Annotated in this window: 91 protein-coding genes, 9 tRNA genes, 7 rRNA genes, 1 pseudogene and 1 other annotated feature (2 of these 109 cut by a window edge); of the genes and pseudogenes, 100 read left to right on the top strand and 8 right to left on the bottom strand. The window is 36.4% G+C overall.

Annotated features, from left to right (window positions below; translation table 11 throughout):
* From MT340_RS11715 to MT340_RS11440, 56 genes are all read left to right on the top strand, one after another.
* Window positions 1–5,989, top strand: partial view of a G5 domain-containing protein gene (locus MT340_RS11715; protein WP_243603884.1) — the 3' portion only. 2,528 nt of this gene lie to the left of the window's left edge; the window shows 5,989 of its 8,517 coding nt (coding positions 2,529–8,517); its start codon lies beyond the left edge, outside the window; the stop codon is at window positions 5,987–5,989.
* Between the two features lie 141 nt (window positions 5,990–6,130).
* Entirely contained in the window at window positions 6,131–7,474 is a 1,344-nt protein-coding gene (locus tag MT340_RS11710; protein WP_243590097.1) for an aminotransferase class V-fold PLP-dependent enzyme, read from the top strand.
* Between the two features lies 1 nt (window position 7,475).
* Entirely contained in the window at window positions 7,476–8,093 is a 618-nt protein-coding gene (tmk, locus tag MT340_RS11705; protein WP_243603883.1) for a dTMP kinase, read from the top strand.
* 28 nt (window positions 8,094–8,121) lie between these two features.
* On the top strand, window positions 8,122–8,451 hold the full coding sequence (locus MT340_RS11700; protein WP_243590096.1) for a cyclic-di-AMP receptor: 330 nt from the start codon (window positions 8,122–8,124) through the stop codon (window positions 8,449–8,451).
* A 122-nt stretch (window positions 8,452–8,573) separates the two neighbouring features.
* Window positions 8,574–9,500 (top strand): DNA polymerase III subunit delta' C-terminal domain-containing protein, encoded by a 927-nt coding sequence (locus MT340_RS11695; RefSeq protein WP_243603882.1) that lies wholly within the window; start codon window positions 8,574–8,576, stop codon window positions 9,498–9,500.
* Window position 9,501: 1 nt separating this feature from the next.
* Complete coding sequence (locus MT340_RS11690; protein ID WP_243590094.1) at window positions 9,502–10,305, top strand: PSP1 domain-containing protein; 804 nt, start codon at window positions 9,502–9,504, stop codon at window positions 10,303–10,305.
* A gap of 16 nt (window positions 10,306–10,321) precedes the next feature.
* Window positions 10,322–10,720: a DNA replication initiation control protein YabA gene (yabA, locus tag MT340_RS11685; RefSeq protein WP_243590093.1), complete on the top strand. Its 399-nt coding sequence runs from the start codon at window positions 10,322–10,324 to the stop codon at window positions 10,718–10,720.
* Between the two features lie 126 nt (window positions 10,721–10,846).
* Window positions 10,847–11,572, top strand: coding sequence for a tRNA1(Val) (adenine(37)-N6)-methyltransferase (locus MT340_RS11680; RefSeq protein ID WP_243590092.1), 726 nt, complete (start codon window positions 10,847–10,849; stop codon window positions 11,570–11,572).
* Window positions 11,565–11,852: a GIY-YIG nuclease family protein gene (locus MT340_RS11675; protein WP_243590091.1), complete on the top strand. Its 288-nt coding sequence runs from the start codon at window positions 11,565–11,567 to the stop codon at window positions 11,850–11,852. The genes MT340_RS11680 and MT340_RS11675 overlap by 8 nt, the downstream gene beginning before the upstream one ends.
* The gene (gene rsmI / locus MT340_RS11670) at window positions 11,815–12,654 is read left to right on the top strand and encodes a 16S rRNA (cytidine(1402)-2'-O)-methyltransferase (RefSeq protein WP_243590090.1); all 840 of its coding nucleotides are present in this window, start codon (window positions 11,815–11,817) and stop codon (window positions 12,652–12,654) included. Before MT340_RS11675 ends, rsmI begins: the two co-directional genes overlap by 38 nt.
* Window positions 12,655–12,889: 235 nt before the next feature.
* A complete protein-coding gene (gene metG / locus MT340_RS11665; protein ID WP_243590089.1) occupies window positions 12,890–14,863 on the top strand; it encodes a methionine--tRNA ligase in 1,974 nt (657 codons plus the stop codon).
* Window positions 14,864–14,947: 84 nt separating this feature from the next.
* Complete coding sequence (locus MT340_RS11660; RefSeq protein WP_243590088.1) at window positions 14,948–15,721, top strand: TatD family hydrolase; 774 nt, start codon at window positions 14,948–14,950, stop codon at window positions 15,719–15,721.
* 146 nt (window positions 15,722–15,867) lie between these two features.
* The gene (gene rnmV / locus MT340_RS11655; RefSeq protein ID WP_243590087.1) at window positions 15,868–16,416 is read left to right on the top strand and encodes a ribonuclease M5; all 549 of its coding nucleotides are present in this window, start codon (window positions 15,868–15,870) and stop codon (window positions 16,414–16,416) included.
* Window positions 16,417–16,419: 3 nt separating this feature from the next.
* Window positions 16,420–17,310: a 16S rRNA (adenine(1518)-N(6)/adenine(1519)-N(6))-dimethyltransferase RsmA gene (rsmA, locus tag MT340_RS11650; protein ID WP_243590086.1), complete on the top strand. Its 891-nt coding sequence runs from the start codon at window positions 16,420–16,422 to the stop codon at window positions 17,308–17,310.
* Between the two features lie 99 nt (window positions 17,311–17,409).
* Window positions 17,410–17,673: a biofilm formation stimulator Veg gene (gene veg / locus MT340_RS11645; RefSeq protein WP_002449940.1), complete on the top strand. Its 264-nt coding sequence runs from the start codon at window positions 17,410–17,412 to the stop codon at window positions 17,671–17,673.
* 329 nt (window positions 17,674–18,002) lie between these two features.
* Window positions 18,003–18,851 (top strand): 4-(cytidine 5'-diphospho)-2-C-methyl-D-erythritol kinase, encoded by an 849-nt coding sequence (gene ispE, locus MT340_RS11640; protein WP_243590085.1) that lies wholly within the window; start codon window positions 18,003–18,005, stop codon window positions 18,849–18,851.
* Window positions 18,852–18,864: 13 nt separating this feature from the next.
* On the top strand, window positions 18,865–19,689 hold the full coding sequence (gene purR, locus MT340_RS11635; RefSeq protein WP_243590084.1) for a pur operon repressor: 825 nt from the start codon (window positions 18,865–18,867) through the stop codon (window positions 19,687–19,689).
* 16 nt (window positions 19,690–19,705) lie between these two features.
* Window positions 19,706–20,086 (top strand): RidA family protein, encoded by a 381-nt coding sequence (locus MT340_RS11630; protein ID WP_243590083.1) that lies wholly within the window; start codon window positions 19,706–19,708, stop codon window positions 20,084–20,086.
* A gap of 66 nt (window positions 20,087–20,152) precedes the next feature.
* Entirely contained in the window at window positions 20,153–20,455 is a 303-nt protein-coding gene (gene spoVG, locus MT340_RS11625; protein WP_243590082.1) for a septation regulator SpoVG, read from the top strand.
* A 179-nt stretch (window positions 20,456–20,634) separates the two neighbouring features.
* Window positions 20,635–21,990 (top strand): bifunctional UDP-N-acetylglucosamine diphosphorylase/glucosamine-1-phosphate N-acetyltransferase GlmU, encoded by a 1,356-nt coding sequence (gene glmU, locus MT340_RS11620; RefSeq protein ID WP_243603881.1) that lies wholly within the window; start codon window positions 20,635–20,637, stop codon window positions 21,988–21,990.
* 111 nt (window positions 21,991–22,101) lie between these two features.
* Entirely contained in the window at window positions 22,102–23,067 is a 966-nt protein-coding gene (locus MT340_RS11615; RefSeq protein WP_103298615.1) for a ribose-phosphate diphosphokinase, read from the top strand.
* Between the two features lie 216 nt (window positions 23,068–23,283).
* Window positions 23,284–23,946 carry a 50S ribosomal protein L25/general stress protein Ctc gene (locus tag MT340_RS11610; protein WP_243590080.1) on the top strand — a complete coding sequence of 221 codons (663 nt, stop codon included), beginning with the start codon at window positions 23,284–23,286 and terminating at the stop codon, window positions 23,944–23,946.
* Between the two features lie 772 nt (window positions 23,947–24,718).
* Window positions 24,719–25,291, top strand: coding sequence for an aminoacyl-tRNA hydrolase (pth, locus tag MT340_RS11605; protein WP_243590079.1), 573 nt, complete (start codon window positions 24,719–24,721; stop codon window positions 25,289–25,291).
* Window positions 25,288–28,797 (top strand): transcription-repair coupling factor, encoded by a 3,510-nt coding sequence (gene mfd, locus MT340_RS11600; protein WP_243590078.1) that lies wholly within the window; start codon window positions 25,288–25,290, stop codon window positions 28,795–28,797. The genes pth and mfd overlap by 4 nt, the downstream gene beginning before the upstream one ends.
* Complete coding sequence (locus MT340_RS11595) at window positions 28,787–30,424, top strand: polysaccharide biosynthesis protein (RefSeq protein ID WP_243590077.1); 1,638 nt, start codon at window positions 28,787–28,789, stop codon at window positions 30,422–30,424. The genes mfd and MT340_RS11595 overlap by 11 nt, the downstream gene beginning before the upstream one ends.
* Complete coding sequence (locus tag MT340_RS11590; RefSeq protein ID WP_243590076.1) at window positions 30,421–31,611, top strand: MazG nucleotide pyrophosphohydrolase domain-containing protein; 1,191 nt, start codon at window positions 30,421–30,423, stop codon at window positions 31,609–31,611. The genes MT340_RS11595 and MT340_RS11590 overlap by 4 nt, the downstream gene beginning before the upstream one ends.
* On the top strand, window positions 31,608–31,883 hold the full coding sequence (locus MT340_RS11585) for an RNA-binding S4 domain-containing protein (protein ID WP_243603880.1): 276 nt from the start codon (window positions 31,608–31,610) through the stop codon (window positions 31,881–31,883). Before MT340_RS11590 ends, MT340_RS11585 begins: the two co-directional genes overlap by 4 nt.
* A 20-nt stretch (window positions 31,884–31,903) precedes the next feature.
* Window positions 31,904–32,299, top strand: a complete 396-nt coding sequence (divIC, locus tag MT340_RS11580; RefSeq protein ID WP_243590074.1) for a cell division protein DivIC — start codon at window positions 31,904–31,906, stop codon at window positions 32,297–32,299.
* A gap of 134 nt (window positions 32,300–32,433) precedes the next feature.
* Window positions 32,434–32,835, top strand: coding sequence for a S1 domain-containing RNA-binding protein (locus tag MT340_RS11575; protein WP_103298340.1), 402 nt, complete (start codon window positions 32,434–32,436; stop codon window positions 32,833–32,835).
* 222 nt (window positions 32,836–33,057) lie between these two features.
* Entirely contained in the window at window positions 33,058–34,356 is a 1,299-nt protein-coding gene (tilS, locus tag MT340_RS11570) for a tRNA lysidine(34) synthetase TilS (protein ID WP_243603879.1), read from the top strand.
* A complete protein-coding gene (gene hpt, locus MT340_RS11565; RefSeq protein ID WP_103365378.1) occupies window positions 34,353–34,892 on the top strand; it encodes a hypoxanthine phosphoribosyltransferase in 540 nt (179 codons plus the stop codon). The genes tilS and hpt overlap by 4 nt, the downstream gene beginning before the upstream one ends.
* Window positions 34,893–35,323: 431 nt before the next feature.
* Complete coding sequence (ftsH, locus tag MT340_RS11560; RefSeq protein ID WP_243603878.1) at window positions 35,324–37,498, top strand: ATP-dependent zinc metalloprotease FtsH; 2,175 nt, start codon at window positions 35,324–35,326, stop codon at window positions 37,496–37,498.
* Between the two features lie 233 nt (window positions 37,499–37,731).
* Window positions 37,732–38,613 carry an Hsp33 family molecular chaperone HslO gene (gene hslO, locus MT340_RS11555; protein ID WP_243590072.1) on the top strand — a complete coding sequence of 294 codons (882 nt, stop codon included), beginning with the start codon at window positions 37,732–37,734 and terminating at the stop codon, window positions 38,611–38,613.
* Window positions 38,614–38,864: 251 nt separating this feature from the next.
* Window positions 38,865–39,797 carry a cysteine synthase A gene (gene cysK, locus MT340_RS11550; protein ID WP_243590071.1) on the top strand — a complete coding sequence of 311 codons (933 nt, stop codon included), beginning with the start codon at window positions 38,865–38,867 and terminating at the stop codon, window positions 39,795–39,797.
* A 418-nt stretch (window positions 39,798–40,215) separates the two neighbouring features.
* Window positions 40,216–41,019 carry a dihydropteroate synthase gene (folP, locus tag MT340_RS11545; RefSeq protein WP_243590070.1) on the top strand — a complete coding sequence of 268 codons (804 nt, stop codon included), beginning with the start codon at window positions 40,216–40,218 and terminating at the stop codon, window positions 41,017–41,019.
* A complete protein-coding gene (gene folB / locus MT340_RS11540; protein WP_243590069.1) occupies window positions 40,997–41,362 on the top strand; it encodes a dihydroneopterin aldolase in 366 nt (121 codons plus the stop codon). Before folP ends, folB begins: the two co-directional genes overlap by 23 nt.
* Window positions 41,363–41,842, top strand: coding sequence for a 2-amino-4-hydroxy-6-hydroxymethyldihydropteridine diphosphokinase (folK, locus tag MT340_RS11535; protein ID WP_243590068.1), 480 nt, complete (start codon window positions 41,363–41,365; stop codon window positions 41,840–41,842).
* 274 nt (window positions 41,843–42,116) lie between these two features.
* A complete protein-coding gene (lysS, locus tag MT340_RS11530; protein ID WP_243590067.1) occupies window positions 42,117–43,607 on the top strand; it encodes a lysine--tRNA ligase in 1,491 nt (496 codons plus the stop codon).
* Between the two features lie 469 nt (window positions 43,608–44,076).
* Window positions 44,077–44,191: ribosomal RNA gene (gene rrf, locus MT340_RS11525) — 5S ribosomal RNA — on the top strand.
* Window positions 44,192–44,200: 9 nt separating this feature from the next.
* A tRNA-Val gene (locus tag MT340_RS11520) sits at window positions 44,201–44,276 on the top strand.
* A gap of 13 nt (window positions 44,277–44,289) precedes the next feature.
* Window positions 44,290–44,365 (top strand) — tRNA-Thr (locus tag MT340_RS11515).
* 5 nt (window positions 44,366–44,370) lie between these two features.
* A tRNA-Lys gene (locus MT340_RS11510) sits at window positions 44,371–44,443 on the top strand.
* Window positions 44,444–44,466: 23 nt separating this feature from the next.
* Window positions 44,467–44,541: transfer RNA gene (locus MT340_RS11505), tRNA-Gly, on the top strand.
* A gap of 7 nt (window positions 44,542–44,548) precedes the next feature.
* Window positions 44,549–44,637: transfer RNA gene (locus MT340_RS11500), tRNA-Leu, on the top strand.
* A gap of 13 nt (window positions 44,638–44,650) precedes the next feature.
* Window positions 44,651–44,727, top strand: a tRNA-Arg gene (locus MT340_RS11495).
* 31 nt (window positions 44,728–44,758) lie between these two features.
* Window positions 44,759–44,832 (top strand) — tRNA-Pro (locus tag MT340_RS11490).
* A 15-nt stretch (window positions 44,833–44,847) separates the two neighbouring features.
* Window positions 44,848–44,923: transfer RNA gene (locus tag MT340_RS11485), tRNA-Ala, on the top strand.
* Between the two features lie 124 nt (window positions 44,924–45,047).
* Window positions 45,048–46,598: ribosomal RNA gene (locus MT340_RS11480) — 16S ribosomal RNA — on the top strand.
* Window positions 46,599–47,025: 427 nt separating this feature from the next.
* Window positions 47,026–49,947 (top strand): 23S ribosomal RNA (locus MT340_RS11475).
* A 68-nt stretch (window positions 49,948–50,015) separates the two neighbouring features.
* Window positions 50,016–50,130, top strand: a 5S ribosomal RNA gene (rrf, locus tag MT340_RS11470).
* A 217-nt stretch (window positions 50,131–50,347) separates the two neighbouring features.
* Window positions 50,348–51,898, top strand: a 16S ribosomal RNA gene (locus MT340_RS11465).
* A 95-nt stretch (window positions 51,899–51,993) separates the two neighbouring features.
* Window positions 51,994–52,070: transfer RNA gene (locus tag MT340_RS11460), tRNA-Ile, on the top strand.
* A 154-nt stretch (window positions 52,071–52,224) separates the two neighbouring features.
* Window positions 52,225–55,146: ribosomal RNA gene (locus MT340_RS11455) — 23S ribosomal RNA — on the top strand.
* Window positions 55,147–55,214: 68 nt separating this feature from the next.
* Window positions 55,215–55,329, top strand: a 5S ribosomal RNA gene (gene rrf / locus MT340_RS11450).
* The 16S, 23S and 5S rRNA genes sit together here with 9 tRNA genes alongside, the layout of an rRNA operon.
* A 968-nt stretch (window positions 55,330–56,297) precedes the next feature.
* Window positions 56,298–57,998, top strand: a complete 1,701-nt coding sequence (locus tag MT340_RS11445; RefSeq protein WP_243590066.1) for an MFS transporter — start codon at window positions 56,298–56,300, stop codon at window positions 57,996–57,998.
* Window positions 57,988–58,500 (top strand): PadR family transcriptional regulator, encoded by a 513-nt coding sequence (locus MT340_RS11440; RefSeq protein ID WP_243590065.1) that lies wholly within the window; start codon window positions 57,988–57,990, stop codon window positions 58,498–58,500. The genes MT340_RS11445 and MT340_RS11440 overlap by 11 nt, the downstream gene beginning before the upstream one ends.
* Before the next feature lie 175 nt (window positions 58,501–58,675).
* On the opposite strand, the gene pdxR is transcribed toward MT340_RS11440, so the two are convergent.
* Entirely contained in the window at window positions 58,676–60,040 is a 1,365-nt protein-coding gene (gene pdxR, locus MT340_RS11435; protein WP_243603877.1) for a MocR-like pyridoxine biosynthesis transcription factor PdxR, read from the bottom strand.
* 98 nt (window positions 60,041–60,138) lie between these two features.
* On the opposite strand from pdxR, the gene pdxS reads away from it, so the two are divergent.
* Together pdxS and pdxT are read left to right on the top strand one after the other, a co-directional pair.
* Complete coding sequence (gene pdxS / locus MT340_RS11430; protein ID WP_243590064.1) at window positions 60,139–61,026, top strand: pyridoxal 5'-phosphate synthase lyase subunit PdxS; 888 nt, start codon at window positions 60,139–60,141, stop codon at window positions 61,024–61,026.
* Between the two features lie 3 nt (window positions 61,027–61,029).
* Window positions 61,030–61,584: a pyridoxal 5'-phosphate synthase glutaminase subunit PdxT gene (pdxT, locus tag MT340_RS11425; protein ID WP_243590063.1), complete on the top strand. Its 555-nt coding sequence runs from the start codon at window positions 61,030–61,032 to the stop codon at window positions 61,582–61,584.
* Between the two features lie 100 nt (window positions 61,585–61,684).
* Here the strand turns inward: pdxT and MT340_RS11420 are convergent, their stop codons facing one another.
* Window positions 61,685–62,899, bottom strand: coding sequence for a NupC/NupG family nucleoside CNT transporter (locus MT340_RS11420; protein ID WP_243603876.1), 1,215 nt, complete (start codon window positions 62,897–62,899; stop codon window positions 61,685–61,687).
* 156 nt (window positions 62,900–63,055) lie between these two features.
* Between MT340_RS11420 and MT340_RS11415 the strand changes: the two genes are divergently transcribed.
* From MT340_RS11415 to tuf, 28 genes are all read left to right on the top strand, one after another.
* Window positions 63,056–63,517 (top strand): CtsR family transcriptional regulator, encoded by a 462-nt coding sequence (locus MT340_RS11415; RefSeq protein ID WP_103297547.1) that lies wholly within the window; start codon window positions 63,056–63,058, stop codon window positions 63,515–63,517.
* Window positions 63,518–63,540: 23 nt separating this feature from the next.
* A complete protein-coding gene (locus MT340_RS11410) occupies window positions 63,541–64,104 on the top strand; it encodes a UvrB/UvrC motif-containing protein (protein WP_243590062.1) in 564 nt (187 codons plus the stop codon).
* Window positions 64,097–65,104 carry a protein arginine kinase gene (locus MT340_RS11405; protein ID WP_243590061.1) on the top strand — a complete coding sequence of 336 codons (1,008 nt, stop codon included), beginning with the start codon at window positions 64,097–64,099 and terminating at the stop codon, window positions 65,102–65,104. The genes MT340_RS11410 and MT340_RS11405 overlap by 8 nt, the downstream gene beginning before the upstream one ends.
* A 15-nt stretch (window positions 65,105–65,119) precedes the next feature.
* Entirely contained in the window at window positions 65,120–67,594 is a 2,475-nt protein-coding gene (locus tag MT340_RS11400) for an ATP-dependent Clp protease ATP-binding subunit (protein WP_243590060.1), read from the top strand.
* 136 nt (window positions 67,595–67,730) lie between these two features.
* Window positions 67,731–69,095, top strand: coding sequence for a DNA repair protein RadA (gene radA / locus MT340_RS11395; RefSeq protein ID WP_243590059.1), 1,365 nt, complete (start codon window positions 67,731–67,733; stop codon window positions 69,093–69,095).
* Between the two features lie 26 nt (window positions 69,096–69,121).
* Window positions 69,122–70,189 carry a PIN/TRAM domain-containing protein gene (locus tag MT340_RS11390; RefSeq protein WP_243590058.1) on the top strand — a complete coding sequence of 356 codons (1,068 nt, stop codon included), beginning with the start codon at window positions 69,122–69,124 and terminating at the stop codon, window positions 70,187–70,189.
* Window positions 70,190–70,574: 385 nt separating this feature from the next.
* Complete coding sequence (gltX, locus tag MT340_RS11385) at window positions 70,575–72,029, top strand: glutamate--tRNA ligase (protein WP_243603875.1); 1,455 nt, start codon at window positions 70,575–70,577, stop codon at window positions 72,027–72,029.
* A 601-nt stretch (window positions 72,030–72,630) separates the two neighbouring features.
* Complete coding sequence (cysE, locus tag MT340_RS11380) at window positions 72,631–73,272, top strand: serine O-acetyltransferase (RefSeq protein ID WP_103297554.1); 642 nt, start codon at window positions 72,631–72,633, stop codon at window positions 73,270–73,272.
* Complete coding sequence (cysS, locus tag MT340_RS11375; RefSeq protein ID WP_243590056.1) at window positions 73,256–74,656, top strand: cysteine--tRNA ligase; 1,401 nt, start codon at window positions 73,256–73,258, stop codon at window positions 74,654–74,656. The genes cysE and cysS overlap by 17 nt, the downstream gene beginning before the upstream one ends.
* 1 nt (window position 74,657) lies before the next feature.
* Window positions 74,658–75,047, top strand: coding sequence for a Mini-ribonuclease 3 (locus MT340_RS11370; RefSeq protein ID WP_243590055.1), 390 nt, complete (start codon window positions 74,658–74,660; stop codon window positions 75,045–75,047).
* A gap of 5 nt (window positions 75,048–75,052) precedes the next feature.
* Complete coding sequence (gene rlmB, locus MT340_RS11365) at window positions 75,053–75,802, top strand: 23S rRNA (guanosine(2251)-2'-O)-methyltransferase RlmB (RefSeq protein WP_243590054.1); 750 nt, start codon at window positions 75,053–75,055, stop codon at window positions 75,800–75,802.
* Complete coding sequence (locus MT340_RS11360) at window positions 75,799–76,326, top strand: NYN domain-containing protein (RefSeq protein ID WP_243590053.1); 528 nt, start codon at window positions 75,799–75,801, stop codon at window positions 76,324–76,326. The genes rlmB and MT340_RS11360 overlap by 4 nt, the downstream gene beginning before the upstream one ends.
* A 70-nt stretch (window positions 76,327–76,396) precedes the next feature.
* Window positions 76,397–76,987 (top strand): sigma-70 family RNA polymerase sigma factor, encoded by a 591-nt coding sequence (locus MT340_RS11355; RefSeq protein WP_243590052.1) that lies wholly within the window; start codon window positions 76,397–76,399, stop codon window positions 76,985–76,987.
* Between the two features lie 95 nt (window positions 76,988–77,082).
* Window positions 77,083–77,226 carry a 50S ribosomal protein L33 gene (gene rpmG, locus MT340_RS11350; protein WP_126566037.1) on the top strand — a complete coding sequence of 48 codons (144 nt, stop codon included), beginning with the start codon at window positions 77,083–77,085 and terminating at the stop codon, window positions 77,224–77,226.
* Window positions 77,227–77,290: 64 nt separating this feature from the next.
* Window positions 77,291–77,491: a preprotein translocase subunit SecE gene (gene secE, locus MT340_RS11345; protein WP_243590051.1), complete on the top strand. Its 201-nt coding sequence runs from the start codon at window positions 77,291–77,293 to the stop codon at window positions 77,489–77,491.
* A gap of 30 nt (window positions 77,492–77,521) precedes the next feature.
* Window positions 77,522–78,070 carry a transcription termination/antitermination protein NusG gene (gene nusG / locus MT340_RS11340; protein ID WP_243590050.1) on the top strand — a complete coding sequence of 183 codons (549 nt, stop codon included), beginning with the start codon at window positions 77,522–77,524 and terminating at the stop codon, window positions 78,068–78,070.
* Window positions 78,071–78,271: 201 nt separating this feature from the next.
* Window positions 78,272–78,694, top strand: a complete 423-nt coding sequence (rplK, locus tag MT340_RS11335) for a 50S ribosomal protein L11 (protein ID WP_001832298.1) — start codon at window positions 78,272–78,274, stop codon at window positions 78,692–78,694.
* Window positions 78,695–78,994: 300 nt separating this feature from the next.
* Window positions 78,995–79,690 carry a 50S ribosomal protein L1 gene (rplA, locus tag MT340_RS11330; RefSeq protein ID WP_243590049.1) on the top strand — a complete coding sequence of 232 codons (696 nt, stop codon included), beginning with the start codon at window positions 78,995–78,997 and terminating at the stop codon, window positions 79,688–79,690.
* A gap of 161 nt (window positions 79,691–79,851) precedes the next feature.
* Window positions 79,852–80,002, top strand: a sequence feature (ribosomal protein L10 leader region).
* Window positions 80,003–80,034: 32 nt separating this feature from the next.
* Window positions 80,035–80,535, top strand: coding sequence for a 50S ribosomal protein L10 (gene rplJ, locus MT340_RS11325; protein ID WP_243603874.1), 501 nt, complete (start codon window positions 80,035–80,037; stop codon window positions 80,533–80,535).
* Window positions 80,536–80,574: 39 nt separating this feature from the next.
* Window positions 80,575–80,943: a 50S ribosomal protein L7/L12 gene (gene rplL / locus MT340_RS11320; protein WP_011276720.1), complete on the top strand. Its 369-nt coding sequence runs from the start codon at window positions 80,575–80,577 to the stop codon at window positions 80,941–80,943.
* 174 nt (window positions 80,944–81,117) lie between these two features.
* Window positions 81,118–81,726 (top strand): class I SAM-dependent methyltransferase, encoded by a 609-nt coding sequence (locus tag MT340_RS11315; protein ID WP_243590047.1) that lies wholly within the window; start codon window positions 81,118–81,120, stop codon window positions 81,724–81,726.
* 210 nt (window positions 81,727–81,936) lie between these two features.
* Window positions 81,937–85,488: a DNA-directed RNA polymerase subunit beta gene (gene rpoB / locus MT340_RS11310; RefSeq protein WP_243590046.1), complete on the top strand. Its 3,552-nt coding sequence runs from the start codon at window positions 81,937–81,939 to the stop codon at window positions 85,486–85,488.
* Between the two features lie 196 nt (window positions 85,489–85,684).
* Complete coding sequence (rpoC, locus tag MT340_RS11305) at window positions 85,685–89,278, top strand: DNA-directed RNA polymerase subunit beta' (protein WP_243603944.1); 3,594 nt, start codon at window positions 85,685–85,687, stop codon at window positions 89,276–89,278.
* A 199-nt stretch (window positions 89,279–89,477) separates the two neighbouring features.
* Window positions 89,478–89,738: a ribosomal L7Ae/L30e/S12e/Gadd45 family protein gene (locus MT340_RS11300; protein WP_243590045.1), complete on the top strand. Its 261-nt coding sequence runs from the start codon at window positions 89,478–89,480 to the stop codon at window positions 89,736–89,738.
* An 89-nt stretch (window positions 89,739–89,827) separates the two neighbouring features.
* Window positions 89,828–90,241 carry a 30S ribosomal protein S12 gene (gene rpsL / locus MT340_RS11295; RefSeq protein ID WP_243590044.1) on the top strand — a complete coding sequence of 138 codons (414 nt, stop codon included), beginning with the start codon at window positions 89,828–89,830 and terminating at the stop codon, window positions 90,239–90,241.
* A 70-nt stretch (window positions 90,242–90,311) separates the two neighbouring features.
* Complete coding sequence (gene rpsG, locus MT340_RS11290; protein ID WP_001137495.1) at window positions 90,312–90,782, top strand: 30S ribosomal protein S7; 471 nt, start codon at window positions 90,312–90,314, stop codon at window positions 90,780–90,782.
* A 122-nt stretch (window positions 90,783–90,904) separates the two neighbouring features.
* On the top strand, window positions 90,905–92,986 hold the full coding sequence (fusA, locus tag MT340_RS11285) for an elongation factor G (protein WP_243590043.1): 2,082 nt from the start codon (window positions 90,905–90,907) through the stop codon (window positions 92,984–92,986).
* Window positions 92,987–93,197: 211 nt separating this feature from the next.
* Window positions 93,198–94,382: an elongation factor Tu gene (gene tuf, locus MT340_RS11280; RefSeq protein ID WP_103297571.1), complete on the top strand. Its 1,185-nt coding sequence runs from the start codon at window positions 93,198–93,200 to the stop codon at window positions 94,380–94,382.
* Window positions 94,383–94,749: 367 nt separating this feature from the next.
* Here the strand turns inward: tuf and MT340_RS11275 are convergent, their stop codons facing one another.
* Window positions 94,750–95,913 carry a M20 family metallopeptidase gene (locus tag MT340_RS11275; RefSeq protein WP_243590042.1) on the bottom strand — a complete coding sequence of 388 codons (1,164 nt, stop codon included), beginning with the start codon at window positions 95,911–95,913 and terminating at the stop codon, window positions 94,750–94,752.
* A 254-nt stretch (window positions 95,914–96,167) separates the two neighbouring features.
* On the opposite strand from MT340_RS11275, the gene MT340_RS11270 reads away from it, so the two are divergent.
* From MT340_RS11270 to MT340_RS11255, 4 genes are all read left to right on the top strand, one after another.
* The gene (locus tag MT340_RS11270) at window positions 96,168–97,358 is read left to right on the top strand and encodes a glycine C-acetyltransferase (protein ID WP_243590041.1); all 1,191 of its coding nucleotides are present in this window, start codon (window positions 96,168–96,170) and stop codon (window positions 97,356–97,358) included.
* Between the two features lie 128 nt (window positions 97,359–97,486).
* Window positions 97,487–97,993 (top strand): GNAT family N-acetyltransferase, encoded by a 507-nt coding sequence (locus tag MT340_RS11265; protein WP_243590040.1) that lies wholly within the window; start codon window positions 97,487–97,489, stop codon window positions 97,991–97,993.
* 9 nt (window positions 97,994–98,002) lie between these two features.
* Window positions 98,003–98,422 (top strand): NUDIX hydrolase, encoded by a 420-nt coding sequence (locus tag MT340_RS11260; protein ID WP_243603873.1) that lies wholly within the window; start codon window positions 98,003–98,005, stop codon window positions 98,420–98,422.
* 300 nt (window positions 98,423–98,722) lie between these two features.
* Window positions 98,723–99,682: an ornithine cyclodeaminase family protein gene (locus tag MT340_RS11255; RefSeq protein ID WP_243590038.1), complete on the top strand. Its 960-nt coding sequence runs from the start codon at window positions 98,723–98,725 to the stop codon at window positions 99,680–99,682.
* An 83-nt stretch (window positions 99,683–99,765) separates the two neighbouring features.
* Here the strand turns inward: MT340_RS11255 and MT340_RS11250 are convergent, their stop codons facing one another.
* The gene (locus MT340_RS11250; protein ID WP_243603872.1) at window positions 99,766–102,699 is read right to left on the bottom strand and encodes a 5'-nucleotidase C-terminal domain-containing protein; all 2,934 of its coding nucleotides are present in this window, start codon (window positions 102,697–102,699) and stop codon (window positions 99,766–99,768) included.
* A 286-nt stretch (window positions 102,700–102,985) separates the two neighbouring features.
* On the opposite strand from MT340_RS11250, the gene MT340_RS11245 reads away from it, so the two are divergent.
* The 3 genes from MT340_RS11245 (at window position 102,986) to fosB (ending at window position 106,487) form a co-directional block, all read left to right on the top strand.
* The gene (locus tag MT340_RS11245) at window positions 102,986–103,942 is read left to right on the top strand and encodes an L-threonine 3-dehydrogenase (protein ID WP_243590035.1); all 957 of its coding nucleotides are present in this window, start codon (window positions 102,986–102,988) and stop codon (window positions 103,940–103,942) included.
* A gap of 479 nt (window positions 103,943–104,421) precedes the next feature.
* Entirely contained in the window at window positions 104,422–105,498 is a 1,077-nt protein-coding gene (locus tag MT340_RS11240; RefSeq protein WP_243603871.1) for a branched-chain amino acid aminotransferase, read from the top strand.
* Window positions 105,499–106,067: 569 nt separating this feature from the next.
* The gene (fosB, locus tag MT340_RS11235) at window positions 106,068–106,487 is read left to right on the top strand and encodes a FosB/FosD family fosfomycin resistance bacillithiol transferase (RefSeq protein WP_243603870.1); all 420 of its coding nucleotides are present in this window, start codon (window positions 106,068–106,070) and stop codon (window positions 106,485–106,487) included.
* A 340-nt stretch (window positions 106,488–106,827) separates the two neighbouring features.
* On the opposite strand, the gene MT340_RS11230 is transcribed toward fosB, so the two are convergent.
* Entirely contained in the window at window positions 106,828–107,250 is a 423-nt protein-coding gene (locus tag MT340_RS11230) for a VOC family protein (protein ID WP_243603869.1), read from the bottom strand.
* A 280-nt stretch (window positions 107,251–107,530) separates the two neighbouring features.
* Here MT340_RS11230 and MT340_RS11225 point away from each other — a divergent pair, with 280 nt between their 5' ends.
* The 3 genes and pseudogenes from MT340_RS11225 to MT340_RS11215 all read left to right on the top strand — a co-directional run bounded on the left by MT340_RS11225 (window position 107,531) and on the right by MT340_RS11215 (window position 110,512).
* Window positions 107,531–107,986 (top strand): GyrI-like domain-containing protein, encoded by a 456-nt coding sequence (locus MT340_RS11225; protein WP_243590032.1) that lies wholly within the window; start codon window positions 107,531–107,533, stop codon window positions 107,984–107,986.
* Between the two features lie 202 nt (window positions 107,987–108,188).
* Window positions 108,189–108,502, top strand: a pseudogene (locus MT340_RS11220) (transposase); the annotation flags it as partial.
* Between the two features lie 777 nt (window positions 108,503–109,279).
* A complete protein-coding gene (locus MT340_RS11215) occupies window positions 109,280–110,512 on the top strand; it encodes a Fic family protein (protein WP_243590031.1) in 1,233 nt (410 codons plus the stop codon).
* 269 nt (window positions 110,513–110,781) lie between these two features.
* Here MT340_RS11215 and MT340_RS11210 read toward each other — a convergent pair whose 3' ends face one another.
* Window positions 110,782–111,495 (bottom strand): phosphatase PAP2 family protein, encoded by a 714-nt coding sequence (locus MT340_RS11210; protein ID WP_481906666.1) that lies wholly within the window; start codon window positions 111,493–111,495, stop codon window positions 110,782–110,784.
* Window positions 111,496–111,825: 330 nt separating this feature from the next.
* On the opposite strand from MT340_RS11210, the gene MT340_RS11205 reads away from it, so the two are divergent.
* Window positions 111,826–111,984: a hypothetical protein gene (locus MT340_RS11205; RefSeq protein WP_243590029.1), complete on the top strand. Its 159-nt coding sequence runs from the start codon at window positions 111,826–111,828 to the stop codon at window positions 111,982–111,984.
* Between the two features lie 106 nt (window positions 111,985–112,090).
* Window positions 112,091–112,789, top strand: a complete 699-nt coding sequence (locus MT340_RS11200; RefSeq protein ID WP_243590028.1) for an HAD family hydrolase — start codon at window positions 112,091–112,093, stop codon at window positions 112,787–112,789.
* A gap of 247 nt (window positions 112,790–113,036) precedes the next feature.
* Here the strand turns inward: MT340_RS11200 and MT340_RS11195 are convergent, their stop codons facing one another.
* Together MT340_RS11195 and MT340_RS11190 are read right to left on the bottom strand one after the other, a co-directional pair.
* The gene (locus MT340_RS11195; RefSeq protein ID WP_243590027.1) at window positions 113,037–113,699 is read right to left on the bottom strand and encodes a deoxynucleoside kinase; all 663 of its coding nucleotides are present in this window, start codon (window positions 113,697–113,699) and stop codon (window positions 113,037–113,039) included.
* A complete protein-coding gene (locus MT340_RS11190; RefSeq protein WP_243590026.1) occupies window positions 113,692–114,309 on the bottom strand; it encodes a deoxynucleoside kinase in 618 nt (205 codons plus the stop codon). Before MT340_RS11190 ends, MT340_RS11195 begins: the two co-directional genes overlap by 8 nt.
* Window positions 114,310–114,373: 64 nt before the next feature.
* Between MT340_RS11190 and tadA the strand changes: the two genes are divergently transcribed.
* Window positions 114,374–114,847: a tRNA adenosine(34) deaminase TadA gene (tadA, locus tag MT340_RS11185; RefSeq protein WP_243603868.1), complete on the top strand. Its 474-nt coding sequence runs from the start codon at window positions 114,374–114,376 to the stop codon at window positions 114,845–114,847.
* Between the two features lie 134 nt (window positions 114,848–114,981).
* A protein-coding gene (locus MT340_RS11180; RefSeq protein ID WP_243590024.1) for a Cof-type HAD-IIB family hydrolase crosses the window boundary here: on the top strand, window positions 114,982–115,343 show its beginning. 511 nt of this gene lie beyond the right edge of the window; only the first 362 of its 873 coding nucleotides appear in the window; the start codon lies at window positions 114,982–114,984; its stop codon lies off the right edge, out of view.

Below are 115,343 nucleotides of genomic sequence, written 5' to 3'. Positions count from 1 at the left end.
TCCTTATCAACAACATAAGGTAGTAACTAAAGGGAAAGAAGGAAGAATAACATCAAGAATTGATGTAGCTACTGGTAAGCAAATTCATGAAACGACTCCACCTGTAAACGAAGTAATAGATGTAGGTAACGTACAAACAACTACTACAAATGTTGCATTTACGACTCGATATACTCGAGACATTACTAAAGAAGTCGGTCAGCCAAACACTACAATTCAAGAAGGCGTTAATGGCGTTAAAACCATTAAAACAACTTATGATGTTAACCCTACTACAGGAGCATTAACTAATCCTAGAGAGAATGTTACTGTAACTGATGGAAAAGAAAAAATTATTTCAGTACCAGCTAGAAAAACAGTGGTAGAACCAGTTCCATTTAAAACGATCTATCGAGATAATCCAAACTTACCAGCAGGTACAGAAAAAGAAATTCAACCAGGTATTAACGGTCAAACTACAACAGTTACTTTATATAATGTTGACCCTACTAATGGTACAACATCAAAAGATCAATCTAATACAACTGTGAATAGAGAAAAACAAGACCGTATTGTGGAACGTGGTACTGGACAAACAACAGTAACGACTCATCCGATTGAGCCAGGTCATAAATTTGTCCCACATCCTGATCCGGAAACACCAGGTACAGGCACACGTATTGTAGTGACACCAGGTCGTCCTGGCGTAAATACAACAACGACTGTTCCAGGTAAAGATCCAGTTACGAAAGTAACGACACCACCGACAGATGAAGTTATCGGCGTAGATAACGTGGATGTACATGATACACCTGTACCATATAATACAAGATATGTGTACAATCCAAAACTTCGACCACATGAACAAAAAGTGGTTCAACAAGGTGTAGAAGGAAATGATCGTACAACAACAACATATCGAGTAAACCCACAAACAGGTGAGTTATCAAATCCAACTTCAAAAACTGTCCGTACGAAAGAACCAGTGGATAAAATTGTTGAGTATGGACCGTCAGGTACTATTTATGTGCCAGTAGATCCATCACCAAATGCGCCAAACCCAGGGGATAAAGTGACAATCGATCCAGGTACACCACCGGATCCACAACACAATAACCCAGGTAAACCAACTAAAGTTGGAGTCACAGCTAAAAAAGTAGTGAAAGAACCAATTCCTTTCAAAACAATCTATCGAGATAATCCAAACTTACCAGCAGGTACAGAAAAAGAAATTCAACCAGGTGTTAACGGTGAAACAACAAAAACAATAACATATACAGTAGATCCAAATACAGGTCGAGTAACTGAATCAAACACAACGTCACAAGTAACAAAAGAAAAACAAGACCGTATTGTTGAACGAGGCACAGGCCAAACAACAGTAACGACTCATCCGATTGAGCCAGGTCGTAAATATGTGCCACATCCTGATCCAGAAACACCAGGCACAGGTACACATGTGGTTGTTACACCAGGTCGTCCTGGCGTAAACACAACAACAACTGTTCCAGGTAAAGATCCAGTTACGAAAGTAACAACACCACCGACAGATGAAGTTATCGGCGTAGATAACGTGGATGTACATGATACACCTGTACCATACAATACAAGATATGTATACAATCCAAAACTTCAACCAAATGAACGAAAAGTAGTTCAACAAGGTGAGGAAGGAAACGATCGTACGACAACAACATATCAAGTAAATCCACAAACAGGTGAGTTATCAAATCCAACTTCAAAAACTGTCCGTACGAAAGAACCAGTGGATAAAATTGTTGAATATGGACCGTCAGGTACTATTTATGTACCGGTAGATCCATCACCAAATGCGCCAAACCCAGGGGATAAAGTGACAATCGATCCAGGTACACCACCGGATCCAGAACACAATAACCCAGGTAAACCAGCAAAAGTTGGAGTTACAGATAAAAAAGTAGTGAAAGAACCAATTCCTTTCAAAACAATTTATCGAGACAATCCAAACTTACCAGCAGGCGTAGAAAAAGAAATTCAACCAGGTATTAATGGTGAAACAACAAAAACAACAACGTATGAAGTAGATCCAAATACAGGTCAAGTAACTGAATTAAGTACGACATCACAAGTGACAAAAGAAAAACAAGACCGTATTGTGGAACGTGGTACTGGACAAACAACAGTAACGACTCATCCGATTGAACCAGGTCATAAATATGTGCCACATCCTGATCCAGAAACACCAGGTACAGGTACACGTATTGTAGTAACACCAGGACATCCTGGCGTAAATACAACAACAACTGTTCCAGGTAAAGATCCAGTTACGAAAGTAACAACACCACCGACAGATGAAGTTATCGGTGTAGATAACGTGGATGTTCATGACACACCTGTACCATACGGTACAAGATATGTGTACAATCCAAAACTTCAACCAAATGAACGAAAAGTAGTTCAACAAGGTGAAGAAGGAAACGATCGTACGACAACAACATATGAAGTAAACCCACAAACAGGTGAGTTATCAAATCCAACTTCAAAAACTGTCCGTACAAAAGAGCCAGTGGATAAAATTGTAGAGTATGGACCAACAGGAACGATTTATGTACCAGTAGATCCATCACCAAATGCACCAAATCCAGGGGATAAAGTAACAATCGATCCAGGCACACCACCGGATCCAGAACATAATAACCCAGGTAAACCAGCTAAAGTGGGAGTTACAGATAAAAAAGTAGTGAAAGAACCAATTCCATTCAATACGATTTATCGAGATAATCCGAACTTACCAGCAGGCGTAGAAAAAGAAATTCAACCAGGTGTTAATGGTGAAACAACAAAAACAACAACGTATGAAGTAGATCCAAACACTGGCCAAGTAACTGAATTAAGTACGACATCACGAGTAACAAAAGAAAAACAAGATCGCATTGTCGAACGAGGTACAGGCCAAACAACGGTCACTACTCATCCGATTGAACCAGGCCATAAATTTGTGCCACATCCTGACCCAGAAACACCAGGTACAGGTACACGTATTGTAGTAACACCAGGACACCCAGGCGTAAACACAACAACAACTGTCCCAGGTAAAGATCCAGTTACGAAAGTAACGACACCACCGACAGAGGAAGTTATCGGTGTAGATAACGTGGATGTTCATGACACACCTGTACCATACGGTACAAAATATGTGTACAATCCAAAACTTCAACCAAATGAACGAAAAGTAGTTCAACATGGTGAAGAAGGAAATGATCGTACAACAACAACATATGAAGTAAACCCACAAACAGGTGAATTATCAAATCCAACTTCAAAAACTGTACGTACAAAAGAACCGGTTGATGAAATTATCGAATACGGTCCAACAGGAACAATCTATGTACCAGTAGATCCGTCACCAAATGCGCCAAATCCAGGGGATAAAGTGACAATCGATCCAGGCACACCACCGGATCCAGAGCATAATAACCCAGGTAAACCAGTACAAATTGGTGTAACGGCAAATAAAACAGAAAAAACACCTATTCCATTTAATACAATCTATAGAAATAATCCAAACTTACCAGTAGGTGTAGAAAAAGAAATTCAACCAGGTATTAATGGTGAAACAACAACGGTAACAACATATCGTGTAGATCCAAAAACTGGACAAATAACTGAATTAAGTACGACATCACAAGTGACAAAAGAAAAACAAGATCGCATTGTCGAACGAGGTACAGGTCAAACAACAGTAACGACTCATCCGATTGAACCAGGTCATAAATTTGTACCACATCCTGATCCAGAAACACCAGGTACAGGTACACGTATTGTAGTGACACCAGGTAAACCGGGCGTAAATACAACAACAACTGTGCCAGGCAAAGATCCGGAAACTAGCGTCACAACACCACCTACTGAAGAAATCATCGGTATAGATAATGTGGACGTACAAAATAAAGCGGTACCGTACGGTATAAAATATGTGTATAATCCAAAACTTCAACCTGGTGAACAAAGAATTGTTCAACAAGGTGAAGAAGGAAATGATCGTACAACAATCACATATGAAGTGAACCCACAAACAGGTGAGTTATCAAATCCAACTTCAACTACTGTACGTACGAAAGAACCGGTTGATGAAATTATTGAATATGGTCCATCAGGAACAATTTATGTACCAGTAGACCCATCGCCAAATGCGCCAAATCCAGGTGATAAAGTGACGATTGATCCAGGAACACCACCAAATCCATCAAATCATACACCAGGAACACCGGCTAAAGTTGGCGTAACGGCAAGTAAAACAGAAAAAACACCACTTCCATTTAATACGATCTATAGAAATAATCCAAACTTACCAGTAGGCGTAGAAAAAGAAGTTCAACCAGGTATTAATGGTGAAACAACAACGGTAACAACATATCGTGTAGATCCGAAAACTGGACAAATAACTGAGTTAACTACGACTTCACAAATCACTAAAGAAAAACAAGACCGTATTATGGAACGAGGTACTGGTCAAACAACAGTAACGACTCATCCGATTGAACCAGGACATAAATATGTGCCACATCCTGATCCGGAAACACCAGGTACAGGTACACGTATTGTAGTGACACCAGGTAAACCTGGAGTAAATACAACAGTAAAAGTACCAGGCAAAGATCCGGAAACTAGTGTTACAACACCACCTACTGAAGAAATCATCGGTATAGATAATGTGGACGTACAAAATAAAGCGGTACCGTACGGTACAAAATATGTGTATAATCCAAAACTTCAACCAGGTGAACTAAAAGTTGTTCAACAAGGTGAAGAAGGAAATGATCGTACAACGATCACATATGAAGTAAACCCACAAACAGGTGAGTTATCAAATCCAACTTCAACTACTGTACGTACAAAAGAACCGGTTGATGAAATTATCGAATACGGTCCATCAGGAACAATTTATGTACCAGTAGACCCATCGCCAAATGCGCCAAATCCAGGTGATAAAGTGACGATTGATCCAGGAACACCACCAAATCCATCAAAACATACACCAGGAACACCAGCTAAAGTTGGCGTAACGGCAAGTAAAACAGAAAAAACACCACTTCCATTTAATACGATCTATAGAAACAATCCAAACTTACCAGTAGGCGTAGAAAAAGAAGTTCAACCAGGTATTAATGGTGAAACAACAACGGTAACAACATATCGTGTAGATCCGAAAACTGGACAAATAACTGAGTTAACTACGACTTCACAAATCACTAAAGAAAAACAAGACCGTATTGTGGAACGAGGTACTGGCCAAACAACAGTAACGACTCATCCGATTGAACCAGGACATAAATTTGTACCACATCCTGATCCAAAAGTGCCTGGCACTGGAAATAGAATTATTATTGTTCCAGGAGTACCAGGTGTGAACACAACAACAACTGTCCCAGGTAAAGATCCAGTTACGAAAGTAACAACGCCACCTACTGAAGAAGTAATCGGTGTAGATAATGTGGATGAATATAATAAAGTGGTACCAAATGGTGTTAAATATGTTTATAATCCGAAATTAAAACCTGGAGAAACACGTATTGTTCAAAAAGGACAACCAGGAAATGATCTCGTTACAATCACATATGAAGTAAATCCAAAAACAGGTGAGCTTTCAAACCCTAAAGAAACGATTGTAAGAACTAAAAAACCTATTGATGAAATTATCGAATATGGTCCAAAAGAATGTCCAATTACACCAGAAGAACCAAACAAACCAAATAAACCAGAAAAACCAAGCAAACCTGAAACTCCAAACAAACCAGGAAAACCATGTGACAATGAAGTACCAAAAGTTGATTCTGGCAAACCGCATGAACCGTTAAAAGTAGATAAACATAATAATAACGGTCCAGCACCACAAACTAGCAAACATGAATTACCACAAACTGGTAATACTAATACTAATTCTGGAGCAATAGGATCTCTATTATTTGCTTTAGGTTCTTTAGTACTATTAAAAAGAAATAAAAAAGATAGAAAATTGGATGAAAAATAATCAATAATTAATTATTGATTGATCCCGTAGCATTTGCATGCTACGGGATTTTTATTTATTTTTAAAATGTATACTATGAAATTATCGAAAATTATAATTAAAGTATTCGAAATTAAATTTATTTAAGAAAGTGTGTTTACCTTGAATACGCCAATTACTCAAAAATTAAATGAATTAATACAACAAAAGGCAATTTCTTTACATGTGCCAGGTCACAAAAATATGACGATAGGGCGTCTTGATAAATTAAAGTTTAAAATGGATATGACAGAAATAACTGGTTTAGATGATTTACATCATCCTGAAGAGATTATTTTAGAGAGTATGCATTCTATCAGTAAACATCCGGATTATGATGCCTATATGTTAGTCAATGGGACGACTTCAGGAATTTTATCTGTAATTCAAGCATTTTCTTCTATTGAGGGTAATTATTTAATAAGTAGAAATGTACATAAATCTGTTTTTCATGGAATAGACTTAACGCAACAACAGGCAAATATTATGGCAATGACAATAAGTGATACAAGTTCTCAGTACATCTCACCCGATTTAAACCATACGCATTTTGATAACCAAAAGTTAGCCATTATGACTTATCCTAATTATTACGGGGAATGTTTTGATATTCGAGAAGCTATAGAAATTTTGCATGAACATCATATTCCAACACTAGTAGATGAAGCGCATGGCGCGCATTTTAGCTTGCCACATTTTCCTAAATCAGCGTTAGAGGTAGGGGTTGACTATGTGGTGCAGTCTTATCATAAAACATTACCTGCATTGACGATGGGTTCGGTGATATATATACATAAAAATGCGCCTATGAAAGAGGAAGTCATTCGATATTTAGGATACTTTCAAACATCAAGCCCTTCCTATTTAGTAATGGCGAGCATTGAATTAGCCCATCAGTTCTTTAAAGAATACGATAGTACGCTATTTTTTGAAAAAAAAGAACGTCTGATTCAAGTTTTAGAAAAAACAGGATTTGAAGTAATTAAAGTGGCTGATCCTTTAAAAATGATTATTCGTTATTCTGGATATTCAGGTCATGAGATACAAACATGGTTTGAAGCGCAGCATGTTTATCCTGAATTGGCGGACGAGTATCAAGTTTTACTTGTGTTGCCATTGTGGCATAACCAAGACACTTATCCATACGATGACTTATTGAATAGAATACAGGCGATAGAACTACCGGCTATGTCTAAACGAGAGGGAACAGATGAATCATTCCCTTTACCTTTTAATGAAGGAATATATATACCGCGCGCTATAACATCTGCGACATGGATTGATATGGATCAAGCGATCAATAAAGTTTTAGCGCAACATATTATTCCGTATCCTCCAGGGATTCCAATTTTCCTAAAAGGAGAACGTATTACGCAGAATATGATAAAATTGATGCGATATTATCTTCAACAAGGTGGTAGAGTTGAAGGTATAAATAACCATAAAATATTAGTTAAGGATGAATAACATGTCTGCATTTATAACATTTGAGGGACCAGAAGGCTCAGGCAAAACGACTGTACTCAAACGTGTAGCCGAAAAATTAGCGCAAGCGTATGACGTTATAGCAACGAGAGAACCAGGGGGCGTACCTACTGGAGAAGAAATCCGTAAAGTTGTGCTTGAAGGAGATAAAATGGATATTCGTACAGAAGCCATGTTATTCGCTGCTTCAAGAAGAGAACATTTAGTAGAAAAAGTGATGCCAGCATTAAATGAGAATAAAATTGTGCTATGTGATCGATATATTGATAGTTCACTTGCTTATCAAGGGCATGCACGGGGTATAGGTATTGAAGAAGTGAAAAAGTTAAATGATTTTGCAATAAATGGACTTTATCCAGATTTAACAATCTATCTTGATATTACGCCAGAAGTAGGACGAAATAGAATATTACAAAATCAACGTAATCAAAATCGACTAGATAAAGAAGATATGGCTTTTCATGAAAAAGTGATTGAAGGTTATCACCAAGTCATTGATGAATCACCAGATCGTTTTAAAGTGGTCGATGCTACGCAAAGTATTGAGCAAGTAGTAACAGAAACATATGAGATTATTTTAAATTATTTAAAAAAATTATGATATAATATCCAGAAGAGGTGTTTTAAAAATGAAAATGGTTATAGCGATCGTCCAAGATCAAGATAGTCAAGAACTTTCAGACCAACTCGTAAAACATAACTTTAGAGCTACAAAATTAGCAACTACTGGTGGATTTTTAAAAGCGGGCAATACTACATTCTTATGTGGTGTAGATGATGACCGTGTAGATGATGTTTTATCAGTAATTGATAATACTTGTGGTAACAGAGATCAACTTGTTTCTCCAATGACACCAATGGGTGGTAGTGCAGATTCTTACATACCATATCCAGTGGAAGTTGAAGTTGGAGGCGCTACAGTATTTGTAATGCCAGTCGAAGCATTTCATAGATTTTAATATGTAAGTTAATTAATAACGTAGAAACAAGAATTTAATGACACCTTAGATGATGATACAATATTCGGCTGCTGTGATAGGCAGCCTTTTTATATAAGTAAAATGAATAAGGAGTAGGCAAAATGGATGAACTACATAGATTAGCTAATGCGTATCGTTCGAATAAACTGTCTCATGCGTATTTATTCGAAGGTGATGATGCGGAGTCAATGCGTTACGTAGCTATGGAATTTGCAAAACTTATTCTTTGTAATGGAGACCAACAATGTGAGTTGAGAGTAGAGAATTACAATCAACCGGATTTTATGTATGTAGCTTCAGAAGAAAATGCGATTAAGAAAGAACAAATTGAACAGCTTGTGCATCGTATGAATCAACTTCCAATTGAAGGTACGCATAAAGTTTATATAATAGAAGATTTTGAAAAGTTAACTGTTCAAGGTGAAAATAGTATATTAAAATTTTTAGAGGAACCGCCTGATAATACAGTGGCGATTCTAATGTCTATGAAACCTGAACAGATATTAGACACTATTCATTCACGTTGCCAACACGTTTATTTTAAACCAAGTGACAAGCAACATTTTATAGATAGATTAGTTGAACATGATATGAATCGAGCAGTAGCTGAAATGCTAAGTACATATACTACACAGTTAGATGTGGCTAAAGATTTAAACGAAGAACACGATTTAATGTCACTTAGAAAAGTCATTGTTCATTGGTGCGAATTATTGATTACTAATCAACCGATGGCATTAATTGGGATTATTGATTTGTTAAAAAATGCGAAGAATCGGAAATTACAAACACTCACTTTAGCAGCAGTGAATGCTTTTTTTGAAGATATTATGCATGCTAAAGTTGAAACGAATAACGATTATGTTTATTCGGATTTACAAACAGAAATTGAATCATATGCAAAGCAATTAACATTTAATCAAATTATATTGATGTATGATCAAATTACAGAAGCGCACAAAAAATTAATGCAAAATGTTAATCCAACGCTTGTATTTGAACAAATAGTTATAAAAGGTGTGAGATAAAATGCCAAATATCGTAGGTGTACAATTTCAAAAAGCAGGGAAATTGGAATACTATGCGCCTAAGGATTTAGATGTAAAGAAAGACGACTGGGTCGTTGTCGAATCTAAACGAGGCATTGAAATTGGTAATGTTAAATTTCCATCGAAAGAGGTGGAAGAAGGGGATGTTACATTACCTTTAAAAGAAATTATACGAATAGTCACTGATGAAGATATTGCAAAATATTATCGTAATGAAGCAGATGCTGATGATGCATTAACACTATGCAAGCAATTAGTAAAAGAACAACAACTAGATATGCGTTTAGTAAATTGTGAATATACACTTGATAAGTCTAAAGTGATTTTTAATTTTACTGCAGATGACCGTATCGATTTTCGAAAATTAGTAAAAGCTCTGGCGCAAAATTTAAAAACACGTATCGAATTAAGACAAATTGGCGTACGTGATGAAGCTAAACTACTTGGTGGAATCGGTCCATGTGGGCGCTCGCTATGTTGTTCTACATTTCTAGGAGATTTTGAGCCAGTGTCTATCAAAATGGCTAAAGACCAAAATTTATCACTTAATCCAACGAAGATTTCTGGAGCATGTGGGCGTTTGATGTGTTGTCTTAAATATGAAAATGATTTCTATGAAGAAGCAAGAGCCCAATTGCCAGACGTCGGTGACCAAGTGGAAACGCCAGATGGTCAAGGTCGTGTAGTTGGTTTAAACATATTAGATATTTCAATGCAAGTTAAAATTGAAGGTCTTGAACAACCATTAGAGTATAAAATGGAAGAATTAGAAGCTTTTAATTAAGGAAGGTGCGTCACGTTTGAATCGTAATGATTTATTTGAAAAGATAATTCAACTTGAAAGTAATGTAACACGTTTAAATCAAGATATGACTGAGCTTAAATCATTAACTATAGACCTTATAGAAGAGAATGTTGCGCTACAAGTTGAAAATGATAACTTAAAAACATTAATGGCCAAAAGCGAACAAGATGCTGAAATGGACAAACCTGTTTTTCCTAAAAATAATAATGCAAAATCTTCAAAAGAGGATGAAAAAGACAAACATTCTATTAAAAATGTGAAAAAACCCTTACCAAGTAAAGATAATTTAGCTGTCTTATATAGTGAAGGTTTCCACATTTGTAATGGTGAATTGTTTGGTAAGCATCGATTAGGTGAAGATTGCTTACTATGTTTGAACGTGTTAAATAGTTAATAACAAATAAAAATTTTAATACTGGATAAAGAGGTTTATGCCAGTTTCTAATAGACAGAGATGGATTTCAACACGAGTTGATTTTAAAGTGTGTTGTAAAGACATCTCTTTTTTAGGAGTAAATATATGATGAGAGATCAAGAAAGATTGGATGAATTAATAAAAGAAGATTTAAAAATAATTCAAAATGATGATGTGTTTTCTTTTTCAACAGATGCGTTATTATTGGGGCATTTTACTGAAGTGAGGAAAAATGACAAAATTTTAGATTTATGTGCTGGTAATGGCGTGATTTCCTTATTATTATCTGCTAAAGGTACACAAATGATTGAAAGTGTCGAGATTCAAGAGAAACTTGTAGATATGGCGCGTCGTAGCTATGCGTACAATCAACTCGAGCATCGTTTAAAGATGCATCATTTGGATTTAAAAGAGGTCTATCACTATTTTAAACCTTCGCAATATACACTCGTCACTTGTAATCCTCCTTATTTTAAAGAAAATCAGCGTAACCAACATCAAAAGGAAGCGCATAAGATTGCCCGTCATGAGATTATGTGTACATTGGAAGATTGCATGTTAGCTGCCCGTCATTTATTAAAACAAGGTGGGCGTTTAATGATGGTACATCGAGCGGATAGACTGATGGACGTCTTAACTGAAATGCGCAAGGCTAGTATTGAGCCTAAAAAAGTAGTATTTGTTTATAGTAAACTAAACAAATCAGCGGTGACGATTGTAGTGGAAGGACGTATGAATGGTAAACCAGGCCTAGAAATTGCGCCGCCTTTTTATATCTATAATAGTGATGGGGAATATAGCGAAGAAATGAGAGCAGTGTATTATGGATAACCATTATGTCTATATTGTAAAATGTAAGGATAATAGTTTGTATACTGGGTATGCGAAGGATGTTAATGCACGTGTAGCGACTCATAATGCTGGAAAAGGGGCCAAATATACTAAAACAAGACGTCCGGTAGAGTTAGTTTATCAAGAAACGTACACTTCGAAATCAGAAGCTATGCGTAGAGAATACGAAATAAAGACCTTCACAAGACAACAAAAATTAAAATTAATTGAGGAGAATTCAGATGGCGACTTTATATTTAGTAGGCACGCCGATAGGTAATTTAGGCGATATTACATTTCGAGCGATAGAAACCTTAAAAAATGTAGATTTTATAGCATGTGAAGATACAAGAGTAACGAAAAAGTTATGTCATCATTATGATATTCAAACACCATTAAAATCGTATCATGAACATAATAAAGAGCAACAAACAACGTATTTAATTAATTTATTGAATGAAGGAAATGATATTGCTTTAGTGTCAGATGCGGGTTTGCCGCTAATAAGTGATCCGGGTTATGAATTGGTCGTTGAAGCATATCAACACGATATTTCAGTGGAAACAGTTCCTGGTCCTAACGCGGGGTTAACAGCACTTATGGCTAGTGGTCTACCGTCATTTACGTATACGTTCTTAGGCTTTTTACCACGTAAGGAAAAAGAAAAAATAGAAGTATTACAAGAAAGAATGTATCAAGATAGCACGTTAATTATTTATGAATCACCATTTAGAGTATTAGAAACGTTAAAAGCCATTATTAAAGTAGATGCTTCAAGACACGTAGCTGTAGGACGAGAGCTAACGAAGAAGTTTGAACAAATTGTTATGCAAGAAGCGGAAACGTTACTCGATGCTTTTCAAAAGGAAGAGATTCCACAAAAAGGTGAATTTGTCATTCTCATAGAAGGTGCGAAGCCACTCGAAACTGAACAGTGGTTTGAGGCATTATCTATTGAGGAACATGTAGATCATTATATTGCCGAACAGAATTTGAAACCTAAAAAAGCAATTAAGTTAGTAGCTGAAGACCGTCATATGAAGACGGGTGAAGTGTATGACATTTATCATGAAATTAAATAACTTTGTGGAATAAAAGTCGAGGCAATAGGGACAGTCATTTTCAAAAAATAGACCTTCAAAATGGCTGGAAATATTCCATAAAATAATCAATTTGTGGTAATGTTAATAAGATACGACAATAAATTTCTTATATGAGTTATAATTAAAATGTAACGAAAAACATTAACTTATAAGTCTTTAAAGTGGGCTTACATGACATTAAATATAATGTTATATAGGAAGAGGAGGACCATTGATGGCGAAAGAAACATTTTATATTACAACCCCTATTTATTATCCTAGTGGTAATTTACATATTGGCCACGCATATTCAACGGTTGCAGGTGACGTAATTGCGCGTTACAAACGTATGCAAGGTTACGACGTGCGTTATTTAACAGGTACGGATGAACATGGTCAAAAAATTCAAGAAAAAGCGCAAAAAGCGGGTAAAACGGAATTAGAATATCTAGATGAAATGATTAACGGCATTAAAAGTTTATGGAACAAATTAGAAATTTCTAATGACGATTTTATTAGAACAACTGAAGAACGCCATAAACAAGTGGTTGAAAAAGTATTCGAACGATTATTAAAACAAGGTGATATTTATCTTGGTGAATATGAAGGTTGGTATTCAGTTCCTGATGAAACATATTACACTGAGTCACAACTTGTAGACCCTGTTTATGAAGACGGCCAAATTGTCGGCGGTAAAAGCCCTGACTCAGGTCATGAAGTGGAATTAGTTAAAGAGGAAAGTTATTTCTTTAATATTAACAAATATACAGATCGTTTATTAGAGTTTTACGATGCAAATCCAGAGTTCATTCAACCACCTTCAAGAAAGAATGAAATGATTAACAACTTCATTAAACCAGGTTTAGAAGATTTAGCAGTATCACGTACATCATTTGACTGGGGTGTTCGTGTACCTTCAAACCCTAAACATGTCGTTTATGTATGGATTGATGCGTTAGTTAACTACATTTCAGCATTAGGATATTTATCAGATGATGATGAATTATTCCAAAAATATTGGCCAGCAGATGTGCACTTAATGGCGAAAGAAATTGTACGTTTCCACTCTATTATTTGGCCAATCTTATTAATGGCTTTAGATTTACCACTTCCTAAGAAAGTCTTTGCGCATGGTTGGATTTTAATGAAAGACGGGAAAATGAGTAAATCAAAAGGTAACGTAGTAGATCCTAATGTATTAATTGATCGTTATGGTTTAGACGCTACACGTTACTATTTAATGCGTGAATTACCATTCGGTTCAGACGGTGTGTTCACTCCGGAAGCCTTTGTAGAACGTACAAACTATGATTTAGCGAATGACTTAGGTAACTTAGTGAACCGTACGATTTCTATGATTAATAAATACTTCCAAGGTGAACTTCCAGCTTATGAAGGTCCAAAACATGAATTAGATGAAGATATGGAAGCACTTGCGCTTGAAACAGTGAAGAACTTTAATGAGAACATGGAAAGTTTCCAATTCTCAGTTGCTTTATCAACTGTTTGGAAATTCATCAGCCGTACAAATAAATACATTGATGAAACAACACCATGGGTATTAGCTAAAGATGACAGCCAAAAAGAGATGCTTGGTAATGTAATGGCGCATTTAGTTGAGAATATTCGTTTCGCAGCTGTGTTATTACGTCCATTCTTAACAAATGCACCTAGAGAAATCTTTAAACAATTAAATATTAATGATCCTGAATTATTCGAATTAGCAAGCCTTGAAAGCTATGGTGCGTTGAAACAACCAATTATGGTTACTGAAAAACCAACGCCGATCTTCCCAAGATTAGATACTGAAGCTGAAATTGCATACATTAAAGAATCTATGCAACCAGATCAACCAGCAGCAACTGAAGAAGCAGTACCAAGTAAAGCACAAATCGATATTAAAGACTTCGATAAAGTTGAAATTAAAGCAGCAACGATTATTGAAGCGGACAATGTTCCTAAATCTGATAAATTATTAAAAATTCAAATTGATTTAGGTAATGAACAACGTCAAATCGTTTCTGGTATTGCTAAATTCTACCGTCCAGAAGATATCGTTGGTAAAAAAGTAGCAGTCGTTACTAACTTGAAACCAGCTAAATTAATGGGCCAAAAATCTGAAGGCATGATCTTATCTGCTGAAAAAGATGGTGTCTTAACTTTAGTAAGCTTACCAAGTGCGATTCCAAATGGCGCAATTGTAAAATAAAACTAGATTGTCGATAAAATATAAAGAGGTTGAGTCACAAAGATGATGTCTTTTGTCTCGACCTTGAACGTTAGGAGAGATAGAATGTTAATCGATACACATGTTCACTTAAATGATGAGCAATATAATGAAGATTTAGAAGAAGTGATTTCTCGCGCTAGAGAAGCAGGTGTAGATCGCATGTTTGTGGTTGGATTTGATACGCCTACGATTGAACGTGCGATGGAATTAATCGATAAATATGACTTTATTTATGGTATTATCGGTTGGCATCCAGTTGATGCAATTGACTTCACTGAAGAACGCCTTGAGTGGATTGAACAATTAGCACAGCATCCTAAGATTATTGGTATTGGCGAAATGGGTCTTGATTACCATTGGGATAAATCGCCTGCCGATGTTCAAAAAGAAGTATTTAGAAAACAAATTGCACTTGCTAAAAGAGTGAAATTACCTATTATTATCCATAATCGTGAAGCGACACAAGACTGTGTAGATATTTTAATGGAAGAACATGCTGAAGAAGTTGGTGGCATCATGCACAGCTTTAGTGGTTCTCCTGAAATTGCAGATGTAGTCATTAATAAATTGAATTTCTACGTCTCTTTAGGTGGTCCTGTGACATTTAAAAATGCTAAGCAACCGAAAGAAGTAGCTAAGCATGTGCCGATGGATAGATTGCTTGTAGAAACAGATGCGCCTTATTTATCGCCACATCCTTATAGAGGTAAACGTAATGAACCTGAAAGAGTAACACTCGTTGCTCAACAAATCGCTGACTTACGTGATATGACATACGAAGAAGTATGCCGTCAAACGACTGAGAATGCGGAACGATTATTTAATTTAAATCAATAAATTGCTGTGAGAAAGATGTTGAACAAGTGATGTCGTGGTATCATTTATGAGGAAATCACGATATAAATGCCAGCATCTTTCTCATTTTTTATTTTTGAAAAGTTAAAATAAGAACGAAATAGGTTGAAAGGTAATGATAATCAATTATGAAGATAAATGAATTTATCGTAGTAGAAGGTAGAGACGATACGGAACGTGTTAAGTCAGCAGTAGAATGTGACACTATTGAAACGAATGGGAGCGCAATTAATAAGGAAACACTAGCTGTTATTCAAAATGCCCAAGAAACGCGAGGTGTGATTGTGTTAACGGACCCTGATTTTCCGGGAGATAAAATTAGAAATACGATCACTGAACACGTTACCGGCGTCAAACATGCGTATATTGACCGTGAAAAAGCTAAAAATAAACGAGGTAAGATTGGCATAGAGCATGCACATCCAGAAGATATTAGAGAAGCGCTCATGCATGTCAGTTCGCCCTTTGAAGAGGCAGAAGAATCAATCGATAAAAGTGTGCTCATCGATTTAGGGTTGATTATAGGCAAAGATGCTAGACATAAAAGAGAAATATTAGGTCAAAAACTGCATATTGGACATTCAAATGGCAAACAATTACTAAAAAAACTTAATGCATTCGGCTATACTGAAAGGGATGTACGTGAAGCTTTATCAATGGATAAGGAGAGTGAATAAAAGGTGGAAAGAAAAGATATCGCAACGCCTTCTCGAACGAAAGAATTATTAAATCAATATGGTTTCAATTTCAAAAAAAGTTTAGGTCAAAACTTTTTAATAGATGTAAATATCATTCATAAAATTATTGAGGCAAGTCAAATTGATAACACAACTGGCGTTATTGAAGTAGGGCCAGGTATGGGTTCGTTAACTGAACAATTGGCTAAACATGCCAAAAAAGTAATGTCGTTTGAAATCGATCAACGTTTAATCCCTGTGCTTAAAGATACACTTGCGCCATATGACAATGTAACCATCATTAACGAAGATATATTAAAAGCGGATATAGCTAAAGCAGTAGAAACACATTTAAATGACTGTGACAAAATCATGGTAGTAGCTAATTTGCCATATTATATTACTACACCTATCTTGCTGAATTTAATGCAACAAGACATTCCTATCGATGGCTACGTTGTAATGATGCAAAAAGAAGTAGGTGAACGTTTAAACGCTGAAGTAGGCACAAAAGCGTATGGCTCTTTATCTATCGTCACTCAATATTATACAGAGACAAGCAAAGTATTAACTGTGCCGAAATCTGTCTTTATGCCACCACCAAACGTGGATTCTATCGTGGTGAAATTGATGCAACGAAAAACGCCGCTCGTTGAGGTGGACGATGAACAAGCGTTCTTTAAACTTGCTAAAGCCGCGTTTGCACAGCGACGTAAAACAATAAACAATAACTATCAGAACTTCTTTAAAGACGGCAAACATTTAAAAGAAAGTATTTTAAAATGGCTTGAACAAGCCGAGATTGATCCTAAAAGACGTGGTGAAACGCTTTCGATACAAGATTTTGCACGTTTGTATGAAGAAAAGAAAAATTTCCCAGAATTAGAAAATTAAATTGTTGACAAAGCGCTCCCACATTGATAAAATTTAAATTTTATTTGACAAATCCTCTGAAATTATGATATTATGTAACTTGTAGCGAGGTGGAGCAATATGCCAAAATCAATTTTGGACATCAAAAATTCTATTGATTGTCATTTAGGAAATCGTATTGTACTAAAAGCCAATGGTGGTCGTAAAAAAACAATTGAACGTTGTGGTGTGTTAAAAGAAACATATCCTTCAGTATTCATTGTTGAATTAGACCAAGATAAGCATAATTTTGAAAGAGTTTCGTATACATATACGGATGTTCTTACAGAGAACGTACAAGTTTCATTTGAAGAGGATAATCATCAAGAAGTAGTTGCACACTAATTTGAACATATAAATATAGAGTAGTTCGGTGTTATGCAAACTCTATAATAAAAATGATTGAGTATTGAGCTTAAATTGAGTTCAATGCTCTTTTTCATTATGGTCACTTTTTAATAGATAAACAAATAAATATTTTAAAGGACTATTTTTACATAAAATTTTACATATTATTTATATTAATTTCGCTATTTTTCGTAGAAAACGGATATTAAGAGAATTTAAAATAGCTTTCATTAAGATTTTACATAAATTTACGGTGTATCTATCAAATATTTTAAGTCTTTATGTTAAAATCATCTTATTACTATTGATGAAGAGAGGGCGGGAAAATGATATATGAAACGGCACCTGCCAAGATAAATTTGACGCTCGATACACTTTTCAAAAGAGATGATGGATATCATGAAATTGCAATGGTCATGACAACTGTAGATTTAAATGATCGCCTTTCTTTTCAAAAAAGAAATGATAAAAACATTGTTGTAGACATAGAGCATAATTACGTTCCAAATGATCATAAAAATCTTGCTTATCGTGCTGCAAAATTGATGATGGAGACCTATGAATTAAATCATGGTGTGACCATTACGATTGATAAAGATATTCCAGTGTCAGCTGGATTAGCTGGCGGTTCTGCCGATGCTGCGGCTACAATGCGAGGTATGAATCGTTTATATGGCCTTAATAGGCCTTTAGATGAATTAAGTAAATTAGGCATACAAATTGGTACAGATATTCCTTTTTGTATATATAGTAAAACTGCTATATGTACCGGTAGAGGGGAAAAGGTTACGTTTTTAAATAAGCCACCGTCCGCATGGGTGGTATTAGCTAAACCGAATTTAGGAATATCTTCGCCAGATATATTTAAAGCGCTTAATTTAAATTATGCGCATCATGTACATACGAAGATGTGTAAAGAAGCGATTAACGAGGGCGATTATCATAGATTGTGCCAAAGTTTATCAAATCGTTTAGAACCAGTTTCCATGTCGTTGCATCCTGAAATTGAAAAGATTAAAAATAATATGTTGCAATGTGGTGCAGATGGTGCACTTATGAGTGGAAGTGGACCTACAGTTTATGGTCTTGCACAAAAAGAGAGTCAAGCGAAGAAAATTTATAATGCAGTCAATGGCTGTTGTAACGAAGTATATTTAGTTAGATTATTAGGATAGAAGGGTTGGACTTATGAGGTATAAAAGAAGCGAACGCATCGTCTTTATGACACAATATTTAATGAATCATCCAAATCAATTAATACCTTTAACATTTTTCGTGAAAAAATTTAAACAAGCAAAGTCCTCAATTAGTGAAGACGTTCAAATTATAAAAAACACATTCCAAAAAGAGAAATTAGGAACTGTAATTACAACTGCGGGCGCAAGTGGTGGAGTTACTTACAAACCTATGATGAGTAAAGAAGAAGCCACAGAAATTATTGATGAAATTATTGCTTTATTACAAGAAAAAGAGCGCTTGTTACCAGGAGGATATTTGTTCTTATCTGATTTAGTCGGTAACCCTACTTTATTAAATAAAGTAGGTAAGTTAATCGCAAGTATCTATATGGATGAAAAGTTAGATGCTGTAGTGACGATTGCCACAAAAGGGATATCACTTGCCAATGCGGTAGCTAACGTATTAAATTTACCTGTAGTGGTTATTAGAAAAGACAATAAAGTAACAGAAGGTTCTACTGTATCTATCAATTATGTTTCAGGATCATCTCGTAAAATTGAAACAATGGTACTATCTAAACGCACGCTAGCTGAAAATTCAAATGTACTTGTTGTAGATGATTTTATGAGAGCAGGTGGCTCAATAAACGGGGTTATGAATCTTATGAATGAGTTTAAAGCTGAAGTAAAAGGGGTATCTGTACTTGTAGAATCAAAAGAAGTTAAACAAAGATTGATTGAGGATTATACTTCTTTAGTTAAATTATCAGATGTTGATGAATATAATCAGGAATTTAAAGTAGAACCTGGCAACAGTTTGTCTAAATTTTCGTAAAAGGAGTTTTTACAACATGAAAACAATTAATACCAATAAAGCACCGGAAGCTTTAGGACCATATTCACATGCAATGGTTGTGAACAATTTAGTATTTACATCAGGACAAATCCCATTAGATACTGAAGGGAATATCGTTAGTGATGATGTAAAAGAACAAACAAAACAAGTACTTGAGAATGTATCAGTTGTACTTGAAGAAGCGGGTTCAGATTTAGAATCTGTAGTAAAAGCAACTATCTTTATTTCTGACATGAATGAATTTCAACAAATAAACGAAGTCTATGGAAGTTATTTCAGTGAACATCAACCAGCACGTAGTTGTGTTGAAGTTGCACGCTTACCAAAAGACGTTAAAGTTGAAATTGAAGTAGTAGGTAAAGTTAAAGGACTATAATTTTCTTAATTAAAAAATTGTCAAGCTTCTAAACAAACAAAGATATATACTAGGGGGGCTCACTGCATGAAAGTGACAGATGTAAGACTTAGAAAAATACAAACAGATGGCAGAATGAAAGCACTTGTTTCAATTACACTCGATGAAGCGTTTGTAATCCATGATTTACGCGTGATTGAAGGCAACTCAGGTCTTTTCGTTGCTATGCCAAGTAAACGTACACCAGATGGTGAATTCCGTGATATCGCGCATCCAATTAACTCTGAAATGAGACAAGAGATTCAAGATGCCGTTATGAAAGTATATGACGAAACAGATGAAGTGATTCCTGATAAAAATGCTTCATCAGAAGAATCAGACGAAGCTTAATCAAATATATAGATTTAACTACAGGTTCAGCGCATATTTTGTTGAGCCTGTTTTTTATGAAAAAGAGAGGTTCTATTTCTCAATTGCATAATGTAGACAGTTTATTATGTATTGAAACTCGAAGTTCAGTTAAATTATAATAATTATGAAGTGTAAAATTTATTGGAGGGTTACCATTCATGCAAAGAAATGCGGTAATATTAGCAGCTGGAAAAGGTACAAGAATGAAATCAAAACAATATAAAGTACTACATAAAGTTGCTGGTAAATCAATGATTGAACATGTACTAACAAACGTAAAACGTTCAGGCGTGGATAACCTTGTGACGATTGTAGGTCATGGCGCAGAACAAGTAAAAGAGACATTAGGTGATCAATCGTTATATAGTTATCAAGAAGAACAACTAGGAACTGCACATGCCGTTAAAATGGCACAAGAACATTTAGAAAATAAAGAAGGCACAACTTTAGTTGTATGTGGGGATACACCTCTAATTACAGCTGACACATTAAATAAATTAATTGAACATCATGAACAATCTGAGGCACAGGCAACGGTATTATCTGCAACAGCTCAAATCCCGTTTGGTTATGGCCGTATTGTCCGTGATAATAATAATCAACTTAGTCGTATCGTAGAAGAAAAAGATGCGACAGAAGAAGAGAAACGTTTAACTGAAATTAGTTCAGGTATTTTTGCATTTGATAATAAAGTTTTATTTGAAAAACTGGCTCAAGTTAAAAATGACAATGCGCAAGGTGAATACTACTTGCCAGATGTGATTGCCTTAATTCTAGAGGATAAAGGTATCGCAGAAGTTTATCATACGGATGATTTCAACGAAATTATGGGTGTCAATGATCGTGTGATGCTAAGTAATGCTGAAAAAGCTTTACAACAACGCATTAACATTCAACATATGAGAAATGGTGTAACGATTATCGACCCTACGACTACATTTATTGGCCCAGATGTTGAAATTGGTATAGATACAATTATTGAACCTGGTGTTCGCATCAATGGTACAACTAAAATTGGTGAAGAAACAGTGATTGGTCAATACTCAGAAATTAATAATAGTCAGATTGGTTCACATGTGGATATTAAACAATCTGTAATTAATGACTCAATGGTTGGCGATAAAACAAAAGTAGGGCCATTTGCTCAACTACGTCCAGGCTCAAATTTAGGCAATGAAGTTAAAGTTGGTAATTTCGTAGAAGTGAAAAAAGCAGAACTTAAAGATGGCGCGAAAGTTTCTCACTTAAGTTATATTGGAGACGCTGAAATTGGTGAACGTACAAACATTGGTTGTGGTTCAATTACTGTTAACTATGATGGCGTTAATAAATTTAAAACAATTGTTGGTAAAGATGCATTTATTGGATGTAATACAAACTTAGTAGCACCAGTAACTGTCGGCGATGGTTCTTTAATTGCAGCTGGTTCTACCATTACAGATGATATTCCACAAGATAGCTTAGCACTTGCTCGCGCACGTCAAGTCACTAAAGAATGTTATATTAAAAAATAGTTTTTTGATAATATAAAGAACTTCTTTTTTTAGTTTTTTTGTTGAACATAGTAAAAGTTGTTGATTTTTTATATAATAAGAGTGTCTAAGTAAAAAATTGGAGGACTATAAATGTTAAATAATGAATACAAAAATTCATCTTTAAAGATTTTCTCTTTAAAAGGGAATGAACCGTTAGCACAAGAAGTTGCTGATCGAGTAGGGATTGAATTAGGTAAATGTTCTGTAAAACGCTTCAGTGATGGTGAAATTCAAATTAATATTGAAGAAAGTATTCGTGGTTGTGATGTCTTCATTATTCAACCAACTTCTTATCCTGTTAATTTACACCTAATGGAATTATTAATTATGATTGATGCTTGTAAACGTGCATCTGCGGCGAATATTAATATTGTAGTTCCTTATTATGGTTATGCGCGCCAAGATAGAAAAGCACGTAGCCGTGAACCTATTACTGCGAAATTAGTAGCTAATTTAATTGAAACAGCTGGTGCAAACCGTATGATCGCATTAGATTTACATGCACCTCAAATTCAAGGATTCTTTGATATTCCTATCGACCACTTAATGGGCGTACCAATCATTGGTCAACATTTTGAAAATGACCCTAACATTGACCCAGAAGAATGCGTAGTTGTTTCACCTGACCATGGCGGTGTAACACGTGCGCGTAAATTAGCTGACATTTTAAAAACTCCGATTGCGATTATTGATAAACGTCGTCCAAAACCAAACGTAGCTGAAGTCATGAATATTGTTGGTGATATTCAAGGTCGTACAGCAATTATTATTGACGACATTATTGATACAGCAGGTACAATCACATTAGCTGCACAAGCACTTAAAGACAAAGGTGCTAAAGAAGTTTATGCATGTTGTACACACCCTGTTTTATCAGGTCCTGCTAAAGAGCGTATCGAAAATTCAGCAATTAAAGAATTAATTGTGACTAACTCAATCTTACTTGACGATAGTCGCAAACCAGCGAATACAAAAGAACTATCTGTAGCTGGATTATTAGCACAAGCGATTATTCGCGTATACGAAAGAGAATCAGTGAGTGTATTATTTGACTAAAATTTACAAATGCGTTTGACTTCTCGTTTCCAACCGTGTATAATACATTCGTTCGTGGTTTTACGAACTAATAAACACTTGCAAGCAACTATTAAGTTGATGGGTAAGTGAGGATAAGTTTAGACATTTCATTAATATATGAGAACATCGCATGTTGACAGGTGTTGTCAGATAATAATACGTGTCAAAACTTTAATATGAAAGGTGGAAATACGAATGGCTTCATTAAAGTCAATCATCCGTCAAGGTAAACAAACTCGTTCTGACCTTAAAAAATTACGTAACACAGGTAAAGTACCTGCAGTAGTTTATGGTTATGGTACTAAAAATACTTCAGTTAAAGTTGATGAAGTTGAATTCATCAAAGTGATTCGTGAAGTTGGACGTAACGGTGTAATTGATTTAGGCGTAGGTTCTAAAACAATTAAAGTAATGGTATCAGATTATCAATTTGATCCACTTAAAAACCAAATTACACACATCGACTTCTTAGCAATCAACATGACTGAAGAACGTACTGTTGAAGTACCAGTTCACTTAGTTGGTGAAGCTGCTGGCGCTAAAGAAGGTGGCGTAGTTGAACAACCATTATTCGACTTAGAAGTTACAGCTACTCCAGAAAACATTCCTGAAGCAATCGAAGTAGACATCACTGAATTACAAATCAATGATAGCTACTCAGTTGCTGATATTAAAGTTTCTGGTGACTTCACTATCGAAAATGATCCTGAAGAATCTGTAGTAACAGTAGTACCTCCAACTGACGAACCAAGTGAAGAGGAAATCGAAGCTATGGAAGGTGAAGCTGCAACTGAAGAACCAGAAGTTGCTGGCGAAGATAGCGAAGAAGAAAAAGAAGAAAATAAAGACGAAGAATAATTCGTTTCAAACTGTCGACAAAGTCTCTGACTTTGTGGGCAGTTTTTTTATTCTCATGGGCTGGGTTGTAAAGAAATTCTTAGATGAACATTTACTCATTTTTGTTGCGACGCTTTCTTGCGGGAAAGGCTCAAGCCTGTAGTCTTGAGGCTCTTTCTTTTCCGCCAAGAGTCGCGCAACAACACTCGTAGTTCATCTTTAGAATTTCTTACCTAAGTGCACTCGCACTTAGGTTCATTTTATATATTGATCACCTAAGAGTCTTCACAACTACACTTCGTAATCTACCTTAGAACTACTTACGTAAGTGTATGAACACTTACGTTCCTCAATAACCCTATCTCCCAAACTGTCGCCCAGCTTGCTTTGTTTGTAGACTTTCTTTGCGAAAGTCTTTGTGCTGGGGCCCCGCGCGCAACGTCATTCGTAATTTACTTTAGAACCACTTAAGTTCAACATAGTACTGGTTCTTCGAGTGTCAGCCGTGAATTCTGGCAGAGATGAAGGATAATTTGTCGGATGGTTTTTAGAATCTAGGATAAAAGATAATATTTTAAAGCTACAATGCAAATTTACAGTGGCGCACTGAGCTGAGGGAACGCTTATATCAAGCTCTTCTCATCTCGAATCATCCTTGTAGGGTGGAACAATGAATTCTGTTCCACTCCTTTTTTGTGTTATGATAGGGAATGTTATAAAATAATGATTAATCAATATGACGGACATCTGAACTGGTGAAAACGTCTATTAAAACACATTGGAGGTTGCACGTATGAAATGTATTGTGGGTCTTGGAAATATAGGGAAACGTTTCGAACTAACAAGACACAATATCGGCTTTGAAGTGATTGATTATCTTTTAGAGAAACATCACTTTTCATTAGATAAACAAAAGTTTAAAGGTGCTTATACGATTGAACGCCTTAATGGTGATAAAGTCCTATTTGTTGAGCCGATGACAATGATGAATTTATCAGGTGAAGCGGTAGGACCACTGATGGATTACTATAATGTTGACGTAGAAGATCTCATCGTCCTATATGATGATTTAGATTTATCTCAAGGTCACATTCGCTTGCGTCAAAAAGGAAGCGCTGGTGGTCATAACGGTATGAAATCCATTATTAAACATCTTGGTACCGATCAATTTAAACGCATTCGTATTGGTGTAGGGAGACCAACAAACGGTATGTCAGTTCCGGATTATGTATTACAGAAATTTTCAAAAGATGAAATGATAACAATGGAGAAAGTGATTGAACATGCTGCACAAGCAGTAGAGTCATTTATTGAAAGTTCACGCTTCGATCATGTTATGAATGAATATAATGGAGAAGTCAATTGAGAACCATCATTTCAGATTATATACAGAAAGATAAACGATTCCAGGAACTCGACCAAGTCTTCGGCCAAGAGAATATTTTAGTTACTGGCCTCTCTCCCTCGGCAAAAGCGACGATTATTGCTGAAAAGTATCTCAAAGATCAGCGCCAAATGTTATTAATTACTAACAACTTATATCAAGCAGATAAGTTAGAAACAGATATTTTACAATATGTAGACAGTTCAGAAGTTTATAAATATCCAGTTCAAGATATTATGACGGAAGAATTCTCAACGCAAAGCCCTCAACTTATGAGTGAACGTGTGCGCACGTTAACTGCCTTAGCTCATAATGAGAAAGGGTTATTTATCGTTCCATTAAATGGTTTGAAAAAATGGCTCACACCTGTAGAGATGTGGAAAGACCATCAAATTACGCTTAATGTTGGCGATGATATTGATGTTGATGGTTTATTAAATAAATTAGTTAACATGGGTTATCGCCGTGAAAGCGTCGTGTCACATATTGGAGAATTCTCTCTACGTGGGGGCATCATCGATATCTATCCATTAATAGGACAACCGGTCAGAATTGAATTATTTGATACAGAAGTAGATTCAATTCGTGATTTTGACGTGGAAACACAACGTTCCAATGACAATGTTGAAAGTGTAGATATCACAACTGCGAGCGATTACGTGATCACTGATGAAGTCATTCAGCATCTTCAAACTGAATTGCAAGCAGCTTATGAACATACACGCCCTAAAATCGACAAATCAGTTCGTAATGATTTGAAAGAAACGTACGAAAGTTTCAAATTATTTGAAGCGACATTTTTCGATCATCAATTATTGCGTCGTCTTGTGGCGTTTATGTATGAGAAGCCATCGACACTTATTGATTATTTTGAAAAGGATGCCATCATTGTAGCCGACGAATATAATCGTATTAAAGAAACGGAGAAGACATTAACAACTGAAGTAGATGATTTTATACAGAATTTAATTGAAAGTGGTAATGGATTTATCGGTCAATCATTCATGCAATATGATGGATTTGAAACGCTAATTGGACATTATCCAGTAACTTATTTCACATTGTTTACCTCTTCAATGCCAGTAAAATTACAGCACATAATTAAGTTCTCATGTAAACCAGTACAACAATTTTATGGTCAATACGACATCATGCGTTCTGAATTCCAACGTTATGTGCACAATGATTATACGATGGTCGTGCTTGTAGAAACGGAAACGAAAGTGGAACGTATCCAATCAATGTTAAATGAAATGCACATTCCTACCGTGACCAACATTCATAGCGAGGTTCAAAGTGGCCAAGCTATTGTGACAGAAGGTAGTTTATCTGAAGGTTTCGAACTACCGTATATGCAGTTGGTCGTAATTACTGAGCGAGAGCTTTTTAAAACGAAACAGAAAAAGCAACGTAAACGTACAAAAACGATGTCTAACGCTGAAAAAATTAAATCGTACCAAGATTTAAATGTAGGTGACTATATCGTTCACGTGCATCACGGTGTGGGGCGTTATTTAGGCGTTGAAACGCTTGAAGTAGGTGACGTTCACCGCGACTATATTAAATTGCAATATAAAGGTACGGACCAACTGTTTGTTCCTGTTGATCAAATGGACCAAGTACAAAAATACGTGGCTTCTGAGGATAAATCACCGCGACTTAATAAATTGGGCGGCTCTGAATGGAAGAAGACGAAAGCGAAAGTTCAACAAAGTGTTGAAGATATTGCAGATGAACTTATCGCACTTTACAAAGAACGTGAAATGTCTGTCGGCTATCAGTATGGAGAAGATACGGCGGAACAAACTACGTTCGAAATGGATTTCCCTTACGAACTTACGCCAGACCAAGCGAAATCAATTGAAGAAATTAAAGACGATATGGAACGCGAACGTCCTATGGATCGCTTACTTTGTGGTGACGTCGGTTACGGTAAAACAGAAGTGGCCGTACGTGCAGCCTTTAAAGCAGTAATGGAAGGGAAACAAGTGGCATTCTTAGTGCCAACAACGATTTTAGCGCAACAACATTATGAAACATTAATTGAGCGTATGCAGGATTTCCCAGTCCAAATTGAACTTATTAGTCGTTTCCGCTCTGCAAAAGAAGTAAAAGAAACGAAAGAAGGCTTGAAATCTGGTTACGTTGACATTGTCGTCGGCACCCACAAATTATTAAGTAAAGATATTCAATATAAAGACTTAGGTTTACTAATCGTCGATGAAGAACAACGTTTCGGTGTACGCCATAAAGAACGTATTAAAACATTAAAAACGAACGTCGATGTATTAACACTTACAGCGACACCAATTCCTAGAACATTGCATATGAGTATGTTAGGGGTACGTGATTTATCTGTTATTGAAACACCACCAGAGAACCGCTTCCCTGTCCAAACTTACGTACTTGAACAAAACAGTAATTTTATTAAAGAAGCTTTAGAACGAGAATTATCACGTGATGGCCAAGTGTTCTATCTTTATAACAAAGTACAATCGATTTATGAAAAGCGTGAGCAACTCCAAATGTTGATGCCAGAAGCTAACATTGCGGTCGCACATGGTCAAATGACTGAGCGTGACCTTGAAGAAACAATGTTAAGTTTCATCAATGGGGAATACGACATCTTAGTGACTACAACCATTATTGAAACAGGTGTAGACGTACCAAACGCTAATACATTAATCATTGAAGAAGCGGATCGCTTTGGTTTAAGTCAGCTGTATCAATTACGTGGACGCGTAGGTCGTTCAAGTCGTATCGGTTATGCTTATTTCTTACATTCAGCGAATAAAGTCTTAACTGAAACTGCCGAAGAACGTCTACAAGCGATTAAAGAATTTACTGAATTAGGTTCAGGCTTTAAGATTGCTATGCGTGACTTAAATATCCGTGGTGCAGGTAACTTATTAGGTAAACAACAACACGGCTTCATCGACTCAGTTGGTTTCGACTTGTACTCACAAATGCTTGAAGAAGCGGTTAATGAAAAACGTGGCATTAAAGAAGAAGCGCCTGATGCTCCAGAAGTAGAAATGGAATTACATCTTGATGCTTACTTACCAGCGCAATATATTCAAAATGAACAAGCTAAAATTGAAATATATAAAAAGCTACGTAAAGTAGAAACAGAGGAACAACTTTTCGATATTAAAGATGAATTAATCGATCGTTTCAACGATTACCCAGTAGAAGTAGAACGTCTATTAGAAATGGTAGAAATTAAAATCCATGCCTTACATGCAGGTGTGACGCTAATCAAAGATAAAGGCAAACAAATTGAAGTCTTCTTATCAGCGAAAGGCACAGAACAAATCAATGGCGAAGAACTATTTAAACAAACACAACCTTTAGGACGCGCAATGAAACTCGGCGTAAAAGAAGGTAAAATGCACGTCACTTTAACGAAATCAAAACAATGGCTCGAGAATCTGAAATTCTTAGTTAAATGCTTAGAAGGAAGCATGGTTATTGAACATGAACTCTAAACACCCATCAAGACAAGCACCACCATCAGTATCATCGACACCCAAAGAAACATCAACTAATCAAAAATCAACGAACCCAGCATCATCGAAAGGTTCATCTCAGCAACATGCTGCCTTCAACGGCGTCGTCGTACTAACCCTAGCGCTCATCATCGTGAAAGTCTTAAGCGCCATATATCGCGTCCCATATCAAAACGTGCTTGGCGACACAGGCCTATACGCCTATCAACAAATTTATCCAATCGTCGCATTAGGTATGATCCTGTCGATGAACGCCATCCCAAGCGCCGTCACACAAACACTAGGTAATAATGGCCAGGCTTCTGCCTTTTCCAGAGTGCTCATCGGATTCCAACTACTAGGATTGGCCATCTTCGCCATCATCCTAGTCCTAGCCCATCCCATCGCAATACTCATGGGCGATCCACACCTAGCACCCATGCTGAGAATGGCAAGCCTAAGCTACCTCTTCATCGGCGTACTCGGCGTATTTCGCGGCTACTACCAAAGCAGACAACGCATGCACATACCTGCCATTTCCCAGGTAATAGAACAATTCATCCGCGTCGGCATCATCATCGTTACCATCGCATTATTCACGTTGAAACACTGGACCATATACAAAGCCGGCACACTCGCCATCCTAGCCTCAGCACTAGGGTTCTTAGGCTCAAGCCTATATCTAATGTTCACTAAGCCTTTCCCTTTGAAAAGGCAGAACCCAACAACCCACATCCCGTGGAAACAACTACTAATAGCAACCATCATCTTTGCTTTAAGTCAGCTATTAGTCATCATGTGGCAATTTATAGATAGCTTCACAGTCGTTCATACCTTACAGTCATTTGGACTTCAATTCAAACAAGCTATCATGCAAAAAGGCATATACGATCGAGGCGCCTCTTTCATTCAAATGGGGCTCATTGTTACAACAACATTTAGCTTTGTGCTCATCCCATTGTTAACACAAGCGATTGAAGATCATAATAGCGTACAAATGAATCGCTACGCGAACGCCTCACTTAAGATTACAATTTTAATCAGTGCGGCTGCAGGTATCGGATTAATTAATTTATTACCTATTATGAACCAGGTCTTCTTCAAAACAGATAGCTTAAGTTTTACATTAGGTTTTTATATGTTAACCGTAATATGCGTGTCCCTTATCATGATGGATATTGCTTTATTACAAGTCTTTAATCGTATCCGTCCTATAATAATTGGGGTTATAGTAGGCTTAGTTGCAAAAGCTATACTGAATGTTTTACTCATTCATCACTTTGGTATTGTAGGTGCAAGTATAAGCACAGTCGTTTCACTTATCTTATTTGTCATTGTTTTACACATTGAGGTAATGAAACATTATCGTTTTAATCGCATGCGTTATTTCATATTAAAGACATTAGTCGCTTTAGCTGTCATGTCACTTGTAGTGCAATGTATGATGTATGTCATGCCAACCGTAGGACGTTTAGGCGGACTTGTGGAGCTTCTGATTGTAGCCGTTATCGGCGTCGTTGTTTTACTTGTCTTAGTGATGTATATGAAGATTTTAGGATATAAAGAACTTAAACATTTACCATTTGGCGATAAACTCTATCATATGAAGAAAGGAAGACGTTCATGACACACACAATTACTATTGTTGGCTTAGGAAACTATGATATAAATGATTTACCGCTTGGCATTTATCGTTTCCTTAAGCAGCAACAACATATTTATGCACGGACACTTGAACATCCAGTGATTGCTAGCTTGCAGAATGAACTAACATTTGAAAGTTTCGACAGCATTTATGAGAATAACGATGATTTCGCGTCAGTGTATCAACAAATTGTGGATACATTGATTAAGAAAGCAGAAACTGGTGATATCGTTTATGCGGTGCCAGGCCATCCTCGTGTAGCCGAAACGACAACGGCTAAATTGCTTGAGTATAGCGCTAATCATGACGATGTAGACGTTAAAGTATTAGGTGGCAAAAGCTTTATTGATGATGTATTTGCTGCCATTGATGAAGATCCTAACGATGGTTTCACTTTATTAGATGGCACTGCTTTATCTGAAAATGTGTTAAATATTCGCACTCATACACTCATCACACAAGTATATAGTGCTATGGTAGCCGCTGATATTAAAATTACATTAATGGAATGCTATCCAGATGATATGTTAGTCAAAGTCGTGACCGGTGCTCATAGTACAGGTGCGAGTGTAGTAGAAGTACCATTGTTCGAGTTAGACCGTGATGAAGACATTTTCAATAATTTAACGAGTGTCTTTGTACCGAAAGTAACGAACGATGAAGCGATGTACCAAGACTTCGATTTCGCAGTTCAGACAATCGACCGCTTAGTAGCCGACGAGAATGGTTGTCCATGGGATCGTGTACAAACACATGACTCGTTAAAACGCTATTTAATTGAAGAAAGTTTCGAACTTTTTGAAGCGATAGACAATGAAGACGATTGGCATATGATTGAAGAACTTGGCGATATTCTATTACAAGTGTTATTACATGCAAGCATTGGTAAAAAAGAAGGCTACATGGATATCAAAGAAATTATTGAAAGCTTAAATGCGAAGATGATACGTCGTCATCCACATATTTTCGGTGAGGAAGAAGCGGAATCAATTGAAGATTTAAAAGATATTTGGGCCACAGCGAAAAGTAAAGAAGGCAAAACACCTCGCGTGAAATTCGAGAAAGTATTTGCAGACCATTTCATGTCATTGTATGATAAAACAAAAAATAAGGATTTTGATGAAGAAACCCTTAGAAATTTCTTACAACAAGGGGAGCGAAATTCATGAGATTAGATAAGTATTTAAAAGTATCAAGACTAGTAAAACGTCGTACATTAGCGAAAGAGATTAGTGACCAAGGTCGTATCACAGTGAATGGCAACGTTGCTAAAGCTGGTACAGATGTCAAAGTAGAAGACGAATTAGTGATTCGTTTCGGTCAGAAACGTGTTACTGTTAAAGTCACTGGTTTAAGTGAACATGCACCGAAAGAAAATGCTAAAGGGATGTATGAGCTTATTAAAGAAGAACGTATTAATAATGAATTCAATGAAGAATAAATTGAAGGAGGTGACAAGCTATGAGTAATAAGGTAGAAAATATTGGTAATCAGTATACCTCTGAAAGAAATCGTAAGAAAAAGCGACACCAAAAAAAGATGCGAGTTGTTCGCCGTCGTATCACAGTCTTTGGAGGGTTGCTGTTAGCCATCATTATTATTCTATCTATCATGCTTGTCGTCCAAAAACATAGTAACGATCAAGCAGCGGTTGAACGTAAACATAAAGAAGAACAATTCCAAAAGAAACAAGATGAAGAATTAGCATTAAAAGAAGAACTTAATAATTTAAATGATAAAGATTATATCGAAAAAATCGCAAGAGATGATTATTACTTGAGTAATAAAGGCGAAGTCATATTTAAATTACCAGGTGATAAGAAAACATCAGATTCTAAATCCTCCGATAGCAACTAGATAATTGGATGAAAGTTAGAAAATAACGATGGTCATCTTGTACAAAATAATCATTTTATAGCATTGTGAAAATATTAAAACAGGAATATAATAAGGTTAAAATCGAAACAAAACCGGGAGGATTTATTTACAATATGTCAATCGAAGTAGGAAATAAGCTAAAAGGTAAAGTTACTGGTATCAAAAAATTTGGTGCGTTTGTAGAGTTACCTGAAGGAAAAAGCGGCTTAGTTCATATCAGTGAAGTAGCTGATAACTATGTTGAGAATGTAGAAGACCACTTATCAGTTGGAGACGAAGTTGAAGTGAAAGTGTTATCTATTGCTGAAGACGGTAAAATTAGTCTTTCAATTAAAAAAGCGAAAGATCGTCCACGTAGACCACATCATAAATCTCATCAAAACAAATCACCTCAACAAAAAGGTGAAGATTTTGAAAAGAAACTAAGTAATTTCTTAAAAGATAGTGAAGATAAGTTAACTTCTATTAAACGCCAAACTGAATCAAGACGTGGCGGTAAAGGTTCAAGACGTTAATTTGAATATACTCTAGAGGTCAAAGTTAAACTATAATCATATCGATAAGAGTACGTATGCTCTATAATATGAAATGTTTAGTTTATGTACGCATCAGGTAATCGACTTCTGGTACTTATTATCTGTGCGGGGTGGGACCATGAATTCTATATACTGAATTCAGTCCCACTCCTTTTTTGATAAAATTACCTATTTATAAGAAACAAGTAGGAGGGCGACAAAGTGGAAGTGAATACATCACTATGGGATGAAAAAGATCATATTGTCATCGCGGTATCTACTGGTATAGATAGTATGTGTCTTTTACATCGCTTACTTCATGAGCTTTCTCATACTTATGCGCGTATCTCATGTTTACATATTAATCATGGTTTAAGAGAAGCGTCACAACAAGAAGAAGTATTTATTCGTAATTTTTGTGCTCAACATGATGTGCCCTGTTACGTGAAACATCTAGATTTATCTGGACTAGTTAAACAAGGTAAGAGTATTCAAGCCGACGCTAGGCAACAACGTTATGCATGGTTTGATGAGATGATGCAACAACTTGAAGCGGATGTATTATTAACTGCGCATCATTTAAATGACCAATTAGAAACAATTTTTTATCGCATATTTACTGGCCGGTCGACGCGTAGTTCACTTGGTATGGATAATGTGTCATGGCGTGAACATTATAAATTATGTCGACCATTATTAAATACGTATAAATCAGACATTCATACCTATCAACAGTCGCATCAGATACCATACTATGAAGATGTTTCAAATAGTGACAATAAATATGCGCGCAATGATATTCGCAATCGACTTTTGCTTTCTATTGATGACAATGCAGACCTCGATACAGCTCAATTATTAAAATTAAAAGCATGGCATGATATACAATTGCAATATACACGCCAACGTGTGGATGAATTTATTCAACATGAAGTTGCAACCAATGTAGACCGTACACATATGCAATTTTCACGTGACGCTTTCAACCAACTGGATAATATAACTAAAATGATATTATTAGATCAATTGTTTGAGTCTATCCATTTGTGGAATTCATTTTCAGAAAAAAATTATGAAGAGTGGTTTGAACAAATTAACAGTCGTGTAGCACAAATTGAGATTACTCTTTCTGAAACATGGATAATTCAAATTGCTTATGATAAATTTATAATAATGGCTAAAAAAGAAGCACCTGTACTCAAAGAGCAAGTGGTGACACAACCTGGCACTTATCGTTTCGGAGACTATGTCATCATCATTCATGCACAAAACGCTTGCTGGGAGTGGCCTTTAACGATTCGCACTCGTCGCAACGGAGATAAAATTAAGATGAACGGACGTGAAGGGCATAAAAAGGTGAGTCGCTTGTTCATAGATAATAAAGTGAGTAACGATGAACGTTCACAGATGCCATTGATTGAAGACCAACAACATACTATTATTGCTGTGGGCCATTTATATATAAAATCAAATTATAAGGATAATATAGAGATTAAAAAATTGGAGATGAATGATAAATGAAGGACGATTTAAAAAGTATTTTATTAACAGAAGAAGACATCCAAACAATTTGTAAGGAGTTAGGTGAGCAAATCACTCGCGACTATAAAGATAAACCACTTGTATGTGTAGGTATCTTAAAAGGTTCTGTAATGTTTATGGCAGACTTAATCAAACGTATTGATACGCATTTAGCGATTGATTTCATGGATGTTTCAAGTTATCACGGCGGTACAGAATCTACTGGAGAAGTTCAAATCTTAAAAGACTTAGGTTCTTCTATTGAGAATAAAGACGTGTTAATTATTGAAGATATTTTAGAAACTGGTACAACTTTAAAATCAATTACTGAATTACTTCAATCACGTAAAGTTAATTCTTTAGAAATCGTAACATTATTAGATAAACCAAACCGTCGTAAAGCGGATATCGAAGCGAAATACGTAGGTAAGAAAATTCCTGACGAATTCGTTGTAGGTTACGGTTTAGACTACGCAGAACACTATCGTAACTTACCATACATTGGAACATTAAAACCTGAAATTTACAGCAAATAATTAAAGGATTTTGAACTAATAAAAGTCTATGACATGAGACTTTTTGCGCTGGGAAACTCATTGACGGCTTCTCAAAAGCAGGATCCTCGGCAGAGACCGTCACGACTCGACAAAATTTGAAAAACAATTTTTCTCATCGTTCGGTTCTGCTCAAATCCTAAGCGCTTTTGTCCAGACCTTGTTTAACTATACTTAATATATAAATTAGTGTAGACTTCAATTTATATTAATTATTTTTACTCTGAAAAGTATGGGATGGCTTTAGAAATTTGCCTTCTTTGTTCAAAAAGAAACAGTTCGAAGGTAGAAATAGTAATATTGGGAAATTGAAAAATAGAAAAGTGCTACAAAAGTTGAAATGCTAGCCTTCAAGAGAAGTGTTGTGTTACAATTTTTGTTAGCTTTATTATAGAAATAGGAGGAAATGACGCATGCAGAAAGCTTTTCGCAATGTGCTAGTTATCGCAATTATTGGCGTTATTCTATTCGGCGTCTTCTCATACATAAATGGGAATGGCACTCAACCGAAACAACTTTCCTATTCACAATTTGTAGAAAAATTGGATAAAGGTGATCTTAAATCCTTACAAATCCAACCTGAGCAAAATGTGTACTTGGTAAGTGGTAAAACGAAAAATGATGAAGATTATTCTTCAACGATTTTATACAATAACGATAAAGACTTACAGAAAATTACAGATGAAGCACGCAGTCAAAAAGGACTAGATTTTAAAGTTAAAGAAGAAGAAAAACAAAGTGTATTTGTCAGCATGTTGACTACACTCATTCCAGTATTAGTTATTGCTTTATTATTTATCTTCTTCCTTAGCCAAGCACAAGGTGGCGGCGGCGGCGGTCGTATGATGAACTTTGGTAAATCTAAAGCAAAAATGTACGATAACCAAAAACGCCGTGTTCGTTTCACTGATGTTGCTGGGGCAGATGAAGAGAAGCAAGAATTAATCGAGATTGTTGACTTCTTAAAAGATAATAAAAAATTCAAACAAATGGGTTCAAGAATACCTAAAGGTGTTTTATTAGTTGGCCCTCCAGGTACAGGTAAAACATTATTAGCACGTGCCGTTGCAGGTGAAGCTGGCGCGCCATTCTTCTCAATCAGTGGTTCTGATTTCGTTGAAATGTTCGTCGGTGTAGGTGCGAGCCGTGTACGTGATTTATTCGAAAATGCTAAGAAGAATGCACCTTGTATCATTTTCATCGATGAAATTGATGCTGTTGGTCGTCAACGTGGTGCTGGTGTTGGTGGCGGACACGATGAACGTGAACAAACACTTAACCAATTATTAGTTGAAATGGATGGTTTCGGTGAAAATGAAGGTATTATCATGATCGCTGCAACTAACCGTCCAGATATCTTAGACCCTGCGTTATTACGTCCAGGTCGTTTCGACAGACAAATTCAAGTTGGTCGCCCAGATGTAAAAGGTCGTGAAGCGATTTTACATGTACATGCTAAGAATAAACCACTTGATGAAACAGTAGATTTAAAAGCTATTTCTCAAAGAACGCCAGGATTCTCAGGTGCCGACTTAGAGAATTTATTAAACGAAGCATCATTAATCGCAGCGCGTGAAGGTAAAAACAAAATTGATATGCGTGATATTGAAGAAGCTACAGACCGCGTTATTGCTGGTCCAGCGAAGAAATCACGTGTTATCTCTGATAAAGAACGTAACATTGTAGCACATCACGAAGCTGGTCATACAGTTATTGGTATGGTGCTTGATGAAGCAGAAGTCGTGCATAAAGTAACTATCGTACCTCGTGGTCAAGCTGGTGGTTATGCGATGATGTTACCTAAGCAAGATCGTTTCTTAATGACAGAACCAGAATTATTAGATAAGATTTGTGGATTATTAGGTGGACGTGTATCTGAAGATATTAACTTCCATGAGGTATCTACAGGTGCTTCTAATGACTTTGAGCGTGCAACTCAAATTGCTCGCTCTATGGTTACTGAATATGGTATGAGTGAAAAACTTGGACCATTACAATTCTCATCAAGCGGTGGCGGACAAGTCTTCTTAGGTAAAGATATGCAAGGTGAACCTAACTACTCTGGTCAAATCGCTTATGAAATTGACAAAGAAGTACAACGTATCATTAAAGAACAATATGAACGTTGTAAACAAATCTTATTAGAACATGAAGAGCAATTAAAACTTATTGCTAAGACATTATTAACTGAAGAAACATTAGTAGCTGAACAAATTCGTTCACTATTCTACGATGGCACCTTACCTGAAGTTGATTACGATGCTGCTCGCGTTGTTAAAGATGATGACAATTCAGAATTTAGCCAAGGTAAATACGGTAAATCTTACGACGATATTCGTGAAGAACAACTAGAAGAAGGTCACGAAAAAGAAGAAGAAGATCATGAAGAACATCGTGAAATGAATAACGAACGTAGACATCGTCAACGCGAAGGTAGACCTGGTCGTGACGAACAGGATCGCTTACGTGATGGTTCTAACAAAGATAGTCATTCAGGGTCACACAGACATTCAGATGACGAGGATGAGACCGGTTATGAACAATCACCAAATATTGACAAACCATACAATCCGAACGACCCTAAATAGATAATTATACTTTTTAAAGATTAAAATCTCTTTCGCTGAGGTATAGGCCTTAGTTGAAAGAGATTTTTTAATACGTCATATATTCGCAAATTACGAGAGTAAAGCAAGTTACTTCATATTCTTATTAAACAAGTGTAGAATAAGTGTCCTTAAAGATAACAAATTATTAGGTTTTTAATTTTCCAAAAAATAAGTAATATAAAAATATAAACTGCAATAAAGGAGATAAATAAATGACACATGATTATATAGTAAAATCATTAGCTTTCGATGGAGAAATTCGTGCTTATGCTGCTTTAACTACTGAATCTGTTCAAGAAGGACAAACACGTCATTACACATGGCCAACAGCATCAGCAGCAATGGGCAGAACAATGACGGCCACTTTATTAATGGGTGCAATGTTAAAAGGCGATCAAAAATTAACGGTAACAGTGGATGGTAAAGGGCCAATTGGACGCATTATTGCTGACGCCGATGCGCAAGGTAACGTACGTGCATATGTTGACCACCCTCAAACACATTTCCCACTCAATGCACAGGGTAAATTAGACGTAAGACGTGCAGTTGGAACAGATGGTTCAATTCAAGTCGTCAAAGATGTAGGCATGAAAGACTACTTCTCAGGAGCTAGTCCAATTGTGTCTGGTGAATTAGGTGAAGATTTCACATATTACTTTGCTACGAGTGAACAAACACCATCATCAGTAGGGTTAGGTGTATTAGTTAATCCAGATAATTCAATTAAAGCAGCAGGTGGATTTATTATCCAAGTCATGCCTGGTGCGAAAGATGAAACGGTTACTAAATTAGAAGAAGCGATTAATAACATGCAACCTGTTTCTAAATTAATTGAACAAGGTTTAACACCAGAAGGTATCTTAAATGAAATTCTTGGAGAAGACAATGTTCAAATCTTAGAAACAATGGATGCGCAATTTGAATGTAACTGCAGTCACGAAAAATTCTTAAATGCTATTAAAGGATTAGGAGAAGCAGAAATTCAAAGTATGATTAACGAAGATCATGGTGCTGAAGCGGTGTGTCACTTCTGCGGCAATAAATATCAATACTCGGAAGGTGAATTAGAAACGTTGCTTGCTTCAATGAAATAGGTGAGTTTCTAGACTGTAGGTAAATTCTGGCAGGCGGTATACTTTGATTTACTTTTCCACCAATTCCCTTAAAAATTCACTGTGTTTATCAAAATGAGTTTATGGGAAAGTTATCATATATAAGAAAAAAGTAACTTTATTAGGTATATAAAAATAATTGTCTTTGTCTTTTTAGAAAATTCTGATAGAATATAACTATATCCGATAGAAAAACTAAGTTTTAAATTAGAATGTTAAAGGAGCGTTTTTCAATGGCACAAAAACCAGTAGATAATATTACACAAATCATTGGCAATACACCGGTAGTAAAATTAAGAAACGTAGTAGACGAAGATGCAGCAGATGTTTATGTAAAATTAGAATATCAAAATCCAGGCGGTTCAGTAAAAGACCGTATCGCATTAGCTATGATCGAAAAAGCTGAAAAAGAAGGCAAAATTAAACCTGGCGATACAATCGTAGAACCTACAAGTGGTAACACTGGTATTGGATTAGCTTTCGTATGTGCTGCTAAAGGTTACAAAGCAGTATTTACAATGCCTGAAACAATGAGTTCAGAACGTCGTAACTTATTAAAAGCTTACGGTGCTGAATTAGTATTAACACCAGGATCAGAAGCTATGAAAGGTGCTATTAAAAAAGCCAAAGAATTAAAAGAAGAACATGGCTACTTTGAACCTCAACAATTCGAAAACCCAGCTAACCCAGAAGTACACGCATTAACAACTGGCCCAGAACTTGTTGAACAATTCGAAGGTAAAGAAATTGATGCCTTCTTAGCAGGTGTAGGTACAGGTGGTACATTATCTGGCGTAGGTAAAGTATTAAAAGAAAAATATCCTAACATCGAAATCGTTGCAATCGAACCAGAAGCTTCACCAGTATTAAGCGGTGGTGAACCTGGTCCACATAAATTACAAGGTTTAGGTGCAGGTTTCGTACCAGATACATTAGACACAGATATTTATGAAAGCATTATTAAAGTTGGCAACGATACTGCAATGGAAATGGCACGTCGCGTCGCTAAAGAAGAAGGTATCTTAGCAGGTATTTCTTCAGGCGCAGCTATCTATGCAGCTATCCAAAAAGCTAAAGAATTAGGTAAAGGTAAAACAGTCGTAACTGTATTACCAAGTAACGGTGAACGTTACCTATCAACACCATTATATTCATTCGACGACTAATTAGATGTCACTATTTATACGCTAGTGAAGCTTTATTGCTTTGCTAGCTTTTTTATTTTTTGAAAAGGTACCACAATACACATACACATTCTAAATTAATTTCTCAATTACGAACACTGAAATGTTGTTCAAATGAGTGTATCATTAAAAATGAATAAAAATTGAAATAGGGATGAGACAAAAAATGCATGCACTGGGAAATAACTTAACGGCTTCCCAAAAGCAGGATTCTCGGCAGAGGGGCCCTCAGCACAGAGATTTTCAAAAAGAAAATCTACAAGCAAAGCAAGCTGGGGTTGCTCTCACGACTCGACAAAATTTGAAAAATCAATTTTGCTCATCGCTCGGCTCTGCTCAAATCCTAAACGCTTTTGTCCAGACCTTGTTTCCATTTTCAATAAAGCGAAGGGTGACAATAATGACGAAAACAAAAATTATGGGCATCTTAAATGTGACGCCTGACTCATTCTCTGATGGAGGAAAATACAATTCAGTCGAAAACGCCGTGGCACGTGCCAAAGAAATGATTGAAGAAGGCGTAGATATTATAGATGTTGGGGGCGTATCTACAAGACCAGGTTATACTGAAGTGCCATTAGAAGAAGAATTGGAACGTGTCGTGCCTGTAGTAGAAAAATTAGTGCCATTAGGTGTGCAAATATCGGTTGATACGTATCGCAGTGAAGTAGCAGAAGCTTGCTTGAAACTTGGCGCAACGATGATTAATGACCAATGGGCTGGTTTATATGATCCTAAGATAATAGATAAAGTCGCTGAATACGAAGGAGAAATCGTATTAATGCATAATGGCGATGGTCATCGCGAACAACCTGTAGTAGAGGAAATGTTATTATCTTTAATAACACAAGCGAACAAAGCTGAAATGGCGGGCATTCCGCAACATAAAATTTGGTTAGATCCAGGTATTGGTTTCGCGAAAACACGTGAAGAAGAAAATGAAGTCATGGCGCGATTAGATGAGCTTGTAGCGACAGAGTATCCTATTTTATTAGCTACAAGCCGTAAACGCTTCATTAAAGAAATGATAGGTACAGAAACGAAAGCGCTGGAACGTGATGAAGCCACTGCTGCTACCACTGCCTATGGTATAATGAAAGGCGTTAAAGCTGTACGCGTGCATAATGTTCAATTAAATGTGCGTTTAGGCCAAAGTATGGACTTCTTAAAGGAGAATGAAGATGAACGACATAATCTTTCTTAAAGGTATGCGTTTTTACGGATATCACGGTGCGCTTTCTGCAGAGAATGAAATAGGACAAATATTCGTAGTCAATGTGACATTGAAAGTAGATTTAGCCGAAGCGGGCCGATCCGATGATGTCACTGATACAGTGCACTATGGCGAAGTATTCGAAGATGTGAAAGAGATTGTGGAAGGACCACCTTGCAATTTAATTGAGCATCTAGCGGAACGTATTGCAAAACGTATAAATTCACACTATAATCGTGTAATGGAAACGAAAGTCAGAATCACTAAAGAGAATCCACCTATACCAGGGCATTATGATGGTGTAGGCATAGAGATAGTGAGGGAGAATCGTTAAATGGTACAAGCATATTTAGGTTTAGGAAGTAATATTGGAGATAGAGAACAACAATTACAAGAAGCCATTCGACTGCTTGACAGTACAGAAGGTATCGAGGTGGTTCAAACTTCCCCAATCTATGAAACTGCACCAGTCGGTTATACGGATCAACCTAATTTTCTAAATTTATGCATAGAAATCAGCACAGAATTAAAGCCTCAAATACTTCTGAAACGTTGTTTAGAAACGGAGCAACATTTGCATAGAGTTAGAGAAATTCGTTGGGGCCCTAGAACATTAGACGTCGACATCTTGCTATATGGCGACGAAGTAGTCGAAGAAGAGGAATTAAGCATTCCGCATCCTCGCATGAATGAACGTGCCTTTGTATTAATACCTTTAAATGATATAGCCTCAAATAAAGTGGAACCTCGTTCTAATCAAACTATCGGCGAGCTAGTTACGTCAGACGATACCGTTAGGAAGTATAAAGATTAAGAGGTTATTATTTGAAAAGGCTCCAGGTAAGGATAAAGGAGAAAATGCTTTATTACCTCACCATCGTTTAGTAGAATTAAAAGGTGAAAATGGTGAAATGAAAATGCTTCAACATGCATCTTAGTACCTCAAACGTGCAAAGTTAACAGTAAAGCATATGAAACATTAAACCAGGCTAATACTGAACAAAATGATAGATATCTTGCTTGTAAAACTTCCAAAATGAATAAATGGAATGACTTGTAAGAATAACGAAGCTAAAGGAGAGAAAGTTATGTCAGAAGAAATGAATGACCAAATGCAGGTCCGTCGTCAAAAACTACAAGAATTAATCGATTTAGGAATCGATCCATTTGGTAAACGTTTTGAACGTACGGCGACAGCTAGTGAATTAAAAGAACAATGGGATCAATTCTCTAAAGAAGAATTACATGATAAAGAAGACGATAGCCATGTTTCAATTGCTGGTCGCTTAATGACAAAACGTGGTAAAGGTAAAGCTGGATTTGCACACGTTCAAGATTTAACAGGCCAAATTCAAATTTATGTACGTAAAGACCAAATTGGAGAAGAAGACTTCGATAATCTTTGGAAAAGTGCTGACTTAGGCGACATCGTTGGCATTGAAGGTGTAATGTTCAAAACAAATACAGGCGAAATATCAGTAAAAGCTAAATCATTTACAATGTTATCAAAAGCTTTAAGACCATTACCTGATAAATTCCATGGTTTACAAGATATTGAACAAAGATATCGTCAACGCTATTTAGACCTAATTACAAACGAAGAAAGCACACGTACATTTATCAACCGTAGTAAAATCATTCAAGAAATGAGAAACTACTTAAATCAAAGAGGTTACCTAGAAGTTGAAACACCAATGATGCATCAAATCGCTGGTGGTGCTGCTGCACGTCCTTTCGTCACACACCATAATGCATTAGATGCTACATTATACATGCGTATCGCGATTGAATTACACTTAAAACGTTTAATCGTAGGTGGACTTGAAAAAGTTTACGAAATTGGTCGTGTCTTCCGTAACGAAGGTGTATCAACACGCCATAACCCAGAATTTACAATGATTGAATTATATGAAGCATATGCTGACTATCACGATATCATGGATTTAACTGAATCAATGGTTAGACATATCGCACAAGAAGTCTTAGGTTCAGCAAAAGTTCAATATAATGGTGAAGAAATCGACTTAGAATCTGCTTGGACACGTTTACACATTGTAGATGCTGTTAAAGAAGCGACAGGTGTAGACTTCTATCAAGTTAAATCTGATGAGGAAGCTAAAGCTTTAGCTAAAGAACATGGTATTGAAATTACAGAGAATATGAAATACGGTCATATCTTAAATGAATTCTTCGAACAAAAAGTAGAAGAAACATTAATTCAACCAACATTTATTTATGGTCACCCAATTGAAATCTCTCCATTAGCTAAGAAAAATCCTGAAGATCCAAGATTTACTGATCGTTTCGAATTATTCATCGTAGGTAGAGAGCATGCAAATGCATTTACAGAGTTAAATGATCCTATTGATCAACGTCAACGTTTTGAAGCTCAACTTGTTGAAAAAGAGCAAGGCAATGATGAAGCACATGAAATGGATGAAGACTACATTGAAGCATTAGAATATGGTATGCCTCCAACAGGTGGATTAGGTATTGGTATTGATCGTTTAGTTATGTTATTAACAGACTCACCATCTATCAGAGACGTATTATTATTCCCATACATGAGACAGAAATAATAAGCAATAGACCACTGAAACGCTATTTACATTTTTGTAGATAGCGTTTTTTAATGATCTATAAAGAAGGTGAGCTAACACATTCTGAGTTTATTGAAAGAAAGAAAAGAATATTAAGAAAACATTAAAAAATATTAAAGTAGTCTAAAGTGCAATAATAATAGCATAAGTAAAAAAGAGTGAAAAATTCATTTGAAATTATAAGAAAAAAGAGTAGTCAAAGAGTGAATCATGTGCTAGTATATTATGAGTGTTCTCGAAAAGAACAAATAAATTAGTCTTTATGAAAAAACTAATTAAAAAAATAAAAAAGTGTTTGACATTATCGTTTGAATGTTATATGATATAAAAGTCGTCAAAAACGAAAGTTAATTTTGTAAAACGCTTGTAAAAGAAATTTTAACAAAGTGTAAAATTAACTATTGAAAGTTGAAATAATCGATAGTATAATTGATTGAGTAAGTTGTTGTCTGGTGACAATGGCAAGGAGGTCACACCTGTTCCCATGCCGAACACAGAAGTTAAGCTCCTTAGCGCCGATGGTAGTTGGATTTACGTTCCGCTAGAGTAGGACGTTGCCAGGCTTACAAATTGGAGAATTAGCTCAGTTGGGAGAGCATCTGCCTTACAAGCAGAGGGTCGGCGGTTCGAACCCGTCATTCTCCACCATTTTAACTAAATAGCCGGCCTAGCTCAATTGGTAGAGCAACTGACTTGTAATCAGTAGGTTGGGGGTTCAAGTCCTCTGGCCGGCACCATCTTTGAGCCATTAGCTCAGTTGGTAGAGCATCTGACTTTTAATCAGAGGGTCAGAGGTTCGAATCCTCTATGGCTCATACGATTATTTTAATAGCCACATGCGGAAGTAGTTCAGTGGTAGAACACCACCTTGCCAAGGTGGGGGTCGCGGGTTCGAATCCCGTCTTCCGCTCCATTATTTTGCCGGGGTGGCGGAACTGGCAGACGCACAGGACTTAAAATCCTGCGGTGAGAGATCACCGTACCGGTTCGATTCCGGTCCTCGGCACCATCTTTTAAATATAGCGCCCGTAGCTCAACTGGATAGAGCGTTTGACTACGGATCAAGAGGTTATGGGTTCGACTCCTATCGGGCGCGCCATTTAAAATTTCAAACCTTATTTAATTACATACGGGAAGTAGCTCAGCTTGGTAGAGCACTTGGTTTGGGACCAAGGGGTCGCAGGTTCGAATCCTGTCTTCCCGACTTCTTAAATAATATGGGGGCTTAGCTCAGCTGGGAGAGCGCCTGCTTTGCACGCAGGAGGTCAGCGGTTCGATCCCGCTAGTCTCCACCATTTATAAAATTTCTGAAATGAACATTGAAAACTGAATGACAATATGTCAACGTTAATTCCAATAAATGTAACTGTAAGTTACAAACACTATTTAGTATTATGAGCTAATCAAACATCATAAATTTTTATGGAGAGTTTGATCCTGGCTCAGGATGAACGCTGGCGGCGTGCCTAATACATGCAAGTCGAGCGAACAGACGAGGAGCTTGCTCCTCTGACGTTAGCGGCGGACGGGTGAGTAACACGTGGGTAACCTACCTATAAGACTGGGATAACTTCGGGAAACCGGAGCTAATACCGGATAATATTTTGAACCGCATGGTTCAATAGTGAAAGATGGCTCTGCTATCACTTATAGATGGACCCGCGCCGTATTAGCTAGTTGGTAAGGTAACGGCTTACCAAGGCGACGATACGTAGCCGACCTGAGAGGGTGATCGGCCACACTGGAACTGAGACACGGTCCAGACTCCTACGGGAGGCAGCAGTAGGGAATCTTCCGCAATGGGCGAAAGCCTGACGGAGCAACGCCGCGTGAGTGATGAAGGTCTTCGGATCGTAAAACTCTGTTATTAGGGAAGAACATACGTGTAAGTAACTGTGCACGTCTTGACGGTACCTAATCAGAAAGCCACGGCTAACTACGTGCCAGCAGCCGCGGTAATACGTAGGTGGCAAGCGTTATCCGGAATTATTGGGCGTAAAGCGCGCGTAGGCGGTTTTTTAAGTCTGATGTGAAAGCCCACGGCTCAACCGTGGAGGGTCATTGGAAACTGGAAAACTTGAGTGCAGAAGAGGAAAGTGGAATTCCATGTGTAGCGGTGAAATGCGCAGAGATATGGAGGAACACCAGTGGCGAAGGCGACTTTCTGGTCTGTAACTGACGCTGATGTGCGAAAGCGTGGGGATCAAACAGGATTAGATACCCTGGTAGTCCACGCCGTAAACGATGAGTGCTAAGTGTTAGGGGGTTTCCGCCCCTTAGTGCTGCAGCTAACGCATTAAGCACTCCGCCTGGGGAGTACGACCGCAAGGTTGAAACTCAAAGGAATTGACGGGGACCCGCACAAGCGGTGGAGCATGTGGTTTAATTCGAAGCAACGCGAAGAACCTTACCAAATCTTGACATCCTTTGACCACTCTAGAGATAGAGTTTTCCCCTTCGGGGGACAAAGTGACAGGTGGTGCATGGTTGTCGTCAGCTCGTGTCGTGAGATGTTGGGTTAAGTCCCGCAACGAGCGCAACCCTTAAGCTTAGTTGCCATCATTTAGTTGGGCACTCTAAGTTGACTGCCGGTGACAAACCGGAGGAAGGTGGGGATGACGTCAAATCATCATGCCCCTTATGATTTGGGCTACACACGTGCTACAATGGACAATACAAAGGGTAGCGAAACCGCGAGGTCAAGCAAATCCCATAAAGTTGTTCTCAGTTCGGATTGTAGTCTGCAACTCGACTACATGAAGCTGGAATCGCTAGTAATCGTAGATCAGCATGCTACGGTGAATACGTTCCCGGGTCTTGTACACACCGCCCGTCACACCACGAGAGTTTGTAACACCCGAAGCCGGTGGAGTAACCATTTGGAGCTAGCCGTCGAAGGTGGGACAAATGATTGGGGTGAAGTCGTAACAAGGTAGCCGTATCGGAAGGTGCGGCTGGATCACCTCCTTTCTAAGGATATATTCGGAACATCTCGTAGAGATGACGGAATAACGTGACATATTGTATTCAGTTTTGAATGTTTATTTCAAACATTCAAAATAAATGATAATTGCATTAAGTGTTATATTTTGATATAATAACTCATTGTGATTGTTGAAAATTTAAGTTATTATTTAAAGAAATCGTTTCTCAGACGATGAGTTGAACGAATTTAAAGCGCAGTTTACTTTCGTAAATGAGCATTTGAATTTGTGATAACGAAGAAGTATGAAAACGATTGACTAAATAATAGAAAATTGTACATTGAAAACTAGATAAGTAAGTAAAATAGATTTTACCAAGCAAAACCGAGTGAATAGAGTTTTAAATAAGCTTGAATTCATAAAAAATAATCGCTAGTGTTCGAAAGAACACTCACAGATTAATAACTATATTAGATTAAGTTATTAAGGGCGCACGGTGGATGCCTTGGCACTAGAAGCCGATGAAGGACGTTACTAACGACGATATGCTTTGGGTAGCTGTAAGTAAGCGTTGATCCAGAGATTTCCGAATGGGGGAACCCAGCACGAGTTATGTCGTGTTATCGACAAGTGAATTCATAGCTTGTCAGAAGGCAGACCCGGAGAACTGAAACATCTTAGTACCCGGAGGAAGAGAAAGAAAAATCGATTCCCTGAGTAGCGGCGAGCGAAACGGGAAGAGCCCAAACCAATAAGCTTGCTTATTGGGGTTGTAGGACACTCTATACGGAGTTACAAAGGAATATATTAGACGAATCATCTGGAAAGTTGAATCAAAGAAGGTAATAATCCTGTAGTTGAAAATATATTCTCTCTTGAGTGGATCCTGAGTACGACGGAGCACGTGAAATTCCGTCGGAATCTGGGAGGACCATCTCCTAAGGCTAAATACTCTCTAGTGACCGATAGTGAACCAGTACCGTGAGGGAAAGGTGAAAAGTACCCCGGAAGGGGAGTGAAAGAGAACTTGAAACCGTGTGCTTACAAGTAGTCAGAGCCCGTTAATGGGTGATGGCGTGCCTTTTGTAGAATGAACCGGCGAGTTACGATCTGATGCAAGGTTAAGCAGGAAATGTGGAGCCGTAGCGAAAGCGAGTCTGAATAGGGCGTTTAGTATTTGGTCGTAGACCCGAAACCAGGTGATCTACCCATGGTCAGGTTGAAGTTCAGGTAACACTGAATGGAGGACCGAACCGACTTACGTTGAAAAGTGAGCGGATGAACTGTGGGTAGCGGAGAAATTCCAATCGAACTTGGAGATAGCTGGTTCTCTCCGAAATAGCTTTAGGGCTAGCCTCAAGTGATGATTATTGGAGGTAGAGCACTGTTTGGACGAGGGGCCCCTCTCGGGTTACCGAATTCAGACAAACTCCGAATGCCAATTAATTTAACTTGGGAGTCAGAACATGGGTGATAAGGTCCGTGTTCGAAAGGGAAACAGCCCAGACCACCAGCTAAGGTCCCAAAATATATGTTAAGTGGAAAAGGATGTGGCGTTGCCCAGACAACTAGGATGTTGGCTTAGAAGCAGCCATCATTTAAAGAGTGCGTAATAGCTCACTAGTCGAGTGACACTGCGCCGAAAATGTACCGGGGCTAAACATATTACCGAAGCTGTGGATTGTCCTTTGGACAATGGTAGGAGAGCGTTCTAAGGGCGTTGAAGCATGATCGCAAGGACATGTGGAGCGCTTAGAAGTGAGAATGCCGGTGTGAGTAGCGAAAGACGGGTGAGAATCCCGTCCACCGATTGACTAAGGTTTCCAGAGGAAGGCTCGTCCGCTCTGGGTTAGTCGGGTCCTAAGCTGAGGCCGACAGGCGTAGGCGATGGATAACAGGTTGATATTCCTGTACCACCTAACATCGTTTTAATCGATGGGGGGACGCAGTAGGATAGGCGAAGCGTGCTGTTGGAGTGCACGTCTAAGCAGTGAGATTGAGTGTTAGGCAAATCCGGCACTCTTAAGATTGAGCTGTGATGGGGAGAGGAAATTGTTTCCTCGAGTCGTTGATTTCACACTGCCGAGAAAAGCCTCTAGATAGATAATAGGTGCCCGTACCGCAAACCGACACAGGTAGTCAAGATGAGAATTCTAAGGTGAGCGAGCGAACTCTCGTTAAGGAACTCGGCAAAATGACCCCGTAACTTCGGGAGAAGGGGTGCTCTTTAGGGTGCAAGCCCAGAAGAGCCGCAGTGAATAGGCCCAAGCGACTGTTTATCAAAAACACAGGTCTCTGCTAAACCGTAAGGTGATGTATAGGGGCTGACGCCTGCCCGGTGCTGGAAGGTTAAGAGGAGTGGTTAGCTTCTGCGAAGCTACGAATCGAAGCCCCAGTAAACGGCGGCCGTAACTATAACGGTCCTAAGGTAGCGAAATTCCTTGTCGGGTAAGTTCCGACCCGCACGAAAGGCGTAACGATTTGGGCACTGTCTCAACGAGAGACTCGGTGAAATCATAGTACCTGTGAAGATGCAGGTTACCCGCGACAGGACGGAAAGACCCCGTGGAGCTTTACTGTAGCCTGATATTGAAATTCGGCACAGCTTGTACAGGATAGGTAGGAGCCTTTGAAGCGTGAGCGCTAGCTTACGTGGAGGCGCTGGTGGGATACTACCCTAGCTGTGTTGGCTTTCTAACCCGCACCACTTATCGTGGTGGGAGACAGTGTCAGGCGGGCAGTTTGACTGGGGCGGTCGCCTCCTAAAAGGTAACGGAGGCGCTCAAAGGTTCCCTCAGAATGGTTGGAAATCATTCATAGAGTGTAAAGGCATAAGGGAGCTTGACTGCGAGACCTACAAGTCGAGCAGGGTCGAAAGACGGACTTAGTGATCCGGTGGTTCCGCATGGAAGGGCCATCGCTCAACGGATAAAAGCTACCCCGGGGATAACAGGCTTATCTCCCCCAAGAGTTCACATCGACGGGGAGGTTTGGCACCTCGATGTCGGCTCATCGCATCCTGGGGCTGTAGTCGGTCCCAAGGGTTGGGCTGTTCGCCCATTAAAGCGGTACGCGAGCTGGGTTCAGAACGTCGTGAGACAGTTCGGTCCCTATCCGTCGTGGGCGTAGGAAATTTGAGAGGAGCTGTCCTTAGTACGAGAGGACCGGGATGGACATACCTCTGGTGTACCAGTTGTCGTGCCAACGGCATAGCTGGGTAGCTATGTATGGACGGGATAAGTGCTGAAAGCATCTAAGCATGAAGCCCCCCTCAAGATGAGATTTCCCAACTTCGGTTATAAGATCCCTCAAAGATGATGAGGTTAATAGGTTCGAGGTGGAAGCGTGGTGACACGTGGAGCTGACGAATACTAATCGATCGAAGACTTAATCAATTTTTTCAAGTTTTGCGACGCAAAATCTTTACTTACTATCTAGTTTTGAATGTATAATCATTCACTTGTCTGGTGACAATGGCAAGGAGGTCACACCTGTTCCCATGCCGAACACAGAAGTTAAGCTCCTTAGCGCCGATGGTAGTTGGATTTACGTTCCGCTAGAGTAGGACGTTGCCAGGCAACCACATTTGACCATTCGGTCTTTTTTTGTGGCAAATATCTCAAGATTTTAAAAAAGTTGTTGACTTTCAATTCAATAGCGAGTATAATTAATTCTTGTGTTGAAGAAAATGAACATTGAAAACTGAATGACAATATGTCAACGTTAATTCCAATAAATGTAACTGTAAGTTACAAACACTATTTAGTATTATGAGCTAATCAAACATCATAAATTTTTATGGAGAGTTTGATCCTGGCTCAGGATGAACGCTGGCGGCGTGCCTAATACATGCAAGTCGAGCGAACAGACGAGGAGCTTGCTCCTCTGACGTTAGCGGCGGACGGGTGAGTAACACGTGGGTAACCTACCTATAAGACTGGGATAACTTCGGGAAACCGGAGCTAATACCGGATAATATTTTGAACCGCATGGTTCAATAGTGAAAGATGGCTCTGCTATCACTTATAGATGGACCCGCGCCGTATTAGCTAGTTGGTAAGGTAACGGCTTACCAAGGCGACGATACGTAGCCGACCTGAGAGGGTGATCGGCCACACTGGAACTGAGACACGGTCCAGACTCCTACGGGAGGCAGCAGTAGGGAATCTTCCGCAATGGGCGAAAGCCTGACGGAGCAACGCCGCGTGAGTGATGAAGGTCTTCGGATCGTAAAACTCTGTTATTAGGGAAGAACATACGTGTAAGTAACTGTGCACGTCTTGACGGTACCTAATCAGAAAGCCACGGCTAACTACGTGCCAGCAGCCGCGGTAATACGTAGGTGGCAAGCGTTATCCGGAATTATTGGGCGTAAAGCGCGCGTAGGCGGTTTTTTAAGTCTGATGTGAAAGCCCACGGCTCAACCGTGGAGGGTCATTGGAAACTGGAAAACTTGAGTGCAGAAGAGGAAAGTGGAATTCCATGTGTAGCGGTGAAATGCGCAGAGATATGGAGGAACACCAGTGGCGAAGGCGACTTTCTGGTCTGTAACTGACGCTGATGTGCGAAAGCGTGGGGATCAAACAGGATTAGATACCCTGGTAGTCCACGCCGTAAACGATGAGTGCTAAGTGTTAGGGGGTTTCCGCCCCTTAGTGCTGCAGCTAACGCATTAAGCACTCCGCCTGGGGAGTACGACCGCAAGGTTGAAACTCAAAGGAATTGACGGGGACCCGCACAAGCGGTGGAGCATGTGGTTTAATTCGAAGCAACGCGAAGAACCTTACCAAATCTTGACATCCTTTGACCACTCTAGAGATAGAGTTTTCCCCTTCGGGGGACAAAGTGACAGGTGGTGCATGGTTGTCGTCAGCTCGTGTCGTGAGATGTTGGGTTAAGTCCCGCAACGAGCGCAACCCTTAAGCTTAGTTGCCATCATTTAGTTGGGCACTCTAAGTTGACTGCCGGTGACAAACCGGAGGAAGGTGGGGATGACGTCAAATCATCATGCCCCTTATGATTTGGGCTACACACGTGCTACAATGGACAATACAAAGGGTAGCGAAACCGCGAGGTCAAGCAAATCCCATAAAGTTGTTCTCAGTTCGGATTGTAGTCTGCAACTCGACTACATGAAGCTGGAATCGCTAGTAATCGTAGATCAGCATGCTACGGTGAATACGTTCCCGGGTCTTGTACACACCGCCCGTCACACCACGAGAGTTTGTAACACCCGAAGCCGGTGGAGTAACCATTTGGAGCTAGCCGTCGAAGGTGGGACAAATGATTGGGGTGAAGTCGTAACAAGGTAGCCGTATCGGAAGGTGCGGCTGGATCACCTCCTTTCTAAGGATATATTCGGAACATCTCGTAGAGATGATGGAATAACGTGACATATTGTATTCAGTTTTGAATGTTTATTTTACATTCAAATATTTAATGGGCCTGTAGCTCAGCTGGTTAGAGCGCACGCCTGATAAGCGTGAGGTCGGTGGTTCGAGTCCACTCAGGCCCACCATTAAATTATTTTAATTGTACATTGAAAACTAGATAAGTAAGTAAAATAGATTTTACCAAGCAAAACCGAGTGAATAGAGTTTTAAATAAGCTTGAATTCATAAAAAATAATCGCTAGTGTTCGAAAGAACACTCACAGATTAATAACTATATTAGATTAAGTTATTAAGGGCGCACGGTGGATGCCTTGGCACTAGAAGCCGATGAAGGACGTTACTAACGACGATATGCTTTGGGTAGCTGTAAGTAAGCGTTGATCCAGAGATTTCCGAATGGGGGAACCCAGCACGAGTTATGTCGTGTTATCGACAAGTGAATTCATAGCTTGTCAGAAGGCAGACCCGGAGAACTGAAACATCTTAGTACCCGGAGGAAGAGAAAGAAAAATCGATTCCCTGAGTAGCGGCGAGCGAAACGGGAAGAGCCCAAACCAATAAGCTTGCTTATTGGGGTTGTAGGACACTCTATACGGAGTTACAAAGGAATATATTAGACGAATCATCTGGAAAGTTGAATCAAAGAAGGTAATAATCCTGTAGTTGAAAATATATTCTCTCTTGAGTGGATCCTGAGTACGACGGAGCACGTGAAATTCCGTCGGAATCTGGGAGGACCATCTCCTAAGGCTAAATACTCTCTAGTGACCGATAGTGAACCAGTACCGTGAGGGAAAGGTGAAAAGTACCCCGGAAGGGGAGTGAAAGAGAACTTGAAACCGTGTGCTTACAAGTAGTCAGAGCCCGTTAATGGGTGATGGCGTGCCTTTTGTAGAATGAACCGGCGAGTTACGATCTGATGCAAGGTTAAGCAGGAAATGTGGAGCCGTAGCGAAAGCGAGTCTGAATAGGGCGTTTAGTATTTGGTCGTAGACCCGAAACCAGGTGATCTACCCATGGTCAGGTTGAAGTTCAGGTAACACTGAATGGAGGACCGAACCGACTTACGTTGAAAAGTGAGCGGATGAACTGTGGGTAGCGGAGAAATTCCAATCGAACTTGGAGATAGCTGGTTCTCTCCGAAATAGCTTTAGGGCTAGCCTCAAGTGATGATTATTGGAGGTAGAGCACTGTTTGGACGAGGGGCCCCTCTCGGGTTACCGAATTCAGACAAACTCCGAATGCCAATTAATTTAACTTGGGAGTCAGAACATGGGTGATAAGGTCCGTGTTCGAAAGGGAAACAGCCCAGACCACCAGCTAAGGTCCCAAAATATATGTTAAGTGGAAAAGGATGTGGCGTTGCCCAGACAACTAGGATGTTGGCTTAGAAGCAGCCATCATTTAAAGAGTGCGTAATAGCTCACTAGTCGAGTGACACTGCGCCGAAAATGTACCGGGGCTAAACATATTACCGAAGCTGTGGATTGTCCTTTGGACAATGGTAGGAGAGCGTTCTAAGGGCGTTGAAGCATGATCGCAAGGACATGTGGAGCGCTTAGAAGTGAGAATGCCGGTGTGAGTAGCGAAAGACGGGTGAGAATCCCGTCCACCGATTGACTAAGGTTTCCAGAGGAAGGCTCGTCCGCTCTGGGTTAGTCGGGTCCTAAGCTGAGGCCGACAGGCGTAGGCGATGGATAACAGGTTGATATTCCTGTACCACCTAACATCGTTTTAATCGATGGGGGGACGCAGTAGGATAGGCGAAGCGTGCTGTTGGAGTGCACGTCTAAGCAGTGAGATTGAGTGTTAGGCAAATCCGGCACTCTTAAGATTGAGCTGTGATGGGGAGAGGAAATTGTTTCCTCGAGTCGTTGATTTCACACTGCCGAGAAAAGCCTCTAGATAGATAATAGGTGCCCGTACCGCAAACCGACACAGGTAGTCAAGATGAGAATTCTAAGGTGAGCGAGCGAACTCTCGTTAAGGAACTCGGCAAAATGACCCCGTAACTTCGGGAGAAGGGGTGCTCTTTAGGGTGCAAGCCCAGAAGAGCCGCAGTGAATAGGCCCAAGCGACTGTTTATCAAAAACACAGGTCTCTGCTAAACCGTAAGGTGATGTATAGGGGCTGACGCCTGCCCGGTGCTGGAAGGTTAAGAGGAGTGGTTAGCTTCTGCGAAGCTACGAATCGAAGCCCCAGTAAACGGCGGCCGTAACTATAACGGTCCTAAGGTAGCGAAATTCCTTGTCGGGTAAGTTCCGACCCGCACGAAAGGCGTAACGATTTGGGCACTGTCTCAACGAGAGACTCGGTGAAATCATAGTACCTGTGAAGATGCAGGTTACCCGCGACAGGACGGAAAGACCCCGTGGAGCTTTACTGTAGCCTGATATTGAAATTCGGCACAGCTTGTACAGGATAGGTAGGAGCCTTTGAAGCGTGAGCGCTAGCTTACGTGGAGGCGCTGGTGGGATACTACCCTAGCTGTGTTGGCTTTCTAACCCGCACCACTTATCGTGGTGGGAGACAGTGTCAGGCGGGCAGTTTGACTGGGGCGGTCGCCTCCTAAAAGGTAACGGAGGCGCTCAAAGGTTCCCTCAGAATGGTTGGAAATCATTCATAGAGTGTAAAGGCATAAGGGAGCTTGACTGCGAGACCTACAAGTCGAGCAGGGTCGAAAGACGGACTTAGTGATCCGGTGGTTCCGCATGGAAGGGCCATCGCTCAACGGATAAAAGCTACCCCGGGGATAACAGGCTTATCTCCCCCAAGAGTTCACATCGACGGGGAGGTTTGGCACCTCGATGTCGGCTCATCGCATCCTGGGGCTGTAGTCGGTCCCAAGGGTTGGGCTGTTCGCCCATTAAAGCGGTACGCGAGCTGGGTTCAGAACGTCGTGAGACAGTTCGGTCCCTATCCGTCGTGGGCGTAGGAAATTTGAGAGGAGCTGTCCTTAGTACGAGAGGACCGGGATGGACATACCTCTGGTGTACCAGTTGTCGTGCCAACGGCATAGCTGGGTAGCTATGTATGGACGGGATAAGTGCTGAAAGCATCTAAGCATGAAGCCCCCCTCAAGATGAGATTTCCCAACTTCGGTTATAAGATCCCTCAAAGATGATGAGGTTAATAGGTTCGAGGTGGAAGCGTGGTGACACGTGGAGCTGACGAATACTAATCGATCGAAGACTTAATCAATTTTTTCAAGTTTTGCGACGCAAAATCTTTACTTACTATCTAGTTTTGAATGTATAATCATTCACTTGTCTGGTGACAATGGCAAGGAGGTCACACCTGTTCCCATGCCGAACACAGAAGTTAAGCTCCTTAGCGCCGATGGTAGTTGGATTTACGTTCCGCTAGAGTAGGACGTTGCCAGGCAATTAAATCGTATGGATGCGATGAGCCGATATCGAGACCGTAAGGTCTCTTTTTTTATGTCTAAAATTAAAGTTTTAGAACACGTTTACGTATATTTAGCTTTACGAAGAGAAAGCGATTGAAGCTGATGAATTGAGGAAAGAGAGCAGTGAGTTTAGTTGAGCTAAATGAGCAAGCGAAAGACGACAATGAAGAAAGATGCGAGCGCTTGCCTCAAAGTAAAGGAAGCTCCTTAGCGCCGATGGTAGCAGATTTACGTTCCGCTAGAGTAGGACGTTGCCAGGCAATTAAATCGTATGGATGCGATGAGCCGATATCGAGACCGAAAGGTCTCTTTTTTTTATGTCTAAAATTAAAGTTTTAGAACACGTTTACGTATATTTAGCTTTACGAAGAGAAAGCGATTGAAGCTGATGAATTGAGGAAAGAGAGCAGCGAGTTTAGTTGAGCTAAATGAGCAAGCGAAAGACGACAATGAAGAAAGATGCGAGCGCTTGCCTCAAAGTAAAGGAAGCTCCTTAGCGCCGATGGTAGCAGATTTACGTTCCGCTAGAGTAGGACGTTGCCAGGCAATTAAATCGTATGGATGCGATGAGCCGATATCGAGACCGTAAGGTCTCTTTTTTTTATGCTTAAAATAAAAGTTATAGCGCTAGTTTATGTTTAGTGGCTCTATGTCAAATCGGATTGATGAGGCTAATGATGAGGCTAATATTGAGATTAAACAACATAATGCTGTTTAATCTCTTTTTTTGTGTTGGATCAAAAATGGTAGCAGATTTACGTTCCACTAAAAAATGAAATAACAAAACTGTGAGCATCTAAATTTCATCTTGTAGACATATAAACAGAAATGATATTAATTAAATTATTATTTACGACATTAATATGTAGATGTATAATATGATTGTTTATATTTTAATTTTCTGAATTATCAAATTATTAATTACTAACATGAGGTGCTATAAATGAAAATAAAATTAATTGTATTAGCGATGTGTTTAAGTACATTTGTTTGTATGATGGATACCACCATTATGAATATTGCTTTACCAAAAATACAAACAAGTTTAAATACAACTTTAAATAATGTATCTTGGACTTTGAATATTTATACTATTGTGTTTGCAGCTTTTACAATACCTCTTAGTAGATTAGCCGATAGATTTGGAAGAAATAAATCATATATTACTGGTTTAATAATTTTTTTAATTGGTTCAATATTATGCGGAACATCTCATAACTTTGTTGAGCTTGTTATTTATAGAGGAATACAAAGTATAGGGGCAGCTATTGTATTTCCCATTAGTATGGTGATTGCTGTAGAAAGTGTTAGTAAAGTAAATAAAGAAAAAGTAATAGCTTTTATTGGAATTGCTCAAGGTCTAGCTGCTGCTTTAGGTCCCTCACTCGGCGGAATATTGACAGAATACTTTGATTGGGAATGGATATTTTATATTAACATCCCTTTAATTTTAATTTGTTTACAATTAAGCTTTCAATATTTGGAAACTAAAAAAGAACCAATAAAGGATGAAGCTATAGATTTAACTGGATCATTTTTAAGTATGATATTTCTAGGTACTCTAACATTTAGTTTAATTAAAGTTAGAGAATGGGGATGGGATTCAAAAGGAATTATTATATTATTTGTTTTTTCTGCATTAATATTATTGTTATTTTTAATAAGCCAAATAAAAAGTAAAAATCCAATGTTATCTTTAAAATTATTTAAAAATAGAAATTTTTCTGCAGCTTCAATCACGATGATTTTAAGTAATATATTTTTAGTAGGAGTAATGGTGATATTACCATCTTTTTTAACTATCTTACATAATAAAAGTGAAATAAAAGCTGCAATATTAATTACACCAATATCAGCAATGATATTTATAATTACTCCTTTTTCTTCTTTAATAATTAAAAAGATTGAAAATAAGTATGTTGTAATGACTGGTTTTTTATTAATCTTATTATCATATTTTATTTTTATAAAAATGACTGCTGACGAATACTATTTATATTTAATCGTTGGATGTATAATATTAGGTGTGGGTTATGGTATGATTATAGGTCCATTGACAATTATTGCAGCTTCTAGCTTTGTTGGGAAAGATTTAACAGCCTCACAAGGAGTAATAGGAGTTTTTCGCCAAATGGGAATAATATTGGCTATAGCCATTTATATTTCATCTTTAACTTTATATACTAATGAGGCTAAAATTAATATTAAAAAAGATTCTAAATATTTAATTGAAACATTGAATCTAAGCAATAAAGATAAAGAAATATACTACAAAAAAGTGAGTCAACATATAGATAACAATTCTAAAACTAATGATAATTCGTCGCTTATTTCTAGAAATAAGCAAGATAGTATAATTAAACAAAAATATAATGAAGTCGAAAAGAAACTCCCCGATTTAAAAAATAGTCAGAAAATTGAAATTTTAGATAAAATTAAAAAAGAAGTTACAAAAAAATCAAATCAAATAAATAAAGATGGTAAAGAAATTAATAACAAAATAATGGAGATATCAGAGAGAAAAATAAATGAGGCATACTTAAAAGTTTTTTCTAAAGCTATTCCATTTATTATTATTTCAATATTTATTAGTTTGCTTTTTAAAAAAAATAAAAAAGAAAGTAAGGGATTGCATGAAGAGTAGGGGCGTAATATTAGGGTTACTTAATAAAAAGCCAAGAACTGGTTATGAACTGAATGAAGTATTTCAATCTGTATTTACTCATTTTTTTGATGGATCATTTGGAATGATATATCCTACCTTAAAAGCACTCGAAAAGGAGGAGAAAATTAAAAAAAAGGTAATTTATCAAGAGGGAAAACCAAATAAAAATGAATTTAGTATTACTTCTGAAGGAGAAGAAGAGTTTCTGAAATATCTATTCTCTGAAGTTGTGAAAGAAAGTAGAAAATCTGATTTTTTAATGAGGTTATATTTTGGAGAATATTTAAATGAAGAGAAATTAAATGAAATAATTAGAAAAGAAATTGAGTATAAGAAACAATTAATAAAACAATTAAAAAGTGATTATGAAAAATGGAAGAACAAAATAACAGTAACTCAACAATTATCATTTGATATAGGGATTGAGCAATATAAGTCAGAAATAAGAGTTTTGGAAAATTACATTGATAAACATGAATAACGTGAAAATTCTTTTAGATTATAATTTTAATAGCAAAGCAAAAAAGATGCGAGCACTTGTCTCAAAGTAAAGAAAGTTCCTTAGCGCCGATGGTAGCAGATTTACATTTCGCTAGAGAGTAAAAAGATTAAGTACAAATAAGAAATTAAAATAATTTGCACTTAATCTTTCTTTTTTATATAGTTAGCGCTTTAATTAGAACATCAGTATGTGTTTCTAATTCTTCATTTGGTATGCCTCCAAAGCCTAATATAAATTTTGGATGCTTTTGAAAAATATTATCATAATTATAGGCTTTTAATTTTAAACTTAGTTGTTCAGCATTTTTTAGACATTCTTCAAGTGTAAGTCCATTTACAACTTTAATAGTAAAATGCATACCTGTAAGGGCGCCTTCAATGAGTAGTTGATCTTTATAAGGTTCTAAACATTTAAGTATATAATCTAGTTTTTCGCGATAGATTTTTCTCATTTTATTTAAATGCCGTTCAAAACTGCCTGAGGCCATGAAGTTAGCAATAATGTGCTGAACATGGACAGGAACCGTATTACTTTCTTTATGTGGCAATTCATAATATTTTTGCAATAATTTGTTTGGGAGCACAACATAAGCAATACGACAACTTGGAAATAGGGATTTTGAAAATGTACTAATATAGATTACTTTTTCATTTCTATCTAAACTTTGTAGGGCAGGGATAGGTTTGCCATAATATCTAAATTCTGAATCATAGTCGTCTTCAATAATATAGCGTTCTTCTTTTTGATGGGCCCACTTAATAAGTTGGGTTCTTTTTTTTAAATTCATCACATAACCAGTTGGAAATTGATGGGAAGGTGTAATATACAAAAGATCATTATTTGAATGAATGACTTGATTAGTATTTATACCATTTTTTTCAACAGTAGCTTGGATATAGTCACGATTTTTCTTATCTAATACTTGTTTGATGGGCGGATAACTGGGTTTTTCTATAATGAATGATGAATCTTTTAATAATTCTGTGACCATATTTAATAATTGTTCTGTTGAAGAGCCTATAATTATTTGTTTGGGATGAGAAGACACGCCACGACTATTAAATAAGTAATGAGCTATTTGTTGTCTTAAAGATAACTCTCCCTGTATGTTACCTTTTTCTAAAAGAGCTAACTGATTATCTTCGAATACTTCTTTAGCGTATTTTCTAAATAAATGAAGGGGGAAATACTCCGCATCAATTTCAGCCAAATTAAAAGCATACTTGTATTTAGGTTCACTCTTTTCTTCATTAATATTACTTATTTGATAATCATTTGTATTAACGATAGGAAGTGCTTGAATATCTGAAACATAATAGCCTGAACGTGGCTTTGAATATATAAAACCTTCATCCAGCAAAAGTTGATAGGCATGTTCTATAGTAGTATGGCTTAAAGACAAATGTTCACTTAGCTGGCGTTTAGAGGGGAATTTATCATTGGCTTGGTATTGACCTTCGATAATCTGGTTTTTTAATTTTTCATAGAGAGAAATATATAATGTTTGCTTATTAGACATATTGAACTGACCCCTAATTTTATAAATAAATTGTACCTTTTTAAATATCAGTTTATAACTTAAAATGGATTTAATCAATTGGAAAAGGGGTAAATTATATGTCTAAAATTGTAGGATCAGATAGAGTTAAACGAGGAATGGCTGAAATGCAAAAAGGCGGCGTTATTATGGACGTTGTCAATGCAGAACAAGCTAAAATTGCGGAAGAAGCCGGCGCAGTAGCAGTTATGGCTTTAGAACGTGTACCATCTGACATCAGAGCAGCTGGTGGGGTAGCACGTAGCGCTAATCCTAAAATTGTTGAAGAAGTTATGAATGCAGTATCTATTCCTGTTATGGCTAAAGCACGTATTGGTCATATTACTGAAGCACGTGTATTAGAAGCTATGGGTGTAGACTATATTGATGAATCAGAAGTGTTAACTCCAGCTGATGAAGAATATCATTTAAGAAAAGATCAATTCACTGTACCTTTCGTTTGTGGTTGCCGTGATTTAGGTGAAGCAGCACGTCGTATTGGCGAAGGGGCAGCAATGTTACGTACTAAAGGTGAACCTGGAACTGGTAACATTGTTGAAGCAGTAAGACATATGAGAAAAGTGAACTCTGAAGTAAGTCGTTTAGTAGTGATGAATGATGACGAAATCATGACTTATGCTAAAGAGTTAGGTGCACCATTTGAAGTATTAAAACAAATTAAAGATAATGGTCGCTTACCAGTAGTTAACTTTGCGGCTGGTGGTGTAGCAACACCTCAAGATGCTGCTTTAATGATGGAATTAGGCGCTGATGGTGTATTCGTTGGTTCAGGTATTTTCAAGTCAGACGATCCTGAGAAATTTGCTAAAGCAATTGTTCAAGCTACAACTCATTACCAAGATTATGAATTAATCGGTAAATTAGCAGCTGAATTAGGTACTGCTATGAAAGGTTTAGATATGAACAAAATTTCATTAGAAGAACGTATGCAAGAGCGTGGTTGGTAAGATATGAAAATAGGTGTATTAGCTTTACAAGGTGCCGTGCGTGAACATATTCGTCATATCGAATTAAGTGGTCATGAAGGCATCGCAGTGAAAAAGGTTGAACAATTAGATGAAATAGATGGTTTAATTCTTCCTGGGGGTGAATCTACCACTTTAAGAAGACTTATGGACCTCTATGGCTTTAAGGAAAAGTTACAACAATCTGATTTACCAATGTTTGGTACATGTGCAGGATTAATTGTACTTGCGAAAGATGTTGAAGGTGAAGCAGGATATTTAAAAAAATTAGATATTACTGTTGAACGTAATTCATTTGGTAGACAGGTTGATAGTTTTGAAGCTGAACTTGATATTAAAGGCATTGCTGAAGATATAGATGGTGTATTTATTCGTGCACCACATATTTCTAGCGTAGAAGATGGTGTAGAAGTATTAAGTTCTGTAGGTGACAAGATTGTTGCCGTTAAACAAGGAAACTATTTAGGGGTATCGTTCCACCCTGAATTAACTGATGATTATAGAGTGACACAATACTTTATTGATCATATGATTAAGTAATATAAATTATGAGAAGGCGCTCAAAAAGGGCGTCTCCTTTTTCAAATATAAAAAATAAAAACCTAGAACTTAAGCGTTCTAGGTTTATTTATGCGCTAGATTAAATGAAGAATCCAGCGATTGCTGCTGAGATAAATGACACTAATGTCGCACCGAATAATAGTTTAAGACCAAAGCGAGCTACGACGTCACCTTTCTCAGAGTTAAGTGATTTAATGGCACCTGAAATGATACCGATTGAACTGAAGTTAGCGAATGATACTAAGAATACTGAAGTAATACCTTTCGCATGTTCAGAAACACCTTTTAAGTGACCTAATGATTGCATTGCAACGAATTCATTAGATAATAATTTAGTTGCCATTATTGAACCTGATTTGACAGCGTCTTCCCAAGGTACGCCAGCTAAGAAAGCTAATGGAGCAAAGATAAATCCAATTAATGTTTGGAAATCCCATTTAATTGCGCCACCAGATATTAAACTAAAGGCACCACTTACTAATCCGTTTAATAATGCGATGATAGCGATATAACCGATTAACATAGCGCCAACGATAACAGCAACTTTAAATCCATCTAAAATGTATTCCCCTAACATTTCGAAGAAGGATTGTTTCTTCGTTTCACTTTCATCTACTAATAATTTGTCGTCTTCTTCATTAACTTTATATGGATTAATGATTGAAGCGATAATGAAACCACCAAATAAGTTTAAGACAACGGCGGTTACAACATATTTAGGTTCAATCAATGTAAAGTATGCACCGATGATTGATGCTGATACGGTAGACATTGCTGAAGCTGTTAATGTGTATAAACGTTGTTTAGGAATGTAAGGTAACTGTTGTTTTAATGAAATGAAAACTTCAGATTGTCCTAAAATGGCAGCGGCTACTGCATTGTAAGATTCTAAACGTCCCATACCATTAATTTTAGAAATTAAGAAACCTAACACGTTAATGATCCAAGGTAAAATTCTAGTGTATTGTAAGATACCAATTAATGCTGAAATGAAGACGATTGGTAATAAAACACTGAAGAAGAATGGTGGGTTCTTAGGATCTACAAATTTAAATCCACCAAATACGAAATTGACCCCTTCTGCTGCTTTTTGTAATAAGTAATTAAACCCTTCTGAGATACCACCGATTACCGTGATGCCTGCTGTTGTTTTTAATAAAATAAACGCGAAAACAAGTTGGATGACTAACAATATCCCCACATATTTCCAGCGGATATTTTTTCTGTCAGAGCTAAATAAAAATGCAAGTGCTAAAAAGAAAATTATCCCTATAATCCCAATAAGAATATGCATGATTCTACTCCTTTAAATTTTTACTTTACCTTATATAATACAATAAATTAGTTTAAGTAACATCATAATTTTTCAAATTATAAAAACAAATTGGTTGAAAAAGGTCAAAGATGCTCATATAATATAGTCAAAGAAGGTCAAAAGAGGTGGTAAATCATGCACAACATGTCTGACATCATAGAACAATACATTAAAAAATTATTTGAAGAAACTAATGAAGATGTGGTAGAAATCCAAAGAGCAAATATTGCTCAACGTTTCGACTGTGTACCTTCTCAATTAAATTATGTCATTAAAACAAGATTTACAAATGAACATGGCTATGAAATAGAAAGTAAACGTGGTGGCGGAGGTTATATCCGAATCACAAAAATTGAAAATAAAGATGCGACAGGGTATATTAATCACCTAATGCAACTTATCGGTCCATCTATTTCACAACAACAAGCGTATTACATTTTAGATGGTCTGTTAGATAAAAATCTGATTACCGAAAGAGAAGCTCGAATGATACAAGCTGTTGTTGATCGTGAAACTTTAAAAATGGATGTTGTTGCGAGAGATATTATTAGAGCAAATATTTTAAAACGTTTATTACCAATTATTAATTACTATTAATAGAAAAAGCGAGGTGTCTATGTGTGCTTTGCGAAAATTGTCATTTAAATGAAGCAGAGGTTAAACTCACAGTTAAAAGTAAAGAAGGCACTTCTGAAAAGTGGGTATGTTCGATTTGTGCTCAAGGAGATAATCCTTGGCAACAAAATGAACCTACGTCATCGCATTCCCAGTTCCAAGATGATATAGAAGAAGCATTTGTGGTGAAACAAATTTTACAACATCTTGCTACCAAACACGGGATTAATTTTCATGAAGTGGCTTTTCAAGAAGAAAAACGATGTCCAACATGTAATATGACGTTAAAAGATATAGCGCATGTAGGGAAATTTGGATGTGCAAATTGTTATGCGACATTCAAAGATGACATTATAGATATTGTGAGACGAGTACAAGGTGGACAATTTGAACATGTAGGCAAAACACCTCGATCTTCTCATAAAAAACTAGCTATAAAAAAACAAATTGAAGAAAAAACAAAATACTTAAATATATTAATAGAAGACCAAAATTTCGAAGAAGCTGCTGTAGTACGAGATGAAATTAAAGCTTTAAGAGATGAGAGCGAGGTGGGACCTCATGAGTGATATTAACGCTCACATTAGTGAATGGATGAAAGAAACTTCTGAAGCGCCTATTGTTATGTCATCACGTATTCGTTTAGCGCGTAATTTAGAAAATCATGTCCATCCATTGATGTTTCCATCTGAGCAATCAGGTTTTAGAGTGATTAATGAAGTTCAAGATGCATTGCCTGAGTTAACTTTGATGAGATTAGATACGATGGATCAACAAAATAAAATGAAACTTGTGGCGAAACATCTTGTTAGTCCTGAATTAATTAAACAACCTGCCTCAGCAGTGTTATTAAATGAGAATGAATCGATGAGTATCATGCTTAATGAAGAAGATCATATTCGCATTCAAGCAATGGGAAGTGATTTGTCATTACATGAGCTATATGCAGAAGCATCTGAAATTGATGACCAACTCGATGAAAAGGTTGATATAAGCTACGATGAGCATTTAGGCTATTTAACGACTTGTCCTACTAATATAGGTACAGGTATGAGAGCAAGTGTCATGCTTCATTTACCTGGCTTATCTATTATGAAAAGAATGAATCGTATTGCTCAAACAATTAATCGTTTTGGATTTACGATTCGAGGTATATATGGAGAAGGTTCACAAGTTTACGGACATATTTATCAAGTTTCAAATCAGCTAACACTTGGTAAAACAGAAGAAGAAATTATTGATAATTTAACAGAAGTTGTTCAACAGATTATTAATGAAGAGAAACAAATTCGTGAACGTTTAACTCAGTATAATGAACTTGAAACATTAGATCGTATCTATCGTTCATTAGGTATATTACAAAATAGTCGAATGATATCAATGGAAGAAGCGTCTTATCGATTAAGTGAAGTGAAATTAGGCGTGGATTTAGGCTATCTATCGTTAAATAATTTTAAGTTTAATGAACTGATGGTTAGCATCCAATCCGCATTTTTATATAATGACGAAGATGAAACAGTATCTGTCAATGAACGACGAGCAGATATTTTAAGAGAACATACAAAATAGGAGGTATAGAACGATATGCTATTTGGTAGATTAACTGAACGCGCACAACGTGTATTAGCACATGCGCAAGAAGAAGCAATCCGTTTGAACCACTCAAATATAGGTACAGAACATTTATTACTTGGTTTAATGAAAGAACCTGAAGGTATCGCAGCTAAAGTGTTAGAAAGCTTCAATATTACTGAAGATAGAGTGATTGAAGAAGTTGAAAAATTGATTGGTCACGGCCAAGAACAAACAGGTACGCTTCATTACACACCAAGAGCGAAGAAAGTCATTGAGCTCTCTATGGATGAAGCTAGAAAGTTACACCATAACTTCGTAGGTACAGAGCATATTTTATTAGGTTTAATCCGTGAAAATGAAGGCGTAGCAGCTCGCGTCTTTGCCAATTTAGATTTAAATATTACAAAAGCACGCGCACAAGTAGTGAAAGCATTAGGTAGCCCAGAAATGAGCAATAAAAATGCGACAGTAAATAAATCTAATAACACACCGACTTTAGATAGCTTAGCACGTGATTTAACAGTAATTGCTAAAGATGGTACGTTAGATCCAGTCATTGGTAGAGATAAAGAAATCACACGTGTGATTGAAGTATTAAGTCGTCGTACTAAAAATAATCCTGTTTTAATTGGTGAACCTGGCGTAGGTAAAACAGCTATTGCGGAAGGTTTAGCGCAAGCTATCGTTAATAACGAAGTGCCTGAAACATTAAAAGATAAACGCGTGATGTCATTAGACATGGGAACCGTTGTAGCAGGTACAAAATATCGTGGTGAATTTGAAGAGCGCTTGAAAAAAGTAATGGAAGAAATTCATCAAGCAGGTAACGTCATTTTATTCATCGATGAATTACACACATTAGTAGGTGCTGGTGGCGCTGAAGGTGCTATCGATGCTTCAAATATTTTAAAACCAGCCTTAGCACGTGGTGAATTACAATGCATCGGTGCTACTACATTAGATGAATACCGTAAAAACATTGAGAAAGATGCAGCCTTAGAGCGTCGTTTCCAACCTATTCAAGTGGATGAACCTACAGTAGAAGATACAATTGCTATTCTTAAAGGTTTACGTGATCGCTATGAAGCACATCATCGCATCAATATTTCAGATGAAGCACTTGAAGCGGCTGCAAAATTAAGTGACCGTTATATCTCTGATCGTTTTTTACCGGACAAAGCCATAGACTTAATTGACGAAGCAAGTTCAAAAGTAAGATTAAAAAATCATACAACACCTAATAACTTAAAAGAAATTGAACAAGAAATTGAAAAAGTGAAAAACGAAAAAGATGCTGCTGTTCATGCACAAGAATTTGAAAACGCAGCCAACTTACGTGATAAACAAACAAAATTAGAGAAGCAATACGAAGATGCTAAAAATGAATGGAAAACATCTCAAGGTGGACAATCTACTTCATTATCTCAAGAAGATATCGCTGAAGTCATCGCTGGCTGGACTGGTATTCCATTAACTAAAATTAACGAAACAGAATCTGATCGTTTATTAAACCTTGAAGACACATTGCATCAACGTGTCATTGGACAAAAAGACGCTGTGACTTCAATTAGTAAAGCCGTACGTCGTGCTCGTGCTGGATTGAAAGATCCTAAACGTCCGATTGGTAGCTTTATCTTCTTAGGACCTACTGGTGTAGGTAAAACAGAATTAGCTCGTGCATTAGCTGAGTCAATGTTCGGTGAAGATGATGCTATGATTCGCGTTGATATGAGTGAATTCATGGAGAAACATGCAGTGAGCCGTTTAGTCGGAGCACCTCCAGGTTACGTAGGTCACGATGATGGTGGTCAATTAACTGAAAAAGTTAGACGCAAACCTTATTCAGTTATTTTATTCGATGAAATTGAAAAAGCACATCCAGATGTGTTTAACATCTTGTTACAAGTACTTGATGATGGTCATTTAACGGATACTAAAGGACGTCAAGTTGACTTCCGTAATACAGTGATTATCATGACATCAAACGTAGGTGCACAAGAATTACAAGACCAACGTTTCGCTGGTTTCGGTGGCGGTTCTGAGGGCCATGATTACGAAACAATTCGTAAAACTATGATGAAAGAATTGAAAAATGCGTTCCGTCCAGAATTCTTAAACCGTGTCGACGATATTATCGTCTTCCACAAACTTACTAAAGATGAATTGAAAGAAATCGTAACAATGATGGTTAATAAATTAACTAAACGTCTTTCAGAACAAGATATCGACATCGTTGTAACGGATAAAGCTAAAGAGAAAATTGCTGATGAAGGATATGACCCTGAATATGGTGCACGTCCATTAATTAGAGCGATTCAAAAAACAATCGAAGATAACTTAAGCGAATTAATCTTAGAAGGTAACCAAATCGAAGGTAAAGAAGTCATGATCGACCATGATGGTAACGAATTTAAATATGATATTCGCGAAAAAAGTAATGATGAGGCAACTGAAGAAGAACCGACTTCTGACGTTGAAGCATAAACAGTTATGATAAGGTCAAGGCGATACGTCTTGACCTTTAATTTTTTACTCCTTTTCTTTTTTTATCTTTACATTTGTCATTATTAATCGATACATATAAAATAGATTTGTTCATAGAAAAATCGGAGGTGCAATTTTGGCCAAAAAGAAAGTGATTTTTGAGTGTATGGCTTGTGGCTACCAATCACCTAAATGGATGGGTAAGTGTCCTAATTGTGGTGCCTGGAATCAAATGGAAGAGATCATTGAAAAAGCTGCAAACCCTAAACATGGCGTTAAAGCGAAAGAATCTAGCGCTAAAGTACAAAAATTAAATAATATTAAGCACGAAGCAACACCAAGAGTACAAACAGAATCTAAAGAATTTAATCGCGTTTTAGGTGGAGGCATCGTCAGTGGCTCGTTAGTGTTAATTGGCGGAGATCCAGGTATTGGTAAATCTACGTTATTACTACAAATTTGTGCATCACTATCACAAAAATTAAATGTTTTATACATTACTGGTGAGGAATCATTGAATCAAACTAAGTTACGTGCAGATCGACTAGAAGAAGATTCAAGTAATTTAAATGTTTTAGCTGAAACAGATTTAGAAATGATTCACCAAACTGTACAACAAGAACAACCAGATATTTTAGTTGTGGATTCTATTCAAACAATATATCACCCTGAAATTAGTTCAGCACCTGGTTCTGTTTCACAAGTGCGTGAAAGCACACAAAGTTTAATGAATATTGCTAAACAAATGAATATTGCTACATTTATAGTAGGACATGTGACTAAAGAAGGACAAATTGCTGGTCCACGATTATTAGAACATATGGTAGATACAGTACTGTATTTTGAAGGTGATGAACACCACGCTTATCGCATTCTGCGAGCCGTTAAAAACCGTTTTGGTTCTACGAATGAAATGGGTATTTTCGAAATGAAACAAAGTGGATTAAAAGGCGTACAAAATCCTTCTGAAATGTTTTTAGAAGAACGTTCTACTAATGTTCCAGGATCTACTATTGTGGCAACGATGGAAGGAACGCGGCCATTACTTATTGAAGTGCAAGCTTTAGTGACGCCAACTACATTTAATAACCCAAGACGTATGGCGACGGGTATTGATCACAACCGCTTAAGTTTGTTAATGGCAGTATTAGAGAAAAAGGAAAATTATTTATTACAACAACAAGATGCTTATATCAAGGTAGCAGGTGGGGTACGTTTAACTGAACCTGCAGTAGACTTAAGTGTGATTGTGGCTACTGCCTCAAGCTTTAAAGATAAAGCTGTAGATGGACTCGATTGCTACATTGGTGAAGTTGGTTTAACAGGTGAAGTCAGACGTGTGTCACGCATTGAACAACGTGTGCAAGAAGCGGCGAAATTAGGGTTTGAAAGAGTGATTATTCCTCAAACTAATATTGGAGGTTGGACATTCCCAGAAGGTATTCGCGTAGTAGGTGTGTCAACTGTACATGAGGCTTTAAAATATGCGTTTAAAGCATAATTAAGACAGCTAAAGAGGTGAGAGTTATGAGAGTATTGAAGGGTATAGTCGTGATTATCTATATCATTCTTGGTACAGCGTTTGGTATTTTATTAATACCCGAGATACTAAAGGATTTAAATATAAAAGATTATCCTATTTTAACCAATTACTATATTGATGGTTTGATAGGCATCGTATTGTTTTTCTTAATATTTGGGTTGTTTATCAATAAAGTAACTAAAACATTAAAGAAGGTAGAACAATGGATTCTACAACGTAGTGCAGTCGAAATATTATTTGCCACACTTGGTCTTATTATTGGTTTATTCATCTCTGTAATGGCTTCTTTTATTCTTGAAATGATTGGCAATTCTATTTTAAATCATTTAATACCCCTCATTATCACGCTACTACTATGTTATTTAGGGTTCCAATTTGGTTTGAAAAAACGCGACGAAATGCTTATGTTTTTGCCGGAGAATATGGCGCGTTCAATGTCTAAAAATAATGTTAGTGCGGCACCTAAATTACTAGATACAAGTGCGATTATTGATGGACGTATTCTAGATGTTATACGTTGTGGGTTTATCGATGGTGAAATTTTAATCCCTCAGGGTGTGATTAATGAACTTCAAGTAGTAGCCGATGCTAATGATAGCGTAAAGCGTGAAAAAGGCCAACGTGGTTTAGATATTTTAAATGAACTTTATGATTTAGATTATCCAACACGTGTGATCCATCCTCAAAAGTCACATAGTGATATTGATGAATTATTAGTGAAATTGGCACAATCTTATCATGCGCATGTAATTACCACAGATTTTAATTTAAATAAAGTATGTCATGTGCAAGGAATTAAAGCATTAAACGTGAATGATTTATCTGAAGCGATTAAACCAAATGTACATCAAGGGGATCACATTAACATTTTATTAACTAAAATGGGTAAAGAACCAGGTCAGGGTGTAGGATATCTTGATGACGGTACCATGGTTGTTGTTGATAATGCTAAACAACTCGTTGGTAAACAGGTGGAGTTGGAAGTCATCAGTCTATTGCAAACATCATCTGGTCGTATTATTTTTGCTAAAAAATTAGGTGACGTTAATTAGTGTAGTTAAGCTAGTTAGCTATTAAGAATGTAGAATTGACATGAAACGCATGCGAGATGTGTGAGTATGTGAAAGCACTAAAGATGCATGGGTTTCATGAGAAATGCTAGCTGTTGAGGGCACTCTTTTCAAAAAATAAAAATTGCTCTATATCGAGATGACGTGAGACTTATCAAAGTGTTGATTTAGTGCTACAATAGTGTAGAAATGTGACGTTTTATCTAAGTATAGAGTGGGTGAGGAAAGTTATTCGAAAACGCGTCTTTATAGATAGTTTGGGATAGCTTTTTTCTAATGGAAGAAGATGTTTCTGAGGCGACAATAGTGTGCCCTGTGGTTAGATGAACCGTGATTGATTAATGAATAATTATTAGGAGTGAATATAATGAGTGAACGTATAAGAGTTAGATATGCGCCGAGTCCAACTGGATATTTGCATATTGGTAATGCGAGAACGGCATTGTTTAACTATTTATTTGCTAAGCATTATGATGGGGATTTCGTAGTGCGTATTGAGGATACTGATAGTAAACGTAACCTTAAAGATGGTGAAGCTTCTCAATTTGAGAACTTAAAATGGTTAGGTTTAGATTGGGATGAATCAGTGGATAAAGATAATGGTTATGGTCCATATCGTCAGTCTGAACGTGGTGATATTTATAATCCATTAATTCAACAATTATTAGATGAAGATAAAGCATATAAATGTTATATGACTTCAGAAGAGCTTGAAAAAGAACGTGAAGAGCAAATTGCACGTGGTGAGATGCCTCGCTATGGTGGTAAACATGCGCACTTAACTGAAGAAGAGCGTCAACAGTTTGAAGCGGAAGGTCGTCAACCATCTATTAGATTCCGTGTGCCACAAGATAAAACTTATACGTTTAATGATATGGTTAAAGGCGAAATTTCATTTGACTCTAATAACATTGGCGACTGGGTTATCGTGAAGAAAGATGGTATTCCAACATATAACTTCGCTGTAGCAGTTGATGATCATTATATGGAAATTTCAGATGTTATTCGTGGCGATGACCATGTGTCTAATACACCTAAACAATTAATGATTTATGAAGCATTTGGTTGGGAACCACCTCGCTTTGGTCATATGTCATTAATCGTTAATGAAGAACGTAAGAAATTAAGTAAACGTGATGGTCAAATTTTACAATTCATCGAGCAATATCGTGATTTAGGTTATTTACCTGAAGCGTTATTTAACTTCATTACATTATTAGGTTGGTCTCCTGAAAGCGAAGATGAGATCTTTTCTAAAGAAGAATTTATTAAGATTTTTGATGAAAAACGTCTTTCTAAATCACCTGCAATGTTTGATAGACAAAAACTTGCTTGGGTTAACAACCAATACATGAAAGAAAAAGATAACGAAACAGTATTTGAACTTGCGTTACCTCATTTAATTAAAGCAAACTTAATTCCTGCTGAACCTAGTGAAGAAGATAAAGAATGGGGCCGTAAACTGATTGCGCTTTACCAAAAAGAAATGAGTTATGCTGGCGAAATCGTACCATTATCAGAAATGTTCTTTAAAGATATGCCTGAATTAGGTGAAGAAGAACAAGAAGTGCTTAATGGTGAACAAGTACCTGAATTAATGTCTCATTTATACGGCAAATTAGAAGTTTTAGAACCATTTGAAGCTGCAGAAATTAAGAAAACAATTAAAGAAGTTCAAAAAGAAACTGGCATTAAAGGTAAACAATTATTTATGCCAATTCGTGTAGCTGTTACAGGCCAAATGCATGGTCCTGAATTACCAAATACAATTGAAGTATTAGGCAAAGATAAAGTTTTAACACGCTTGAAAAAACACGTTTAAAATAAAGGTCTGGACAAAAGTGTTTAGGATTTGAGCAGAACCGAAAAGCGAGCAAAACTGAATTTCAAGTTTTGACGAGTCTTTGAGTCCCCAACTTGCTTTGCTTGTAGAATTTCTGAAGGAAATTCTCTGTGTTGGGGCCCCGCTGCCGAGAATCCTGCTTTTGGGAAGCCGTGAATAAAAGGTCTGGACAAAAGCGTTTAGGATTTGAGCAGAACCGAAAAGCGAGCAAAACTGAATTTCAAAGTGGATGTATCTTTGTGCTTGAAATTTTACATTAAAGCTCATATGATTAGGTTACACATGAAACAAAGGATTAGTAAATATCAGATAATGTATTCAGAGAGTGTGCGGGAGCTGCGAGCACATCATTATCAATATTGAATGCACCTTTGTGTTAACTATCAATTGAATATGTAAATGAGTATGATAAAGAGGCTGTCTTGAAAGATGGGATGTCTTTATCTAAATACAGAGTGGAACCGTGCGGTAGCGCCTCTAACATATATGTGTTAGAGGTGCTTTTTTATTAACTAAAATTTAGATTAAGTAGTCGTGATTGTGAAATTAATTACTTTTTAAAACTGAGGGGGAGACAGTCTTGATAAAAAGAATTAGAGACGATGTGAAAATGGTATTTGAACAGGACCCAGCAGCACGTACAACATTTGAGGTTATTACAACTTATGCTGGTTTACATGCAGTATGGAGTCACTTAATTGCGCATAAATTATATAACAAAAAACGATATGTCCTTGCTAGAATCATATCTCAAGTTTCTCGCTTCTTTACAGGAATTGAAATTCATCCTGGTGCCAAAATTGGGAAACGTTTATTCATCGACCATGGTATGGGTGTCGTAATTGGAGAAACATGTACAATTGGCGACAATGTAACGATTTATCAAGGTGTTACATTAGGCGGTACGGGTAAAGAAAAAGGAAAACGTCACCCAGATATTGGCGATAATGTGCTGATTGCGGCAGGTTCAAAAATATTAGGTAATATTCAAATAGATTCTAATGTTAATATCGGGGCGAATTCAGTCGTATTACAATCTGTGCCTAGTTATACAACTGTAGTAGGTATTCCAGGTCATATTGTGAAACAAGAAGGAAAACGTATCGGTAAAACATTCGATCACCGTAATTTACCGGATCCATTATATGAACAAATTAAACAACTAGAAAAACAACTTGAAAAAGCTAAGAACGGAGAGATTAAAGATGATTACATTATATAATACATTAACGCGTCAAAAGGAGACGTTTGAGCCTATCGAACCAGGTAAGGTGAAAATGTATGTATGTGGTCCAACAGTATATAACTACATTCATATCGGTAACGCGCGTCCAGCTATTAATTATGACGTTGTACGACGTTACTTTGAATATCAAGGCTATGAAGTGACATATGTTTCAAACTTCACAGATGTTGATGATAAATTAATTAAACGCTCAAAAGAGCTTAATGAAAGTGTACCTGAAATCGCAGATAAATATATTAAAGCATTTTATGAAGATGTCGGTGCTTTAAATGTGAAGAAAGCTTCTTCAAATCCTCGAGTAATGGACCATATGGACGAAATTATTTCCTTTATCAAAGAGCTAGTAGACGAAGGTTATGCATACGAAAGTAACGGAGATGTTTACTTTAGAACACGTCAATTTGATGGTTATGGTAAATTAAGTCACCAATCTATTGATGACTTAAAAGTAGGTGCCAGAATTGAAGCGGGTGAACAAAAAGAAGACGCGCTAGATTTCACTTTATGGAAAAAAGCAAAACCAGGTGAAATTAGTTGGGAAAGTCCATTTGGTGAAGGACGTCCAGGCTGGCACATCGAATGTTCAGTAATGGCTTATCATGAACTAGGTAAAACCATTGATATTCATGCCGGTGGTTCAGATTTACAATTCCCTCACCACGAGAATGAAATTGCGCAATCTGAAGCACATAACCATGCACCTTTTGCGAACTACTGGATGCATAATGGTTTCATCAATATTGATAATGAAAAAATGAGTAAATCGTTAGGTAACTTTATTTTAGTGCATGACATTATTAAAGAAGTTGATCCAGATGTACTACGTTTCTTCATGATCAGTGTGCATTATAGAAGCCCAATTAACTATAACTTAGAATTAGTGAATGCTGCGAAAAGTGGCTTAGAACGTATTCGTAACAGTTATAAATTAATTGAAGAACGTGAGGCAATTGCAACAGATATTGCAGATCAGTCTGAGTATATCGAACAAATCGATGTTATTTTAGAACAATTTGAAACAGTGATGAATGATGACTTTAATACTGCCAATGCAGTAACTGCTTGGTATGATTTAGCGAAACTTGCGAATAAATATGTATTAGAGAATACTACATCAACACAAGTAATTGCGCGTTTTAAAGAAGTTTATCATATTTTCAGTGATGTTCTTGGCGTGCCACTTAAAGGTACAGATTCAGAAATGTTGTTAGATGAAGATATTGAAAAGCTTATCGAGGAACGAAATGAAGCACGTAAAAATAAAGATTTCGCACGAGCTGATGAAATTAGAGATATGTTGAAAGAACAAAATATTATTTTAGAAGATACGCCTCAAGGTGTGCGTTTCAAACGTGGTTAATATGGAACCGAAATTATTGAATCCTTTAACGTTAGCATATATGGGCGATGCAGTATTAGATCAACATGTCCGACGTTATATTGTATTAAAATTACAAAGTAAACCCAATCGTTTACATCAAATGGCTAAACGCTACGTTTCTGCTAAAAGTCAGGCGCAAACATTGGAAAAGTTAGTTGACGCGCAATGGTTTACGGACGAGGAATTGGACATCGTTAAAAGAGGGCGTAATGCTAAAAGTTATACCAAAGCTAAAAATACAGATATACAAACATATCGTAAAAGTTCAGGCTTAGAAGCCGTGATAGGATTTTTATATTTAGATCATCAAGAAGATAGATTAGAAGCGTTGCTTGATGTAATTGTTCAATTAGTCAATGAAAGGGAGTGAAATCAGTGGAAGATATCGTAATTGTTGGTAGACACGCTGTTAAAGAAGCGATTGTCTCTGGACATACCATCAATAAAATTTGGATTCAAGAAGGCATAAGAAAACAACAAATTAATGACATCTTACAAAATGCAAAAGAACAAAAATTAATTGTTCAAACAGTGCCAAAATCGAAATTAGATAATTTAGCAAATGCACCTCATCAAGGGGTGGCAGCATTAATTGCACCATATGAATATGCAGATTTCGATCAATTTGTTAAAGCGCAAAAAGAAAAAGAAGGTCTATCTACAGTTATTATTTTAGATGGTCTTGAAGATCCACATAACTTAGGATCTATTCTAAGAACTGCTGATGCTAGTGGTGTCGACGGTGTCATCATACCTAAGAGACGTTCTGTTGCCTTAACTCAAACAGTGGCTAAAGCCTCTACTGGTGCCATTCAACATGTACCAGTAATGCGAGTGACTAATTTAGCTAAGACAATCGACGAGTTAAAAGATAATGGTTACTGGGTAGCTGGTGCTGAAGCGGACAATGCTACTGATTATCGTAATATGGAAGCAGATATGGCATTAGCGATAGTAATTGGCAGTGAAGGTCAAGGTATGAGTAGATTAGTAAAAGATAAATGTGATTTCTATATTAAGATACCAATGGTTGGTCATGTTAATAGCCTTAATGCATCAGTAGCAGCCAGTTTAATGATGTATGAAGTGTACCGTAAAAGACATCAACTCGGAGATAACGCATGAAGGATAGATATTTAATTATCGACGGCTATAATATGATAGGACAATCTCAAGAATTAAGTAAGATTGCACGTGAGAACTTACAAGAAGCACGAGAACAATTACTTGATGAAATAGCAAATTATAACGCTGTTGTGGCAGATGAGATTGTATGTGTATTTGATGCTTATGAACAATCAGGTATTGAAAGAGAATATATTTATCATGGCGTGAAAACAGTTTTTACTAAAGAAAAAGAAACTGCTGATAGTTATATCGAACGCTATGTTTATAATTTATACAATAAACATACAACGCATATTACAGTCGTAACGAGCGATATGAGTGAACAGCATGCGATATTTGGTGCAGGCGCATATCGTGTATCATCTAGAGAAATGTGGCGTGATTTGAAAGAAAATGAAATAACTGTTAGTAAGTCTTTAGATGATTTTAGTGAAAGTAAACCGAGAACTCGAATTTCGCTTTCAAATGATGTTTTAGCAGAATTTGAAAAAATTAGACGTGGTAATCATAATAAAGATTGAATTTGACCACTTGTCATTTGATAGAAGTTCTTTATACACTATGCCTACTTTAATATGAAAGGTATAGTGTATGACTCAAAATTTCAAACAACTAGAACAAGCATTTATTAACTTTCAACAAAGTCAAAATAGTCATGAACGAGAACAAATATTTACATTTATAGTAAGCCAGTTGCACTCAAGCTTTCAAATGAAATTTAAGCAAGCGGGTGTGTCCTCTGCAGATGTTCAGGATTTGGTACAGGAACTATTCATAAGAACGTATTTGTCACTACAAACTTTTGATTTTACGTTGAACGTTCCATTTGAGCATTATTTAAATTGTATGGTTCGCTCGCTTAGGAATGATTTTTGGAGAAAAAGATATGCAGAGGTAACTAGAAATGAATCTTTGATAAATGAATTTGTCGTGAGATACAATTGGAACAAATATTCAAAGCAAACAGAAGAGTATTGTCTGCTTCAAAGACAAATAGAGTTATTATATGAAAGTTTATTAGGTTTGAGTCAATTAGAAAAAAATGTAGCGCAATTATTGTTACTTGATTATGCGCCGACAGAAATAGCTAGAAAATTAAATATTAAAGATAAAGTAGTTTACAATAGTATTCAACGTTGTAAAATGAAAATGAGAAAATATTTAAATACGCATAATTGCTAGATTGGTAAGGAGATAGTAGTACTATGCTAGTTTGACATTTATTGTGAAATTTATGTATAGTATACTGGTATTAAAATGAGTAAAGGTGAAATGTTGTGAAAAAAGTACCTTTAATTTGTGAAGTTTGCGGTAACAGAAATTATAATGTCCCGAAAAATGAAAATTCTGCAACGAGATTAGAATTAAAAAAATATTGTCCGAGATGTAATGCCCATACGATTCATAAAGAATCAAAATAAGTTTGGCGATAATGTGATATTTTAAATAGATGGCTAATCAGCGGTAAGTATGGAGGTAATATTGATGGCTAAAGATAAAGGCACAGGTAAAGAAAAAGAAAGTTTCTTCCAAGGCGTTAAAAGTGAGATGGAAAAAACAAGTTGGCCTACGAAAGAAGAACTTTTTAAATACACTGTAATCGTAGTATCTACAGTGATTTTCTTCTTAGTGTTTTTCTGGTTGTTAGATGTAGGTATCGGTAATTTAATTCAATTATTTAGATAAGAGTAAGGATTAAGGAGAAGGAGTGACAACATGTCTGAAGAAGTGGGCGCAAAGCGTTGGTATGCCGTGCATACGTATTCTGGATATGAAAATAAAGTTAAAAAGAATTTAGAAAAAAGAGTAGAATCAATGAATATGACAGAACAAATTTTTAGAGTTGTCATACCAGAAGAGGAAGAAACACAAGTTAAAGATGGAAAAGCTAAAAAACAAATTAAGAAAACATTTCCTGGTTATGTGTTAGTAGAACTAGTTATGACAGACGAGTCATGGTATGTTGTACGTAATACGCCAGGTGTAACTGGTTTCGTTGGTTCAGCAGGTGCTGGTTCTAAGCCTAATCCATTACTTCCTGAAGAAATGAGATTCATCTTAAAACAAATGGGTCTTAAAGAAAAAACAATCGATGTCGAATTAGATGTTGGCGAACAAGTACGTATCAAATCTGGCCCTTTCGCTAATCAAGTTGGTGAAGTTCAAGAAATTGAACCTGATAAATTTAAATTGACTGTATTAGTTGATATGTTCGGCAGAGAAACACCAGTTGAAGTTGAATTTGATCAAGTTGAAAAATTATAAAATATATTCAGAAGAAAAAGAATACTGAAAAACAAAGTCTCTTAAAAAAAGATGAAATTTTACTATTGATTTTTAAGTGAGTTCAGTGTTAAAATAATGTGGTCGCGTTTTTAGAACGCTCATTTCGTCACGAAATGTTTATGAGTGGGAGGGCAAAACTGAGCCCTGTGACCACATCACGATATCAAGGAGGTGCACATCGTGGCTAAAAAAGTAGAAAAAGTAGTTAAATTACAAATTCCTGCAGGTAAAGCGAACCCAGCACCACCAGTTGGTCCAGCATTAGGTCAAGCAGGTGTGAACATTATGGGATTCTGTAAAGAATTCAACGCACGTACGCAAGAACAAGCAGGTTTAATCATTCCGGTAGAAATCAGTGTATATGAAGATCGTTCATTTACATTCATTACTAAAACTCCACCGGCTCCAGTACTACTTAAAAAAGCAGCTGGCGTTGAAAAAGGTTCTGGTGAACCAAACAAAACTAAAGTTGCTACAGTAACTAAAGATCAAGTACGTGAAATTGCACAAACTAAAATGCAAGACTTGAACGCTGCAGACGAAGAAGCAGCTATGCGTATTATCGAAGGTACTGCACGTAGTATGGGTATCACTGTACAATAATTTTTTGAACATAAAATTTAGATTATCGAAATAAAAGAAGAGGTCTGGACAAAGTTTTGCTTTTAGAACGTGATTAATCGGTTCTTAAAAGATAAACACTTTTGTCCCAACCTCGTTAGACGATGGCAGGTAACAGAAACGACAACCAATAATATTGTCTGTGATGAATTTATCCTTGTTTTGAAACCTGATGGTTATTCGAAACGTTAGACATTCATCTGTTATCTGCTCTTAACTTGTGTAATACACAAGTAAGCGTGGGAGGAAATTCCGCTAAAACCACTAAAGGAGGAACAATAAATGGCTAAAAAAGGTAAAAAGTATCAAGAAGCAGCTAATAAAGTTGATCGTACTAAACACTATAGTGTTGAAGAAGCAATCAGCTTAGCTAAAGAAACAAGCATTGCTAACTTTGACGCATCAGTTGAAGTAGCTTTCCGTTTAGGAATTGATACACGTAAAAATGACCAACAAATCCGTGGTGCAGTAGTATTACCAAACGGTACTGGTAAATCACAACGTGTATTAGTATTTGCTAAAGGTGACAAAATCACTGAAGCAGAAGAAGCAGGCGCAGATTACGTAGGTGAATCTGATTATGTACAAAAAATCCAACAAGGTTGGTTCGACTTTGACGTAGTAGTAGCTACTCCAGATATGATGGGCGAAGTTGGTAAATTAGGTCGTGTATTAGGACCTAAAGGTTTAATGCCAAACCCTAAAACTGGTACTGTAACTATGGATGTTAAAAAAGCTGTTGAAGAAATCAAAGCTGGTAAAGTTGAATACCGTGCTGAAAAAGCAGGTATCGTACATGCTTCAATCGGTAAAGTTTCATTTAGCGATGAAAAATTAGTTGAAAACTTTAAAGCTTTACAAGATGTATTAGCAAAAGCTAAACCATCTTCAGCTAAAGGTACTTACTTCAAATCTGTTGCTGTAACTACAACAATGGGTCCTGGAGTTAAAGTTGATACTTCTTCATTCAAATTATAATTTAAACAATAAATAATAATTGATATAGATTAAAGACTGAGAGAATTTGATGTAATGTCGCAATAGCACATATGGTTATATATTTGCTAAAGAACTTTTACAATTAATTTCTTTCAGTCTTTAAAAAAATGTTGACATATCACAATAATCAGGTTATATTACTTATTGTGATTATTTTACCTAAGACAGTAGGAGTTATTTATAACTTAAAATTTATCCTACCGAGGCTAAATTGACTTGAACGTGATGATTATTATAATGATCTTTCAAGCACTTTTTGCCGTGGGTAGAAAGTGCTTTTTTTATTAAAAAAAGCACCAAAAAATAAAAATGGAGGTGTCTGAATGTCTGCTATTATTGAAGCTAAAAAACAACATGTTGATGTTATTGCTGAACAACTTAAAAATTCAGTTTCAACTGTAATCGTTGACTACCGTGGTTTAACTGTTGCTGAAGTAACTGAACTTCGTTCACAATTACGTGAAGCAGGTGTTGAGTATAAAGTATACAAAAACACAATGGTTCGTCGTGCAGCTGAAAAAGCAGGTATCGAAGGCTTAGATGAATTCTTAACTGGTCCTACAGCTATCGCAACTTCTACTGAAGATGTAGTTGCTCCAGCGAAAGTTATTGCAGGATTTGCTAAAGAACACGAAGCTTTAGAAATTAAAACAGGCGTTATGGAAGGTAGCCTTATCTCAGCAGAAGAAGTTAAAACTGTTGGTTCATTACCTTCACACGATGGTCTTGTATCTATGCTTTTATCAGTATTACAAGCTCCAGTACGCAACTTCGCTTATGCGGTTAAAGCTGTTGGAGAACAAAAAGAAGAAAGCGCTGAATAATCGCGCATAAAATATTAAAATAATTGGAGGAATAATAAAATGGCTAATCAAGAACAAATCATTGAAGCAATTAAAGAAATGTCAGTATTAGAATTAAACGATTTAGTAAAAGCAATTGAAGAAGAATTTGGTGTAACAGCAGCAGCTCCTGTAGCAGCAGCTGGTGCAGCTGGTGGCGGCGACGCAGCAGCTGAAAAAACTGAATTTGACGTTGAATTAACTTCAGCTGGATCTTCAAAAATCAAAGTTGTTAAAGCTGTTAAAGAAGCAACTGGCTTAGGCTTAAAAGATGCTAAAGAATTAGTAGATAACGCTCCTAAAGTAATCAAAGAAGGCGTTGCTAAAGAAGAAGCTGAAAAACTTAAAGAACAATTAGAAGAAGTTGGAGCTACTGTAGAATTAAAATAATTCTAGTAACTTAACTTAATATTACAGTTATCTATTTAATTCATTATTATTTTATTTGAAGAGAAAAAGATAACTTGAATTCTTTGAGAAATTAAAACCCCGTTATCACGATAACGGGGTTTTTACTTCATTTTCTGGCAAATCAAAGATGAACAATGATAGAGAGGTGCAATGATGGGACATTATTATGATGAAAATCCTGAGGTGCAAAGTGATGAAAAGGTGATTTGTTACCATTATCATCAACACGAATTAACTTTGACTACGGATGCGGGCGTATTTTCTAAAGGGAAAGTTGATTTTGGTTCGGATACGCTTGTTCAAACATTTCTAAATGAACATCCACCAGGTCCGAGTAAAAAGATTGTTGATGTTGGTTGTGGTTATGGGCCAATTGGGCTTATGATAGCGAAAGTTTCACCACATCACCATATTACAATGGTTGATGTGAATCAACGTGCGTTAGCCTTAGCTGAGAAAAATAAAAAAGCGAATCACATAGATAACGTAGAAATAAAAGAAAGTGATGGCTTATCACAATTAAAAGATAATAGTTATCATTTTGTATTAACTAATCCTCCCATCCGTGCAGGTAAAGAGGTTGTTCATCGTATTTTTGAAGAAGCATATTTGAAGTTGGAAGATCAAGGCGAATTATACGTGGTCATTCAAAAGAAACAAGGTATGCCTTCAGCTAAAAAGAAAATGGAAGAACTATTTAATAATGTAGAAACTGTGAATAAGAATAAAGGTTACTACATCTTGAAAAGTCGAAAAGGTTGATTTCAAGGTAGTATTCTGATATAGTTATAAAATGTAAAAATTTATGTTCAATAAGTGTGTACTTTTACGCAAAATGAGTATGTAAAACAAGAATAATTGTAGAATCGAAAATGGTGTCATCAGTTGTGTTGCCGTTTTCTTTTTGTCTTGTATTGCGACTTTTTGTTTTGTGTAGAAGTTTAGCACGCAATATTTGAGGGGTGAATCTGTTTGGCAGGTCAAGTTGTCCAATATGGAAGACATCGTAAACGTAGAAATTATGCGAGAATTTCAGAAGTATTAGAATTACCAAACTTAATAGAAATTCAAACTAAATCTTACGACTGGTTCTTAAAAGAAGGTTTATTAGAAATGTTCCGTGATATTTCACCAATTGAAGATTTCACTGGTAACCTTTCTTTAGAATTTGTAGATTACAGATTAGGTGAACCAAAATATGATTTAGAAGAATCTAAAAACCGTGACGCTACTTATGCTGCACCTCTTCGTGTTAAAGTACGTCTAATTATTAAAGAAACTGGAGAAGTCAAAGAACAAGAAGTGTTCATGGGTGACTTCCCATTAATGACAGATACAGGTACGTTTGTAATTAATGGTGCAGAACGTGTTATTGTTTCTCAATTAGTACGTTCACCATCCGTTTATTTCAACGAAAAAATCGACAAAAACGGTCGCGAAAATTATGATGCGACAATCATTCCTAACCGTGGCGCATGGTTAGAATATGAAACTGATGCTAAAGACGTAGTTTACGTACGTATTGATAGAACACGTAAATTACCATTAACAGTATTATTACGTGCTTTAGGTTTCTCTAATGATCAAGAAATTATTGATTTATTAGGTGACAGTGAGTACTTACGTAACACGCTTGAAAAAGACAGCACTGAAAATACTGAACAAGCATTATTAGAAATTTATGAACGTTTACGTCCTGGTGAACCACCAACAGTTGAAAATGCTAAGAGTCTATTATACTCACGTTTCTTCGACCCTAAACGTTATGATTTAGCAAGTGTTGGTCGTTACAAAACAAACAAAAAATTACATTTAAAACACCGTTTATTTAACCAAAAATTAGCTGAACCAATCGTTAATAGCGAAACTGGTGAAATTGTTGCTGAAGAAGGCACAGTTTTAGACCGTCGTAAATTAGACGAAATTATGGAAGTTTTAGAAACGAATGCTAATAGTGAAGTGTTTGAATTAGAAGGTAGCGTTATCGACGAACCTGTAGAAATTCAATCTATTAAAGTCTATGTACCAAATGATGAAGAAGGACGTACAACTACTGTAATTGGTAATGCGTTACCAGATTCAGAAGTAAAATGTATTACTCCTGCTGATATCATTGCCTCAATGAGTTATTTCTTTAACTTATTAAATGGCATTGGTTATACAGATGATATTGACCATTTAGGTAACCGTCGTTTACGTTCAGTTGGTGAACTTTTACAAAACCAATTCCGTATCGGTTTATCAAGAATGGAACGTGTTGTACGTGAAAGAATGTCAATCCAAGATACAGATTCAATCACACCACAACAATTAATTAATATTCGTCCTGTAATTGCATCAATTAAAGAGTTCTTCGGTAGCTCTCAATTATCACAATTCATGGACCAAGCTAACCCATTAGCTGAGTTAACACATAAACGTCGTCTTTCTGCCTTAGGACCTGGTGGTTTAACACGTGAACGTGCTCAAATGGAAGTACGTGACGTTCACTATTCTCACTATGGTCGTATGTGTCCTATCGAGACACCAGAGGGACCAAACATTGGTTTGATTAACTCATTATCAAGCTATGCACGTGTTAATGAATTTGGTTTCATTGAAACACCATACCGTAAAGTAGACTTAGATACTAACTCTATTACAGATCAAATCGACTACTTAACAGCTGATGAAGAAGATAGTTATGTCGTTGCCCAAGCGAACTCTCGCTTAGATGACAATGGCCGTTTCTTAGACGACGAAGTAGTTTGTCGTTTCCGTGGTAACAACACAGTTATGGCAAAAGAAAAAATGGACTACATGGACGTATCTCCTAAACAAGTAGTATCAGCTGCGACAGCATGTATCCCATTCTTAGAAAACGATGACTCTAACCGTGCGTTAATGGGTGCGAACATGCAACGTCAAGCAGTACCATTGATGAACCCAGAAGCACCTTTCGTAGGTACTGGTATGGAACACGTAGCAGCACGTGACTCAGGTGCAGCAATCACTGCTAAACACAGAGGTCGTGTTGAACACGTTGAATCTAATGAAGTATTAGTACGTCGTTTAGTTGAAGAGAACGGTACTGAACATGAAGGTGAATTAGACCGTTATCCATTAGCTAAATTCAAACGTTCTAACTCAGGTACTTGTTATAACCAACGCCCAATCGTTTCAGTTGGCGATGTAGTTGAATATAACGAAATTTTAGCTGACGGACCTTCAATGGAACTAGGCGAAATGGCTTTAGGCCGTAACGTTGTAGTTGGTTTCATGACTTGGGACGGTTATAACTATGAGGATGCTGTAATCATGAGCGAACGTCTAGTTAAAGATGACGTTTACACTTCAATTCATATTGAAGAATATGAATCAGAAGCACGTGATACTAAACTAGGACCTGAAGAAATCACTCGTGATATTCCTAACGTTTCTGAAAATGCGCTTAAAAACTTAGACGATCGTGGTATCGTTTATGTTGGTGCTGAAGTTAAAGATGGTGACATCTTAGTAGGTAAAGTAACGCCTAAAGGTGTAACTGAATTAACAGCTGAAGAAAGATTATTACATGCTATCTTCGGTGAAAAAGCACGTGAAGTACGCGATACATCATTACGTGTACCACATGGTGCAGGCGGTATCGTACTAGATGTTAAAGTGTTTAATCGTGAAGAGGGCGATGATACTTTATCTCCAGGTGTAAACCAATTAGTACGTGTTTATATCGTTCAAAAACGTAAAATCCATGTTGGGGACAAAATGTGTGGTCGTCACGGTAACAAAGGGGTTATCTCTAAGATCGTTCCTGAAGAAGATATGCCTTACTTACCAGATGGACGTCCAATCGACATCATGTTAAACCCACTTGGTGTACCATCACGTATGAACATCGGACAAGTGTTAGAGTTACACTTAGGTATGGCTGCTAAAAACTTAGGCATCCACGTTGCATCACCAGTATTCGATGGTGCTAACGATGATGATGTATGGTCAACAATTGAAGAAGCTGGTATGGCTCGTGACGGTAAAACTGTCTTATATGATGGTCGTACTGGTGAACCATTCGATAACCGTATCTCTGTTGGTGTAATGTACATGCTTAAACTTGCACACATGGTTGACGACAAATTACATGCGCGTTCAACTGGTCCATACTCACTTGTTACACAACAACCACTTGGTGGTAAAGCACAATTCGGTGGACAACGTTTCGGTGAGATGGAGGTATGGGCACTTGAAGCATATGGTGCTGCATACACATTACAAGAAATCCTAACTTATAAATCTGACGATACTGTAGGTCGTGTTAAAACTTACGAAGCAATCGTTAAAGGTGAAAACATCTCTAGACCAAGTGTTCCAGAATCATTCCGCGTATTGATGAAAGAATTACAAAGTTTAGGTTTAGATGTAAAAGTGATGGATGAACATGATAATGAAATCGAAATGGCAGACGTTGAGGATGAAGATGCAACAGAGCGCAAAGTAGATTTACAACAAAAAGATGTTCCAGAAACACAAAAAGAAACTACTGACTAATAAGCACTTAAGTATATAAATAGCATGAAGTGAAAGATAAACATTTAGTGAAAGTTAGGATGAGCATCTTAGCTTTCCTAAATGCTATCTTCTTTAACTTATATATAGTTTCAATAAATGTGAATCAATCAAATAGCACAGCTAATCTAAATTGAAGGAGGTAGGCTCCTTGATTGATGTAAATAATTTCCATTATATGAAAATCGGTTTAGCCTCACCTGAAAAAATCCGTTCTTGGTCTTACGGTGAAGTTAAAAAACCTGAAACAATTAACTATCGTACTTTGAAACCAGAGAAAGATGGTCTTTTCTGTGAAAGAATATTCGGACCTACAAAAGACTGGGAATGTAGTTGTGGTAAGTACAAACGTGTACGTTACAAAGGTATGGTATGTGATAGATGTGGCGTAGAAGTAACTAAATCTAAAGTACGTCGTGAAAGAATGGGACATATTGAATTAGCAGCTCCTGTATCTCATATTTGGTATTTCAAAGGTATCCCAAGTCGTATGGGTCTTTTATTAGACATGTCACCTAGAGCATTAGAAGAGGTTATTTACTTTGCTTCTTATGTTGTAGTTGATCCAGGTCCAACTGGTTTAGAGAAAAAATCATTATTATCTGAAGCAGAATTCAGAGATTACTATGATAAATACCCAGGCCAATTTGTAGCTAAAATGGGTGCTGAAGGTATTAAAGACTTATTAGAAGAAATTAACTTAGATGAAGAATTAAAAGCATTACGTGATGAGTTAGAATCTGCGACTGGTCAAAGATTAACTCGTGCCATCAAACGTTTAGAAGTTGTAGAATCATTTAGAAATTCTGGTAACAATCCTTCATGGATGATTTTAGATGTACTTCCAATCATTCCACCAGAAATTCGTCCAATGGTCCAATTAGATGGTGGACGTTTTGCTACAAGTGACTTAAACGACTTATACCGTCGTGTTATCAACCGTAACAATCGTTTAAAACGTTTATTAGATCTTGGTGCTCCTGGCATCATCGTTCAAAACGAGAAACGTATGTTACAAGAAGCTGTAGATGCTTTAATTGATAACGGTCGTCGTGGTCGTCCAGTAACTGGTCCGGGTAATAGACCATTGAAATCACTTTCTCATATGTTGAAAGGTAAACAAGGTCGTTTCCGTCAAAACTTACTTGGTAAACGTGTTGACTACTCAGGACGTTCAGTAATCGCAGTAGGACCGAGCTTGAAAATGTATCAATGTGGTCTTCCAAAAGAAATGGCACTTGAATTATTCAAACCATTTGTTATGAAAGAACTAGTTCAACGCGAAATTGCTACAAACATTAAAAATGCTAAAAGCAAAATTGAACGTATGGACGATGAAGTATGGGATGTATTAGAGGATGTTATTAGAGAACACCCTGTATTACTTAACCGTGCTCCTACACTTCACAGATTAGGTATCCAAGCCTTCGAACCTACGTTAGTAGAAGGTCGTGCAATCCGTCTTCACCCACTTGTAACAACTGCTTACAACGCGGACTTTGACGGTGACCAAATGGCTGTTCACGTACCTTTATCTAAAGAAGCACAAGCTGAAGCTCGTATGTTAATGTTAGCTGCACAAAACATCTTGAACCCTAAAGATGGTAAACCAGTAGTTACACCATCACAAGATATGGTATTAGGTAACTATTACTTAACTTTAGAACGTAAAGATGCTGTTAACACTGGTGTTATTTTCAATGATACAAACGAAGTGCTTAAAGCTTATGCAAATGGTTATGTTCACTTACACACTCGTATTGGTGTACATGCTAAATCATTTAACAATCCAACGTTCACTGAAGAACAAAATAATAAAATTTTAGCTACATCAGTAGGTAAAGTAATCTTCAATGAAATCATTCCAGATTCATTTGCTTATATTAACGAACCTACTCAAGCTAACCTTGAAAGTAAAACACCTGATAAATACTTCATTAATCCAACTGAATTAGGTGAAGGTGGACTTAAAGAATACTTCGAGGACAAAGAACTTATTGAACCATTCAATAAAAAATTCTTAGGAAATATTATAGCTGAAGTCTTTAATAGATTTAGCATTACAGATACGTCTATGATGCTTGACCGTATGAAAGACTTAGGTTTCAAATATTCATCTAAAGCTGGTATCACTGTTGGCGTATCTGACATCGTGGTACTTCCAGATAAGCAACAAATTTTAGATGAACACGAAAAATTAGTTGAACGTGTATCTAAACAATTTAACCGTGGTTTAATTACTGAAGATGAACGTTATAACGCCGTTGTTGAAATTTGGACTGACGCCAAAGACCAAATTCAAGGCGAATTAATGCAATCTCTTGAGAAAACAAACCCAATCTTCATGATGAGTGACTCTGGTGCCCGTGGTAACGCATCTAACTTTACACAGTTAGCTGGTATGCGTGGTTTAATGGCTGCGCCATCAGGTAAAATCATCGAGTTACCAATCACATCATCATTCCGTGAAGGTTTAACAGTATTAGAATACTTCATCTCTACACACGGTGCGCGTAAAGGTCTTGCCGATACAGCCCTTAAAACAGCTGACTCAGGTTACCTTACTCGTCGTCTTGTTGACGTTGCACAAGATGTTATCGTTCGTGAAGAAGACTGTGGTACTGACCGTGGTTTATTAGTTTCTGATATCAGAGAAGGTACAGAAATGATTGAACCATTCATCGAACGTATCGAAGGTCGTTATTCTAAAGAAACAATTCGTCATCCTGAAACAGATGAAATCATCATCCGTCCTGACGAATTAATCACAGCTGAAATAGCTAAACAAATTACAGATGCTGGTATCGAACAAATGTATATTCGCTCAGCATTTACTTGTAACACTCGTCATGGTGTATGTGAAAAATGTTACGGTAAAAACCTTGCTACAGGTGAAAAAGTTGAAGTTGGTGAAGCAGTTGGTACAATCGCCGCTCAATCAATCGGTGAACCAGGTACCCAACTTACAATGCGTACATTCCATACAGGTGGGGTAGCAGGAAGCGATATTACACAAGGTCTTCCACGTATCCAAGAGATTTTCGAAGCGCGTAACCCTAAAGGTCAAGCGGTAATTACGGAAATCGAAGGTGTAGTTGAAGATATTAAATTAGCTAAAGATCGCCAACAAGAAATTGTGATCAAAGGTGCTAATGAAACTAGATCTTACTTAGCTTCAGGTACTTCAAGAATCAAAGTAGAAATCGGTCAATCAGTTGAACGTGGTGAAGTATTAACTGAAGGTTCAATTGAACCTAAGAACTTCTTAGCTGTTGCTGGTTTAAATGCGACTGAAAGCTACTTACTTAAAGAAGTACAAAAAGTTTATCGTATGCAAGGTGTAGAAATCGACGATAAACACGTTGAAGTAATGGTTAGACAAATGCTACGTAAAGTTAGAATTATCGAAGCTGGTGACACTAAACTATTACCAGGTTCATTAGTTGATATCCACAACTTTACAGACGCTAACAGAGAAGCATTCAAAGAACGTAAACGCCCAGCTACTGCTAAACCAGTATTACTTGGTATTACGAAAGCTTCTCTTGAAACAGAAAGTTTCTTATCAGCTGCTTCATTCCAAGAAACTACTCGTGTACTTACTGATGCTGCTATCAAAGGTAAACGTGATGACTTATTAGGTCTTAAAGAAAACGTTATTATCGGTAAGTTAATCCCAGCTGGTACAGGTATGAGACGTTATAGCGACGTTCAATATGATAAAGCTGGAACACCAGTTTCTGAAACTGAAGAAGTTGAAGTTACCGAATAATAGCTAAGATAGACTTCATTTAGAAGTTGTCTTTATTACTGACGAGACGGGACGTATCAATCATTTAAGATTGAGGTCTCGCTCTCGTTCTTTATTTTTTGAAAATGAGTAAAAAGTCCACAAAAATTGTTGACTTAACAAGATTAAAAGTGTTATTATAGTAAAGGTTGATGCAAGCAGAACTTTGGAGGATATTTTAATGTCTAATGAAAAAGTTGCACGCTTTAACAAACAACACTTTGTGGTTGGTCTCAAAGAAACGCTTAAAGCGCTAAAAAGAGATCAAGTTGCATCATTGATTATTGCTCAAGACGTTGAAGTCCATTTATTGGCTCGCGTATTTAGCCAAATCAATCATAAAAATATATCTATTTCATATTTCCAAAGCAAACAAGCTTTAGGAAGATATGTAGGTATTAACGTTAATGCAACGATTGTTGCGTTATTGAATGAGAATTAGTAAGTATTTTGCTTACTAAATTTTATTTAACCTAAAAATGAACCACCTGGATGTGTGGGATTAAAAAGTGAAGAGAGGAGGACATTTCAATGCCAACTATTAACCAATTAGTACGTAAACCTAGAAAAAGTAAAACTAAAAAATCAGATTCACCAGCATTAAATAAAGGTTTTAACAGTAAAAAGAAACAATTTACTGACTTAAACTCACCTCAAAAACGTGGTGTTTGTACTCGTGTAGGTACTATGACACCAAAAAAACCTAACTCAGCGTTACGTAAATATGCACGTGTGCGTTTATCAAACAATATTGAAATCAACGCATACATTCCTGGTATCGGCCATAACTTACAAGAACACAGTGTTGTACTTGTACGTGGTGGACGTGTAAAAGACTTACCTGGTGTGCGTTACCATATCGTACGTGGTGCGCTTGATACTTCAGGCGTTGATGGACGTAGACAAGGTCGTTCATTATACGGAACTAAAAAACCTAAAAATTAAGATTAAGATTGTGTAAATTTTAATATCAATTTTTGAGAATATACTATAATAGGAAGGGAGGATTTTCATTATGCCTCGTAAAGGATCAGTACCTAAAAGAGACGTATTACCAGATCCAATTCATAACTCTAAGTTAGTTACAAAATTAATTAACAAAATTATGTTAGATGGTAAACGCGGAACAGCACAAAGAATTCTTTATTCAGCATTTGACCTTGTAGAACAACGCAGTGGTCGCGATGCTTTAGAAGTATTTGAAGAAGCAATCAACAACATTATGCCAGTATTAGAAGTAAAAGCTCGTCGTGTGGGTGGTTCAAACTATCAAGTACCAGTTGAGGTACGCCCAGAACGTCGTACTACTTTAGGATTACGTTGGTTAGTTAATTACGCTCGTCTTCGTGGTGAAAAAACTATGGAAGATCGTTTAGCTAACGAAATCTTAGACGCTGCTAATAATACAGGTGGTGCAGTTAAAAAACGTGAGGATACTCACAAAATGGCTGAAGCGAACAAAGCATTCGCTCACTACCGTTGGTAAGATAAAAGATTTAACCCTGAGTGTGTTCCGTCATATTGGTTTGCCAACTTAAGATGGTTCGTGCTTAGGGCATCGCCATATTCTATAGTACTTATTCAGTAATAACTGGAAGGAGAAAAACAATGGCTAGAGACTTTTCTTTGAAAAACACTCGTAACATCGGTATCATGGCTCACATCGATGCTGGTAAAACAACTACGACTGAACGTATTTTATACTATACAGGTCGTATCCACAAAATTGGTGAAACACACGAAGGTGCTTCACAAATGGACTGGATGGAACAAGAGCAAGACCGTGGTATTACTATCACATCTGCTGCTACAACAGCACAATGGCAAGGCCACCGTGTAAACATTATCGATACTCCAGGACACGTAGACTTCACTGTAGAGGTTGAACGTTCATTACGTGTACTTGACGGTGCGGTTACTGTACTTGATGCTCAATCAGGTGTAGAACCTCAAACTGAAACAGTTTGGCGTCAGGCTACTACTTATGGAGTACCTCGTATCGTATTCGTAAACAAAATGGATAAATTAGGTGCAAACTTCGATTACTCTGTAAGCACAATTCATGATCGCTTACAAGCTAACGCAGCACCTATTCAATTACCAATTGGTGCCGAAGACGAATTTGAAGCTATCATCGACTTAGTTGAAATGAAATGCTTCAAATATACAAACGACTTAGGTACAGAAATCGATGAAATTGAAATTCCTGAAGATCACAAAGATAGAGCAGAAGAAGCTCGCGCTAACTTAATCGAAGCAGTTGCTGAAAGCAATGACGAATTAATGGAAAAATATCTTGGTGACGAAGAAATTTCAGTTGCAGAATTAAAAGATGCTATCCGTCAAGCTACTACTGACGTAGAATTCTACCCAGTACTTTGCGGTACAGCATTCAAAAACAAAGGTGTTCAATTAATGCTTAACGCAGTAATTGATTACTTACCATCTCCTTTAGATGTTAAACCAATCATTGGACACCGTGCTGAAAACCCTGAAGAAGAAGTAGTTGCTAAACCTGACGATTCAGCTGAATTCGCAGCATTAGCATTCAAAGTTATGACTGACCCTTACGTTGGTAAATTAACTTTCTTCCGTGTATATTCAGGTACATTAACATCAGGTTCTTACATTAAGAACTCAACTAAAGACAAACGTGAACGTGTAGGTCGTTTATTACAAATGCACGCTAACTCACGTCAAGAGATTGATACTGTTTACTCAGGTGATATCGCTGCTGCAGTTGGTCTTAAAGATACAGGTACTGGTGACACATTATGTGGTGAAAAGAATGACATTATCTTAGAATCAATGGAATTCCCTGAACCAGTTATCCACTTATCAGTAGAACCAAAATCTAAAGCTGACCAAGATAAAATGACTCAAGCTTTAGTTAAATTACAAGAAGAAGACCCAACATTCCATGCTCACACAGATGAAGAAACTGGACAAGTTATCATCGGTGGTATGGGTGAGTTACACTTAGACATCTTAGTTGACCGTATGAAGAAAGAATTCAACGTTGAATGTAATGTAGGTGCGCCAATGGTTTCATATCGTGAAACATTCAAGCAATCTGCACAAGTTCAAGGTAAATTCTCTCGTCAATCTGGTGGTCGTGGTCAATACGGTGATGTTCACATTGAATTCACACCAAACGAAACTGGCGCAGGTTTCGAATTCGAAAACGCTATCGTTGGTGGTGTAGTTCCTCGTGAATACATTCCATCAGTTGAAGCTGGTCTTAAAGATGCTATGGAAAATGGTGTCTTAGCTGGATATCCATTAATCGATGTTAAAGCTAAATTATTTGATGGTTCATACCATGATGTCGATTCATCTGAAATGGCCTTCAAAATTGCTGCATCATTAGCACTTAAAGAAGCTGCTAAAAAATGTGATCCAGTTATCTTAGAACCAATGATGAAAGTTACAATCGAAATGCCTGAAGAATACATGGGCGATATCATGGGTGACGTAACAGCTCGTCGTGGACGTGTTGACGGTATGGAACCTCGTGGTAATGCACAAGTTGTTAACGCTTATGTACCACTTTCAGAGATGTTCGGTTACGCAACTTCATTACGTTCTAACACTCAAGGTCGCGGTACTTACACTATGTACTTTGACCACTATGCAGAAGTTCCAAAATCAATCGCTGATGACATCATCAAGAAAAATAAAGGTGAATAATTAAAACTTGTTTTAACTAGTAAATCTAGGTAAAATACAGCTTGAGCTTATTAATTAAGCTATCATCTTTATGAATTGATTTTTTGCGAAAAATGCATTATAAAAGAACTATGAATTCTTTTTAGAACAATCATTATTTCTCATGATGGTGAGAAACTATCATGAGAGATAATATTGAAATAACTTTTACTAGAATAGGAGAGATTTAATAATGGCAAAAGAAAAATTTGATCGCTCAAAAGAACATGCCAATATTGGTACTATCGGTCACGTTGACCATGGTAAAACTACTTTAACAGCTGCTATCGCAACTGTATTAGCTAAAAATGGTGACACTGTAGCACAATCATATGACATGATTGACAACGCTCCAGAAGAAAAAGAACGTGGTATTACAATCAATACTGCTCACATCGAATATCAAACTGACAAACGTCACTATGCTCACGTTGACTGCCCAGGACACGCTGACTATGTTAAAAACATGATCACTGGTGCTGCTCAAATGGATGGCGGTATCTTAGTAGTATCTGCTGCTGACGGTCCAATGCCACAAACTCGTGAACACATCTTATTATCACGTAACGTTGGTGTACCAGCATTAGTAGTATTCTTAAACAAAGTTGACATGGTTGACGATGAAGAATTATTAGAATTAGTTGAAATGGAAGTACGTGACTTATTATCTGAATACGACTTCCCAGGTGACGATGTACCTGTAATCGCTGGTTCAGCATTAAAAGCTTTAGAAGGCGATGCTCAATACGAAGAAAAAATCTTAGAATTAATGCAAGCAGTTGATGATTATATCCCAACTCCAGAACGTGATTCTGACAAACCATTCATGATGCCAGTTGAGGACGTATTCTCAATCACTGGTCGTGGTACTGTAGCTACAGGCCGTGTTGAACGTGGTCAAATCAAAGTTGGTGAAGAAGTTGAAATCATCGGTTTACATGACACTTCTAAAACAACTGTTACAGGTGTAGAAATGTTCCGTAAGTTATTAGACTACGCTGAAGCTGGTGACAACATCGGTGCTTTATTACGTGGTATCGCTCGTGAAGACGTACAACGTGGTCAAGTATTAGCTGCTCCAGGTTCAATCACACCTCACACTAAATTCAAAGCAGACGTATACGTTTTATCTAAAGACGAAGGTGGACGTCACACTCCATTCTTCTCAAACTATCGTCCACAATTCTATTTCCGTACTACTGACGTAACTGGTGTTGTTAACTTACCAGAAGGTACAGAAATGGTTATGCCTGGTGACAACGTTGAAATGACAGTAGAATTAATCGCTCCTATCGCGATTGAAGACGGTACTCGTTTCTCAATCCGTGAAGGTGGACGTACTGTAGGATCAGGCGTTGTAACTGAAATCATCGAATAATTTTAATTATTCCTTATTTCAAAGACTCCCTTAGGGGAGTCTTTTTTTGGGAGCAGGACAGAAATTAAAATAATTTCGTCGTCCTGCCCCGGCAAGGATGACTAGATTTGAAAAAGCTTGTTTCAAGCGTATTTTCAAATCAGTCAGCTACTGCCTAAATGTTTAAAGAGGCTAAGACATTTAATCTTGTTTTAGCCTCTTTTTTATATGCCTGAAAACAGGCAATTTTGCCTTTTTATACGGTTAATAGCTATCACGCTATGCTATATATAATTCTCATATTCTATAATAATTAAAAAACGTCTATGATAAACTCCCCGTAAGAGTCATCATAGACGTTTCTCTATAAACCTAATCTATCTATTATTTAAAACACCTTTTCAATTTCTAATATTTTCAAGAACTCACTAGCAGCATACTTAAATGCTGCTTCATCAATATCGAAGTGTGGATTATGATGAGGGGCAGTAATCCCTTTATCAACATTGCCACAGCCTGTTAAGAAAAACGCGCCCGGACGAACTTTTAAATAATGAGAGAAGTCTTCGCCGATCATCATAAGTTCTGATTCATTAAAGCGTAAATGCATCTCATTAGCAGCTTGTTTTACCACTTCATAGCCACTAATATGATTATGAACGGGTAAGTACCCTCGAATATATTCCATCTCATAAGTGATATCATTTGCTAAGGCAAGACCTTGCAATAATTTATCCAATTTATTTTGAATATGCGCCTGTAATTCTGTATCAAACGTACGCACTGTACCTTTACAAAATGCAGAATCTGGAATAACACTATCTGATGAACCAGCTTGAACCATTCCAAATGTCAGCACAGCTTCTTTTACAGGATCAATGGTACGTGATACTATCTTTTGAGCACTTAGAATAAACTCCGCCATAATTACAATAGGGTCAATGGTTTCATGCGGTTTTGCGCCATGTCCACCTTTACCTTTGATCGTAATTGAGAATTCATCTGGAGAGGCCATAATAGCGCCAGGTCGTGAATAAATAGTACCTGTAGGGTAGCCACTCCATAAATGTGTACCATAAATTTTATCCACGTCTCTAAGACAACCATCATCAATCATTTCTTGTGAACCACCCGGCATAATTTCCTCGCCGTATTGAAAGATAAACACGACATTGCCTTTTAATAAATGGCGATGTTCATGCACGATTTCAGCCACGCCTAATAGAATAGCTGTATGCCCGTCATGGCCACATGCATGCATAAAACCATCATTTTTGGATTTATAAGATACTTCATTCTGTTCTTGAATAGGCAAAGCATCAAAGTCAGCTCGAAATGCTACGGTAGGTCCGTTCGCTTTGCCTTTAAATGTAGCTTTTATGCCATTGCGTCCTACTGGCGACTCAATGTCACAATCTAAATGACTTAATTGGTTAAGAATATAATTATGCGTCCATGTTTCCTCAAATGAAGGTTCAGGATATTGATGCATAAAACGACGCATTTGAACCATTCTATTTTCTTTTTTACTGGCTAATTGAAACCAATCCATTAACTCACGCTTCTTCCTTTCTATTATGATTTTTAGTATATCAAATTCTTAAATCTCTCAATAGTTTCTTTTTTTATTTTTTGAAAATGAAGCTTCAAAATAGCAAAAATCGATAATAAATACACATTGAAAATACAATTGTACATGGTATGAAGAATATAGAATATATTGAATTTACAAGCATGATAGTGCTTTCATGTTTATTAAAAATCAGTTATGATTATGGTGATAAATAAATAAAAGGGGAAATGACAATGGTTCAATCTTTACACAACTTTTTAGAAGAAAATATCCAATATTTAAAAGATAATGGATTATACAATGAAATTGATTCAATTGAGGGTGCGAATGGCCCAGAAATTACTATCAATGGTAAACAATATGTTAACTTATCTTCAAACAACTATTTAGGACTAGCTACAAACGAAGATTTAAAAACTGCTGCTAAATCAGCAATTGATTCTCACGGTGTAGGTGCAGGTGCTGTACGTTCAATCAACGGTACTTTAGACTTACATGATGAATTAGAAAAAACATTAGCTGAATTCAAAGGTACTGAAGCAGCTATCGCTTATCAATCAGGATTCAATTGTAACATGGCAGCTATTTCAGCAGTAATGAACAAAAATGACGCTATCCTTTCAGATGAATTAAACCATGCATCTATTATTGATGGTTGTCGTTTATCAAAAGCTAAAATCATTCGTGTTAACCACTCTGATATGGACGATTTAAGAGCAAAAGCAAAAGAAGCTGTTGAATCTGGTCAATATAATAAAGTAATGTACATCACTGATGGTGTATTCAGTATGGATGGAGACGTTGCTAAATTACCAGAAATCGTTGAAATCGCTGAAGAATTTGGTTTAATCACATATGTTGATGATGCCCATGGCTCAGGTGTAATGGGTAAAGGTGCAGGTACAGTTAAACATTTCGGTTTACAAGATAAAATCGACTTCCAAATCGGTACACTTTCAAAAGCCATCGGTGTAGTTGGTGGTTATGTAGCAGGTACTAAAGAACTTATCGACTGGTTAAAAGCGCAATCAAGACCATTCTTATTCTCAACTTCATTAGCGCCTGGCGACACTAAAGCCATCACTGAAGCTGTAAGAAAATTAATGGCTTCTACTGAATTACATGATAAATTATGGGATAACGCTAAATACTTAAAACAAGGTTTAGAAAAATTAGGTTTCGATACTGGTAATTCAGACACACCAATTACTCCAGTAATTATTGGTGATGAAAAAGAAACACAAGAATTCAGTAAACGTCTTAAAGAAGAAGGTATTTACGTAAAATCTATCGTCTTCCCAACAGTTCCACGTGGTACTGGTCGTGTAAGAAATATGCCTACTGCAGCACACACTAAAGAAATGTTAGATAAAGCGATTGCTGCTTACGAAAAAGTAGGTAAAGAACTAGGAACAATTAAATAGTAAATCATACACATATATATTATGTCGTAACATCCATAGGCCACTAGGCTTGTGGATGTTTTTTGTATTATTGAGTGATAAACTGAAAATAACATAGGTATAAACATTATAGAAAGAGAAAAAAGCTTATGCCCGAATTAAAACAATTAGGTTATCAAGATGAAGATGCGGTACTGGAATATTTAAAAGAGTGGTATGACAATGACGAACAAATTATACCGTCTAATACAGATTTAGCGAAATATGATTCTTTTAAACAAATGGTTGATAAGCTTAATAAAGAAGAAGCAGACGCAAATTGGGTGCCTACGACGACCTTGTTTTATTTTAAAGATAATCAAATTGTAGGAGCCGTCGATATTCGTCATAAATTAAATAAACGTTTAACTAATATAGGCGGTCACGTAGGTTACGGTGTTAGGAAATCATATAGAGGTCAAGGTATCGCTTCAACAATGCTTACAGAAGCTATAAAAATTTTGAAGACGTTAGGCGTCGAGACCGTGTTAATGACATGCAATCCTAAAAATTATGCTTCACAAGCAGTAATGAAACATTGTGGAGGGTACGAAATAACACCTTATACAAAGAAAAATGGTAACTTGGTTAGTCGTTTTGAAATAACATATGAATGAAGGGATAATATGAAAGATCTAAAAGTTGTTTACGCATTAATTCAAAATGAAAATGACGAGGTATTACTTGTTCATAATAAAGATGATGATGGATGGTCATTACCAGGCGGTAAGGTAGAATACGGTGAAACACTAGTTGAAGCGTTAGAACGTGAAGTGATGGAAGAAACTGGTTTGACTGCTAAAGTAGGTGACATCGTTAGTATCAATGAAGGCAAATCAACACGTATGGACGTCCATACTTTATTTATTATGTTTAAAGTAACAGTAGATGAATATAACACAGAAATTCATATGAAAGATGAAATTGCAGAATTACGTTGGCTTACAGTAGAAGAAGCAGATAAAAAGTTAGTGTACTATCATCATAGTTTGAAAGAGTTCTTGTTGAACAAAGCGACGTATTATAACGAAGGTTATGTGGACTAGACATTGAAGACATTTGAGTATAAAAAATCATTCTTCACTTAGGAAGAATGATTGGCGTCAAAAGTTTATAAATAGTTTCATATTGAAATGAAATCGCAAGGTATCTCTAATGAGTGTCCTTTTATTTATAGTATAAAGATAACATCATTTAAATATCTTCACAATACTAAGTTAATATTTTTTATAAGTTAAATTAATATTCATAGTTTCGGCTTTTTTGAGTTAGAAAATGTATTTATATGTCTCAATTGTAGGGTAAATAGTTAATAATGATGAATATACATGTATGGGGGCGTTTAGATGCTAGTATTAAATGAGCAAGATCAACAGCAATTGTTGAATATGGAAGAAGTCATTGAGGAAGTCGCGCAGTCGTTGCAAGCATTTTCAGAGGGAAAAACTGAAACACCATTGCGCTATGTCTTACCATTTAATGATGAAAATAGATATTTAGTTATGCCAGCACTCTCAGATGAATTAAAAATAGTCGGTATCAAAACTGTAACATTTGCACCGGATAATCCTAAAAAAGGCAAAAAAACAATCACAGGATCTGTACTATTAAGTGATTATGAAACGGGAGAAACGTTAGCAGTATTAGATGGCAGTTATTTAACAAAAATTCGTACTGGTGCAATTTCAGGCGTAGCTACTAAATATTTAGCACGTGAAGATGCGAAAACATTATGCGTGATTGGCGCAGGAGACCAAGCTGAAGGACTAATTGTAGCAGTGATGGCCGTTAGAAACATAGAAACTGTGCACTTCTCAAGTCGAACTAAAGAGAATGCGGAACGTTTAGCTCAAACTGTGAAAAAAGAATATAACGTATCTACAAAAGTGTTTGATGAGGGAGACGATGCGATGGAAGAAGCGGATATCGTAGTGACAGCAACTAATTCTACGAAACCAGTATATTCGCATTCATTACATCCGGGTGTTCATCTTAATGCAGTTGGTTCTTTTAAACCAGAAATGCAAGAACTGCCATCTGATTCTATGCTAGTCGCTAATAAAATTGTAGTGGAATCTGTCGAAGCAGCTATGGAAGAAACTGGTGATTTAAAAGTACCTCAAGAAGAAGGTATTATCACAAAAGAATCGTTACATGGAGAACTTGGCGATATCGTTGCAGGTAAAATACCAGGACGTGAAAATGATAAAGAAGTCACTTTATTTAAATCAGTAGGCTTAGCAATTGTAGATATTGTAGTAGCGAATTATTTTTATAAAAAAGCAGTAGAAAACAGTGAAAAATAACAAATAGAAATTTAAAAATAGGAAACCGTGTAAATGGCACTTAATCGTTCCATTTACACGGTTTTATCGTTATCTAAATACAGTTATGCTGATTTTTTACGGTTACGTAAGTAAACTAAACCGGCGCCTGTTGTCACTAATATGATAGCGATCCCATGTTCTACAATATCTCCATTTTTACCAGTGTTAGGCAATTGAGTAATAGGAGTTTGAGATTGGTCTACAGTTTTATGTGTGTTCGCTACTTTTTCCACGTTAGAATGATGTTTAACGTTGTGTATATGAGTTGTATTTGTGTGATGATCTGTCACCACTTGATGGATTGTTCCATAAGATGGTTTGTTCATCGACATTGCTGTTTCTTTTGATGCTTGAGATTTGCCATTTAGGTGAGTAACCTTTTCGCAACCTACTGCATGTTTAGAAGGGTTTGCTTCCTGTCCTTTTGTTCCTACTGTATTTGTATTGTGATCTTGATGTTGCGTAGGGAAGGCGATGATGTTGTCACCTTTATGGTGGTTATGTTTACCACTTGCTACGTGACCTTTTGTTGCTTCATTTTCAGAAGAAGAATGATGTTCTGAACTTTGAGGTGCCTCATGGTCTTCATGATGGGCAACTTCGCCGTTATGGTTAGGTGTATCCACATCCACGTCAGCTCCTCCATCGTTATGACCAGGTTGAGGTGTGCCGTTAGCGTTATTGTTGTTATCGCTAGTGTGAGCGCCTGTATTAGGCTGTTCCTCACTTTCAGGCTGACCGTTAATAATACGTACAGGCTCTGTTGTATCATATTTGCTTAAATCCGCTTCTTTAATATATTGCGCCACGACGGCATCTAATGAAATGCCTTCTTCGCGTTGTCCGCCAAACATATCATAGCCATCCCCTTGATTAGCTGTGAAATCATTTGTAGTAACGTAATATGTGCGATTTGGATCTAAGTCTTCGTACACACCTGTTTCTTTATTCAATACTTTAATCGCATTGACGCGATGTCCTGCTTCTTTATTAATATCAAAGTACACGCGAATTGAGTCAGATACTTGTAAGAAGCCACCGTTTGGCGCTAATACCGTTTTGCCATCTTGCGTTTCTGTATCCGAACTAAGACTGTGTTCGAATGCTTTTTCGACATCTGAACCTTTAACTTGAATTTGTGAAATTAAGTTTCCGAATGGTAATACTGTAATAATATCGTTTTCTGTTACTTTACCTTTTTCAATAGAAGCGCGAATTCCGCCACCATTTGTCACTGCAAAGTCTGGTTGATGTGAGAAGTTCTTAGCGCCATATGCTTCCATTGCATCTGTAATTAAGTTACCTAAATTGGTTTCTTGTGTACGCGCTTGGGCACGTTCTCCGTTAAATGTCACGCTGTTGTTAGGAATGACCACTGTAGATGTTTCTTTCAAGAATTCATCGTTGGCTTTCTTCGTTTGTGCTTCGATTTGAGGGTCAGCTGTCACATCTTTAGCGTCCGCCACATTGGTTAGTGAAGCATTAACGTCAGAAGCTTTTTTATTTTGAAAATTAAAATCCACACGGCCAACATTAGCTAGTGCCGTTCCAGTCTGAGCAAGGACATTGTTTTTACCATAATGTTCACCATGTTCAATGACAGTATGTGAATGTCCATCTAATACAAAAATGGGTTGCTTGAAAGCGCCACTTTTTGTTAATTGGTCGATAAGGTAATCGCCACGCCAAATAGACTTTGTTGATTTATCTACACCTAAATGCGATAAAATGACGAACACATCGACATTATTTTTAATATCTGTCATTGCTTGCGTCACACTAGGAAGTGGATCTTTGAATTCGACACCTTCTACAGCAGTAGGAGAAGTCTTTGTCTTGGTTTCAGGAGTTGTTACACCCACAATCCCATAACGAATATTATTTTTATTAACAATCGTAGAAGGTTGGAACACACGCTGTCCGTTTTTATAAATGTTAGATGAAACCATTGGGAAGTTAAGTTGTTTCTGTAAACGCATTAATTGGTCATAACCAAAATCAAATTCATGGTTTCCGATAGTCATCGCGTCATAACCCACACCATTCATCGCTTTAGCCATTTCGTCACCTTTAGAGTTGTTAGAGACTGGTAATCCTTGGAAAGCATCGCCAGAATCAACGACTAAATCTGGATGATATTGATCTTTGAGTCCCTTAACTTTAGCCATACCAATTACTCTACCTTCCTCTTCTACAAAACGGCCATGAATGTCATTAGTATGTAAAATTGTATGCTTTGCAGTGTTAGTAGAAGTCTTAGAAGTTGGAGCAACTGCTTTTGTTGAAGGTTTAACAGGTTCTGCTGCTTTTGTTGCTTGAGTTGTGTCTTTAGGAGTTTCTTTTTTAACTCTCTGTGTTGTATCTGTGGTAGTATTTGGTGTTTCTGTAGTGTTGTTATTTTGCGGTTGTTGAACTGAATCTTGTGCAGTTTTTGAACTTTTATTCTCTTGCGTAGCAGGTTGTGTTGCCACTCCTTGAGTAGTTGCTTTTTCCTCTGAATTTGGAGATGCTGTTGTCACTTTGGACTTCTCTTGAGACGCCGGTGCCACTTCTTGAGTAGGTACTTCAGTGGTAGCTTTCTTTGCACTGTTTGTAGATGCTACATTTGTAGTCTCTTGCGATGCTGATGTCGCAGTTGATTTAACTTCTTGAGAAGACGTTTCTACCGAGGTTTCATTTTTGGAAAAGGCAGAACCTTGAGAAGAATCAAGGGCCTTCTCTGAAGTAGCATGTTGTGTAGAAGTTGATGTCACATCTTGTTTTGGTGATGTGGTATCCTGGTTTGTTGCTTTCGTATCTTGTTGTTCTGTGGTTGTATCTTGTTGTGTTGAGGTCGTATCTTGTTGAGAAGGTGTTTGAACTGATGTAGGTATTTCAGTACTAGCAGTATTATTAGCCGAGTTAGTATCTTGTGTTTCGGCAGCGTGGGATGTGCCAGATACTAAACCGAATGCTAAAAATAAAATAAGTATGAATGGAACGAGATACTGTTTCATATTAGCCTCCTTTGTGAATAAAATTTACATTTTCATCTTAGCATAAGGTGGAAAAAATAAAGCTTTCTTGTGGGATTATTTACGTTAATTTTAAAAATAATTAATAATAATGGTGTTTTGTGGGCTAAGTATCTCTGACTTTTCAAAAAAAGAGAAAAGTAAAAAGGATGTACTTTGTGAGTATACAAGAAAGCGCTTTTATACTATAATAAACATGTAATCAGAGACTATGTATTCTCTGAAAGGACAATTATACGTGTAAAACACACAAAGGGAGCTTTTATTTATGGAAAGAATAGTTATTACAGGAGCGCTTGGTCAAATCGGGACTGAGTTGGTATTAAAATGTCGTGAAATTTATGGGAATGATAATGTTTTAGCGACGGATATTAGAGAGCCTGAAGAGGGGTCATCGGTTGCAAATGGGCCGTTTGAAATTTTAGACGTAACTGATCGTGATAAAATGATGAACATCGTTGAGGACTTTAAAGCGGATACGTTAATGCATATGGCTGCTTTATTATCTGCAACTGCTGAGAAGAAACCTCTTTTAGCGTGGGACTTAAATATGGGCGGTTTAATGAATGCTTTAGAAACTGCTAGAAAATATGACTTACATTTCTTCACGCCAAGTTCTATTGGTGCGTTTGGTGATTCTACGCCTAAGAAAAATACGCCACAAAATACAATTCAACAACCTACTACTATGTATGGTGTGAATAAGGTTGCTGGTGAGTTACTATGCCAATACTACTTCAAAAAATTCGGCGTGGATACGCGTAGTGTGAGATTCCCTGGTCTTATTTCTCATGTTAAAGAGCCAGGTGGCGGTACGACTGACTATGCGGTTGAGATTTACTTTGAAGCGGTTAGAAAAGGTCGTTATACAAGCTATATCGCGAAAGACACTTACATGGATATGATGTATATGGATGATGCGATTGATGCGATTATTAAATTGATGGAAGCGGATGCTGACAAGCTTGAAACGCGTAATGGTTATAACTTAAGTGCGATGAGTTTCGAGCCTGAGGAAATCAAAGCTGCAATTCAAAAACATTATCCTGATTTCGTGTTAGATTATGAAGTGGATCCAGCGCGTCAAGCGATTGCGGATAGCTGGCCTGATAATATTGATACGAGTTATTCTCGTAAAGAGTGGGGCTTTGATCCTAAATATGATTTAGCTGGTATGACTGAATTAATGTTAAAAGCGATTGAAGAAAAAGAGCAAAATAAATAAGTTTGATGTATTGAACTAGCAGGGTCGTAGCGCCCTGCTAGTTTTTTGTGTGAAAAGGGGTCTAAAATGGATTGCCATTTCACTTAAGTTGAGGTGCTTGCCTAGGGGGCTGGGTCGAGCCCTGGTCTCGACACTCATCCTGCTCCCTCAGGCGTCACTCAACTACGTTCCATTATCCATTTTAGAACTAATTAATAAAATATTTGAGCATTTTCATTCAATATATTTATTGTGTTTCTAATACTTTTTTACTTATATAATCATTAATATATATGTAAATAGCACTCATAAAATTTTAGAATTACTAATATTTATTTTCAAAGATGAATTTAAATTAATTGTTAATGTATGTTACGTTAAAAGTAAGGGTTTACAATAAGGATTTAGTTTGAATTTTTCGAAAATTTATTGAATAGCAAATTTGAGATTGCTATAATTTAAGTTACTATTAATAAGGAAAACATTAGGAGGTTTTCATCATGTCAGAAAAAGTTAAATTTGAACAACGCGAGACACTTAAAGACAAACCAGAAGGCAATTTGGGATTTGGTCAGTACTTCACTGACTACATGTTAAGTCTTGACTATGATGGTGATAAAGGTTGGCATGATTTAAAAATCGTTCCTTATGCACCAATTGAAGTTTCACCAGCTGCACAAGGTCTTCACTATGGTCAAGCAGTGTTTGAAGGATTAAAAGCGTATAAACATAACGGTGAAGTAGTATTATTCCGTCCAGATCAAAACTTCAAACGTATCAACGATTCATTAGCACGTTTAGAAATGCCTAAAGTAGACGAAGAGTTATTATTAGATGGATTAAAACAACTGGTTGATGTTGAACGTGACTGGGTACCTGAAGGCGAAGGTCAATCATTATATATTCGTCCATTCGTATTCGCAACAGAAGGTATTTTAGGGGTAAGAGCTTCTAATCAATACAAATTATTAATCATTTTATCTCCATCTGGTGCATATTATGGTGGCGACACTTTAAAAACAACTAAAATTTATGTAGAAGACGAATATGTTCGTGCCGTACGCGGTGGTGTAGGTTTCGCTAAAGTAGCAGGTAACTACGCAGCAAGCTTATTAGCACAAACAAACGCGAACCAATTAGGTTACGACCAAGTATTATGGTTAGACGGTGTTGAACGTAAATATGTTGAAGAAGTAGGTAGTATGAACATCTTCTTCGTTGAAAATGGAAAACTCGTTACACCAGCATTAAATGGTAGTATCTTACCAGGTATCACTCGTAAATCAATTATTGAATTAGCTAAAGAACTTGGTTATGAAGTTGAAGAACGTAAAGTAGACATTGACGAATTATTCGAAGCATACGATAAAGGTGAATTAACAGAAGTATTCGGTTCAGGTACAGCAGCAGTTATTTCACCAGTAGGCGTATTAAAATACGAAGACCGTGAAATCGTTATTAACAACAATGAACCAGGCGAAATCACTAAAAAATTATATGATACTTACACAGGCATCCAAAGTGGTAAATTAGAAGACAAACACGGCTGGAGAGTCGTAGTACCAGAATATAAATAATCGAGATTTTAATGAGCTAGAAACGCTGAAATAAGCAGTTTCTAGCTTTTTGTTTTGTACGAGGAATAATGTATATTACATTGAGTAACAAATTTGAAGATAATAGTTTATTGCTTAGCCCCAATATGGGTGGAGTAAATATTATTTTCGACTCAAATGTATGTTATGCGTTTCATAATTCAAATATGAACATTGATATATGCAATTGTGTCTACATCTCATAAGGTGTTTTAGCGTATTACTATAGGGCATGAGTTTACCTTTGGAAAATGTGGAATGATTATTAAGTAAAAAATATTATTACTTATATAATGTTTAACGCCACTTAATTGTGGTGTTTTTATGTTGAGAAATTTTCTATATTGCAGAAACGATATTTTTTCTCCTCTCTACCGTAGCATTTTACGACATTAGAGAAGCGGACCATAACAACCGTTTCACTTTTAATTTTTTCAGTTTTATAATACCTAAAAAGATGTAGCTCTAAATTGGGACTACATCAAAATTAAAGGTAATATATAATGTAGGTGAAAAGTTGAATACGAAATAATATGAGGGGATGAAATTAAATGATAAAATCTATAAATCATATTACTTTTTCAGTGTCAAATATGGAACAATCTATAAAGTTTTATAGAGATATTCTAGGAGCAAATATGTTAGTAAAAGGAGAAAAAACTTCTTATCTTACTATCGGAGGAGTTTGGCTAGCTTTAAATGAAGAGAAACATATACCTAGAAATGAAATACATCATTCATATACACATATAGCTTTCACGATAGAAGAAAAAGACTTTGATTATTGGTATAAGAAACTAAGAGAAAATAATGTGAATATATTAGAAGGCCGAAAAAGAAATGTTAAAGACAAAAGATCAATATATTTTACCGATCCAGACGGCCATAAACTAGAATTACATACTGGCTCCCTTCAAGATAGAATAAATTACTATAAAGAGGATAAGCCAAATATGAAATTTCACAATTAAATTAACTAGCTTATCAGTTTAGCAATATGGTTTGTGCCTATTCTTGATTTTTAGGGTATAACTAAGTAAAAGCACATAAATTGAAAGTAGTAAAAAGCAAGCCCTAAAAAAGATTAGAGAAATTAGTAAGTTTGGCAAACGCGAAAAGAAATATATATGAAGATTTGAACATTCAAGAGTTAGCACACGGACAAGTTATATACATCGTTCTAAACGTCACTTAATGAGTGGCGTTTTTATTTAGAATACATTTTGAATAAGCTAATACTTGTCTTGAGTATTTTCTAACTTTAAAGGTTAGTTGCAAAAGGAATTTGATAAGGTGTCTGAGTATAATCGTTTAGAAATTTCTTGAAGTTGTCTTCATTAACTTTTCAAAATCGGTATCAATTATATTTGATTGTGTAAGTGTTAGTGTTAGTAAGTGACCATCTAAGTCTTTGATAGTCATTTCCTTAGCATTCCATGGTTTTTCTTCTAGTTGATCTACTACAAATTTTGAGGATATACGTTCTTCCAAGTCACTTATATCTTTAACTAAAATATTTAAATACGTTGCATTACCAACTTCGAATTCATCACTAGAAATTAACATTATGTCTTGATATTTTTCTAATCTCAGATGATTCATTAAAACCTCGTTTTTATCATTTCTAAATTTAAATATACTTTTAAAGCCCAAAGTTTTTTCATACCACTTTGTCGCTTTTTCGATGTTATTAACTAATATTTTATTAAACATCGGCATTTGATAAAATTCCATATTTTATTCCTCCTCTATCTTTCTGATTTAACTAAAACTTAAACTATGACGTAACGTTAAAGTCAACAATAGATGAAATCTAAATATTTTTAATGAACTTGTTATTTTAGTAATGGGCTTGAAAGGTGCACTTTTAAGTATGGACATATAATCTTATAATCGAGGATGTTTATAATAAAAAGTCATTCGTTATATGAATATTTTTAATTTATAAAAATATTTTAAAATATTTATTGCTATAAATTTTAACTCGGGTTATGTTCTCTGTGGAGGCGATATTATGAATTATGAAATTGAAAAATTAAATGATAGCGAAGTAATTTATATGAGAAATATAGGAGATTATGGTAGTAATCAAAATTATAAAATGATGAAAGATTTTAAGAATTGGATTAGAGTTAATGGATATTGGAAATATGTTGAAAAGTATGGCGTATTAGGTATAGCTTTAGATAACCCTCAAGAAGTTGAAAACGATCAATGTAGATATGATTTAATTTTAAAAATAGATGAAACAGTGGAAGATAGTAAGGTGAACAAGAGGAATTTTACGGGTGGTATATATGCCGTATTTACTATTCCTCATACAAAAGAGAGCATAGTAAACTTCTTTAATAATTTAGAAAACATACTAAAAGAAAATGAATTAAATATGAGATATGATCCAATCATAGAGCGATACAAAGAAGAAGAGGGACTAGATAAAATATGCGAAATGTTAGTGCCTATACAATGATATAATAAAAGCATGCGAGCAAGCTAAATACAATTTGTCACTAACAAAGTGGCTTATTTATTTAATTGATTGTATAAAGAAAACCATACGCTATGAAGTATAGTTCAGAAAAGGATTTCCCGATATCTAAAGAAAAAGCATCTCTACGTGCTAGAATATAGGTCAGCCAACCCAAATAATCAACACGAGGAGATGCTATTTAATGTCATCCGACACAAACAGTTTAGCACATACAAAATGGAATTGTAAGTATCATATAGTCCTTTGCCCCAAAATATAGAATGCCAGTGATATACGTAAAGATAAAAAGGGATATTGGAGTTATTTTACGTCTGTCAATTTAAATTAGGAGTATTCTCATTTGTCGGATATTTATAAAGTGAAAGTAGTTTAAAAATTTTTGATAGACATACTAATTTAAAATATAGATATGGAAATAGAAAGTTTTGGTGTAAAGAACTTTATGTAGATACAGTAGGTAAAAGAACGTCAACAAGAACTAACTATTTGATTAACGATTGCTAGTCTAATATTTCAAAGCAGACCACTTATTAGAATGTTCTTCTAAAAGGTCAGGACGAAAGTTTTTAAATCGTTATATATGGAGGTGTATAAGATGAAAAGTGAAAAATTAATTACAATTACATTTTATCTATCAATTGTTATTTTAATTATATCGATTATTAATTTAATATTAACATTTATGTTTTAAATATATAATCACATGCGAAGAAGAGTATTAAAACGTCACTTATAAAGTGGCGTTTTTTATATTGAATATGTTAATACTAAAATAAAATTATAGTGTGGAATAGCTTAACTAGAAATTTCAAAAAGATAGATAGTGTGTTAGTTTGAAAATCTAAAGTGAAAAAAGGGGAGTCATCTAATGCCTCAAATTATAATGTTAATCATAACTATCACTTGTATATTATATATTGTTTATTGTTTAGTAAAAGACAAGCCAATTATTAATGTGTTTTTTGCAGTTATAATACAATCAATTTTGCTTTTTTTAATACGCTTTCTATGGATTAATCAATCTTTTAGTAAATCAATTACATCATCGTTTGATTTAGTAACGATTATATTTGTAATTATTTATTTAATTTATAGATTAAATAAAAATAAAAAGAATCAATACAAGTAGATAATGCGCTTCTTTTGTAAAATTGAAAATGAAGACTTTAAAAAGTGAGATTTGAGAGGATCTCTAGATTTTATTAGTAGTATTTAAGAAAGTAGTATAATAATTTTAATTATAAATCTCATGATAAGTAAGGAGGTATTTAATTGGAGTATAAATCGCTTAAAAAGCTTTTTCATATGTATGGTTGGGATAGTATTGAAACTGAATATAATATGAGAATAAATAGTTATTCAAGTTATGTAATAGATTTTATAATTCATCCAATACAAGATGAAAAACAAAGAATAGAAATTAAATATCCCTTATTTTTTGTTATAAATCGTGCATTATGTATTCGTTTAGAAAAGGTTTTAAAGAATTCAGATAGAATTAAGCAACTTTCTGCTTCGTTACCTAAAATCGCGAATGATTCTTACATAAAACATTTATTAATAAATGAGCTACAAAGTACTAATGAAATTGAAAATGTGAAAAGTACGAAAAAAGAAATCGCTGCTTCTTTAAATAAAACTAAAGGCGAAAATAAACGTTTCGATGGGTTAGTTAATCAGTATATTATGTTGGAAAATGGTAATGTATCTTTTAATTCGGTATCAGATATACGTAAAATTTTTGATTCTGTTGTTTCATCTGAAATTAAAGAAACTGATTTGCCTGATGGAAATTTATTTAGAAAAAATTCAATTGGAGTTTATGATAATTCAAAAAGTAAATGGGTACATAGAAATGAATTTAATGAACCAGAAATTTTTGAATATTTGACGATATTGATAAATTTTATTAAGCATTATGAGGCCCCGGCAATTTACAAAATTTTAGCTAGTCATTACATGTTTGAATATATACATCCTTTTTATGACGGTAATGGAAGAGTAGGAAGATATATTTTAGCAAAACTACTAAATGATAATTTAGATTCTTTTACAGCTCTTACTTTTTCATATGTAGTAAATAATAATAAAAATAAATATTATAAATCGTTTGAAGAAGCCTCTGATTATTTTAATAAAGGTGAATTAACAAATTTTATCGATGAGATGATGCAATTACTTATTGAAGGTCAAAACAATATTATAGAAACTTTTGAAAATAACATTAAAATAATTACAAGATTAGCAAAATCACTCGATCAACAAACATTAAATAAATATGATTTAGATGTTCTGTTTGTATTGCTTCAAGACAAAGTGTTTGGAAGTAAGTATTCAAGAATAAGTATAAAAGAAGTGAAAGATATTGTCGGTTATTCAAGAAATAAGGTTAATGAAGTAATTTCTAAATATGAAGATAAATTAGTTAAATTAAAAAGTAACCCAGTCGTTTACGAAGTGAAAGACAGTTATGTAGAAGAACTGATTTCGATTGAGTTGAAATAATTATTTTAACGACAGATTTGCATCTTAAATAATCATTTACGCAAGAAATGCCAAAAACTTATAAAGAAAGTTAAACTTAAGGTATAAGATAAATATATAAGGAGTGGAATCAAATGGCAGACGTATTCGGTTTCATTAAAAAAGTTATCGATTTAGTAAGTGGTATTCTTGTACACGGCGAACCTAAATAAGTTGTTAAATTGTATAGTAAATACCTCCCAAAAGTTAGATGGAATTCTAACATTTAGGAGGTATTTTTTAATTAAGAATTATAAATTTGAAACGTGGTAATTTTTATTTTTTCTAAAAATATTTAATTGATTCCATTTCACCGCAAAACGTTGATATAAAATCATAAAGCCAAAGCCCCAAGATAGACTAAATGTAACGCCTCCTAATACATCTGTTAAATAATGGGCATGGAAGTAAAGTCTTGAGAATAAGATACTCATCCAAGCAATAATCAATATTGAAGTTAATGACCATTTTAATAGTTGGCTGTGAATTTTCGGAACAAAGAACAACACTATAATCATAATAACTAGCGTACTAGCCAATGAATGGCCACTAGGGAAAGAAAATCCAGCATCAATAGATAAATGATCGTAAGGACGAGCTCGATGTAATACATCTTTAAGCAGGATACCTACAACTCCGCCCGATGCTACAGTTAATAGTAGCCAAAGAGATAGTATAAAATGACGTTTGAAAAATACTATCATCGCAATGACAATAGTTAAAATAACAAAAGTGACTATATCTCCATAAGTCGCCACTATAGTCATATAATCGTTAAACCAATGACCTTGATAATTCATTTGTGGCTCGCCAAATGTATGTAAGAACCAATTGAAAGAAGTTTTATCTATAATATTTATCAACAACGTGTGAAGTCGCATGCCTAAAACAATGACTAAGAAAGACAACGCGCTTATAATAAATAAAATATTTATTTTAGATTTATTAAATGAAGTATTCATAATTTATTTGCACCTTTAATCATTTTTAAATAGTTTAACGTATTAAAGTGGTAAAGTAATCGGTACTAAGACGCAGGTAACTATAAGACTTAAAACCTATATACTGGCTAATATACAAATAAGGCCCCCACTAATCTATTGACTAATGGGGGAAGCTTTAACGAATTATGAAGTTGAATAACTACAATATAATTTTACCCACACATAATAGTTGTAAACTACTTATTTTTATAAAAAATCAAATTTTTAGATGAAATAACACGTTCAAATGTTATATTGTTGTTGTAAGTAACAAGTCCTATTTTTAAAAATAAAAGAAAGGTGATAAATATTATGATTATTCGTGCAATTAAAGAATTTATTAAAGGTGCCAAACAAGGTGTAAACGAAGCGAAAGAAAATCCAGAGAAATTTGAATATGGGGTATCTAAGGAAGAGTCACGTCGTAGAAAATTTAGAGAAGAACGTAATAATCAAAAAAATAATAACTAAAAAACTCAACTTTATGCACAAGCATTTCACATTCCTATGCGAATCATAACTATCTATATTACAATAGAAGAGTTATAAATCATGGGTGGCAGGAGTGTTAGTTGAAATGGAATGGATATTATTTGATAAAGACGGTACATTAATTGAATTTGATAAGAGCTGGGAGAAGATTGGCGTCCGTCTTGTAGATAGCTTTTTAGATAAATTTCCAATCGCTGATAAGGAAGCGGCGCATCGTCAACTTGGTGTGATTGATGATGCCATTGTGCCGAATTCTGTCATGGGTTCAGGTTCTCTTGACGATGTGGTGAAAGCATTTAATAATATCGCTGGTGAAGATGTGTCAGATTGGACGCGTAATACAAGTCAAGAGCTTGTAGATACTCGTGTTCCAGAGAATAACTGGATTGAAGGCGTTTATGAAACTATTAAAGCTCTGAAAAATGAGGGCTACAAAATTGGTATCGTTACAAGTGATTCTCGAAAAGGCGTCATGCAATTTTTAGAAGATACAAATTCAAAAGATGCCTTTGACTTAGTTATCTCTACTGAAACACATGCTGCTGAAAAACCAAATCCAGCAGTACTCAATCCATTATTCGATCACTATAATGTTAGACCTGCAGAAGTGGTGATCGTAGGAGATACGAATAATGACATGAAAACAAAAGTAAATGCAGAATTAGGACTAGCAATCGGCGTATTAAGTGGTATCGCTAAAAAAGATGAACTAGAAGACGCAGACTATATCATCGACACTGCCGTAGACGTCCCTAAAATACTAAAACAACACAGCGAAAAATAATTATAGAGTATTAATGTTTGAACATATAAAAAAGTTAATAAATGTGAATTTCCGTTTGAGTAAGTAGTTCTAAGATGAATAACGAATGACGTTGCGCGACTCTTGGAGGAAAAGAAAGAGCTTAAGACTACAGGCTTAAGCCTTTCCCGCAAGAAAGCGTCGCAACAAAATGAGTTAAATCCATTTTAGAACTACGTCAATACACAAAACGCCTGCACAATTCAATTGATTGTGCAGGCATTTTCAATTACCTATTATCCACATTGCGATACGTATTAATAATATGCGCAATTTTATCAATAATTGGGTCTAAAGAATCAGGATCTTCATGAATATCATACTCATTAATATTAATGCGAACCACCGGACACGCATTAAAGTTATTAATCCATTCTTCATAACGCTTAAACAGCTTTTGCCAATACTCAGGATCTGTATTAATTTCCATATCACGACCACGACGCTCAATACGCTCTATTACCTCATCATAATCACATTCTAAATAAATCAATACATCTGGCTTTGGAAAATATGGCGTCATTACCATTGCATTAAATAACTCCGAATACGTCTTAAAGTCATCTTTACTCATCGTTCCTTGTTCTTCATGCATCTTCGCAAAAATATCCACATCTTCATAAATAGAACGATCTTGAATAAATCCGCCACCATATTCAAACATACGCTTTTGTTCTTTAAAACGTTCTGCTAAAAAATAAATTTGTAAATGGAAACTCCAACGTTCAAAATCATCATAAAATTTATCTAAATAAGGATTATGATCTACATTTTCAAAAGAAGTCTTAAAATTCAATTTGTCAGCTAATGCTTGCGTCAATGTTGACTTTCCTACACCCACCGTTCCAGCAATCGTAATAATCGCATTCTGAGGTACGCCATAATTATTCATGTCCACTATCTCCTATCATTGGTTTAATTTGTTCTAAAATATACTGATAATCTGCTTCATTATTAACAAAATCAATATCACTCGTATTAATTAATACAACATTTGCGCCTTCTTGTTTCAGCGCTTTATACAATGCTAAATAATCTCTTTTTAAATTTAATAAGTAATCATCTTCAATTTGATGTTCAAAGCTACGATTACGTTTGGCAATACGCTTTTTCAAAATACTTAAATCAGCATCTAAGAAAATAATCATATTTGGCATTTCAATATCTTCCGTCAAAATATCAAAAATGCGATTGAACTTATCAAATTCTGCATCATTTAACGTATTACGAGCAAAAATCTTATTTTTATAAATGTGATAATCACTGACAACGCCTTGCGTCATTTTTGCAATATCTTTAGCTTGCTTATAGCGATTACATAAGAAGAACATTTCCGTTTGAAAGCTCCATTTAGAAATGTCATCGTAAAAGTCTGATAAAAAGGGGTTCTCGTCAATAATTTCTTTTTCTTCATAATAATTCAAAGTTTGGCTAAGTTTATGAGCTAAAGAAGACTTACCTACACCGATAGGACCTTCGATTGCGATAAATGGTTTATTCATAATCACATCTCCAAATGTTAAAATAGACAATGAGTATTGTATCACAAGTGAGGTAGGGACACACATGGCAAATGATGAATATTACATGAATTTAGCAATTGAAGAAGCAAAGAAAGCGCAACAGCTTGGCGAAGTGCCCATTGGGGCCATTATTGTAAAAGATAATGAAATTATAGCGCGTGCTCACAATTTAAGAGAAACTGCACAACAGCCGACTGCCCATGCAGAACATATTGCAATTGAACGTGCCTCGAAAGTGGTGGGAAGTTGGCGTTTGGAAGACTGTACGCTGTATGTCACGCTTGAACCATGTGTGATGTGTGCCGGCGCGATTGTAATGAGTCGCATCCCTAAAGTAGTATTCGGTGCCATGGATCCTAAAGGCGGATGCAGTGGCAGTTTAATGAATTTACTCGAAGAACCTCATTTTAATCATAGAGCCACGGTAGTTACAGGCGTTCTTGAAAATGAATGTGGCGATTTGTTGCGTAGCTTTTTCCGAGAACTGCGTGCGAAGAAGTCTAAGTCAAACATTTAAGCGTACAAACTGTCGTAAATTTGTTAAAATAAACACTGAATTTAAAGTTTAAAATTTCATAGTTTTGTTAAGCAAACGCCCTTTTTCAAAAAAGAAGATTGATAGGGTTCAAGTCGATGAAACGAGGTAACTGTATGATTAAATTAATAGCAACAGATATGGATGGCACATTGTTAAATGCAGCCCATGAAATTTCCCAGGAAAATATTGATGCCATTAAATATGCGCAATCTCAAGGGATTACGGTCGTCATTGCGACAGGACGTGCGTTCTATGAAGCGAGTACGCCTATCGCGGATACGGATTTGGTTGTGCCGTATATCTGTTTAAATGGGGCTGAAGTGCGTGATGAGTCTCATAATATTATGAGCACGTCACATTTAAATCATGAATTGGTGGAACGTATTAAATCTATCTTGAATAAAGATAATGTGTATTACCAAATCTATACTAATAGAGGGATTTATACAGAAGATCCTACGCGTGATCTAGATAT

The sequence above is a fragment of the Staphylococcus sp. NRL 16/872 genome, assembly GCF_022815905.2.
Taxonomy (GTDB): domain Bacteria; phylum Bacillota; class Bacilli; order Staphylococcales; family Staphylococcaceae; genus Staphylococcus.
This window is presented reverse-complemented; position numbering and strand designations above follow the sequence as displayed.

Bases quoted from the DNA above. Each gene is read 5' to 3' on its own strand.
- tmk (WP_243603883.1), top strand. From the start codon at position 7,476: ATGTCTGCATTTATAACATTTGAGGGACCAGAAGGCTCAGGCAAAACG.
- MT340_RS11700 (WP_243590096.1), top strand. From the start codon at position 8,122: ATGAAAATGGTTATAGCGATCGTCCAAGATCAAGATAGTCAAGAACTT.
- MT340_RS11695 (WP_243603882.1), top strand. From the start codon at position 8,574: ATGGATGAACTACATAGATTAGCTAATGCGTATCGTTCGAATAAACTG.
- MT340_RS11690 (WP_243590094.1), top strand. From the start codon at position 9,502: ATGCCAAATATCGTAGGTGTACAATTTCAAAAAGCAGGGAAATTGGAA.
- MT340_RS11680 (WP_243590092.1), top strand. From the start codon at position 10,847: ATGATGAGAGATCAAGAAAGATTGGATGAATTAATAAAAGAAGATTTA.
- MT340_RS11675 (WP_243590091.1), top strand. From the start codon at position 11,565: ATGGATAACCATTATGTCTATATTGTAAAATGTAAGGATAATAGTTTG.
- rsmI (WP_243590090.1), top strand. From the start codon at position 11,815: ATGGCGACTTTATATTTAGTAGGCACGCCGATAGGTAATTTAGGCGAT.
- metG (WP_243590089.1), top strand. From the start codon at position 12,890: ATGGCGAAAGAAACATTTTATATTACAACCCCTATTTATTATCCTAGT.
- MT340_RS11660 (WP_243590088.1), top strand. From the start codon at position 14,948: ATGTTAATCGATACACATGTTCACTTAAATGATGAGCAATATAATGAA.
- rnmV (WP_243590087.1), top strand. From the start codon at position 15,868: ATGAAGATAAATGAATTTATCGTAGTAGAAGGTAGAGACGATACGGAA.
- veg (WP_002449940.1), top strand. From the start codon at position 17,410: ATGCCAAAATCAATTTTGGACATCAAAAATTCTATTGATTGTCATTTA.
- ispE (WP_243590085.1), top strand. From the start codon at position 18,003: ATGATATATGAAACGGCACCTGCCAAGATAAATTTGACGCTCGATACA.
- purR (WP_243590084.1), top strand. From the start codon at position 18,865: ATGAGGTATAAAAGAAGCGAACGCATCGTCTTTATGACACAATATTTA.
- MT340_RS11630 (WP_243590083.1), top strand. From the start codon at position 19,706: ATGAAAACAATTAATACCAATAAAGCACCGGAAGCTTTAGGACCATAT.
- spoVG (WP_243590082.1), top strand. From the start codon at position 20,153: ATGAAAGTGACAGATGTAAGACTTAGAAAAATACAAACAGATGGCAGA.
- glmU (WP_243603881.1), top strand. From the start codon at position 20,635: ATGCAAAGAAATGCGGTAATATTAGCAGCTGGAAAAGGTACAAGAATG.
- MT340_RS11615 (WP_103298615.1), top strand. From the start codon at position 22,102: ATGTTAAATAATGAATACAAAAATTCATCTTTAAAGATTTTCTCTTTA.
- MT340_RS11610 (WP_243590080.1), top strand. From the start codon at position 23,284: ATGGCTTCATTAAAGTCAATCATCCGTCAAGGTAAACAAACTCGTTCT.
- pth (WP_243590079.1), top strand. From the start codon at position 24,719: ATGAAATGTATTGTGGGTCTTGGAAATATAGGGAAACGTTTCGAACTA.
- MT340_RS11595 (WP_243590077.1), top strand. From the start codon at position 28,787: ATGAACTCTAAACACCCATCAAGACAAGCACCACCATCAGTATCATCG.
- MT340_RS11590 (WP_243590076.1), top strand. From the start codon at position 30,421: ATGACACACACAATTACTATTGTTGGCTTAGGAAACTATGATATAAAT.
- MT340_RS11585 (WP_243603880.1), top strand. From the start codon at position 31,608: ATGAGATTAGATAAGTATTTAAAAGTATCAAGACTAGTAAAACGTCGT.
- divIC (WP_243590074.1), top strand. From the start codon at position 31,904: ATGAGTAATAAGGTAGAAAATATTGGTAATCAGTATACCTCTGAAAGA.
- MT340_RS11575 (WP_103298340.1), top strand. From the start codon at position 32,434: ATGTCAATCGAAGTAGGAAATAAGCTAAAAGGTAAAGTTACTGGTATC.
- hpt (WP_103365378.1), top strand. From the start codon at position 34,353: ATGAAGGACGATTTAAAAAGTATTTTATTAACAGAAGAAGACATCCAA.
- ftsH (WP_243603878.1), top strand. From the start codon at position 35,324: ATGCAGAAAGCTTTTCGCAATGTGCTAGTTATCGCAATTATTGGCGTT.
- hslO (WP_243590072.1), top strand. From the start codon at position 37,732: ATGACACATGATTATATAGTAAAATCATTAGCTTTCGATGGAGAAATT.
- cysK (WP_243590071.1), top strand. From the start codon at position 38,865: ATGGCACAAAAACCAGTAGATAATATTACACAAATCATTGGCAATACA.
- folP (WP_243590070.1), top strand. From the start codon at position 40,216: ATGACGAAAACAAAAATTATGGGCATCTTAAATGTGACGCCTGACTCA.
- folB (WP_243590069.1), top strand. From the start codon at position 40,997: ATGAACGACATAATCTTTCTTAAAGGTATGCGTTTTTACGGATATCAC.
- folK (WP_243590068.1), top strand. From the start codon at position 41,363: ATGGTACAAGCATATTTAGGTTTAGGAAGTAATATTGGAGATAGAGAA.
- lysS (WP_243590067.1), top strand. From the start codon at position 42,117: ATGTCAGAAGAAATGAATGACCAAATGCAGGTCCGTCGTCAAAAACTA.
- MT340_RS11445 (WP_243590066.1), top strand. From the start codon at position 56,298: ATGAAAATAAAATTAATTGTATTAGCGATGTGTTTAAGTACATTTGTT.
- MT340_RS11440 (WP_243590065.1), top strand. From the start codon at position 57,988: ATGAAGAGTAGGGGCGTAATATTAGGGTTACTTAATAAAAAGCCAAGA.
- pdxR (WP_243603877.1), bottom strand. From the start codon at position 60,040: ATGTCTAATAAGCAAACATTATATATTTCTCTCTATGAAAAATTAAAA.
- pdxS (WP_243590064.1), top strand. From the start codon at position 60,139: ATGTCTAAAATTGTAGGATCAGATAGAGTTAAACGAGGAATGGCTGAA.
- pdxT (WP_243590063.1), top strand. From the start codon at position 61,030: ATGAAAATAGGTGTATTAGCTTTACAAGGTGCCGTGCGTGAACATATT.
- MT340_RS11420 (WP_243603876.1), bottom strand. From the start codon at position 62,899: ATGCATATTCTTATTGGGATTATAGGGATAATTTTCTTTTTAGCACTT.
- MT340_RS11415 (WP_103297547.1), top strand. From the start codon at position 63,056: ATGCACAACATGTCTGACATCATAGAACAATACATTAAAAAATTATTT.
- MT340_RS11405 (WP_243590061.1), top strand. From the start codon at position 64,097: ATGAGTGATATTAACGCTCACATTAGTGAATGGATGAAAGAAACTTCT.
- MT340_RS11400 (WP_243590060.1), top strand. From the start codon at position 65,120: ATGCTATTTGGTAGATTAACTGAACGCGCACAACGTGTATTAGCACAT.
- MT340_RS11390 (WP_243590058.1), top strand. From the start codon at position 69,122: ATGAGAGTATTGAAGGGTATAGTCGTGATTATCTATATCATTCTTGGT.
- gltX (WP_243603875.1), top strand. From the start codon at position 70,575: ATGAGTGAACGTATAAGAGTTAGATATGCGCCGAGTCCAACTGGATAT.
- cysS (WP_243590056.1), top strand. From the start codon at position 73,256: ATGATTACATTATATAATACATTAACGCGTCAAAAGGAGACGTTTGAG.
- MT340_RS11370 (WP_243590055.1), top strand. From the start codon at position 74,658: ATGGAACCGAAATTATTGAATCCTTTAACGTTAGCATATATGGGCGAT.
- MT340_RS11360 (WP_243590053.1), top strand. From the start codon at position 75,799: ATGAAGGATAGATATTTAATTATCGACGGCTATAATATGATAGGACAA.
- MT340_RS11355 (WP_243590052.1), top strand. From the start codon at position 76,397: ATGACTCAAAATTTCAAACAACTAGAACAAGCATTTATTAACTTTCAA.
- secE (WP_243590051.1), top strand. From the start codon at position 77,291: ATGGCTAAAGATAAAGGCACAGGTAAAGAAAAAGAAAGTTTCTTCCAA.
- nusG (WP_243590050.1), top strand. From the start codon at position 77,522: ATGTCTGAAGAAGTGGGCGCAAAGCGTTGGTATGCCGTGCATACGTAT.
- rplA (WP_243590049.1), top strand. From the start codon at position 78,995: ATGGCTAAAAAAGGTAAAAAGTATCAAGAAGCAGCTAATAAAGTTGAT.
- rplJ (WP_243603874.1), top strand. From the start codon at position 80,035: ATGTCTGCTATTATTGAAGCTAAAAAACAACATGTTGATGTTATTGCT.
- rplL (WP_011276720.1), top strand. From the start codon at position 80,575: ATGGCTAATCAAGAACAAATCATTGAAGCAATTAAAGAAATGTCAGTA.
- MT340_RS11315 (WP_243590047.1), top strand. From the start codon at position 81,118: ATGGGACATTATTATGATGAAAATCCTGAGGTGCAAAGTGATGAAAAG.
- rpoC (WP_243603944.1), top strand. From the start codon at position 85,685: ATGAAAATCGGTTTAGCCTCACCTGAAAAAATCCGTTCTTGGTCTTAC.
- MT340_RS11300 (WP_243590045.1), top strand. From the start codon at position 89,478: ATGTCTAATGAAAAAGTTGCACGCTTTAACAAACAACACTTTGTGGTT.
- rpsL (WP_243590044.1), top strand. From the start codon at position 89,828: ATGCCAACTATTAACCAATTAGTACGTAAACCTAGAAAAAGTAAAACT.
- rpsG (WP_001137495.1), top strand. From the start codon at position 90,312: ATGCCTCGTAAAGGATCAGTACCTAAAAGAGACGTATTACCAGATCCA.
- fusA (WP_243590043.1), top strand. From the start codon at position 90,905: ATGGCTAGAGACTTTTCTTTGAAAAACACTCGTAACATCGGTATCATG.
- tuf (WP_103297571.1), top strand. From the start codon at position 93,198: ATGGCAAAAGAAAAATTTGATCGCTCAAAAGAACATGCCAATATTGGT.
- MT340_RS11275 (WP_243590042.1), bottom strand. From the start codon at position 95,913: ATGGATTGGTTTCAATTAGCCAGTAAAAAAGAAAATAGAATGGTTCAA.
- MT340_RS11270 (WP_243590041.1), top strand. From the start codon at position 96,168: ATGGTTCAATCTTTACACAACTTTTTAGAAGAAAATATCCAATATTTA.
- MT340_RS11265 (WP_243590040.1), top strand. From the start codon at position 97,487: ATGCCCGAATTAAAACAATTAGGTTATCAAGATGAAGATGCGGTACTG.
- MT340_RS11260 (WP_243603873.1), top strand. From the start codon at position 98,003: ATGAAAGATCTAAAAGTTGTTTACGCATTAATTCAAAATGAAAATGAC.
- MT340_RS11255 (WP_243590038.1), top strand. From the start codon at position 98,723: ATGCTAGTATTAAATGAGCAAGATCAACAGCAATTGTTGAATATGGAA.
- MT340_RS11250 (WP_243603872.1), bottom strand. From the start codon at position 102,699: ATGAAACAGTATCTCGTTCCATTCATACTTATTTTATTTTTAGCATTC.
- MT340_RS11245 (WP_243590035.1), top strand. From the start codon at position 102,986: ATGGAAAGAATAGTTATTACAGGAGCGCTTGGTCAAATCGGGACTGAG.
- MT340_RS11240 (WP_243603871.1), top strand. From the start codon at position 104,422: ATGTCAGAAAAAGTTAAATTTGAACAACGCGAGACACTTAAAGACAAA.
- fosB (WP_243603870.1), top strand. From the start codon at position 106,068: ATGATAAAATCTATAAATCATATTACTTTTTCAGTGTCAAATATGGAA.
- MT340_RS11230 (WP_243603869.1), bottom strand. From the start codon at position 107,250: ATGGAATTTTATCAAATGCCGATGTTTAATAAAATATTAGTTAATAAC.
- MT340_RS11225 (WP_243590032.1), top strand. From the start codon at position 107,531: ATGAATTATGAAATTGAAAAATTAAATGATAGCGAAGTAATTTATATG.
- MT340_RS11205 (WP_243590029.1), top strand. From the start codon at position 111,826: ATGATTATTCGTGCAATTAAAGAATTTATTAAAGGTGCCAAACAAGGT.
- MT340_RS11200 (WP_243590028.1), top strand. From the start codon at position 112,091: ATGGAATGGATATTATTTGATAAAGACGGTACATTAATTGAATTTGAT.
- MT340_RS11195 (WP_243590027.1), bottom strand. From the start codon at position 113,699: ATGAATAATTATGGCGTACCTCAGAATGCGATTATTACGATTGCTGGA.
- MT340_RS11190 (WP_243590026.1), bottom strand. From the start codon at position 114,309: ATGAATAAACCATTTATCGCAATCGAAGGTCCTATCGGTGTAGGTAAG.
- tadA (WP_243603868.1), top strand. From the start codon at position 114,374: ATGGCAAATGATGAATATTACATGAATTTAGCAATTGAAGAAGCAAAG.